The sequence below is a fragment of the Rhizorhabdus dicambivorans genome, from assembly GCF_002355275.1.
GTDB lineage: Bacteria > Pseudomonadota > Alphaproteobacteria > Sphingomonadales > Sphingomonadaceae > Rhizorhabdus > Rhizorhabdus dicambivorans.
Genome location: NZ_CP023449.1, coordinates 561,350 through 671,445 on the forward strand (window position 1 = coordinate 561,350; position 110,096 = coordinate 671,445).

Genomic DNA, 110,096 nt, shown 5'->3' on the forward strand with positions numbered 1-110,096 from the left:
GAGCGACGGATCGGTGCCCGACTGGACGTTCGGGGCATAGGTCGGCGGCTGCTTGTCGAAGGCGTTGTTGAGGCCGAGACGCAGCGTGACATTCTCGACCGTCGCTTCGGCGGCGAAGTCGAAATAGACGACCGACTTCGGACCCGAGAAGGTCTCGCCCGGGAACTGCACCGCAGCACGGTTCTTCATGCTGTCGATGTAGCGGATACGGGTGCTGAGCGTGATCGGGTTCAGGTTCCACGCGATGTTGCCGGTGGCCTTCCACTTCGGGAAGCTGGTGCCGAGACCAGCGCCGAAATAGGAGGCGGTGCCCGCATATTTGTTCTTGATATTGCCGATGCCGACAACCGTGTAATCGATGAGATAGTTCAGCATCAGATTCAGGTTGAGCGACGATTCGGCGGTCACGAACGGGGTCGGCAGGCGATAGCCCAGCTGGACGTCGACACCGGAGGTCTTGATGGTCCCCTGGTTGATCTGCTGGAAGTAGCCCGTCGCCGGGTCACCGCCCAGCTCCGGCGGCAGGAACACCGCGGCGATGTTGCCGCCCGAACGGAACACGGCGTTGCAGTACGGGCTGCCGACCGTCAGGTTCGGGTTGATGCTGTTATAACCGTAGCAGGCCGCGATGATGTCATTCACGTCCGGTGCGGCGATAACGTCCTTCACCTTGATGTTGTAATAGTCGATCGAGCCGGTGATCCCCAGCGCGTTGAACACCGCACCGATGGTGAAGGCGTCCGACGATTCGGGCTTCAGGTTCGGGTTGCCGGTCGTCGTGATGAACGCCTGGGCGCCCGGGGTCGCGACGAAGGTGCTGGTCAGGCCGGCCAGGCCGCCTGCCGCACCCGCATTCTGACAGATCGTGGTCGCTGCCGCACCACGGGTGGTGCGGAAGTTGCTGTTGATCGAGCAGGGATCGAAGATCTGCGGGAAGCCGCCGCCACCCGAGAACAGCTCGCCGAAGTTCGGCGCGCGCACCGAATGCTGGTAGCTGGCCCGGAAGCGGACTTCACGGACAGGCGCCCAGGTCAGGGTGCCGCCATAAGCCCAATCCTTCGCCGGCGCTCCGTTGACGTTGTTCTGGATGTCGTTGAAGTCGCTGGTCGAGTGACGCGCGGTGAGCGAGAGCTCAAGCGTGTCGGCCCAGCTCTGGTCCTTGGCGATCGGAACCAGCAGCTCGCCGAAGAAGTCGGTGAACTTGTTGGTGCCGAGGTCGGGCGTGCTGGTGTTGAAGCCGGCGATCGGACCGAACAGCGAGCCCGGATCGAACGCGTAGCGGAACTTGCGCTGCTCCGCGCCCAGCACCACCGACATGGTGCCGCCCGGAAGCTCGGCCAGTTCGCCGCTGACATAGGCCTGGGCGATCTTCTGGGTGAACTTGGTCTCGGTGTTGCCGACCTCGTCCACGAAGCTGACGCACTCGGCCGACAGCGGCTGGATGCCGAACGGGTTGAAGCCGCCGGCGCAGAGGCTGGCGCCGCCATCAGCCGCTTCGAGCAGCTGCTGGACCTTCTGGACGTTGACGTTGCCCGCCGCCGTCTGGTCGATGTTGGTCTCGCCCCACGAGTAATAGGCCTCGTAGCGCCAGCCGGGCGCGAACTCGCCGCGCAGACCGGCCAGGCCCTGGGCCACGCGGTTGCGGAAGGTCTGCTGGCGCAGGCCGGTGCCGAGGAAGCGATAGCTGATCGGGAAGGCTTCGGTGCCGCCCGCGCCCGCAAGGCGGGGATCGTCGCCGGTACGCGCGTTGAGCAGGGTCCGCAGGTTGGCCGAGATGAACGGGTTGGTCGTCGGAACGACGAGGCCCGTGAACTGGCCCGACAGGATCAGCGGCGAGCTCGCCTGCAGCGGCGAGTTCTGGCCGACGCCGCGGATCGTGGTGCCGAGCGGGGTCGGCGCCAGCGCGGTGGCCGAGCTGTAGTCGGTGTAGCCGCCCTGGATGAAGAAGTCGAACGCCGGGCTGACTTCATAATGGCCCTGCAGGAACGCCGACTTGCGCTTTAGCGGAAGCACCAGGATGTTCACGATGTCGAAATTGTAGCTGTAGAAGTCGGGGAAGAAGTTCAGGTTCGGGTTGGCCGGCGAATCCAGGCCGTAGCGGAAGTTCGCAACGTCGCGCGGATTGTTGAACGTGCCCTGGCCGAACAGCGAGCCGTCCGAGTTGAAGCCCAGCAGGCCTTCGGTCGGGATGTCCTTGGCCGGGGTGCCGTAGCTCGCGAACAGCGCGTTGATCGCCGCCTGCGGGATCGGGTTGCCGCTGACCGAGGTGTATTTGCCGGTCGGGAAGGTGCCGGTGGTCGAGGTCGCCTGCGAGGCGAAGCCGCGCTGCGCCTTGATCAGGCCCTGGCGCTTCGAATATTCGAACGAGACGGCCAGGTTGCCCTTGCCCTCGTCGAAATTGCCGCCGAGCGTGCCGGCGAACTGATATTCGCGCGCATCGGTCTTCGGGATCGAGTTGGAATATTGGGCGCGCAGGTCGATGCCCGAGAAATTGTCCTTGGTGATGATGTTCACCACGCCCGCGATGGCGTCCGCACCATAGGCCGCGCCGGCGCCGCCGGTGGTCACGTCGATGCGCTCGATCAGGCCCTGCGGGATGGTGTTCAAGTCGACCGTCTGGTCGGTGCCCGACACCATCGGACGGCGGCCGTTGATCAGGATCAGGTTGCGGTTCGAGCCGAGGCCGCGAAGGTTGATGTTCGACTGGCCGTTGTTGCCCGGGTTGTTCGAGGTCGTCGTACCGGCCGGATTCACCTGGGGCAGGGTGTTCAGGAAGGTATCGAGCGTGATGTCCGCGTTCTTGACGGTCTCTTCGCCCGTCACCACCTGGATGGGGCTGTTGGATTCGAGGTTCGGACGCGCGATGCGCGAACCGGTAACGACGATGACGTCATCGGCACCCTCTTCGGCCGGCGCGCTCTGCGCGTTGGCGGCCGAAGAGCCGAAGACCATGGCCAACGCGACCGCGGCGGCGCTGGTGCTCAGGCCGAACCGGCTGAACTTCTGTTGTGTAATGGTCACTTTCCAGTCCCTTTTCTGGAGTGAGCGGGGGTTACCCCCGGGCCCAACCGTCACGGAATGGAGCAGGCGCTGGCACACCTCCCCATTCCATTCGGGTATCCGGCAGATGTGCAAGAAATCCGATCAGACTGTAAAGCGCAGGTTCATGCGCCGGACATGTTGCGGGCCGGATGTCGTATTTATGCAACAGTCGCGAAATCCCGTTGCTTTGTCTACGGTTGAGATGGTTATAATATTTCACGAACGGGAGGTCGTCGATGGTCAGTGTGCGCGCAACGACATTGGTGCTGGCTCTGCTGCTGGCATCGCCTGCCGCAGCGGCAACGGACGAGGCCGCCGCCCGTTCCGAGCTGTTCGACAAATTGCTCGACTGCCGCTCGATAGCCGAGGATGCCGGGCGGCTCTCCTGTTACGACAGCCAGTCCCAGGCCGTCGCCGCCGCCCGGAAGAAGGGCGACCTGATGGTGCTGTCCCGGCAGGACCTGAAGGAGACGAGGCGCACCCTGTTCGGCTTCTCGCTGCCGAAGTTCAGCCTCAAGGGCATCCGCATGGACGATCCCGGTATCGACCGGCTCGAAGGCACCGTCCTCGCCGCCAGCCCCGCCGGCTTCTACTGGTCGGTCGCGCTCGATCGGGACAGCGGCACCTGGGAAACCACCGAGGCGATCAACCGCCAGCCGCTGAAGGGCGACAAGGTCGTCATCAAGAAGGGGGTGTTGGGCGGCTATCTAGGCACGATCGGCAACAGCAATCTGGTGCGGTTCAAGCGGGTGTTCTGAGATGAAACCTGCTCCGTCGCTGCGCGGCGGGGGGGAATTACTGGGGCCCCGCCAGCGGCTGGGGATCGATCCGCGCCTCATGCCATTTGACCGCCCAGTGCAGGTGCGGGCCGGTGGCGCGGCCGGTCATGCCGATCGCGCCCAATGGCTGGCCCTGCTTTACCGCCTGGCCCGGCTTCACGTCGATCCGCGACAGGTGGAGGAAGGCCGAGTTGAGCCCCATGCCATGGTCGATCATCAGCAGATTGCCCTCCAGGCTGAAGGGCGCGGCGGCGGCCAGGATCACCACCCCGTCGGCGGGGGCGACGATCGGGGTGCCGGCGGGTTGCGCCACGTCGACCCCGGCATGATAGGCGCCGGGCTCGCCCGCATAGATGCGCTGCGATCCGAATATGCCGCTGATCCGTCCCTTCGCCGGCCAGATGAAGCGCTGGCGCCAGCCCTGGCTGCCGCTGTCGATCGCGCGGGCGGCGGCGATCTGGTCGAGCTCCAGCTTGCGGCGGGCCAGGAATTCCGGCGTCGGCGTGGTGCCGCGCGGCAGGGTCGGCAGCGATTCGATCTTCCACTGGCGGGGGGCGACGCTCAGCGTGCGGCGCAGGATCGTGCCGTCGGCGGCGATCGCCTCGATCCGGGCGGTGGGCGCGGCGTCGCGGTCGAAGGCGACCAGGAAGCGGCCGTCGGGGGCGAAGCCGATCGACCGGCCATCGAAACTCAGGCTGCGGATAGCGGCGGGGACGATCCCCATCGCCAGCCCGCCCTGCTCGATCGCGCCCGACAGGCGGAAGTCGGTGCCTTCGACGATACGGGGCGCGGCGGCGGGCGGCGGAACCGGCGGCCGGGGCGGCGTGACGGTGGGTGCACAGGCGGCGAGGGGGAGTAATGAAAGGGCAACGGCAACAAGAAAATCCCCCCTCCCCTTGAGGGGAGGGGCCGGGGGTGGGGCCTCCCCGCCGGCACCGCGTCGAGAGGAGGATAGGCCCCACCCCAACCCCTCCCCTGAAGGGGAGGGGCTATTCGGGCCTGATCTCAACCCTGCTGCTCCGCCTTCGTCGCCTCGACCGCGCTCAGATAGGCCTGCTGCCGCGCGACGCTCCAGTAGCGCAATTCGTCGAGCGCGATCGGCGTGCCGGAAACCCCGCAGACGACATGATCGCCGGGCACCAGCACGCGGAAGCCGTTGGCGAGATAGTGGAGCTTGGCCGCGCGGCCCGAGTTCATGAGCATGATATCCGTCCTTCCGTCAGAAGAGGTCCTGCTGGCGCGGGGCCTGTTCGTCGGAGGCCTTGGGTGCGGCCTTGGGCTTCGCATAGGCCGGTGCGCCGTCCTTCTCAACCCGCGCGTCGACCGTGCCGTCAGCGAAGTGGAGGGTGAGCAGCCCGGCCGCCTTCGCCTCGGCCGCCGCCGTGAGCACCCCGCCGCCGCGCGCCTCGACGCGGACATAGCCGCGCTGCAGCGGCTTGTCGGGGTGGAGCTGCTCGGCGATCCGCCACACCGCGTCCAGCCGGTGCCGGCCCTGTTCGATCTTCATCCTGATCGGCCGGTCGCTGAGCCGGATCGCGGCGAGCCGTTCCCCCGCCCGTTCGAGCTTGCGGTCGAGCAGGGCGGGGCGCAGCGCGCCGGCCGCCTGGGCCAGGTCGCTGCGGGCATGGGCGATGCGCTGGCCCAGCGCGCGCGGCAGCCGCTCGGCGATGTCGTCCAGCCGCTGCTGCTGGCCGGCGAACAGGCTGTCGAGCGCGGGGAAGCGATCGGCGATGGCGTCGTAACGCTCGCCCGCGCGCTCCCTGTAGCGGCGCGCCAGCCGCTCGGCGCGGGCGCCCAGCTCGCGGACATGGTGGGCGAGGTCGGCGCGCACCGGCACCGCCATCTCGGCGGCGGCGGTAGGGGTCGGCGCCCGGCGGTCGGCGGCGAAGTCGGCCAGGGTGGTGTCGGTCTCGTGGCCGACCGCCGAGATCACCGGGATCGGCGATTCGGCGATGGCGCGGACCACCTCCTCCTCGTTGAAGGCCCACAGGTCCTCGATCGATCCGCCGCCGCGCCCGACGATCAGCAGGTCGGGGCGGGGCACTGCCCCGTCTTCCGCCAGCGCGCCGAAGCCGCGCACCGCGCGCGCCACCTGCGCCGCGGCACCCTCGCCCTGCACCGCGACCGGCCAGAGGATGACATGGGTCGGGCAGCGGTCCTCCAGCCGGTGGAGGATGTCGCGGATCACGGCGCCGGTGGGCGAGGTGACGACACCGATGACCCTCGGCATGAACGGCAGCGGGCGCTTGCGCCCCTCGTCGAACAACCCTTCGGCGGCGAGCATGCGGCGGCGCTGGTCGAGCAGCGCCATCAGCGCGCCCTGGCCGGCCAGTTCCATCCGGTCGATAACGATCTGATATTTGGAGCGGCCCGGGAAGGTGGTGAGCTTGCCGGTGGCGATCACCTCGATCCCGTCCTCGGGGCGGAAGCGCATCGCGGCGGCCTGCCCTTTCCAGATCACCCCGTCGATGCAGGCGCGCTCGTCCTTCAGGCTCAGATAGCAATGGCCCGAGCTGTGCCGCTTGAAGCCCGATATCTCGCCGCGCACGCGGACATGGCCGAAGGCGTCCTCCACCGTCCGCTTCAGCGCGCCCGACAATTCCGACACGCTGAGCGCAGGCGCGTTGTCGCCCGGCGACTCCTCCGCTAACAGGCGGGGCCTGTCAGCCGGCTGCCCATGGGGGGTGCCATCGGGGAGAAGCTCGTCCATGATCGTCCTGTTGCTTGGGTCTGGAGGGCGCGAACATGCGCTGGCCTGGAAGCTGGCGCAATCCGAACGGCTTACCAAGCTGTTCGCCGCGCCCGGCAATCCCGGCATAGCCCAGCATGCCGAATGCGTCGATCTCGATCCTGCCCATCTCGAATCGGTGCTCGCCTTCGCGCGCGAGGAGAATGTCGGGCTGGTGGTGATCGGGCCGGAAGCGCCGCTGGTCGCCGGCCTCGCCGATCTGCTGCGCGAGAACGGCATCCTCACCTTCGGGCCGAACCAGGCGGCGGCCCAGCTCGAGGGGTCGAAGGGCTTCACCAAGGATCTGTGCCGGCGGGAGGACATCCCCACCGCCGCCTATGGCCGCTTCACCAATGCCGGCGCCGCCAAGGCCGCGCTCGACAGCTTCGGCGTGCCGGTGGTGATCAAGGCCGATGGTCTCGCCGCCGGCAAGGGCGTGGTCATCGCCGAGAGCCGGCGCGAGGCGGAAAATGCGATCGACGACATGTTCGGCGGCACCTTCGGCGCTGCTGGCGCCGAGGTGGTGGTCGAGGAGTTCCTGACCGGCGAGGAGGCGAGCTTCTTCGCGCTGACCGACGGAACCACCGTCGTCCCGCTGGGATCGGCGCAGGACCACAAGCGCGTCGGCGACGGCGATACCGGCCCCAACACCGGCGGCATGGGCGCCTACAGCCCCGCGCCGGTGCTGACTCCCGAGCTGGAAGCCCGGGCGATGAAGGAGATCGTCGAGCCGACCGTGCGGGCGATGGCGGCGGCCGGCATCCCCTATTCGGGCGTGCTCTACGCCGGGCTGATGCTCACCGCCGATGGCCCCAAGCTGATCGAGTATAACGCGCGCTTCGGCGATCCCGAATGCCAGGTGCTGATGCTGCGGCTGGAGGAGGACCTGATCACCCTGATGCTGGCGGTCGCCGAAGGCCGGCTCGCCGAGCTCGCACCGCCCAGCCTCTCGCCCAACACCGCGCTGACCGTGGTGATGGCGGCGAAGGGCTATCCCGGCACCCCGGCCAAGGGCGGCGCGATCCGCCGGATCGAGGAGGCCGAGGCGAAGGGCGCGAAGATATTCCACGCCGGCACCGCCATGTCGCAGGGCGGCTGGCTGATCGCGAACGGGGGCCGCGTGCTCAACGTCACCACGCTCGGCAAGGATATCGCCGAGGCGCGCGAAACCGCCTATGCGGCGGTCGACGAGCTCGATTTCGCGAGCGGCTTCTGCCGGCGCGACATCGGCTGGCGCGAATTGGCACGGCAGCGGAACGCTTCCGCCCCTGCCGCATTGGACGGATAGAACAGAAGTTCGAAAGGACGGGGAATGTCGAACACCACCCTCATCATCGCCGCCGTGGTCGCGGTCCTGGCCGTCGTCGGGCTGTTCCTGCTGCTGCGCACGCCCACCCAGCGCGTCCAGCTGAGCGATAGCGCGCCGCCCCCGGCCGCGCCGAAGCCCGCTCCGCTCGCGAAGGAAGGCCATGGCGTCGTCGACAGCGCTGCCGCGGCGGTGCTCGACATGGCGGGCCCGGTGATCGGCGTCGACGCGCACCCCGATCTGCCCGCCGACGATCTCACCCGGATCAAGGGGCTCGGCCCCAAGGCGCAGGGCGTGCTCAACGGTATCGGCATCCGCCATTTCGCCCAGATCGCCGCGCTCGATCCCGGCCAGGCGGCCGAGCTCGACGCGCGCCTTGGCGCCTTCAAGGGCCGCCTGTTCCGCGATCGCTGGATCGATCAGGCCCGCTATCTGGAGCAGGACGACGTGGCGGGATTCGAAAAGGAATTCGGCAAGCTGGGATGAGCGATCGCACGATCAAGATCGGCGTCGGCCTGTTTGTCTCGATGATCGCGCTAGCCGCCATCGTTACGGGTTATGATGCGTGGTTTGCGCCGCTTATGGATTGCCTCCAGCCTCCGCATTGAGCGGGAGGCTTGCCTAACCCATCCCCTGCAGCGCGGCGAACCTGCTTACCGCCGCCGCCGGCCCCGCCGGATCGTTCCACACCGCGCCCGACACCGCCAGGAAATCGGCGCCCGCCGCGATCAGCGGGGCGGCATTGTCCGGCGTGATCCCGCCGATCGCGACCGAGGGCAGCTCGAACAGGGTAGACCACCAGCCGAGGATCGATGGCTCGGGCCGGTGCTCGGTCTCCTTGGTGTCGGTCGGATAGAAGGCGCCGAAGGCGACATAGTCGGCCCCGGCATCGCCCGCTTCCATCGCCAGGTGCCGGCTGTCGTGGCAGGTGACGCCGATCTGCGCCTTGGCGCCCAGCAGCTGCCGGGCCTCGCGCGGATCGCCGTCCTCCTGGCCGAGATGGACGCCGTCGGCATCCAGCCGCTTGGCCAGGCCGATCGAATCATTGACGATGAACGCCACCTCGCGTGAGGCGCAGACCGCCTGCAGCGGGCGCGCCAGTTCGGCGATGCGATGTTCGTCCATCCCCTTGAGGCGCAGCTGGAAGGCGGCGACCAGCCCCGGCGCCGCGTCGATCGCGGCGGCCAGCGTCTCGGCGAAGTCCGCGTCGATCGCAGGCGGGGAGATCAGGTAGAGCTTGCACGGCGGGCGCCTGTCGTCGCGCTCGAAGCGATCGGCGAAGCCGGGGTCGAGGGTGAGGTCGTCATCGTCGAAATCGTCGGTCATGGTGCCGCTCTACCCTAAACCGTCATGCCAGCGAAGGCTGGCATCCATGTCTGTTGCCTCTCGCGATGGCATCCCGGGTGAATGGAGACATGGACTCCAGCCTTCGGCTTTGCCGAAGTTTATCCTGAGCGCCTGCAAGGCAGTCGAAGGGCTGGGGTGACACCCCTAGGGTGGGACGGGGGCCCACCCCAAAGCCGGTTCACGCCGCCACGGTCGCCTTGTCGGTCGATGCCGCGTAGATCTCGTCGATCGCCGAACCCAGCGACGCGTTGAACTCGGCGTCGCTCATCTGGGCGCGCAGGTCCTCGAGCAGGGCGCGGCTGAAGCTCGCTATCACGCCGCGGTTCTTCGCCAGCTCGACGCAGGCCTGCGGCCGGGCAAAGCCGCCCGACAGCGCCACGACGCGCAGCACGCGGGGATGGTCGACCAGCGGGTCGAACAGGCCCGGCTTCACCGGCAGCGACAGCTTCAGCATCACCTTGTCGTCGCCGGTCAGCGCGTCGAGCGCCTTCAGCAGTTCCTCGAGCAGGATCTGGTCGGCCTCGGCGCGCTCCGGGCTCTTGATGTTCACCTCGGGCTCGATGATCGGCATCAGCCCGCCGGCCAGCACCTGCTTGCCGACCTCGAACTGCTGCTTGACCACGGCGGCGATGCCTTCGCGATTGGCGAGGTTGATCACCGAACGCTCCTTGGTGCCGAACACGCCCAGCGCCTTCGAACGGGCCAGCAGCGCATCCAGCTCGGGCATCGGCTTCATCAGCTGGACGCCGTTCTTCTCGTCCTCCAGCCCCTTGTCGATCTTGATGAAGGGGACGACGCCGCGCGCGTTCAGCGCCTGCGGGGTCGGCTTGCCGTCGACCTGGCCGTCCATCGTCCGCTCGAACAGGATCGCGCCGATCACCTTGTCGCCGGTGAAGGCGGGGGAGGTGATGATGCGGCTGCGCATCGCGTGGATCAGGCCGAACATCTCCTCCTCGGAGTTCCAGGCACCTTCCTCGATGCCATAGCCCTTGAGCGCCTTGGGGGTCGAACCGCCGCTCTGGTCCAGCGCCGCGATGAACCCTTCACCCTCGGCGATCTTCTTCGCCATCACCTGATCGACCATGTCAGCTTGTCTCCTGTCTGCGTGCAGTGCCCCTAGCCAAGCTTGGGCGGGGATGGCAACCGGCGACGGTCAGCCGGCCGGGCGAATTGCGATCAGATTGATCGCGATCGAGATACGTTCCCCGGGGCCCAGATAGGGCCGGACGCCATGGCGCAGCCAGGCGGGGAACATCAGCAGCTGGCCCGATCGCGGCCGGACCAGCTGGTCGGGCTCGGCCAGCGGATCCTCGGGCCTTGGCCGCAGGCGCAGCCCCGGCTGCTCCATCAGCATCGCCGGCATGCGCGGATCCTCCAGGGTCAGCTCCCCGCCCAGCGCCCGGTCGGCCGAGCCCGCATAGCCGTCGTCGACATAATAGACCGCCGACCAATAGGCCCCGGCATGGCAGTGGAACTGGTTCGATCCGCCATGGGCCGAGACATTGGCCCAGGCCTCGGCATACCAGCTGAACGGCGTCGCGCCCTTTGGGCGGATGTCGACGGTCTGGGCGTTGGCGATGGCGATCGCCCGCTCGATCAGCGGCCGGAAGGCCGGGCCGCCCCAGTCGAGCATCGCGGTGTCGCTGTGCCAGCCCAGCCGGTTCGACCGCTGCATTCCGGCCGGGTCCTGCGCGCGGCGGGCGCGGATCGTGGCGGCCAGCTGCGGATTGATCGTCTCGTGGCCGGGCAGCATGTCGGCCAGCAGCGGCGTCTCGAACAGCGATAGGACCTGAGGCTCCATCAGCCGATCCAGTCCGCGCGGAAGGTCAGCCCGATCGAGACGCGCGGCCGGTCCCCGTCGAACGGCCGCACGCCATGCATCAGCCAGCTCGGGAACATCACGATGGCGCCGCTGCGGGCGGCTATCCGCACCTCATGCTGGTCGGGGGTGCCGTCGCGGCGGCGGGGCCGCAGCTCGGGGATCGGCATCCGTACCGCCGGGTAGCGCGGGTCGAGGAAGACCAGGTCGCCGCCCTCCGTGCCGCCGCCGTCGTCGATATCGCAGATCGCCGTCCAGCTGGAGCCGGGATGGCTTCGCAGGTCGATCGCCCCATGCCGGTCGAGCACTTCGGCCCAGCCCGTCATCGTCCAGCGGAAGCCGCGCCCCTCCGCCCGCTGCTCCTTGTCGACGGTCATCCCGTCGATCCGGCGCAGGACATGGTCGCACAGCGCCCGCGCCGCCTCTCCGCCCCAGTGCGGCAGGTCCGGGGTGGATCGCCAGCGGGGGGAGGGGTCGCGATCGGCCGCGCGGCGCGCCAGGATGGTGTCGCGCAGCGCCGCGCCCCCGGCCTCGAAACCGGGCCAGGATTCGATGACGATCTGCGTCGGGAAGAAAGGGACGAGCCGCGGCTGGGGCGACGGCTCGGCCAATCTCAGGCCTCTAGCGCCTTGACGCCGGGCAGCTCGCGGCCTTCCATCCATTCCAGGAAGGCGCCGCCGGCGGTCGACACGAAGCTGAAGTCGTCGGCCACGCCGGCATGGTTCAGCGCCGCGACGGTGTCGCCGCCGCCCGCCACCGACACCAGCGATCCGCCCTTGGTCAGCGCCGCCGCCGTCTTGGCCAGCGCGACGGTGGCGGTGTCGAACGGGGCGATCTCGAACGCGCCCATCGGCCCGTTCCACACCAGCGTCCTGCACGTCTTGAGCGCGTCGCCCAGCGCCTCGACGGCGGCCGGGCCGACGTCGAGGATCATCTCGTCGGCGGCGACCTCGTGGACGTTGACGGTGCGGGTCGGCGGGTTCGCCTTGAACTCCTTCGCCACCACCACGTCATAGGGCAGGTGGACGATGCACTCGGCCTTTTCGGCGGCGTCGAGTATCTCGATCACGCTATCCTTCAGGTCGTGCTCGCACAGCGACTTGCCGACATCCACGCCGCGCGCGGCCAGGAAGGTGTTGGCCATGCCCCCGCCGATGATCAGATGATCGACCTTGGCGACGAGATGCTTGAGCACGTCCAGCTTGGTCGACACCTTGGCGCCGCCGACCACCGCCGCGACCGGATGTTCGGGCTTGCCCAGCGCCTTTTCCAGCGCTTCCAGTTCGGCCTGCATCGATCGGCCGGCATAGGCCGGCAGCAGATGGGCCAGCCCCTCGGTCGAGACATGGGCGCGGTGCGCGGCCGAGAAGGCGTCGTTGACGTAGAGATCGCCGAGCCTGGCCATCGCCTTCGCCAGCTCTGGGTCGTTCTTTTCCTCGCCCTTGTGGAAGCGGGTGTTCTCCAGCAGCGCGATGTCGCCCGGCTCCAGCTGGGCGACCGCCGCCTCGGCCTGCTCGCCGCAGCAGTCGCCGACGAAGCGGACGTCGCGGCCCAGCACGTCGCGGAAGGCGTGGGTGACCTGGGCCAGGCTCATATCGGGATTGCGCTCGCCCTTGGGGCGGCCGAAATGGGCCAGCACCAGCACGATCGCACCCTTGTCGGCCAGCTCGGCGACGGTCGGCGCGGCGGCGCGCAGGCGGGTGTCGTCGGTGACCCGGCCCTCCTCCATCGGCACGTTGAGGTCCTCGCGGACCAGCACGCGCTTGCCGCGCACATCACCCAGATCGTCGAGCGTCCTGAAAGCCATTATCCTGATACCTCTACACTATCGCCAAGCGCGATCGCGCCCGCCTCGATCACGCGGCAGGTGCGCCCGCCGCGCCATTCGGGGCGGAGCGCCAGCTGCAGCCCGTCGGCCACCGCATCCATCCGGCGGCAGGGATCGCATTCGCCGGTGATCTCCAGCAGCGCCTGCCCGATCCGGACGCGGGCACCCTCTTCGCGGGGCAGCGCGATCCCCTCGACCAGCAGGTTTGCCCGGCGCTGTTCCCAGCTCACCGGCGTCCCCAGTTCGGCGAGCGCCGCCGTCCAGTCCTCGGCCAGCAGGATCGTCACCTGGCGCCTGTTGGATTTGCCGGGGCGGATCGCGCCGCGATGGTCGCCATGCACCCCGGTGTCCAGCCCGATCGCGACATGGTCGATCACCTCCACCGGGCCGTGGGGACGGTCCTTGCGGGCGATGCCGATCAGCCGGCCGGGCATGCTCAGCCCCTCGTCGCCCCGGCGGAGGCCGGGGCCGTAACGGGCAGGCGCGGTCCCTTTCCTCTTGCGGCCCCGGCCTCCGCCGGGGCGACGAGAAGGAGGGGGACCGCGGTCACCTTACAGGAACTTCGCCATCGCGCCGGCGGTGTCGACCATCCGGTTGGAGAAGCCCCACTCATTGTCGTACCAGCTGAGCACGCGGACCAGCTTGCCCTCGAGCACCGCGGTCTCGAGGCTGTCGACCGTCGACGAGTGCGAGTCATGGTTGAGGTCGATCGAGACCAGGGGCTCGTCGGTATAGCCGAGCACGCCCTTGAGCGGGCCGTCCGAGGCGGCCTTGAGCAGGGCGTTGACCTCTTCCTTGGTGGTGTCGCGCTTCGGCGTGAAGGTCAGGTCGATCATCGAGACGTTCGGGGTCGGCACGCGGATCGCCGAACCGTCGAGCTTGCCCTTCAGCTCGGGCAGCACCTCGCCCACCGCGCGGGCGGCGCCCGTCGTGGTCGGGATCATCGACATCGCGGCGGCACGGGCGCGGCGCGGATCGTCGTGGATCTGGTCGAGGATCTTCTGATCGTTGGTATAGGCGTGGACGGTGGTCATCAGGCCGCGCTCGATGCCGATCGCGTCGTTGAGGACCTTGGCGACCGGCGCCAGGCAGTTGGTGGTGCACGAGGCGTTCGATACGATCTTGTGGTCGCCCGTCAGCTTGTCGTGGTTGACGCCGTAGACGACCGTCAGGTCGACATTCTTGGCGGGGGCCGAGATCAGCACGCGCTTGGCGCCGGCGTCGAGATGCTTCTGGCCGCCGTCGCGATCGGTGAAGAAGCCGGTGCACTCCAGCGCGATGTCGACGCCGTTGGCGGCGTGCGGAAGCTTGGCCGGATCGCGCTCGGCGGTCACCTGGATGCGCTTGCCGTCGACGATCAGGTCGTTGCCGTCGACGTCGACCGTGCCCTTATAGGGGCCATGGACGCTGTCGCGCTTGAACAGGCGCGCATTGGCCTTGGCGTCGGCGAGGTCGTTGATCGAGACCAGCTCCAGGCCGCAGCCCGGATTTTCGAGGATGGCGCGGGCGACGTTCCGCCCGATGCGCCCGAAACCATTGATCGCAACCTTCACCGCCATGTGCCGAAACTCCTGCTAGCTTTTCTTAGTTGAGCGCCCCGATGATCTTCGGGGCGAGCTTGTCGGCCGTCAGGCCGAAATGATCGTAGAGCGCCTTGACCGGGGCCGAAGCACCGAAGCTGTCGACGCCGAAGCGCAGGCCCTTGCGGCCGACATAGCGCTCCCAGCCCATCGTCGTGCCGGCCTCGATCGAGACGAGCAGCACGCCACCGGGCAGGATGTCGTCGCGATAGCTCTCCGGCTGGGCGTCGAAGCGCTCCCAGCTCGGCATCGAGACGACGTCGGCGCCATGGCCGGCCTCTTCCAGCTTCTTCGCGGTGGCCAGCGCGATCTCGACCTCCGAGCCGCTGGCGATCAGCACCGCCTTGCGCGGCCCCTCGGCGGCCTTCAGGCGATAGGCGCCCTTGGCCGAGCGGTTCTCGCTGACGTCGGTGCGCAGCTGGGGCAGGCCCTCGCGCGACAAGGCGAGCAGCGATGGGCCGTCGGCCTTCTCCAGGCTCAGCGCCCAGCATTCGGCGGTCTCGACGACGTCGCACGGGCGATAGACGTCGAGGTTCGGCATCGCGCGCAGGCTCATGACATGCTCGATCGGCTGGTGGGTGGGGCCGTCCTCGCCCAGGCCGATCGAATCATGCGTCATCACATAGACGACGCGCTGCTGCTGGAGCGCCGACAGCCGGATCGCCGCGCGGCAATAGTCGGAGAAGACCAGGAAGGTGCCGCCATAGGGGATGACGCCGCCATGCAGCGCCATGCCGTTCATCGCGCAGCCCATGCCGAACTCGCGGATGCCGTAATAGACATAGCGGCCGCCATAATTGTCGGCGGTCAGCGGGGCCTGGTCCTTGGTCTTGGTGTTGTTCGATCCGGTCAGGTCGGCCGATCCGCCCAGCGTCTCGGGCAGCTGCGCGTTGATCGCGCCCAGCACCATTTCGGATGCCTTGCGGGTCGCCACCTTCTGCGGATTGGCGGCCAGATCGTCGAGATAGGGCTGCAGCGAGAAATCCGCCGGCAGCTTGCCGGCCATGCGGCGCTCGAACTCGGCACGCTGCGGCGAGGCGACGAGGCGCGCTTCCCAGGCGCTGCGCACCGCCGAGCCGCGCGAGCCGGCTTCGGCCCAGGCGGCCTTGATGTCCTCGGGGATGACGAAGGGCTCGGCGGTCCAGCCGAGATAGTCGCGCGCGGCGGCAACCTCGTCGGTGCCCAGCGCCGCGCCATGCGTCGCCGACGTGCCCTGCTTGTTCGGCGCGCCATAGCCGATGACGGTCGTGCACTGGACGATCGACGGGCGCGGATCGGCCTTGGCGGCCTCCAGCGCGGCGTTGATGCTGTCCGGATCATGGCCGTCGCACGATATGGTATGCCAGCCGGTCGCGGCGTAGCGGGCGAGCACGTCCTCGGACGAGCTGAGCGAGACCGCGCCGTCGATGGTGATCTTGTTGTCGTCCCACAGCACGATCAGGCGGCCGAGCTTGAGGTGCCCGGCCAGGCCGATCGCCTCATGGTTGACGCCTTCCATCAGGCAGCCGTCGCCGGCCAGCACCCAGGTGAAATGATCGACCAGATCGTCGCCGAAGCTGGCGTTCAGGTGGCGCTCGGCGATCGCCATGCCGACCGCGGTGGCGAGCCCCGAACCGAGCGGCCCGGTGGTCGCCTCGACCCCGGCCAGCTCGAAATTCTCGGGGTGGCCGGCGCAGGGGCTGTGCAGCTGGCGGAAATTGCGGATGTCGTCGATCGTCGGGCGCGCATAGCCGGTCAGGTGGAGCAGCGCGTAGATCAGCATCGAGCCATGGCCGGCCGACAGCACGAAGCGGTCGCGGTCGGCCCATTTCGGCTGGGCGGGATCGAACTTCAGATGCTTGGTGAACAGCTCGGTCGCGACGTCGGCCATGCCCATCGGCATGCCGGGGTGGCCCGAATTGGCCGCCTGCACCGCGTCCATCGAAAGCGCGCGAATGGCATTGGCGAGCTGCCTCGATGCAATCGTCATATTCTACCTTTATGCAGACCGGCTGGGATCGCGCGCGTGCTGTATGTCTTATGCGCGCGGCCCCTTTGTCGTGCCGGAGCGCAACCGTCAACCTTGGGGGATGGCTTGCAGGGTCTGCCGGTGCTGCTATGCCTTCGAATCGATGACTGACCGCCGCCTGATTTTGGCCCTGGGCCGCCTCGAACGCGCCATCGCGCGCGTGGAAGCGGGCATCGAAGCCGCGCCGTCCTTCGGCCATGACGAGAATGAGGCGCTGTTCCGTCTCGCCGAACGCCACCGCACCCTGCGCGAGGCGACCGAATCGGCGATCGAACGGATCGACCGCCTGCTGGGGAGCCACTGATGGCCGATGTCGATGTCGAGGTCACCGGGCGCCGCTACAAGCTGAGCTGCCGCGACGGCGAGGAGGACCATCTCCGCGCGCTGGTGCGGATGGTCGATGCCAAGGCGACCGAGCTGACCGGCGCGCTGGGCGACATGACCGAGGCGCGCACCCTGCTGCTCTCCGCGCTGCTGCTCGCCGACGAACTCAACGACCTGCGCGGCGCGGCGGCGGTGGCGCGCAACGAACCCGATCCCGCCCCGGCGGACATCGATCCCGCCTATGCGGTGGCGATCGAGCGCATCGCCGAGCGCGTCGAGCGCCTCGCCGACCAGATCGAGCGGACGGCGGGGTAGCGCATCTTTCCGGGTCAACGGCTCGGCGGTCGGAATGGAACTCATCAGCATTACCCTGCATGAGCGCGAGCCTTGGGCGCTTTGACAGGCCCTGATCCCTTTGCGGCGATTCCGGGCAGGCCGATGTGGCATCCGCCTGGAAACCGCTTCAGAAATTCCTACGGCCGGAAGCGTCGGACGAACTGATGGCCGCTGAGATGCGCGGAATGTCGGTGATCACCTGTGCCGCCTCGTGAATAGCCGTCTGGTAGCGCTGACGGGTCGCCATCTTGATGCAGGTCCGCGCGAGCTGCTCGGCCGTGACCGGATGCCCCCGGGCCGCCATTATTTTGGCAATCAACGCGCGCAGTGAAATCTTGCGCAATTCCATGCCATAGCGGGTGGCGATCATCATCGCATCGGTGGCATAACGCAGAGCCCCCTCGAAGTCTGACATATGCAGCCGTGCGCGCGCCGTCACCATGGATGCCTCGCACCGCACCCGGTGAACATCGGTATGGATGGCGTAGGTAAGCGCTTCCTCCAGATAGCGATGGGCTCGTTTCTGCTGGAGCGGTGGCGTCGGCTCGGGGTCGAACAGAAAGGTATCGGCTAAGGTGATCTGCAGACGATGGACGATGTCCATCTGCACGCCTGATTGGGCAAGGCTCAGCGCGCGTTCCAGTGTCGCTCGGCGTTCGGCAGCGGGTTTCAGGGCGCTGCCCTGTGCGTTGGCACGCAGCCGTTCGAAATAGGCCTGGGCCCTGACCTCTCCGAGTTCGGACAGGCGGCCGCACGCCTCTTCATAGCACGCAAGCGCCGGGTCGGCCTGGCCGCGTAGATGGCGGCACCAGCCAAGATAGCCGGTGGCGATGGCGGTCGCCAGCTTGTCCTCGCGAAGCTGGCCGTTCTGGCTGAGGTCGATCAGTTCCTCACATTTGCGTTCCGCGACGCCGATTTCCCCGCGCTCGATATCCACGGTCAGCTGGTTCAGCCTGATTCGTCGCCAATTATGGGCGCGATCATCGCGTTCGACCCATTCTCGATTGACCAGCATGGCCTGATCAAAGGAGCTGCGGGCCTCGTATACGTCGCCCATGGCCAGGCGGACTACGCCCCTTTCATTGTGCAGCCAGACCAGCTCGTCGGGGTAGAAGGGCTCGGCGGGGCCGAATTGTTCGTGGATGAGCTCGCGAATCGTGTCGCTGTTTCGGGGTGCTTTCAGGACGCTGCAGAGCCCGGCGTGCAGCGCTTCCCGCGCCATGGACAATTTCCCATAGCCGTCGATCAGATCGTCCAGCCGTTCGGCATGTTCGAGCAAAACGCCGTCGCGCCCCTCGCGGATCAGCCGGTCGCCGCTGTCGAGCGTCAGCAGGCCGGTGGTCGAATAGTAGCTGCGTACAAGCGCCAGCGCGGTGCGGATCGCCCGCGCATGGCGGGCGGAGCAGAGCAGGTCGATGTCGAGCGGCTTGGGCGCGGCCTCGCTTGCGCCACAGGCCATGGCGACCTCGCCGAGCAGCTTGCGGTAAGCGTTTTCGGTCAGGCCGAGCGCTCGTGCGCGCTTCCGCAACCCGTTCTTCTGCTGATGCCGGTAGGAGCTGATCAGCCGATCAATCGCATCGCCGAGCTCATCGTGGATGTCGTTGTCGGGAATATCCCCGTCGGTGGGCTGGGCGACATAGAGCGACATGTTGAACGCGGTCGACAGCTTGGCCTCGCTCAACGGGATGCCGTAACGATACCGCAGTTCGGTCAGCAACAGCCGATGAAGCGCGAAGCGCGGCACGGGCTCGATGCCGGGTGCGGCAGCGTCGCGATAGCCGTCCAGCTTCAGGACAAGCCGCGCTTCGACCAGCGCGTCAAGCGCATCGGAGAATCCCGCGCCTGCCGCTTTGAGTGCAGGCATGAGCCGAAGGACATCCTCCTCGACCGGCAAGCCGATGAAAGCGAGCGCTTTCAATATGTTGCGGGCCGTATCGATCCCGGGGTTGTTCTGTCCTCGCTTGGTCAGCAACGTCGTCAGGATATTCTCGTCGAGGAGGATGCCGAAGAGCGTTCGCCGGATATCTATGAGATTGCCGCTGATCCGCCCGCTTCGGTTTGCATCATAGCTGTCAATGGCGTGGCGCAGCGCCGGAGACATGCCGATCCCCTGTTCTTTCGCGCCTTGCCAGATCGAGTTGAAATAGCAGCCGGGGATAGCGGGGTCCGCGCCTTGGAGAAGGCGGGCCGGCCGCACGCCGTCGCGGGCATCCCAAACCGTGATGCCGAGCTTTTCGACATATTTCCGGACCCGTTCGGTGCCGAACATCACCCAATATGTGCGCTTGGTCCCCGATGTCCTCGGGGCGCCTCTAGGTCCGCGCGCCAGCGTCAGCAACTGGTCCAGCTCTGCGCTCAGCGGATTGCCAGCGGTGTCGAAAAAGCGTTCCATACCATTGATGACGATAAGCGCATCGGGTTGGCCGGAGTTGGCAAGCGCTTGATCGAGCTGCAGATTGGTAAAGAAGTTTTGACGGCTTGTGAGGGGCACGCCCTCACCGTCCACCATCGGAACGCCGAATTTGTCGGACAGGAATCGCGACAGACCATCCAGGATGGTATCGGTGTCGAAGGTGAAACCTCCATTGATGAGGATGCCATCCTCTTTGCCTTCCAGGCCTAGCTCTACAGCGCTGGCGACGGTCGCGCGGGCCATGTTGCCCTTGCCGCAGCCCTGGGCGCCGATGATGCAGATCATATTGTCGGTGGGAAGGTGCCGCTTCAGCCGGTCCAGCATCCTGTCGTCAATGGCCCAACGCTCAGGATTGTCGACCGCGTACTCGGCCCATAAGACTACGGGCTTCCCCTTTGCGGAGCGAAGCCGCCCTTCCATCGAACGCCAGTTGCTGCCGATATGGCGCTCCCTGACGGTCGGGTTGATAAAGGCGTTTTTGCCTTGGGCTACCCCGGCGGCCAGGAGAGCGACGCAATGTCGCAAGGCGGCCAGATCGCTGCCGGTGGACTGGTCCGCCTTCTTGAACCGGGCTTTCCTGTCTAGCGAAGCCATCGAGATATTCTTGGCGAAACCGTTGCTGACCCGCTTGTAACGCCGGGATTGGCCGACATAGCCGTCCGGGTTGCCCGCGACCGTTTCGAAATCCGAATCGAATATCGTCAGGACGCCGAGCCGCCGCAGGAAATCCACTCGCATCGCCTCGACCGCTTCGGGCGCGAGTTGCTTGGGCTTGATCGACCAGAGCAGGAAGGTCGGTGCGACCCGTTGATAGGGGTTGTTGCTGATAAACTCCTGCAGCTCACTGTTGAGCTCTTGCTCGCCCATGCCCAAGCCGACGAACAGGATAGGATTTCCGCCCATCATCAGTCGTTTGGCGAATTCGAAGGGCGCGCGGTTGAGATCGTTCCGCCTGTAAAGATTGTCGTAGTCGCGCTGGCTGACGATCATGCTCCGCCAGTTGCAGGCCCGGCCATGGAGGTGCATGACATGGCCATCGACATCGTCGGTGCCGACGGCGAATTCGATCATGCGGTCGATGCGTTCGCGATTCAGCAGATCGCTCTCGATCGCCCATCCGTCGGAAAAGACCCGCCTTATGCGGCCGCTTCCCAGGTCCCAGTAGAAATTCTCGTTGGCCGCGTTGCGAAGGTTAACGAGCGTCTGGAAGGGCGATAATCCCCTGCCGCTGTCGGAGATTCGATCGGCCAGCATCGCCACCCGTTCGATCTCGAAATCATAGGAGGGCGTGGCGAAGCGGCGGATGCCCAGAGCGTGCCAGAGAGCGAATGGCACGTTGAGCATGTCGTCGAACCCCGCCCCGTTGGCGTCGGGCGCCTGCATCCGCCAGTGCGGCCGGGGCTCCCGGAAACGCCGGGCCAATTGGACGCGTACGGCCTCCCTGACGGTCTCGAACTGGTCGAGCGGCCAGTCGTCCGCCCTGACGGATCGCTTGAACTCCTCGGGCAAGGGCTCGCGCCACTCGTCCAATGCCTCCTCGATGATGCTCATGCCGACCTGGACCGGCCAGCTCGAACTTGCGCTGAGCCGTTCATATTTTTCGATTCTGCCGCGCATCACGTCGTCCGCGAGCACCCGGGAAGCATCGGCTCCCAAAGCGGAGACGGTCATTCTGAGTTGTTCCCAGCCGCCATAGCCGAATGCCTGGGTCGCCATCGATCCTACGAAGGCTATCATCCGGCCGGTTGCCAGTGAGCGGAAGAACTCCAACCTAGCGCGCTGCGCCAGCTTGTGGTCGTGCAGATAATATTTCTTAAGGTAATTCGCCCCCATTGCGTACACCCCCATCATGGAGACTAGATGGGGAAGGGCAGGCGTCAACCGGATGTTACGAAAACGGACCTTTCTCGACCGGCGCCGCCACCTTCCCGCCGGGGACATGTCGCCCGCCGATGTCGGTGACACCCCTTGAGCAACGCCCTCGTCGCGCCTACATATGTCCATGGCGGGTACTGCTTCGCACGAGCTGTAGCGAACATCCCTGAGGCGATTCACATTCCTAGGGGGCTGTCCCTGTTCGGATCCTGGTCCGATGCATATGGTCCCCACCTGATGCTCATGGCGTCAGAGGATATTCCAGCAAACGACCATGGCGGTCCCGCCACCTTCCATGAGCGCTGATCTCTCCAAGCCGGCCCAGCGGGCTGAACTGCGCGCGCTCCGCGATGCCTTCGTGCTCGCCCTCGCGCCCGGCGAACGCGCCCGGCTGGAGGCGGAGGCGGCGCGCCATCTGGGGCCGCTGATCGCGGGCGCGCGGAGCGTCGCCTTCTATCATGCGCTCGGCGGCGAGATGGACTGCGGGCCGGCGATCGACGCTGCGGCCGCCGCCGGAATCGCCGTGGCGCTGCCCCATGTCGAGGCGCGCGGCGCGCCGATGCGATTCCTGGCCTGGGCGCCTGGAGACCGCCTCGTTCCCGGCTGGCGCGGCCTGCTCCAGCCGGAGGCCGATTCGCCGCCGGTTTCCCCCGATATCGTGATCGCGCCGCTGCTCGGATTCGACTCGGCCCTGCGGCGAATCGGGCAGGGCGCGGGTTTCTACGATCGCGCGCTCGCCGCCCTGCCGGACGTTAAAAAAATCGGCTGGGGCTGGTCGATCCAGCAGCGGCCCGCCATAGCCTCCGATCCCTGGGACGTGCCGCTCGACGCGGTCGTCACCGAGGCGGGTGTGATCGGAGGGTGAAGCGATGAACGGCCAACCGAGCGGGGAGCCGAGCTGGCGCAAGCCGGCGGGCATCTTCCTGATCTTGCTGCTGATTTCGGTGTGGGCGGTGATTGTCGTTACGGCATCGCCGTGGATCGGGCGGCTTCATCCGCTGCTACAGGCGCCGGTCTACATCGTCGCCGGCATCGTCTGGATCCTGCCGCTGAAGCCGCTGCTCGCCTGGATGGAGACCGGCCGCTGGCACTGGGGGCCACGTAAAAATACGGGTGGGCATTAACCGGATGTATCGAATCTCGCGCTAATCCCCGTCTTCGAGATCAGGGGTTCAGACACGGTGCGCGAAGAACGTATAGCCGAAAAGTCAGCCGAACGCGCGGAGTGGCGCCGGCTCTATGACATGATCGGCAAGCTTCTGTTCGATCATGGGCTGGAGCCCTCGCCCGCCAATTTCGAGTTGTGCCACCGCTATCTCTCGGGCCGCGACGGCGAACTCAACGCGCTGATCGACAAGGCGATCGCCAAGGATGGCGGGCTGAGCGAGGCCATCGCCACCGCTATCTCCGCCAAGCTCGACCCCGGCCTCTCGACCGATGAGCTGTCGCGGATCGCCAGCGACGCGCAGGGCTATCTCGAACAGATGACCACGATCCTCGCCAGGTCGGGCGACGATGCCCGCGACTATGGCGAGGCGCTGGCGCATGAGGCGGAGGGGCTGGAGTCGAACGCCTCGCCCACGCTCAGCGTCAAGACGCTGGTCGATCTCACCAAATCGATGATCGAGAAGGCCCAGGCCGCCGAGGAGGATCTGCGCCGCACCGAGATGCAGATGACGGCGATGCGCAAGGACCTCGCCACCGCCCAGCACAAGGCGAACAGCGATCCGCTCACCGGCCTGCCGAATCGCCGCGCGCTCGACCAGCATCTGCGCGCCGCGTTCGAGAATGCCCGCCGCGCCGATACGCCGCTGGCGCTGGCGATCTGCGACATCGATCATTTCAAGCAGTTCAACGACACCCACGGCCATGTCATCGGCGATGAGGTGATCAAGTTCGTCGGCTCCTCGCTGGGCCGCGCCGCCTCGAACGGCGATGTGTTCGTCGCGCGCTATGGCGGCGAGGAATTCGTGATGGTGTTCGAGCGCGCCTCGGTCGCCAATGCGATGGCGACTCTCGACAAGATCCGCGCCGCCATCGCCGCGCGCGAGCTGAAGGTGACGAACACCGGCCAGTCGCTCGGCAAGCTCAGCTTCTCGGGCGGGCTGGCGCAGATCAACATCCAGGATTCGCCTGGCTCGATCCTCAAGCGCGCCGATGCCGCGCTCTACAAGGCCAAGCAGGCGGGGCGCAACCGGATCAGCGCGGCGGACTGAGCGCCGTCCGCGCCGCCGCATATTGCCGGCTGTATTTTCCGCGCGATCGGTCTACATCCCGGGCATGTCCGGAAACACCTTCTTCTTCATCCTGATCCTCGCGGCGATGGTCGCCACCGTGGTGGCGCTGGTGCGCGGGATCATCGCCTTCCTCAAGACGACCGAGGCCGATCTGAAGGCCGGCGGCATCAACCAGTCGGGCCTCCGCCAGAACAAGATGATGCGGATGCGCATCGCCTTCCAGGCGGTCGCGGTGATCCTGGTCATCCTCATGCTGATCCTCAGCCGCGGAAGCTGATGATGGTTTCAGCGCAGCTGAAACGGCGGTGCCGGCCCGCACCTCCACGTGAGTGGAGCAAACCCTAAATGGTCAAGCTCAACAGGATCTACACCCGCACCGGCGATGCGGGGCAGACCGGCCTCGTCGACGGGTCGCGCCTGTCGAAGGCGGCGCCGCGCATGGCCGCGATCGGCGATGTCGATGAGCTGAACTCGGCGATCGGCGTCGCGCTGACCCAGGATATGCCGGATGAGGCGCGCGCCCAGCTCGCCCGCATCCAGAACGAGCTGTTCGATCTCGGCGCCGATTTCGCGACGCCGGGCCCCGATTTCACGCCGTCGGAGATGAGCCTGCGCATCATCGCGTCGCAGGTCGAGCGGCTGGAGCGGGAGATCGACGCGATGAACGCCGGTCTGGAGCCGCTGCGCAGCTTCATCCTGCCGGGCGGCAGCCCCGCCGCCGCGGCGATCCACCTCGCCCGCGCCATCTGCCGCCGGGCGGAGCGGTCGGCGGTGGCGGCGCACAATGCCCCCGATGCCGGGCTGAACCCGGTCGGGCTCGCCTATATCAACCGGCTGTCGGACCATCTGTTCGTGCTCGCCCGCTGGCTCAACCGCGCGGGCGCGGGTGCCGTGCTGTGGCAGCCGGGCGCGACGCGCTGACCGGCTAAAGCCTGGGCGGCGCGTCCATCGCATTGGGATCGCCGATCAGCATGTCGATCAGCACCAGCCCCAGGATGATGAAGAAGGCCGCCAGCAGCGACGTCTTGATGATTTCCTTGCGGCGTTCCGGACTCATGTGACGCTACCCCCCGATACGATACGCGGTACGGCAGTGTAACAAAATCCGGCCCCGGGGCCAATTTCGGCGCTCTGCCGCCGCGCGCGGGCCGGCGGGGTTGAGAATCGCCGCGCCACCCCCCAGATTGGCGCGCACATCCTCGCCCGTCTTGCATCGCGCGAACAAATCTGGAACATCTGTCGGAATGCTGACCCATATTTCCGTGCGCGGCGCGCGCGAGCACAATCTCAAGGGCGTCGACGTCGATCTGCCGCGCGACAAGCTCATCGTCATCACCGGCCTGTCGGGCTCGGGCAAGTCCAGCCTCGCCTTCGACACCATCTATGCGGAGGGGCAGCGCCGCTATGTCGAATCGCTGTCGGCCTATGCGCGCCAGTTCCTGGAGCTGATGCAGAAGCCCGACGTCGATCATATCGAGGGGCTCAGCCCCGCCATCTCGATCGAACAGAAGACCACCAGCCGCAACCCGCGCTCGACGGTCGCGACGGTCACCGAGATCTACGATTATATGCGCCTGCTCTGGGCGCGGGTCGGCGTGCCCTATTCGCCCGCCACCGGCCTGCCCATCTCGGCGCAGACGGTCAGCCAGATGGTCGACCGGATCATGATGCTGAAGGAGGGGACCCGCTTCCTGCTGCTCGCCCCGGTCGTGCGCGGCCGCAAGGGCGAGTATCGCAAGGAGCTGGCCGAATGGCAGAAGGCGGGCTTCACCCGCGTCCGCATCGACGGCGAGGCCTATGAGATCGAGAACGCCCCCGCGCTCGACAAGAAGTACAAGCACGACATCGAGGTGGTGGTCGATCGCCTCGTGGTGCGCGAGGGGATAGAGACCCGCCTCGCCCAATCGCTCGAAACCGCGCTGCGCCTCGCCGATGGGCTGGCCTATGCCGATCTGGTCGACACCACCGTGGCGGAGGCGCTCCAATCCCCCTCCCCTTCAGGGGAGGGGCTAGGGGTGGGGCCTGGCCGCGAAGGCGGAGTCCGGGAAATGCCGGCGAAGTTCCAATATTCCGAAGCGCAGGATGTGCCGGGAGGCCCCACCCCCGACCCCTCCCCTGAAGGGGAGGGGAGGAAGATGAAAGGCGCCGGCGTCCCCCCCAACCGCATCACCTTCTCGGAAAAATTCGCCTGCCCCGTCTCGGGCTTCACCATTGCCGAGATCGAGCCGCGCCTCTTCTCGTTCAACGCGCCGCAGGGCGCCTGCCCGGCCTGTGACGGCCTGGGCGAGAAGCTCTATTTCGATCCCCAGCTCGTCGTCCCGAACGAGGCGCTGTCGATCAAGCAGGGCGCGGTCGTGCCCTGGGCGAAGTCGAACCCGCCCAGCCCCTATTATATGCAGGTGCTGTCCTCGGTCGCGCGCGCCTATGGCTTCAGCCTGGAAACCCCGTGGAGCGAGCTGCCGGACGAGATCGCCGACGTCATCCTCTACGGCACCAAGGGGCGGGTCATCACCCTCACCTTCATCGATGGCCGCAAGAGCTATGATGTGCAGAAGCCGTTCGAGGGCGTCATCCACAATCTCGAACGCCGCATGCTCGCCACCGAAAGCGCCTGGATGCGCGAGGAACTGGCCAAGTACCAGTCGGCCGCCCATTGCGAGGTGTGCGGCGGCGCCCGCCTGAAGCCGGAGGCGCTGGCCGTGAAGATCGCGGGGGAGGACATCTCCATGTCCACCCGCCGCGCGGTCGGCCCCGCGCTCGCCTTCTTCCGCGACATGCCCAACCACCTCAACGATCAGCAGAACGCGATCGCCGAACGCATCCTCAAGGAGATCGTCGAGCGGCTGGGCTTCCTCGATAATGTCGGGCTCGACTATCTCAATCTCGATCGCACCTCGGGCACCCTGTCGGGCGGCGAGAGCCAGCGCATCCGCCTTGCGTCACAGATCGGCTCGGGCCTGTCGGGCGTCCTCTATGTGCTCGATGAGCCGTCGATCGGCCTCCACCAGCGCGACAATGATCGGCTGCTCGTCACCCTCCGGCGGCTGCGCGATCTCGGCAACACCGTGATCGTCGTCGAACATGACGAGGATGCGATCCGCAGTGCCGACTATATCCTCGATATGGGCCCCGGCGCGGGCGTCCATGGCGGGGAGGTGGTCGCCGAAGGCACGCTCGACGACATCCTCGCCAACGAGGCGAGCCTGACCGGCGACTATCTCTCGGGCCGCCGCATGGTCGATGTCCCGGCCAAGCGGCGCAAGGGCAATGGCAGGAAGGTCACCGTCCACAATGCGCGGGCGAACAACCTGAAGAACGTCACCGCCTCGATCCCGCTCGGCACCTTCACCTGCATCACCGGGGTCTCGGGCTCGGGCAAGTCCAGCTTCACCATCGACACGCTCTACGCCGCCGCCGCGCGCAGCCTGAACGGCGCGCGCGTGATCGCGGGCGCGCATGACAAGGTGACCGGCCTCGAACAGTGCGACAAGGTGATCGACATCGATCAGTCGCCGATCGGCCGCACCCCGCGCTCGAACCCGGCCACCTACACCGGCGCCTTCACCAACATCCGCGACTGGTTCGCCGGCCTGCCGGAAAGCGAGGCGCGCGGCTACAAGCCCGGCCGCTTCAGCTTCAACGTCAAGGGCGGACGGTGTGAGGCGTGCACCGGAGACGGCCTGCTCAAGATCGAGATGCACTTCCTGCCCGATGTCTACGTCACCTGCGACGTCTGCCACGGCAAGCGCTACAACCGCGAGACGCTGGAGGTGAAGTTCAAGGACAAGTCGATCGCCGACGTCCTCGACATGACCGTCGAGGACGCGGTCGAGTTCTTCAAGGCCGTCCCCCCGATCCGCGACAAGATGGCGATGCTGGCGGAGGTCGGCCTCGGCTACATCAAGGTCGGCCAGCAGGCGACGACCCTGAGCGGCGGCGAGGCCCAGCGCGTCAAGCTCGCCAAGGAACTGTCACGCCGATCGACCGGCAACACCCTCTACATCCTCGACGAACCCACCACCGGCCTCCACTTCGAGGACGTCCGCAAGCTGCTCGAGGTGCTCCATGCGCTGGTGCAGCAGGGCAATACCGTGGTGGTGATCGAGCATAACCTCGAGGTCATCAAGACCGCCGATTGGGTGCTCGACCTGGGGCCGGAAGGCGGCACGGGCGGGGGCGAGATCGTCGCAGAGGGGACGCCGGAACAGGTCGTCAAAGAGCCCCGCTCTTATACGGGTCAATACCTCAAGCCGCTGTTGCAGCCTGAAGCGCGGAGTGCACAGGCTGCGGAATAAGCCTTTCTATGCCGGACGGTTGCCGAGGGCCGTGGGGACTCACTAGAGTCTAAGCATGCGCGCCGTTCCATTGCGACGAATGGCCCCAATTGACTTGTAGGAAATTATCGATTCTAAGGCCGGAAACGGGCGGGATCGTTTCCGCCCGTTATCGATTCCTTAGAGGCTTTGGCGGCATCTATGGATCATGTGACGTGATGGGACGGGCCACTATCAAACGGATCATGCGGTGAAGCCGATACGGCCCAATTTTGCCCGTCCGCCCCTCGTTGAACAAGCGATCACGTTCATGTTCGACCGGCTCGACGGCTTCGAGATCGGCGATTATGGCCTATTCTGGGCGATGATCCGCCACGATTTTCCTACGACCGAGGCCCAACCGCCCCTTGAGCCGGTGACGGAGCAATTCGAAGGGTTCAGGCCCGACCAATTCACGTTTCGACTTGTCGACGGCGGCATGATGCCCCGCACTTTCTATCACTCGGCGGATGGGTGCGAGCTCGTCCAGGTGCAATCTGACCGGTTTGCGTTCAACTGGCGCGGCGGCGGTACGGCACCCTATCCGCATTCCGAACAGACGATGAAGCGCTTTAATGAGCTATTTGCGATCTTCGAGAAGTTCGCCGCCGAGCGCGGTTTCCCGAAGGTGCAGGTTCGCCAGTGCGAACTGGTCAACGTAAACATCGTCCCCGTCGACGAATTCGGAAAATCATTTGCCGACGCGCCGGAGTTCTTCCGCGTGCCCGAAATGGGGCGAGACATCGAATTTCTGCGTCCTGAGACCTACATATCGAGCATGCGCCATTTGATTGAAATCGAGGGTAAGCCCGTAGGGCGTTTATATTCGGCGTTGTCGCCGGTGACCCGGATTGCCGACGACGACCCTGCATATCGCCTTGAGCTGACCGCGCGAGGTGCTCCGATCGGCGGTGACACCGCAGCTTTCTTCGATATCGCGCGCAGCGCGATCAACGCCGTTTTCCTCTCAGCGACCACAAAAAAGGCGCGAGAGCACTGGGGAGAGCAATAATGGCGACCAAATACCTGGTGGATGACGATTTCGCCGCCGTCCAATCGCGGTCGATTGTCGATGAGCACATGCCGGCCGTGCCGACGCGGTTTGTCGGCGAGAAGAAGAAGACCATGACCATTGACACCGGCTTCGGCTTCCAGATCGAGACCAGCGTACCGCCGGTGGCTGGGCTGGTCGAAGCGTTCGAACGCCTTTATGAACTCCGGGCGCTTCAGGCTGGTTGGGATAGCTATGGCGCGGCGCCCGTTCACCGCGATGTCTTCAAGCCAGCCGTCGAGCTTATCAGTCATGCGCTGATGCGTTGCCATCCGCCGTTCATAACGGCTCTAAATACTGGCGGCTTAAAGCTGGCTTGGGACTGCGGACCGCGCGAGCTCGAACTTGAGATCGAGCCGCATGGGCGATTAGCCATCTACTTCACCAATAAAGCCACCGGCGAGGAGCGCGAGGAGGAGGGACAATCTTTCGACGTCGCACTGATCGCGCTGCAACAGTTCTGCCGGGGCGAATAACCCCGGGGGCGGGCGGTGGTCGACGAAGTCGAGGATCTTCCGGACGACCCGTCGATCCTCGACGACGACCTGCTGTTGCGGCGTGTTCATCCTATCCAGATCAAGGCCGATGGGACCTTTGATCGGTCGATATTTCGCAACGACACAGGAGGATATGGCACGTCCCTGACCGTGTGGCGCAGCGATGCCGATATGGCGGCGATCGCCACCGGCCACGACGAAAAGGCCATTGTCGCGATCAAGGCTAGCGAGCTGCGAAAACACGGGCTCAAGCTCGCATTCACCTACGAAGAGGGTAACCCCAACCATTGCGAAGCGATAGGCCATCGGACCAAGGGGATGATGGGCCAGATGCGTGACGCGAGTCAGAAGGTCCGCGACCCGCTCTAATCGTTCAGGGAGCACGATTACAGTTTACGAGTTCCGGTGAGTTCCAGGGACACCACGGAGTCCCGAGTTCCGGGGACACTATACCCAACTGCCGAGCCATCTTGCCCGGTCGAACCGTCTCTCAACTCTCATCCCCGGCCGGGGGCGGCTCGTCCTTCGCTGTGTCGAGATAGGCGAGCATGTCCGTCGGCTTCGCATCGCCCGCCCGGCGCCAGAGAAATCGGACACGGTTTCCACCACGCCGATCTTCTCGGCGATCGCGACGGAAATCCACTGGTTGAGCGACACGCCATCCTCGCGCGCGAGCCGTTCGGCGGCCATCTTCACCGAGGTCGGCAGCTTGAGCGGATAGGATGCCTTGTTCATGATCGGTATTCCTTCAGATAATCGCCGGGCCTCAGGACCCGAATTACGGTGACAGGCGTGCCTGTCACCAAATCCTCTGTCGTCGAGCTTCATCATACATCAAAGCAGAAATCCACTGGGGCTAGAAACCGCTATGCGAATAGTAACGATAGAACCGCCTTTTTAATCATCTCTTCCTGCAAAGACCTCATCATCGTAAAACAACCTTAGGCGTTGTCGCCACCTCCCCTTTGGCACATATTTTAAAAGTCTAAAATGACTGACGTATTTCTTGAAGTCATTTGATATAGGGCAAAGTGCATTTATCCCGATGAGTATTATTTCAAAACTTGTGAGCTGGGACCTCAATAGATTAGCGTAGTATATTTTTTCGCCATCGTTAAGAATTTTGTCATCATTTATCTTTTTTAGAGTAGTGTATATAAGGCGAAAATACGGAGATAAGGTAGACTCAAACCTACTGTGAACGCTTCGCATGTAAATATTTTTCATCTGATCTTCGTCTGGCTTAAAAGCAATTTTATTTCGAACTAGCCAAAATTGAATCTCTTTAACGCACTGCCGAATTGCCTTGATATTGGAATATCGAGGTAACTTCTTAAGCGGGGGCAGCCCCGATTCTTTTCTGATATGGTCAGAATAATCACGAGAATTGGTAAAGCTTATATTATCTCTTACCTCTTTCATGATTCGGATGATCTCAAAGAATGAGCTCTCAAATCGTTGACGATGGGTATCTGCTGTCTGAATTTTGATAGCGTCTGATTGAGTAAATAGGGTTATGCAAACCCCGATAAATGCAAACGATGATATTAAAGCGTTGAGTGGGCCAAAGGAGTCGCCCCACGTCCCAGCGGTACTGACGGTGCTATCCGATAGCCAAAGGAAGTAAGCGGCTATATCAGGGCTGTAGTGGGCCCATAGCAACCACACGGTAATTACGATCGCACAGAGAAAAGATGTAAACAGTCGATTCATTTCATCCCCCGATCTCGAACATCTGCGATAGCAGAGCGAAAACAGAAAGCTCGCCCGAAGTCAGGGGAGAATCTGCTAAATGCGGCAACCCTCACCTCCCCATCTGATCCATTCCCGATCAAACCCGCACCGCCCGCCTTGACCCTCCCGATCTTGCCGGTCAGCTAACAGTATAATCCGGGGGACAGCGCATGCGAGTTGGATGGATCGGGTTGCTCATCGGCCTCGGCGCGATGGCGATCGGCGGGCAGTCGCTCCACGAAGCGAAGGTCGCGGGCGAGCGGAAGGACATCGCCTATGCCCAGCTGGTCGCCGGGATGCCCGCGCTCGGCTGGTACAGGGTGCAGGGCGCCAGCTACAGCCTGATCGACGCCGTCACCCTGCGCGGGGTGACGGGCTCGACCCTCCCCGATGTCTATGTCCGCGTTCATCCCGCCGGCGTGCCGGCCGGCGGCGAAGCGCCCGCGAAGCTGCTCGTCCATATCGAGGACCAGCAGCTCGCCGACCATATGGCCGCCACCCTCGCCCGCCTCGCCGAGGAACCCTATCCGGTCGCGGGGGACGAGAAGCTTGAGGAGGAGCATCCGGTCGAGGGCATGATCGAATCCTTCCTGACCATCGACCGCACCGACCAGAAGGGCGTTCGCGGCGCGCTCGGCGCGCGGCTGGCCGACGATTATCTCGTCATCGCGCAGGGCCGGAAGCCCGATGGCACCGGGCGCGGCCTCGCCATCCTCCTCGCCGGCCTCGCCCTCGTGGCCCTCTCCGGCCTGTCCCTCTTGCGCCGCCGCGCCCTGCCGCCGGACGAAGCAGCGACGGAATAGAAGGCGGAGACAGATAGGAAAGCACCGCATAGTGCGCCTCACGCACGATGACGATCACGACAAAGGAACTGTTCCTATCGCTGGCGTGTCCGTCATTGTCCGCGCTATCTTGCCGGCATGGCTGTTTATCGCCCCGCCTTCGAAGACGCACTGCGGACTTTCGCCGCCATCAGCCAGGCGATGGCCGATCGGGGTCTGAGCCGCCCGGTGCTGGTGGGTGGCGCCGCGGTCGAATTCTACACGCTCGGCGCGATCAACACGGGCGACTTCGACCTGTGTTCCGCCATCCAGCCCGCGCTCGAAGAGGAACTTCAACGCCATGGCTTCATTCGCCCGACAGGAGCAGGCAAGGCGACGCGCGGCTGGATTCATCCCGATCTGGGCGTGGGCTTTGAGGTCGTCGGCTCGTCGCCACTCGACGGCCAGGCCGATCGTGAACGCTTTCTCCTCGTCGATGGCTTCGCGCCGGGCACCACCTTTACCGTCATCTCCGTTGAAGACCTGATCGCCGATCGCATGGGCCAATACGCCTCCGGATCGGCACCCGAGATGCTGGGACAGGCCCGCGCGCTGCTGCGGCTTCATCCCGACGTCGATATGGCCTATCTTGAGAAGCGGGTCCGGTTCGAAAGTGCCGGCGACTATGGAGCCGATGATGTCGAAGGATAAGCCGACTGGCGGTGAGCCCGGCCGCCGCGTCGACTTTGCCGATTTCGCCGCCCGGTTGATCCGGCGCCGCGAGCAGTTGGGCGACGATCTGGTGATTCCGCGCAACGGCGGCAATCGCCGGACGGCCAGCAAACGCGCGTTGCTCGAAGCGATCGAGGCGACCGGCAAGCGCTGGTAGCGTGCGATGCGGGGACCACCTCTCCCGAAAACCTCCTCCATTCCCGATCCTTACCCAACGCCCCGCCTTGACGCAGCCACCCCGCCCGCGCCACCTGTTCCGCGCATTTCGGGGGACGCGCGACGATGGTCTTTCTCACCGCATCGGGCGCCAATGCGCTGCGGATGGAGCGGTTCAACTTCGATCGGCTGACCGACACGGACTCGGTCATCGTCCAGAAGAGCGGCAGTTCGCTGGTCATCGATGTCGACGGGCTGCGCTATGCCTTCGCCGGATCGGGGGTGCGCTACAACGGCTTGGACGAGCCGACCTCGGGGACCATCACCGGCCTCACCATATCGGGCAGCGGCGGCACCCTGTTCCAGGCCTCGGGCTTCAGCATTCCCGCCACCACCTTCTATCTCGCCACCTATGCTCCCGGCAGCCCCTTCCCGCTGGTCTTCGCGGGCGACGACCGGATCGAGGGCAGCGGGCTCGCCGATGCGGTCTATGCCTATGGCGGCCATGATGTCGTCAACGGCGGCGGCGGGGCGGACGTGATCCTCGCCGGGGACGGCAACGACCATGTCTATGGCCAGTCGCCCAATGGCGGCGCCGACGGGGCCGACCTGATCAATGGCGAAGGCGGCTCGGACTATCTGCAGGGCAATGCCGGCAACGACACCGTCAACGGCGGCGAAGGATCGGACCGGATCAACGGCGGCGCCAACAATGACCAGCTGTTTGGCCAGGGCGGCCATGACAGCATCAACGGCAATCTCGGCAACGACAGCATCGATGGCGGCGGCGACAATGATCAGCTGCGCGGCGGGCAGGGCAATGACACGCTGGGCGGCGGCGCCGGCAACGACGTGCTGATGGGCGATCGCGGCATCGATCAGCTGCGCGGCGGGGCGGGCGACGACATCTTCGTCTTCGGGCCCGACACCAGCCCGATCGGCGCCACCGCCGAAACCAGTGACACCATCCAGGATTTCGGCACCGGCAACGACCGCTTCTCGCTGGGCTTCAAGCCCGCGGCGCTGCTGGTCGAGGCATCCGACGCCGCCACCATCCGGGTGTTCGCCGACGCCCGCGCCATCGCCGAGGCGGCCTTCGCCCGCCATGCCGGCGACGGAGAGGTCGCGCTGGTCTATCGCAGCCCCTATGAGGTCTATCTGTTCTGGAACTCGACCGGCGGCGCCGCGATCAATTCCGCCGTCTATCTGTTCGGCTACCAGACCCATGATTTCGCGCTCGCCGACTTTATCTGAGCGGTCTGTGTTCGCATATTGTTCTTGACTAGTAGGAAGCCGCCCGCTGCGATGGCGCGCCCGTCCCCGGCCAGTAGGCGGGCAGGCTCCTTCTCATGACCATATCCCGATCGTCATCCCGGACCCGATCCGGGATCCCGCTTCTTCCCTGTCCGGCGCGAAGGAAGGCACCCGTGCGAAAAAATAAAAAAACCCACACACAACCCCATGCACCCGGGCCAGTTGCGAACCGCTCGCATCTGGGGCGCCCCTCGGGGTCCCGCGCTCGCCGGCCGCCGCCGCGAACCTGACGATATCTGAAACCTGCCCCTCCCCAGCTTGACGCAGCGTCCGTCGTCCGGCCATTTCCGCCCGGGCGGCTGATGCAGCAGGGGAGTAAGTAGCATGGCAACGGTAACCGTAACGGGGCTCGCCAGCCTCGATCTTTCGCGCCTCTCGCTGACGGCGCTGTCCAATCCGGCGAATTACCGGATCGGCGTGATCAGCAACACCGAGTTCAATTTCGCGGTGGGCACCGAATTCTCCTACCGGCTCACCGGCACCAACCTCTTCTCGCTCGGCGCGCCGGGCAGCACCATCACCTCGCTGCGGGTGACCTTCGGCTCCACCACCTTCGAGGTGTCCGGCCTGAACCTCGATTTCGCGGCGCTCTACACCGGCATCCTCAGCGGCAGCGCGGGCGGCTTCGCCTCCTTCCTCGCCGGTGACGACACCGTGCTGGGCGGCGATCTCGCCGACGACATCAGCGATCTTGTCGGCCACAACAACCTGTTCGGCGGGGCGGGGGCGGATACGCTCACCAGCGGCACCGGCAACGACCATCTCTACGGCCAGTCGGCCAGCGGCGGCACCGATGCCGGGGATACGATCTCGGCCGGCGCCGGATCGGATTATGTCAACGGCAATGCCGGCAACGACACGATCAGCGGCGGCGACGGATCGGATCGCATCCAGGGCGGCCAGGATAACGACCAGATCTCGGGCGATGCCGGCAACGATACGCTCAATGGCAATCGCGGCAACGACATGGTGCTGGGCGGCGCGGGCAATGATTCGCTGCGCGGCGGCCAGGACAACGACACCCTCAGCGGCGGCGCCGGCAACGACGCCCTCTCGGGCGATCTCGGCGTCGACCAGCTGACCGGCGGCGACGGCGTCGACCGCTTCATCTTCGGGGCGGGCGGCAGCACGATCGGCTCGTCGGTCGATACCGTCACCGATTTCCAGCAGGGCACCGATCTGATCCAGCTCGGCTTCGTCCCCGCCTCGGTGCTGGTCGGCAGCAGCACCGCCGCCTCGATCGACGCGGCGCGCAGCGCGGCGCAGGCGCTGTTCGACGGCAATGCCGGCAATCAGGAGGCGGCCGCGATCAACCTGTCGGGCGGATCGACCCTGATCTTCTGGTCCTCGACCGGCGGCGCGACGATCGACTCGGTCGCCGCCTTCCAGAACCAGCTCGCCGCCGACTTCGCCCGCGCCGACTTCGTCTGATCGCATCGGACTTAGTCACCCCCGGGCCTAGATGTGAGCTTTCAGGAGGTTGTTCATCCGGCGTGACCGGATCAGACTGATGTTGCGACACGTCAGGTCTGGAGGAACGACCGGATGAACATCCACAAGAATGCCCGAACCACGCCCTTCAGTCGAGCCGAGATCGTCCGGCGCGTGATGGTTCTGCGCGAGACGCCCAGGGCGGTCGCGACCGCCCTGGGCGTCTCGGAGCGAACCGTAGCCAAGTGGCTGGCACGTTATCGGATCGAAGGCGAAGCCGGTCTCGTCGACCGCAGCTCGCGCCCACACGCCATGCCCCGCGCCACGCCCGCCGACCGCATCGAGCAGGTCATCGCCCTGCGCCGTCAGCGCCTCTGCGGCAAGCAGATCGCCGCCACGCTGAAGCTCTCGCCAGCCACTGTCAGCCGGATACTGCGCAACGCACGCTTGAGCCGAATGCGCGATCTCGATCCTCCCGAGCCCATCCGTCGCTATGAGCGCGCGCACCCCGGCGAGCTGATCCACATCGACATCAAGAAGCTCGGCCGCTTCGAACGCGTCGGCCATCGCATCACCGGCAATCGGACAAAGCAGAGCAGCACTCGCGGCAGCCGTGCTGGCGAGCGCTACGGCGCGGGCTGGGAGTTCGTCCACGTCTGCATCGACGATGCCTCGCGCATCGCCTTCAGCCAGATCCTCCCCGACGAAAAGAAGGAAAGCGCAACCGCCTTCCTCTTCGCCGCCATCGCCTATTATCAAAGCCTCGGCATCACTGTCTCGCGCGTCATGACCGACAACGGCGCCTGCTACAAAAGCTTCGCCTTCCGCGACGCCTGCAAAGCACTCGGCCTCAAGCACATCCGCACCAAACCCTACACGCCCAAGACTAACGGCAAGGCCGAACGCTTCATCCAGACCAGCTTACGCGAATGGGCATATGCTCGCGCCTATCCAACCTCCGAGCACCGCAAACGCGCCCTCAGTCCATGGCTCCATAATTATAACTGGCACCGCCCCCACGGCAGCTTACAATCACAACCGCCCATCAGCCGACTACGTCAGCCAATGAATAACCTGTTGAGGCTCCACACCTAGAGCCTGATCGGTTGAGGTGGAAGCGCTTCGCGCTTACACCGAAGGCGTGAATCAGGCTCTATCAAGGTCTAGCCCCGGGGTCCCGCCCTTGCCCGCCGCGCGATGCTTCGCCACCCTCGCGCGATGTGCAACGAAGTCTCCCGCAAGCTCGACCTCGATCTGCTGATCCTCGGCCTGCAGCAGGCCGGCATCGAACTGGGATTCCCGGAGGGGCGGCCCAATATCGAGCCGGTCGCGAGCGTCCGGATCACCGATCCCAGCGTGATCGTCCGATCGGTGCGGGGGCAGGCGGAGATCGTCACCCGGCGCTGGAGCTGGCCCGGGCAGAACGGCAAGCCGGTCTATAATTACCGCAGCGAGGGCCGCGACTTCCGCAACAGCCGCTCGCAGGGCCGCTGCCTGGTCCCGGTCGACGGCTTCTACGAGTTCACCGCGCCTGCCGATCCATCCGCGAAGCGCAAGGACAAGTGGCTGTTCCGCTGGAAGGACGCCCCCTGGTTCGCGATCGCCGGCCTGTGGAAGCGCGACGAGGCGGCGATCCCCGCCGACAGCCGCCACGAGGCCTTCACCCTGCTGACCTGCGAGCCCGGGCCCGACATCGCCCCCTATCACCGCCGCCAGGTGGCGCTGCTGCCGCCCGATCGCTGGGCCGGCTGGCTCGACGGATCGATCCCGGCGCCCGAGGCGATCGGCCCCACCCCCGCGGGCACGCTGGCGGTGGAGCGGGCTGGGTAGGAGCGATGCCCGCCTTGCCGGGCTGCGCTCAGACGATCCGGCTGCGTTGCGAGAGCGGTTCGAACCGGCGCATCACGACGCGCAGGTCGGGGCCGCCGTCGCGGCGGATGCGGCCTTCGAACTGGCCGGGCGACAGCGCCTCGGCGGTGAATTCGAGCCGGAAGGTGGCATCCAGCGTGTCGAACATGCCGCGATAGCCGCCCTGCGCCGCGCCATGCCGCACCGCCTGCAGCGACGCCGACAGGGTGCCGTCGTCCAGCGTGTAGCCGCCATGGAACAGGAAGTGGCCGTCGCCCCCGGCCATCCGGTCCTCCTCAATGTGGAGGATGCCGCCATGCGTTTCCTCGTCGCGGCAGCCGAACCGGCCGAAGCGCAGGGTCCACAGCCCCTCCAGCCCCGCATTCATCGGGGGGAGCATCGCGAAAGGATCGGCAGCCATCTGCCAGGCGTTAACCATATTTCTCCCAACCATCTGATTATAGGGAGAAAAATGTCACTCTGATCGAGTCGTATCAGCCTGGGAAATTTACCTAGGCCGCACCATCACCCGCCCTGGCGGCGGCTCAGGAAGGCCAGCCGCTCGAACAGCATGATGTCCTGCTCATTCTTCAGCAGCGCGCCGTGGAGCGGGGGGATCGCCTTCTTCGGGTCGCGCGACTGGAGCACGTCGAGCGGCATGTCCTCGTGGAGCAGCAGCTTCAGCCAGTCGAGCAGTTCGCTGGTCGAGGGCTTCTTCTTGAGGCCGGGCACCTCGCGGATGTCGTAGAAGATCTCCATCGCCTTCGCGACCAGCTCCTTCTGGATGCCGGGGAAGTGGACATCGACGATCGCCTGCATCGTGTCGCGGTCGGGGAACTTGATATAGTGGAAGAAGCAGCGCCGCAGGAAGGCGTCGGGCAGTTCCTTCTCGTTGTTCGAGGTGATGACGACGATCGGCCGCTCACGCGCGGTGATCGTCTCGCCGGTCTCATAGACGTCGAACGACATGCGATCGAGTTCCTGGAGCAGGTCGTTCGGGAATTCGATGTCGGCCTTGTCGATCTCGTCGATCAGCAGCACCGGGAGCTGGGGCGAGGTGAAGGCGTCCCACAGCTTGCCGCGCTTGATGTAGTTGCTGATGTCGTGGACCCGCTCGTCGCCGAGCTGGCCGTCGCGCAACCGGGCGACCGCGTCATATTCGTAGAGGCCCTGATGCGCCTTGGTGGTCGACTTGATGTGCCACTGGATCAGCGGCGCATTGGCGGCGGCGGCGATCTCGTGCGCGAGGACGGTCTTGCCGGTCCCCGGTTCGCCCTTCACCAGCAGCGGGCGGCGCAGGGTGACCGCGGCATTGACCGCGACCTTCAGGTCGTCGGTCGCGACATAATTGTTCGTTCCCTCGAAACGCACGTCCACATTCTCCCGCCTCACATCACCACTGGCGATAGGGGGAGGAGAAGTTCTTTGTCCACCCCTCAGGCGAAGACTTCGGCCCGCGCCTCGCTCCTTGCCTCCAGCAGGCCCCACAGGCCGCGATGCTGGACGAGCAGCTGCTGGGCGCCGAACACCATCGCGCGCTCGACGGCCGGCGAGCCCGCCTCGGCGGCGATCGCCAGCGCCTGGCGGGCGGAGGGGAGCGCCGGCGGGGTGAGCGCGAGGCCGAAGCGCTGCGCGGCGGCATCGATCACCGCGCGAACCGCGCGCCAGTCGAGCACCAGCGCCAGCGCGGCGCCGAGCGCGCAGCCATTGCGGTCCGACCGGCCGAGCATGTCGAGCGCGTGGCGCTGGCCCGTCACCGCCGCCTCGCATTCGGCATGGCCGGGCGTGCTGGGCAGGGGCCCGGCGGCGACCACCGCGCGCATCAGATAGGCGCGCTCCTCCGCGAAGCCCGCTGCCGCGGCGTCGAGCCAGGCGCGCACCTCGGGGTCCGCCGCCTTGTCGCGCGCATGGTCGATCACGCCGGGATGGCGGCCGTGCAGGCTGGAAAGGAAATGCACCGCATCCGCCAGATCGCGCGCCGCCTCACGCCCACGGGCGAAGATGGTGCAAGCTATATAGGAATGGCCCTTGGCCCCGTCGGCGGCGAGCAGCGCGCCGATCGTCTCGGCCGCGCCAAGACGCGCAGCCTCCTGCTGAACTTGAAACGCCATACGCAACAATCCCGAATACAACCGGATCACAACGCAGACGGCCAAACCAGCCGCCTGCCCGAATCGCTATAGCCGAAGTGCGGTAAATGGCCGGTTACGGAGGCGAAATTTATTTCCATAATTCCCCGTTCACCTCGGCCGCGCTAAGGTGATCGGCTTATGGCCCGATCATCCTCCCGTTCGAACGACTGGGGTTTCCCCCGCTGGCGCGGCTATGGCAGCGAGCGCGGCGCGACCAAGGTGCGCATGTGCGACCGGCACGGCTGCGACCAGCCCGGCGACTGCCCCGCCCCCAAGGCGCCCAACAGCCGCGAACGCTGGTATTTCTGCCCGCGCCATGCCGAGGAATATAACCGCAACTGGGACTATTTCGCCGGCCTCTCGGCGGAAGAGGCCGCCCAGCGGGAGGCAGACGAGAAGCGCTCCTCCTCGGGCTATGCCGAGCAGGCCCATTATGGCTGGGCAGGCCCCGGCGACGGTCGCTGGAGCCGCGACGAGTTGCGTGCGTTCGAGACGCTGGAGCTGGAGGCCGACGCCGATTTCGAGGCGATCAAGACGGCGTGGCGGCGGCTGGCCAAGGCCAACCATCCCGACGTGAAGCCCAATGACGCCGAGGCCGCGGTCCGCTTCCAGGCGGTGCAGGCCGCCTTCGAGATATTGCGCCGCGCGGAGGAGCGCCGCCCGCGCTAGCGGCGCCCGCCGCCAGATTTCCCGCCAGAATGGATGTACTTGCAACCCGGCACGCATCCGTTACGTATCATCCCGGCGGGGGCTCGGAATGCGAGGCCCGGCCGTTGCGAACGCCTTGGGGGGCGCCGGCAGCGCGATGGTGAGGGGAAGGCTTTGCGTATCCTGTGCGTCGACGACGATGATCTCGTCCTGGCCGTGACGGCCGATCTGCTGCGTGCGCTGGACCATGAGGTGACCGAGGCGATCGGCGGTAGCCGCGCCGCTGAACTTATCGGCACCGATATCCCCTTCGACCTGCTCGTCACCGACATCCATATGCCGGGGGGTCCGGGCGGCGCGGACCTTGCCGCCCTGGCGCGCAGCACCCGTCCCGACCTGCCGGTGATCTATTTCAGCGGCATCGATTCGACGGCACCGGCCGGGATCGCGGATCCGGTGCTGCGCAAGCCCTGCCGGCTGGGGGAACTGCAGCGGGCGATCGCCGGGCTGGCCTGATCCGGCAGGGCGAGGCTATCGCCGCGCCGATGCCTCGACATCCCCCGTCAGCACCGCCAGGCTCGCCCGCTCGTTGAAGCGCAACGCCTTTGGGGCGGCCGGCACATGCTCGATCCAGCGACCCGCCTTGGCCATGTCGATGAAGGCGGGCGCGACATAGGATTTGCGACAGACCGCCGGCGTGTTGCCGAGCTGGCGCGCCACCTCCTCCAGCAGGGTCTTGACCGCGGTGCGCCGGCCGCGCGCCAGCATCCCCGCCGCCACCGCGCAGGCGCGCCAGGTGCGGAAGGTCTTGGCCGTGCCGGTGCCGTCGGTCAGATCGCAGACCCACTGGTTGATGTCGGCGGCCCGGACCCGGACACCCGATCGCATCGAAAACAATTCACCCGAACCGGCCCGTTTCAATTCGGCCAGCGCCGCGGCCAGCGCCGCGTCCCTGCCGGACAGTTCGGCACGGATGCCGTGCTTGCCATAGAAGCACAGCTGGATTTCGTCGCCCCGGATGCGGGCGTGGCGGTTGAGCAGAGTGGTCGCGCCGAAGCTGCCGCGCGCCGCCGAGTCCGCTGATCCCACGCGGATCGCGAAGCCGTCCAGCAGCCGCACCGCCGCCGCCCGTGCCCGTTCCCACGGATCGTCGCTAGCCAGCGCCCTGCGGACCGCCGCGCGCAGATGCGGCAGATGCGCGGCAAATGCCGGGAGCCCGGCGAACTTCTCCTCGTCGCGCGCCTCGCGCCAGGCGGCATGGTAGCGATATTGCTTGCGTCCCGCCGCATCGATCCCGGTCGCCTGGACCGGCGCCTCCGGATCGGGGTTGATCCACACCCTGCGCCAGGCCGGCGGGATGCCGAGCGCCAGGATGCGCATGCGATCCTCGACGTTGCGGACGGTCGATCCGTCGGGATTCAGGAAGCGCCACCCGTTTCCGCGCCGGATGCGCGAGATGCCGGGGGCGGAGTCGATCGTGTCGAGCTGTTCGACGGGGCGGTGTTGCATGGATGCGGAACGCGGGGATGGCCTTTGAGTGCCCTCCTCCGTCATGCTGAACTTGATTCAGCATCCATTGCCGCACCGCCTGAACCGAAATGCTGCGGTGTCTGGATCCCGACTTTCGTCAGGATGACGGGATGTTCCTACTCCGCGCCGAGATCGTCGGGCAGCGGGTCCCTGCCCGAGATGCGCCTCGCCAGCGCCTCGCCCTCGCTTAGGGTCCAGCGGCCCGGAATCTCGATCACGCCATTGGCGATCGGCTTGCGGATCAATTCGCCGGCCAGCGTCTTCCCGTCGAGCGCGACCAGCATCGGCCTGCCGACCAGCGATCCGCTGATCGCTTCCAGCCGTTTCGCGGCGCCCGGCGACAGGGTGAGCATGATGCCGACCTTGCCGTTGACGTCGGGCAGGGCGCGGGCGTCGAGCACTTCAGCGGGCGAGAATGCCTCGCCGCCGATCGTCAGCTTGCCGGTCTCGAACGGCGTCGCGGCGGGCGGTGAAGCGGCCGAGCAGGCCGGGGTGAGGGCGGGCGTCAGCCCGAGCAGCGCCAGGGCGAGGAGCGGCCTCACGCGTAACGCTCCGCGGTCGAACGGATCAGTGCGATCATGTTGGGAATCCCCTGGGTGCGGTTCGAGCTGAGCTGGTTGCGCAGATCGAAGGGCTCGAGCGCGGCGGCGATATCCATGTCGCGGATGTCGGCGGGTGGCCGGTCCTGCACCGTCAGCAGCACCAGTGCGATGATCCCCTTGGTGATCGCAGCGTTGCTGTCGGCCAGGAAATGCAGCGTCCCGTCGTCGCGCACGGTTGGATAGACCCACACCGCCGCCGAACAGCCGCGCACCAGCGTCGCATCGGTCTTGAGCGGCTCCGGCATCGGCTCCAGGGCACGGCCGAGGTCGATCAGCAGGCGATAGCGATCGTCGGCGTCGAGGAACTCATATTCATCGAGGATGTCGGAGAGGCTGGCGGGCGCGGTCATGGAGCGGCGGACTAAAGGATTTTGCCGCCGAATTGAACCGGCTTCTCTCCGGGGCCGGCACGCGGCCGCGAGCGCGCGGTCACCCCCTGTACAATGCGTCCATCCGCTCGCCATAGACCGCGCGGATCGCGTGGCGGCGGTTCTTCAGTGACGGGGTCATCTGCTCATTCTCGATCGAGAAGGGCTCGTCCGCTATCGCGATCCGGCGGACCTTCTCGATCACCGACAGTTCGGCATTGACCCGGTCGACCGCCGCCATCAACGCGCGGTGAAGTTCGGGATCGTCCTTCAACGCGGCCAGCACCGGCGCCTTGCCCTGTTCGGCGGCCCATCCCGCCAGCCATTCCTGGTCGGGCACGACGAGGCCGACGATATAGGGCCGCTTGTCCCCGGATATCATCGCCTGCGCGATCTCGGGCTGCAGGGTCAGCATTCCCTCCACCTTCTGCGGCGCGACATTGTCGCCCTTGTCGTTGACGATCAGGTCCTTCTTGCGGTCGGTGATCTTGAGGCGGCCGGCCTCGTCGAGATGGCCGACATCGCCGGTATGGAGCCAGCCGTCCCTGAGCACCCGCTCGGTCTCGGCCTCGTTGCGCCAATAGCCGTGCATGACGAGCTCGCCGCGCACCAATATCTCGCCATCCTCGGCGATCTTCACTTCCACGCCTTTCATCGGCGGGCCGACCGTGTCGGACCTGATCCCCGCCCTCGGCCGGTTGCACGATATCACCGGGCCCGCCTCGGTCTGGCCATAGCCCTGCAGCAGGGTGAGGCCGAGCGCCGAGAAGAACTGTCCTATCTCCGGGTTGAGCGGCGCCCCGCCCGAGACCAGCGCCTTGCTGCGCCCGCCGAAGCGCTTGGCGACCTTGGGCTTGAGCAGGAGGTCGATCGCGATCTTGTAGGGATAGTCGGTGAGCCGAAGCCTGTCGCGCGTGGCCAGTTCAAGCGCCTTGTCGAACAGCTTCTTTCCGATCCCGCCCTGCTTCTCCACCGCCTTGATCAGGCGGCCGCGGATCAGTTCGAACAGGCGGGGTACGACGACCATGATCGTCGGGCCGACCTCCTCGATATTGGCGGCGAGCTTCTCCAGCCCCTCGGCATAATAGATCTGCCCGCCCAGCGCGATCGGCAGGAACTGGCCGCCACTATGTTCATAGGCGTGGGACAGCGGCAGGAAGGAAAGGAATATCTCCTCATCCCAGCCGAAATCGGTGGTCAGGATGTCGACACAGCCCTCGACGTTGCACAGGATCGCACCATGATGCTGGCGCACGCCGCGCGGCGCCCCGCCGGTACCGCTGGTGTAGATCAGGCAGGCGAGATCATCGCGCTGGATGCCGGCGACGCCGGCGGCGGTGGCCATCACATTGGCATCCGCGTCCCCCGCCAGCTCGGCGAAGTCGAGCGTTCGCACGCTGGTCGACGGCAGCGGCTCCATGCCGATCAGGAATTCGCAGGTCGAGGAGCGGACGATCGCGGGCAGCAAGGTCTGCGCCAGTTTCGCGGTCGAGACGATCGCCGCGCGGGCGCCGCTATTCTCCAGGATATGGGTGTGATCGCGCTCGGTGTTGGTGGTGTAGGTCGGCACGGTGATGCAGCCGGCGGCCATGATCGCGAGGTCGGCGATGCAGAATTCGGGGCGGTTCTCCGACACCAGCACGACCCTGTCGCCGGGCTTCAGCCCCTGCGCCTTCAGCGCCGTGGCGAGGCTGGCGACCCGGCGGGCGACTTCCGCCCAGCTTGTCGGGGTCCAGGCGCCGTCCTGCTTCGCCCAGAGGAAGGGCGCATCGCCCTTCTCCGCCGCGCGGACGAAGAACATGGTGACGAGGTTGGGAAATCGCTCAAGGCTGCGCATCGTCTCTCCTGCCCCGGCGGGTTCATGGCCGCTCTGGAGGGCCAGCTATAGCGCAGAAATCCGGGAATGTACCGCTGTGGATGACCGCTTTACGGTAACGTCGCCCCCGGCGGAGGCCGGGGCCGCCATCGATTCTTGCCGTTTAAGCCTGATCGGTTGAGGTGGAAGCGCTTCGCGCTTCCACCGAAAGCGTGAATCGGGCTCTATCAAGGTCTAGTTGCCGCAAAATCTCCGACGGCCCCGGCTTCCGCCGGGGCGACGCATAGCGCTAAGACCGCTTTGTTACCAAAGCACGACGCCTATTCCGATGGGCGATCCTTCTGGAGCACGGCCCCCGCCGGCTTTACCGCCACGCCGTCGAGGCCCATCGACACGCCTTCGCTGCGCGGATCGGCGGCGCCCGCCCAGACGCCGTCGCGCCACTCGAGCGCATTGGCCTTGAGCCCGAGCGGCGCGACGTTGAGCGTCTCGCCCAGCGCCGCGAGCGCCGGCAGCATCGCTTCGACGGCGGTGCCCTTTTCGGCGATGCCGCCCGGGCCGGGCGCGTAGAGCAGGCCCAGCGAGAGCGCATCCTGGGCGGAGAGCTTCCAGTCGATCACCCCGATCAGCGCCTTGGCGACCTGGGCGATGATCGTCGAGCCGCCCGCCGCGCCGATCGACAGCCGCACCTTGCCGGCCGGATCATAGACGATCAGCGGCGACATCGAGCTGCGCGGCCGCTTGCCGCCTTCCACCCGGTTGGCGGTGAGCAGCCCGTTGCGCTCGGGCATCAGGTTGAAATCGGTCAGTTCGTTGTTGAGGAACAGGCCGTTCATGGCGAGGCCCGATCCGAACACGCTTTCGATCGTGACCGTGGCCTGGGCGACATTGCCCCAGCGATCGACCACGGTGAGCGACGATGTGCCATGTTCGGGCTGGTGGGCGCCGCGCCCGAACGCGGGGGCGCCGGCGGGCGTGCCCGGCGCGATGGCGGCCATCGTCCGGTCCGGCGAGATCAGGGCGGATCGGCCCGCGATATAATCGGCGGCGAGCAGGCCCTCCACGGGGACCTTCACATAGTCGGGATCGGCGAGCCAGGCGTCGCGGTCGGCATAGGCGAGGCGGGAGCTTTCGGCGAACAGGTGCCAGGCGACGGGCGAATCCTGGCCCAGTCCGGCCATGTCGAAGCGCTCGATCTGCCGCAGGATCATCAGCACCGCCACGGTGCCGGACGCGGGCGGGCCCATGCCGCAGATGCGATAGCCGCGATAGGCGCCGCAGACCGGCGGCCGCTCCTTCACCTGATAGCTGGCGAGATCGCCGGTGGTCATCTTCGATGGGTTGCGGGCGGCGCCGTTGACGGTGGCGACCAGCTTCTGCGCGGTCGGGCCGACATAGAAGGCGTCGGAGCCGCGCCGGCCGATCATCTCGTAGAAGGCTGCCAGCTCCGGGTTCCTGACCACCGTGCCGACCGGCTTCGCCTGTCCCTCGGGGGTGTAGAGATAGGTGCGGGCCCAGTCGTCGAAGAAGCCGGTGGCCGGCATCCGCGTCAGGAAATTGTTGAAGCGCGGGGTGATCGCCCAGCCGTCGCGGGCGAGCTTCGTGGCGGGCACGAACAGCGTCTTCCATCTGAGCCGGCCATGATCGGCATGGATCGCCTCCATCAGCCGCAGTTCGCCGGGCACGCCGACGCTGCGCCCGCCCGGTACCGCCTGGCGGATCGGCAGCGGCTTGCCGTCGGCGCCGTGGAACCAGCGCGGATCGGCCGCCGCCGGGGCCGCCTCGCGCGCGTCATAGGTGGTGAGCCTGCCGCTGCGCGCGTCGTGATAAACCAGGAAGCCGCCCCCGCCGAGGCCCGAATGGGCCGGCTCGACCACGCCCAGCGCCAGCATCATCGCGATCGCCGCGTCGGCGGCGGTGCCGCCCTTCCTGAGCATCTCGACCCCGGCGGCGGCGGCGCGGGGATCGGCGGCGGAGACCATCGGCTGGGCGCTGGCGACGGTCGTACAGAGGAGGAGCAGGAGGGCGGTTACGATGCGGTGCAGCATGGGGACATGCTTATGCTTTTGGGGCGGCCTCACAACCCCCAATCGTTACCCCAGCGCAGACTGCGGTCCATATCTCTCTTCATCCGAGATGGTATCGGAAGAGGAGACAGACATGGATTCCTGCCTTCGCAGCAATGCCGGTCAATATGGGTTGCCCACCGCATCGCCGATCGTCTGGAACCCATCCCGGTCGAGCAGCTTCACCAGCCCGGCATTGATCCGCTTCGCAAGGCCGGGGCCTTCATAGACCAGCGCCGAATAGAGCTGGACCAGGCTCGCGCCCGCCCGGATGCGGGCATAGGCGTCCTCGGCGCTGGCGATGCCGCCCGCCGCGATCAGCGGTATGGCGCCGCCGGTGGCCTTGCGGAAATCCGCGAGGCGCATTTGCGCCAGCCCGCGCAAAGGCGCGCCGGACAGGCCGCCGCCTTCCTGCCCGTGGCGGCTGCGCAGCGGCGGGCGCGAGATGGTGGTGTTCGACACGATCAGCCCGTCGAGGCGATATCCCCCCGCGATTTCCGCAATATCATCGATGTCGGCGGGTTCCAGATCGGGCGCGACCTTCAGGAAGGTCGGCGGACCGTTGGGCCCGCGCGCCTCCATCACCGCGGCCAGCAGCTCGGTCAGCGCCGCGCGGTCCTGCAGCGCGCGCAGGCCCGGCGTGTTGGGCGAGGAGATGTTGACGGTCAGGTAGCGGGCCACGCCGGCCATCACCCGCACGCCATTGGCATAGTCGGCGATCCGGTCGGCGGCGTCCTTGTTGGCGCCGATGTTGACCCCGACGATGCCGGGCCGGTCGTTGCGGCGCAGCAGCCGTTCGAGCGCCGCCGCCTGGCCGCCATTGTTGAAGCCCATCCGGTTGATCACCGCCCGGTCCTCGACCAGCCGGAACAGGCGGGGGCGCGGATTGCCGGCCTGGGGGAAGGGGGTGAGCGTGCCGACCTCGGTGAAGCCGAAGCCGAGGCCCAGCATCGCGTCGGGCACCTGCGCATCCTTGTCGAAGCCGGCGGCGAGGCCGACCGGATTGGGAAAGCGCAGGCCCGCCACCTCGATCGCAAGCCTTGGGTCGGCGGCGGGGATGCCGAGGCGCGGTTTCAGCCGCAGCGCCCGGATCGTCGCGCGGTGGGCACGCTCGGCCTCGATGGTGAACAGCAGCGGGCGGAGGGCGGCGTAGAGCGACATGGGGGAGGCGCTTAGTCGGTTCGCTGCGATCCGTCACCCCTCCGTCGCCCCCCCGTTTCCGGTGTGTCCGGAGGCGATGGAATAAACCCGGAGCTTGCCGCGTAGGCCGACGCGCACCACCGGAAGGGATGCGCCCGCGCTATGTGCCGGCGTGTCAGGACCCCCCGACACGCCGGATCGGGCCGCCTCCCCAGCCCCAATTGGGGGGCGGCCCCAGCCTGGCTTTGCCGCACCACGGCTTTCCACCCCTTGACCTTGGCCGGTGCCGCGCCCATTTGCCCAATCGGATCGAATCAGTCCGATTGGAAACGAAGCCCGTCATGCGCCTGTCCAGCCTGGCCGACTATGCGGTGGTGATGCTGTCCGCCGCCGCCCGCCATCATGGCGAGGCACGGCTGACCGCGAACCTGCTTTCCGACGAGACCGGCGTGCCGCTGCCCACCGCGCAGAAGCTGATGGGCCGGCTCACCCAGGCCGGGCTGCTCGTTTCGGCGCGCGGCACCGGCGGCGGGGTACGGCTGGCCCGCGATCCGGCGTCGATCAGCCTGGCCGACATCGTCGAGGCGGTCGAGGGGCCGATCGCGATGACCGCCTGCGTCGACGATCTCCGCCATGATTGCGGGCTGGAAAGCGCCTGCCGGGTGAAGCCGCACTGGAGCGTCGTCAACGACACGATCCGCGGCGCGCTTGGCGGCGTCAGCCTCGAAACCCTCGCACGAGCATGAAGCCATGACCGACGTTCGCAACAAGGCCGCCCATGACGCCGCTGCCAGGGCCTCCACCTATGAGTGGGGCTTCACCAGCGACATCGAGCAGGATTTCGCGCCCAAGGGGCTGAGCGAGGACACCGTCCGCTTCATCTCGGCCAAGAAGAACGAGCCCGAATGGATGCTCGAATGGCGGCTGAAGGCCTATCGCCACTGGCTGACCATGACCCCGCCCGACTGGGCGAAGCTCAACGTGCCGCCGATCGATTATCAGGACGCCTATTATTATGCCGCGCCCAAGGCGAAGAAGGAGCTGAGCTCGCTCGACGAGGTCGATCCCGAGATCCTCAGGGTCTATGAGAAGCTCGGCATCCCGATCGAGGAGCAGAAGGTGCTCGCCGGGGTCGAGGGCGCGCGCAAGGTGGCGGTCGACGCGGTGTTCGACAGCGTCTCGGTCGCGACCACCTTCCGCGCCGAGCTGGAGAAGGCGGGGGTGATCTTCCGTTCGATCTCCGAAGCGATCCGCGAATCTCCCGATCTGGTGCGGAAGTGGCTCGGCAAGGTCGTGCCGATGCACGATAATTATTTCGCGACCCTCAACTGCGCGGTCTTTTCCGACGGTACTTTCGTCTACATCCCGGAGGGGGTGCGCTGCCCGATGGAGCTGAGCACCTATTTCCGGATCAACGCCGAGAACACCGGCCAGTTCGAGCGCACCCTGATCGTCGCCGACAAGGGCAGCCACGTCTCCTATCTGGAGGGCTGCACCGCGCCGATGCGCGACGAGAACCAGCTCCACGCCGCCGTGGTCGAGCTGGTCGCGCTCGACGATGCCGAGATCAAATATTCGACCGTGCAGAACTGGTATCCGGGCGATGCCGAGGGCAAGGGCGGCATCTACAACTTCGTCACCAAGCGCGCGCTGTGCCAGGGCAAGAACAGCAAAGTGAGCTGGACCCAGGTTGAGACCGGCAGCGCGATCACCTGGAAATATCCGAGCTGCGTGCTGGCGGGCGAGAACAGCGTCGGCGAATTCTATTCGGTCGCGGTCACCAACAACCGCCAGCAGGCCGATACCGGCACCAAGATGATCCACCTCGGCAAGGGTTCGAAATCGACGATCGTGTCGAAGGGCATATCGGCCGGGCGCAGCGACAATACCTATCGCGGGCTGGTCCGCGTCGCGCCGACCGCCGAGGGCGCGCGCAACTTCACCCAGTGCGACAGCCTGCTGCTCGGCGACCAGTGCGGCGCCCACACCGTGCCCTATATCGAGGTGAAGAATCCCAGCGCGCAGATCGAGCATGAGGCGACCACCTCGAAGATCAGCGACGACCAGCTGTTCTACGCCATGTCGCGCGGCCTCGATCAGGAGGCGTCGGTGGCGCTGATCGTCAACGGTTTCGCCAAGGAGGTGCTGCAGCAGCTGCCGATGGAGTTCGCGGTCGAGGCGCAGAAGCTGCTCGGCATCAGCCTGGAAGGATCGGTGGGGTGACCCTCGCGCTGCTCCTGCTGGCGGCGACGACCCCCGACGCCGCCTTCGACGCCTATGCGAAGTGCGCCTCGTCGGCGGCGTCCTCCTACAAGGGGCCGATGGACTCGCTGGAGGCGGTCGCCGCCCGGATCGACGAGCTGTGCGCCGGGGAGCGGACGACCCTGCTGGAGATCGCGCCCGACAAGCGGCAGGCGGCGGAGTGGGTTCGGACGACCGGCATCATGGCGGTGTCGCAGCATGTTCCCGGCCTGCCCTCGGTCGGAAAGGCGCCGCAGGACGAACGGAAGGCCCCGGCGCCGGTCGCCGCATCACGCTATCCCAGGCTCGATGCCTATCGCTCCTGCGTGGACGATGGCGCCGCGAAGATCATGGCCGAGATACCCTATGCCGCGACCCAGGCGATCGTCGCCGAGGCCGTGGCGGATTGCGAGAAGCCGCTCAAGGCCGCCGCCGAGGAAGCGGTGGCCGAGATGAAGCAGCCGGGCCTGCTGAAACAGGTGGTGATGGATTTCCGCCGGCGGGCGACCGCCGATCTGACCCAGAAGATCACCGCGCAGCGTGCGGGCGGGAGGGGGGCGGGATGAGTGATCTTTCCCTCCGGGACGAAGCGCATCGCCTCAACACCCCTCCCCTTCAGGGGAGGGGCAGGGGGTGGGGCCTCACCTCCGAGCGACTTGGCGTCCTGAGCGATCGCGCTGACCACATGCGCCGGCAGCCGACTGAACCGGAGAAGCGGCTGTGGCGCGCGCTGTCGGGTTCGAAACTGGGCGGCTTCAAATTCCGCCGACAGTCCGTAATCGGCGCGCTTGTCGCTGATTTTCTCTGCCCGCAAAAAGCGCTGGTAGTCGAGGTCGATGGCGACACGCATGAAAACGAGGCGGATCGGCGGCGTGATGCCGCGCTACAGGCGAAAGGCTTCACGGTCCTGCATGTCACCAATGATGATGTGATGACCAATATGGATGGGGTTCTGCAGGTAATCCTCACTGCGCTTGAACAAGCGCCGGATCGCTGGGAAAGGCCCCACCCCAACCCCTCCCCTGAAGGGGAGGGGCTAGAAGGATGACGATGCTCAAGATTGAAAACCTCCACGCCGAAATCGACGGCAAGGCGATCCTCAAGGGGCTGTCGCTGACCATCAACCCCGGCGAGATCCATGCGATTATGGGACCGAATGGCGCGGGCAAGTCGACGCTGTCCTACGTCCTGTCGGGCCGCCCCGGCTATGAGGTGACCGAGGGCAGCGTGACCTTCGACGGCGAGGACCTGCTCGACAAGGCGCCGCATGAGCGCGCGGCCGCCGGGCTGTTCCTGGGATTCCAGTATCCGGTCGAGATTCCCGGCGTCTCCAACGTCCAGTTCCTGCGCGAGGCGCTCAACGCGCAGCGGCGGCTGCGGGGCGAGGAGCCGCTGTCGGGCGGGGACTTCCTGAAGCGCGCGCGGGTGCAGGCCGATGCGCTGGGGCTGAGCATGGACATGCTCAAGCGGCCGGTGAATGTCGGCTTTTCCGGCGGCGAGAAGAAGCGCAACGAGATGGTGCAGATGGGGATCATCGACCCCAGGCTCGCCATCCTCGACGAGACCGACTCCGGCCTCGACATCGATGCGCTGCGTACCGTCGGCCATGGCATCAACACGATCATGCGGAAAGCCGACAAGGCGGTGCTGCTGATCACCCACTATCAGCGGCTGCTCGACTATGTGAAACCGGACTTCGTCCATGTGCTGGCGGCCGGGCGCATCGTCCGCACCGGCGGGGCGGAGCTGGCGCTCGAGCTGGAGCGCGAAGGCTATGGGGCGATCGCGGCGTGAGGATGAGCCACCAGATCCTCCCTATGCGGAGCATGGGGAAGGGGACCGCCGGAACGGCGGTGGAGGGGTCTTCCGACCTGTTCGCCGTCGCGGTCCGTCAGCTCTCGCATAACCCCTCCACCATGCTGCGCATGGTCCCCCTCCCCACCTGCGGTAGGGAGGATATTGCATGACCCTGTCGCTGCCCTCCAGCCATGAGGAAGCATGGCGCTGGTCCGATCTTTCGGGGCTCGGAGCGCTGTCCGTAGCACCTGCTACAGGCACCGCCGCGAACCTCGATTCGCACTGGATAGGGGACGGCCCCCGCCTGCTGTTCGTCGACGGCAGGCTGGACGAGGGCCGCAGCCATCCGGGGCCACTGTCGATCGGTGAGGTCGCTGTGTCGTCCGAGCATCCGCTGGCGAAGCTGGCCACCGGCACCGGCTGGATGCTGTCGCTGGGCAGCAGCGCGGTCGCGGCGAAGCCGGCGATCGAGATCGTCCATGTCGCGACCGGCGGGGCGAGCCATGTCCCTGCGCGGATCGCGCTGGCCGAGGACGCGCATGCCAGCATCGTCGAGACCTATGTCGGCGAGGGCTGGGCCAACCGGCTGACCGCGATCGAGCTGGGCCGGTCGGCACGGCTGATGCGGGCGATCCGCATCGTCCAGAGCTCGGGTTTCACCTCGCTGCGCGACGAGGCACGGCTTGCGGCTGGGGCGAGCCTCGTCACCACCCTGCTCGGCGCAGGCGAGGGCAGCAGCCGGATCGACGCCCATGTCTCGATCGAGGGCGAGGGCGCTTTCGCCGAATATGGCGGCGCGCTGCTCGCCCGCGACAGCCAGCGGCACGACGCGGCGGTGGTCGTCCGCCATGCCGCGCCGGAGGGCGCCAGCCGCCAGCTGTGGCGCGCGGTGGCCGACGACCAGGCGACCGCCAGCATGGCGGCGCGGGTCGAGGTGGCGCGCGACGCGCAGAAGACCGACGGCGAGCAGAGCCTGCGCGGGCTGATGCTCAAGCGCACCGCGACGATCAACCTCAAGCCCGAGCTGGAGATTTTCGCCGACGACGTGAAGTGCGCGCATGGCGCGACGGTCGGCGAACTGGACGCGCAGGCTCTGTTCTACATGACCTCGCGCGGGATTACCCCCGATCGGGCCAAGGCGCTGCTGACCCAGGCCTTCATCGCCGACGCGATCAGCCGGATCGGCGAAGAGGCCGCGCGGGAGGCGTTCCAGGCCGATGCCGAGGCGTGGCTGGAGGGGCGCGGCTGATGGCAACCATCAATCTCACCCGGACCAGCCGCCGCGCCGATTTCCCGGCGATCCCCGACGGGTGGCATTATCTCGACACCGCCGCGACCGCGCAGAAGCCGCAGGCGGTGATCGACGCGATCGCGACCGCCTACGGCCGCGACTATGCGACCGTCCATCGCGGCGTCTATCGCCGCTCGGCCGACATGACGATCGCCTATGAGGCGGCGCGCCAACGGGTCGCGAGCTTTCTCAACGCCCGCAGTGCCGACGAAGTGGTGTTCGTGCGCGGCGCGACCGAGGCGATCAACCTCGTCGCCCAGACATGGGGCGTGGCCAATCTGAAGGCTGGCGACCGCATATTGCTGTCGCAGCTCGAGCATCATTCGAACATCGTCCCCTGGCAGATGCTGGCCGAGCGGGTCGGCGCCGAGATCGACGTCTGTCCGCTGACCGAAGACGGCCGGATCGACCTCGACGCCGCGCAGGCGATGCTGACCGACAGGCACAGGCTGGTCGCGCTCGCCCATGTCTCGAACGTGCTCGGCTCGGTGCTCGACGCGAAGCGCGCAACCCGGCTCGCCCATGCGGTCGGCGCGAAGATATTGATCGACGGCTGCCAGGCGGTGCCGCGCATCGGCGCCGACCTGCGCGAGATCGGCTGCGACTTCTATGTCTTCTCGGGCCACAAGCTCTACGGGCCGACCGGGATCGGCGTGCTGTGGGCGAAGGGTGAGCTGCTCGATGCGATGCCACCCTGGCAGGGCGGCGGATCGATGATCGACCGGGTCACCTTCGCGAAGACGACATGGGCGCCCGCACCGCAGCGGTTCGAGGCGGGCACGCCCAACATTGTCGGCGCGCTCGGCCTCCACGCCGCGATCGACTATGTCGAGGCGATCGGGCTGCCGCTGATTCATGCGCATGAGGTGGCGCTGGTGCGCGCGGCGCGGGCGGCGCTGTCGGGGATCAACAGCGTGCGGCTGTTCGGTCCCGAGGATTCGGCCGGGATCGTGAGCTTCGCGATCGAGGGGGTGCATCCCCATGATATCGGCACCATATTGGACGAAGCCGGGGTGGCCATCCGGGCGGGGCATCATTGCGCCCAGCCGCTGATGGACCATCTCGATATCCCCGCCACGGCGCGGGCAAGCTTCGGCATCTATAATGACGAGGATGATGTCGCCGCGCTGGCGCGGGGCATCGAACGGGTGACGCGGATTTTCGGATGATGGACGAACATAGCAGCGAAGCGGGCAAGATCCAGGTCGAGGAGGTGGACGCCGTGGCGCCGCCGCCGAAGGCCCGCGTGGACATGGCGGACGAGGCGGAGCGCAAGCCCGACTATCTGGAGGGCTTCCTGTCGCAGAAGCCGGCGACGGCCGCCACGGGCGAGCCGGGGGGCGACGTCTATGAAGGCGTGATCGACGCGCTCAAGGAGATCTACGATCCCGAAATCCCGGTGAACATCTATGAGCTGGGGCTGATCTACGGGGTCGACGTCACCGCCGACAACCATGTCGTGGTGACGATGACGCTGACCACCCCGCATTGCCCGGTCGCCGAATCGATGCCGGGCGAGGTGGAGCTGAGGGTCGGCGCGGTGCCCGGCGTGGGCTCGGCCGAGGTCAACCTGGTCTGGGACCCGCCGTGGGACCCGCAGAAGATGTCGGACGAGGCCAAGCTTGAACTGGGGATGTTGTAGGATGCAGTCCTGCTTCCCATTTCTTCGTCATTCCAGCGAAGGCTGGGGTGGCGGATTTGGCACGAGCGGGTTTGGAGTTTTGAACGGATGACCACCACCACCCGCCAGCGCCCTGCCGCGCTGATCCTCACTCCCTCCGCGGAGGCGCGGATCGCCGCGCTGATGGCGTCGGCGCCTGAAGGCGCGATCGGCGTCAAGCTGTCCACGCCGCGGCGCGGCTGCTCGGGCCTGGCCTATTCGGTCGACTATGTCAGCGAGGCCGATCCGTTCGACGAGAAGATCGAGACGCCGGGCGGCCTGTTCTTCGTCGATGGCGGCTCGCTGCTCTACCTGATCGGATCGACGATGGACTGGGTGGAGGACGATTTCACCGCCGGCTTCGTCTTCCAGAATCCGAATGCCAAGGGCAGCTGCGGCTGCGGCGAGAGCTTCACCGTCTGAGATCGGGTGAGGTGCGCCGGCAGGCCTGCGTGGCGCCGGCTGACGCATGCCGGACACAGCCCGCGACAAAGCGTTGCGGAACATGCGTGCCCATCTTCCAAAATGGCGCGTTAGGGCATATATCGCGCGCGTAAACCACGACAGGAGATACCGCTATACGTCCCCCGATGATGCGCCGCCCGCTGGGGCAGCCGCCTATGCCGCTCAACGGCCCTCGCTATAATGAGTTCATCCAGTCGCCGAAGGTGCGGGTGATCGACGAAGAAGGCGAGAATCTGGGCGTGATGTATACGCGCGAGGCGATGGAGCAGGCCCAGGAGGTCGGCCTCGATCTGGTCGAGGTGTCGCCCAACGCCGATCCGCCGGTGTGCAAGTTCCTCGATGTCGGCAAGTTCAAGTACGAGGCCCAGAAAAAGGCCAATCTTGCCCGGAAGTCGCAGAAGACGCAGGAGATCAAGGAGATCAAGATGCGTCCGAACATCGACGACCATGACTATGAAACCAAGATGAAGAAAATCCACGAGTTCATCGACGAGGGCGACAAGGTGAAGGTCACCCTGCGCTTTCGCGGTCGCGAGCTCGCGCATGGCCAGCTTGGCATGCAGGTGCTGCAGCGCGTCCAGGCCGACATGGCGGAAACCGCCAAGGTCGAGCAGTTCCCGCGCATGGAAGGCCGCCAGATGCTGATGGTGATCGCGCCCAAATAAGCGCGATCGGCGGGCCGCTCCGGCGGCCCGCGACCCGGCCGGTTAACATCCCTTAATTTTTGTGATGTTTGTCACCGCGCCGACTCCACGAATCGGCTAGCTTAAGTCATCATTGCCCTAACGGAACAGGGGAACCGCGATGACTGGCTGGTTGGGGCGCGCGCTGCTCGGCAGCGCGGCGATAGCTTTGGTCGCAGGTGTTTTTGTCGTTGCGGCCGATCGCGGCGCCCGCGCGGCCGATCATCTCGATCCCCCGGCGCGCACCGACCCGGCCGTCGACACCACGCCCGACAAGGCGGCGGACATCGCCGACGTCTATGCCTGGCATACCCCCACCGATCTGGTGATCGCGGTTACCTTCGCAGGGCCGCAGGCGAGCAACCTGCCGGCCACCTATGACCGCGACATGCTCTACACGATCAACATCTCCAATGATGACGTGACCTTCACCCCCGAGGTCCAGATACATTTCCGCTTCGGCCAGAACGGCTCCGCCACCGGGGTCCAGTTCACCGGAGTCCCCGGCACCACTGGCGCGATCGAAGGTCCGGTGGAGGCCGACCTGCGCCAGGGCCAGTCGGTGGTGCGCGCGGGGCTGTTCGACGACCCGTTCTTCTTCGACCTGGAGGGCTTCCGCGCGACCCGCGCGACCGGGGCGCTGAGCTTTCGCAGCAACCGCAATTTCTTCGCCGGGCAGAACCTGACCGCCGGGGTGGTGCAATTTCCCCGATCGGCGATCGACACCGGCAGCGGCAAGATCCGCATCTGGGCGACCAGTGCCCGCTTCGGGGGGAATATCTGATGCACGCCCTCCACACGATGACTGCGCTGGCCGCGCCGCTGCTGCTGCTCACGGCGTGCGGCGGCGGCGACAGCAACAGCAGCCCGGCGCCAACGCCGACGCCCGCCGCCGCGACGCCGACGCCTTCCTCGGCCCAGCCGCCCGCACCGCCGGGCGCCAATTTCGATGTGCTGTCCTGCCTGTCGCAGACCGTGGTGCCGGGCCGGACCCTGGCCGACATCGTGGTCCCCGATTCGATCCAGATCGATTTCAATCAGCCGTCGGGCTTCCCGAACGGACGGCGGCTCGAGGATCCGGTGATCGACGTCACCCTGGCGGCGCTGTTCCTCGATCTGCGCCGCGAGCCGGTGACGCGTTTCTTCGCGCTGCCGCTCAACCCGCCGGCGAACGATTTGCCGTTCCGGCCCGTCTTCCCCTACCTGGCGGCGGCGCAGGGCAATCCGCCGCTGGGATCGGTCGCGACATCGGGCTTCAACTTCCGCACCGATCCGCCATCGGCCTATGTGCGGGTCGACCGGATGGGGATGCCGGCCGTGGCGACGGCGGTGATCAGCGGCACGATGAAGGTCCGCTACAACGATGCTGATCCGCGCGACGACAGCAATCTGAGGTTCCTCGACGACATCAGCTATACGCTGAAAGGCCTGACCGACGCGCTTAGCGACGATTTGGCCGGGGGCGGCTTCCAGATGTGCGCCACGCGTAAAACGAGCTGACCAGCAGCAGCGGCAGCAGCCAGGGCGCGCGGCCCAGCGCGTCGTCGACGAAGCGGGCGGCGGCGATCTCTGTGTCCGACAGCCGTTCGGCCAGCCAGAGCAGCGCGGCGATGGCGATAACGATCGCGCCGCCGATCCTCAGCGCATCATAGCGCCCGGCCCTTGCCAGCAGGGCCAGCGGCGGCGCGACGAGCGCCACCAGCGCCAGCTGGACCAGCTCGATGCCGAGGTTGAAGCCGAGGATGGCCAGCGCCCTGGAGCCCGGATCGAGCGAGAAATGGCCGATGATCGTCGCGAAGGCGAGGCCGTGGACCAGCCCGAAGCCCGCCGCGACCAGCGGCTCGCGCCCGGCGAAGATCGGCCGCCAGCCATGGACGGCGGTGATCAGGATCGACAGGGCGATCAGCGCCTCGACCGGCTGGGCGGGAAGCTGCCAGCCGAACAGCGCGCCGCCGATCAGGGTGAGCGAATGGCCGATGGTGAAGGCGGTGACGATCAGCGCCAGCGACCGGAGCGTGTGCCGCGCGCCGGCATAGCCCGCCCATCTGCCATGCGCTGCGAGCAGCGGTGCGGGCAGCAGCAGGCCGAGCAGGAACAGCAGATGGTCATGTCCCTCGGCGATATGCTTGATGCCGAGGCCGACCGCCGCGCCGAAGCCGCGCCAGCCGCTGGGTGCGCCGCGATCGATCACCGTCTCCGCATTGCCCTGGCGGAGCCCGGCGAGCAGTTCGGGCCGGTGGCCGAGCCGCCCGCCGTCATAATCGTCCTTGAGCCAGACCAGCGCGAAATGGCTGGGCACCCGGCCGAGCACCGCGTCATAGCGCAGGGTGAGGTGTCGTACCGGCGCGCCGGGGGGCGGCGCGAGGAGTATCGTCGCCTCGAGATCGGGCACGGGCGAGCCTCCGGTCCGGGCCGAGACGAGCCGGGCGCTCCAGCCCCGCCCATCGGGGCCCCGCGCGCCGATATGGCCGAGCAGCCAGCGGCCCAGCGCCTCGGGCGGCGCGGCAGCGAGGGCGGGTTCGGCATAGCGCAGTTCGCCCAGCGGGATGACGATATCGGCGCGGATCGCGGTGCGGCCGATCGACAGGCCGATCTCGCTGTTCGGGGTGAGGTGGGCTGCTGCAATGGTGGGCCAGAGCAGCGCGGCGGCGACCAGCCACAGCAGGCGGGCGGCGGCCGCGCTCAATGGCCGAACCACAGCAGCGCCGCGCTGGCATCGGCGGCATGGGGATCGATCGCGAGCGCCGTCTCGCGCTCGCGGTCGGCCTCATCGGCGCGTCCGAGCAATAGCAGCGCCTGCGATGCGGCGAGGTGGCTCTCGGCCGAGACCCAGCCCGAGGCGAAGGCGGGCCTAAGCGCCGCCAGCGCGCCTTGCGGATCGTTGTTGGCGATTAGCGCCCAGGCGAGCGTGGTACGCGGCAGGCCATAGGGCCGGGCGGCGACATCGGCGCGCGCATAGGCGAGCGCCTTCCTCGGATCGCCGAAGGCGAGTTCATGTTCTGCGGCATGGCCGGCGGCGGCCTCTGGGAACAGGCGGTAGCGTTCGGCCCAGATCGCGCCGGCACGATCGGCCCAGAGCTTTGCGCGCGCGGCTTCGCCGCCCGCCCGGTAGAGCGAGGCGAGCGCATCCATCGCCTCCGGGCTGGCCGATGTCCGCGCGATTCGCCCGAAAGCGGCGATCGCCTTCGGCTCGCGGCCTTCGAGCGCGTCGATCTGCGCGCGGTGGGCCTCGATCAGCCACCAGCCGGGAAACAGGCGCGCGGCGCGGTCGAAATGGCGCGCCGCCGCAGCCCGGTCGCCGCGCCGCAATTCGATCGCCCCGCGCCGCAAGGCCAGATCGGCGAGCAGCTGGGCATTGGGCAGCCGCGCTGCGCGCTCGACCCCGTCGATCAGCCCCAGCGCCTCATCGGCTTTGCCGGTGCGCGCGGCCAGTTCGGCGCGCCGCAGCGCGATGCCGGGGGCAGCGGGATCGGCCCCCGATGCCGCATAGCGGGCGTGGGCCCCGGCGGTGTCGCCGCGATAGAAGGCGATGTCCCCGCGCACCAGCCGCAGCTCGGTCATGTCCTCGATCTCGGGCCGCACCGCATATTGGTCGATCGCGTCGGCCATCTGCTCGGCTAGGCCCAGCCGATGCATCGCCATCGCCAGCGCGAGCTGGGTTAGATGTGGGCCGGTGCCCTTGTCGGCGACCGCGAAGCCGCGATCGAGCGCCGCCTGGGCGGCGGCATAGTCGGCGAAGCCGCCGGTCAGTCGGGCGCGGGCGATATGGGCATTGGCCAGCCGCTCCTGGAAAAGCCATTCGCCCGGATGATCGCGGGCCAGCTGTTCCGCCCCGGTCAGGACGGCGTCGGCCCGGTCAATCGCCACCGCATGGCTGCGCGGCCCGCTGTTGCTGGGCTGGCGATCGACGGGCGGTGGCGGCGCGCCGTAACGGCCATACAGCCAGCCGGCGCCCGCCACCAGCAGCAGCGCCGCGACGGTCAGCAGCAGCCAGTGCCCGAGCGGCCTCTTCATGTACGCGCCAGCCGCAGGTCGATCGCGCGCAGCGCATGGCCGACCGCGAAGAACAGGAAGCCGAGCGCGGCGATATTGGCGAGGGTGCGGGCGTAGCCGAACTGGCCGGCATCGAGGAAGAAATAGGGATAGAAGCCGTCGATGGCCCCGCGCGCCAGGCTCCAGCCGGCAAAGATCAGCGGAAACACTATCCAGCGCAGCGGCGCCACGGGATCGATGCCGCCATGCGGCGGAAAGGCGATCCAGCAGGCGAGCCAGGCGGCTGGCGTCACCGTGTGGAGCAGCAGATTGCCCCACCAGCCCAGCGCGCCGGGCGGAACCATATGGCCGAGCAGCAGATGGAAGACGATCGCCACGACGAGGATGTGGAGGCTGATCGCGGTCCGCACCGCCGGCCGCGTCGCCCAGCGATGGAGGCGGCCTCGCCCCAGCGCGACGCCGATTGCGGCGGCGGCGACGAGCGCGTTGGTCTGGATGGTGAAATAGCTGAGGAAACGAATGCTGTAATAGAGCATGTCGACGTCGCGGGTGAGCAGGATCGCATAATGGAGCGCGATCCCGGCCAGGGCGGACAGCGCCACCAGCGCATGGGCGAGGCGGACGATGCTCATGCCGTTGCCGGCGGCTCCCACAGTTCTATGGCGTTGCCCTCGGGATCGTGGATGCGGGCGAAGCGGCCGGTTTCGGGGGCATCCCATTCGGCGCGGGTCTCGACCGCGATTCCGGCGGCTTTCAGCGTGGCGATCAGCGCATCGATCCCCTCGACCCTCAGGTTGATCATGAACTGTTTGTCGGCGGCGAAATAATCACTGTCCGCGCGGAACGGGGCGAACACCATCGGCCCGCCGCGAACGGTCCAATACCATTCGGACGGATCGCCCTCGCCGCTCGCATCGCAGCCAGCGCCGACGCCGAGATGGTCGCGATACCAGGCGTTGAGCGCATCGGGGTCCGTTGCCCGGAAGAACAGCCCGCCCATGCCGATCACGCCCATATGCGCTTCCCCTGCCTGTCCCGCGCATCCCAGCGATAAGCCAGGATTGTTGCAAGCGGATTCGCCAGTTCCTTCGTCATCCCGGCGGGAGCCGGGATCTCCCTTCCCTTCGTGCGGGACAAGAAGGCAGTGGGATTCCAGCTTTCGCTGGCATGAGGGGGGCAGGACGGGGTCTTACCCCAGGGCGCGGGCGATCAGCGCCCTTGTCGAGGGGTCGAAGCGGTCGGTGCCTTCGCTCTCGATCGACCGGGCGATCTCCTTGCCTAGCTCGACGCCGAACTGGTCGAACGGGTTGATCCCCATCAGCACCGCATTGGCGAAGGTGCGATGCTCGTAGAAGGCGAGCAGCGCGCCGAGCCGCGCGGCATCGACCCGGTCGAGCAGGATCGTGGTCGAGGGCCGGTCGCCGGGATAGGCGCGGGCCGGATCGCCATCATTGGCCTTGCCCGCCATCAGTGCCGCGCCCTGCGCGAAGCAGTTGACCAGCAGGGTGCGGTGGTGCGCCTCGTCGAGCGGATGATCGGGCTCGATCGCGGCGACGAACTCGACGGGAACGAGACGGGTGCCCTGGTGGAGCAGCTGGAAGACGGCATGCTGCGCGTCGGTGCCGACGCCGCCCCAGGTGATCGCGGCGGTGGGCGTGTCGACCGGCGATCCGTCGGCCTTCACCCGCTTGCCGTTCGATTCCATCTCCAGCTGCTGGAGATAGGAGGGCAGCAGCCGCAGCCGCTCGTCATAGGCGAAGACCGCGCGGGTCTCGGCGCCGCGCGCGACCGAATAATATTGGTCGACGAAGGCGGCGAGCAGCGGCAGGTTCGCCTCCGCCGGGGCGAGCCGGAAATGCCGGTCCATCGCCGCCGCGCCCTCCAGCAGGCTTTCGAACGCGTCCCAGCCCAGCGCCAGCGCCGCCGGGAAGCCGATCGACGACCATAAGGAATAGCGGCCGCCGACGCTTTCGGCGAAGGGCAGGATACGGGTCTCGTCGACGCCCCATTCCACCGCCTTGTCGGGCGCGGCGGTCAGCGCGATCACCCGTGCATAGGGATCGTCGACATTGTCCTCCTCCATCCAGGCGAGCACGCTGCGCGCGTTGAGCATCGTCTCGGTGGTGGTGAAGGTCTTGGAGGCAACCACCAGCAGCGTCGCCTGCGGATCGAAGCGCTCGAACACCTCGTCGAGCGCGGCGCCGTCGACATTCGACACCACCGCCACCTCATAGCGGTCGCTGTTGCGGCCGAGCGCGTCGACCAGCAGGTCCGGCCCCAGCGCCGATCCGCCGATGCCGACATGGAGGATGTGGCGGATCGGGCCGAACGCCTCGGCCTCGATCGCGTCGATCATGCCCCGCATCCGCGCGTGGAACTGACGGGCGCGGGCGACGCTGTCGGGGGCACCACTGCCCCGTTCGGCGGGGTGCTCGGCGGCCCGGCCTTCCGTTACGTTCACCGCCTCCCCCGCGAACAGCGCGTCGCGCCTGGCCGCGAAGCCGCTCGCGTCGGCCAGCGCGGTGAAGCGGGCGATCAGCTCCGTCGAAATATGGGTCTTGGAGAAATCGAACAGCAGCCCGGCCTCCTCGATCGCCAGCCGCGACAGGCGGTCGGGTTCGGCGGTGAAGAGGTCGGTCAGGCTCGTCGCCGGCGCCTGGCGGATCGCTTCCCAGGCGGCGTTCGGGGAGGCTGGGGCCTCGCTCATGATGTCATTCTCCATAGTGCAGTGCAGCGAATGGCGGATTTTGGTGGAATTCGACGTATCCGCTTACCTTTTGTTCACCATTTACGGTCACCTTCTTTCTCTGAAAGAGCAACCGAATCCATCACTATGATGCCGAGGGTGCCGCAAACGGGGTCGGATCGGGAGACCACGCATGCAGGATGATATCTTGCGCCTGGCCTATGAGGTCTCGCGCATCACGGAAGAAAAGGTCGATCGTATCGACCGGGTGATGAAGCAGACCGGCATGCTGGCGATCAACGCCCGGCTGGAGGCGGCGCGCGCCGGCGAGGCGGGGCGCGCCTTCTCGGTCGTCGCGCAGGAATTGGGGGCGCTGGCCACCGCCATCTCGGGAATCGGCGCGGAGTTGCGCTCGGCGATCGCGTCGAACATCGCCTCGCTGCGCACCGCCGGCAGCCAGATGCTGGTCGATTTCAAGGGCACCCGCCATACCGATCTCGCCCGATCGGCGGTCGAGATCATCGATCGCAACCTCTATGAACGCTCGTGCGACGTGCGCTGGTGGGCGACCGACAGCTCGGTGACCCAGGTGCTCGAGGATCCCAGCACCGCCAATATCGCGCACGCGACCGAGCGGCTGGCGACGATCCTGCGCAGCTACACCGTCTATCTCGACCTTTGGGTGGCCGACCGCCACGGCCGCGTGATCGCCACCGGGCGGCCCGACAGCTATCCCGACGCGATCGGGCAGAATGTCGCCGGCGAGGACTGGTTCCGCGCGGCGATGGGAACCCAGACCGGCGACGATTTCCGCGTCTGCGACATCTCGACCAACCCGACGCTGGGCCAGGCCCAGGTGGCGACCTACTCGACCGCGGTGCGCGAGGGCGGCCGCACCCGTGGCACGCCGATCGGCGCGCTCGGCATCTTCTTCGACTGGGCGCCCCAGGCCGCCGCGATCCTCGACGGAATCGGCCTGTCGCCGGCCGAGCGCACCACATCGCGCCTGATGCTGCTCGACGCGACCCACCGAATCATCGCCTCGTCGGACGGACAGGGTATCTGCACCGAGCATTATCCGCTCCAGACCGAACGGCGCGAGAGCGGCTATTACCAGCGCGACGGCAAGCTGATCGCCTTCGCCCTGACCCCCGGTTACGAGACCTATCGCGGCCTCGGCTGGCTGGGTTGCATCGAAAGCGAGATGGTCGACGATTAGACGATTGGCGTCGCCCCGACGGACGCTGAACTGGCGCTTCCCACGGCACATCGCTACAGAGCGGCGATGCGTCCTCCCAAGAAGCCGTCCGGAAATCCCATACCGCCGCCCAAGCTTGGCCGCCGACAGGCGCGCGGCCTGGCCCGGCCGGTCAAGCCGTCGGTTCCCCACCCCGCCCGCGCCGCCGCCGCCAAGGGCGGCAAGGAGCCGCAGCGCATCGCCAAGCTGCTGGCCCGAGCCGGCATCGCCTCGCGCCGCGAGATCGAGCGGATGATCGTCGAGGGGCGGGTCGCGATCGACGGCAATGCGATCGATACCCCCGCCACCCTGCTGACCTCGCTGAAAGGCGTGACCGTTGACGGCAAGCCGGTAGCGGCGCCCGAGGCGACCCGGCTGTTCCTGTTCCACAAGCCCAAGGGCCTGCTCACCACCGAGCGCGATCCCAAGGGGCGGCCGACCATCTACGACAGGCTGCCGGCGGGCCTGCCCCGCGTCATGCCGATCGGCCGGCTCGACCTGAACACCGAAGGGCTGCTGCTGCTCACCACCGATGGCGAGTTCAAGCGCCAGCTGGAGCTGCCGGCGACCGGGGTGGAGCGGGTCTATCGCGCCCGTGCCTATGGCAACGTCACCCAGGACCAGCTCGAATCGCTGATCGAGGGGGTCGAGATCGACGGGGTCCGCTACGGATCGATCGACGCGAACATGGAACGGCGCACCGGCGCCAATGTCTGGATCGAGATGAAGCTGCGCGAGGGCAAGAACCGCGAAGTTCGCCGCGTGCTCGAATATCTCGGCCTCGAGGTGTCACGCCTGATCCGCATCGCCTATGGCCCGTTCGAGCTGGGCGATCTCCAGCCGGGCGAGGTGGGCGAGATATTGCAGCACCAGCTCGTCGCCTTCCGCAAGACGCTGAAGGCCGCGAAGCCGGCATGAGGATCATCGCCGGCCAATGGCGCGGGCGGCCATTGCTGGCGCCCGAGGGGCAGGCGACGCGCCCGACCGCCGACCGCACCCGCGAGGCGCTGTTCTCTATGCTGACCAGCCGTCTGGGCAGCTTCGAGGGGCTGAAGGTGGCCGATATCTGCGCGGGGACCGGGGCGCTGGGCCTGGAGGCGCTGTCGCGCGGCGCGGCGCATTGCGTGTTCGTCGAGCGCGACCGTACCGCGATCGAGGCACTGCGCGCCAATATCGCCAGGCTGGGCGCGGATGCCGAGGTGCGCCCGGTCGCGGCCGAGGGGTTCGCCGGCGGGCCGTTCGATCTTGTGTTGGTCGATCCGCCCTACGGCACCGGCCTGGGGCAGAAGATACTCCCGAAGATCGGCCTCGCGCCTGGCGGCTGGGCCAGCATCGAGACCGCGAAGACCGAAGAGGTCGCCGTGCCGGGCTTCACCGTGGAAGCCGAGCGGGTGCATGGCAAGGCCCGCATCACGCTGCTCCGCGCGGAAAGCTGAGCGGCTCAGGCCGCGGCCGCCTGAACCCGGGAGCGCGCCGCCGCCGCGACCGATGGCGCAGTCGATTCGAGCAGAGCGAGGCCGTTGACGATCGCCAGCATCATCGCGGCGGCGCTGCGCGAGGCGGTGCCGGCCGGGAAATGGACGCTGCGCACGATCCAGTCGGTCCAGCCTTCGGCGATCTTCGACGCCGCGCGCGCATGAAGGGCGTCGCCGCGCGTCGCGCGGGCCGCGACCTCGAACCACAGTTCGACGAAAGGCCGCGCTTCGGGCTTCGCCATCAGCGCGAGGGTGTGGCCCACCATCAGATGCGGCGGGATGCGGACATTGCGGGTGCTGTCGGCCAGATAGGCGGCGAAGCGATGGGCGACGCAGCCCAGCACATCGTCGAGCAGCGCCGCCTTCGTCCCGAAATAATAGAGCAGCATGCGATCACTGGTGCCGAGCTTTGCCGCCGCCGGGCGCAGCGACAGTGCATCGAGCCCGCCCTGCAGGGCAAGGTCGGCCAGCGCTTCGGTAAGCCCGGCGCGCCTGGCGCCGCGAGCCGTAGATATTTCCATGTGCGAATCCCCCGATTGCCCGAGGCAATGTAGCAGACGCTACAGGCTCGTGCACGGCGGGAATCGTGAACTTTTGTGTCGAACCGGGGCGAATTCCTGCTTTTTCGACCTAGCCAATCTGCCGGGTGCGGGATTCGGGCGCCGCGCCGACAATCATCACGAGAGGAGAATGACATGGCGCGAATCGAACTTCCGGACGGCAACGAACCCGATCGGGCCCGGATGTGGCAGATGATCGCGCCCGACATCGGCACGGCGGCGGAGCGCTTCAGCGAGGCGATCCAGCGTGAGTCGATCGTCCCCGTGCCGGAGCATGAGGCGGCGCGCATTCGCATCGCCCACATCAACGGCTGCGAGCCCTGCTCCGACGCGCGCATCGCCGACATGGATGCCTTCGGGCTCGACGAGGCCTTCTACAATGACGTCGACGATCCCGCGCTGCGCCACCGTTATGCCCCCCGTGTCCGCCTCGCCATCGGCTTTGCCGAGCGCTTCGCGGAAGGGGCGCAGGCCTTCGACGACGCCTTCTGGGCCGAACTGCGCAAAGGCTTCAGCGATGCCGAGATCATCGACCTCGCCGCCTCCTGCGCCAAATGGCTCGGCCTCGGCCGGATCAACGCGGTGCTCGATCTCAGCGTCGCCTGCCCGATCCGTATCACCCCATCGCGCAACGCCCGCCCGATCGCCGCGGCATGAGCCCAGGGGAGCTGGCCGATTGTGCCGCGCTGACCGACCTGGTCCATCGCTACGCCGCGACGATCGACGATCGCGATCTCGACGGGCTGGCGGCCTGCTTCGCGGAAGGGGCCGTCGCCGACTATGACGGCGGCACCCGGCTGGAGGGCCGCGCCGCGATCCGCGCCTTCATGGATCGGGCGTTTCGCGAGGGGATCGGCATGGCGACCCCCTCGACCCATATGATGAGCAACATACTGATCAGCGTCGATGGCGACGAAGCCGTGATCCGCACCAGCGCGATCGCCTGCCTCACCAACCGGCCCGGCTTCGTCACGGTGCGCGGCCTGCGCTATATCGACCGCTGCGTGAAGGAGGCGGGCCGCTGGCGCTTCGCCCATCGCCGCCATGTCTGCGACTGGCAGTTCGATGCCCCGGCGGGCACCATCGCCTCGGGCGTCAGCGCTTCCGCAGCAGCAGGCTGAGGTTGTTCGCCGGCATCGGGTGGACCGCCTCAAGCGCGAGCCCGTGGCTTTCGGCCAGCGCGGCGACCTCCTCCACCCGGCGCAATCCCCAGCGCGGATCGCGGCTCTTCAGGCTTGCGTCGAAGGCAAGGTTGCTGGGCGCGGTCTCGACCCCTTGCTGAAGATGGGGACCGTAGAGAAACAGCGGCGCGCTACAGGCGAGCAGACGGCCCGCGCCCGCCATCAGCCCCATCGTCGCTTCCCACGGGCTGATATGCACCATGTTGATGCACAGCATCGCGTCGGCGCGCTCGATCGGCCAGTTGGAGGCGCTGGCGTCGAGCAGCAGCGGCGGGCGCAGGTTGGGCAGGCGTGCGGTCTCCGCCCAAGCGCGGATCGACGCGAGGGCGGAGGGATCGGGATCGCTGGGGATCCATTGCAGCGTCGGGAAGATCCCGGCGAAATGAATCGCATGCTCGCCGGTGCCGCTCGCCACTTCGAGGACGGTGCCGGTCGCGGGCAGGACGTTCCGCAGGATGGCGGCGATCGGCTCGCGGTTCCGCTCGGTGGCGGGGGCGTGGCGGCGGGCGTCGGGCATCAATTGCTCCTGTTCCTCCCCGCGCTTCGCGCGGAGAGGAAGCTGGTTACTCCGCGGCTTCGGGCAGCGGCTCGTCCTTCCATACCAGCACGGGCTTCCGCGCAGCAGCGGTCTCGTCGAGGCGGCGGCGGGGGGCCATGGCGGGCGCGGCCTTGAGCGCGGCATCGCCGGCCTTTGCCCGCTCGGCCACCGAGCGCAGCGCGCCGACGAACTGGTCCAGCGTAGCCTTGCCCTCGGTCTCGGTCGGCTCGATCAGCATCGCGCCATGGACGACCAGCGGGAAATACATGGTCATCGGGTGGAAGCCCTCGTCGATCAGGCCCTTGGCGATGTCCAATGTGGTGAAGCCCGGCGCCAGCCCATCGTCGCTGAACAGCGCCTCGTGCATGCAGGGCCCGCTCGCGCCGAACGGTGCGTCGAGCAGGCCGTCGAGGCTACGCAGCACATAGTTGGCGTTGAGCACCGCATCCTCGGCGACCTGGCGGAGGCCGTCGGCGCCATGGCTGAGGATATAGGTGAGCGCGCGGGTGAACATGCCCATCTGGCCGTTGAACGCGGCCATGCGGCCGAAGCTGCCGGGATGGTCCTCTCCGGCGGTCTCCTCCTCGATCAGCTTGAAGCTGCCATCGCCCTGCTTCGCGACGAAGGGCAGCGGGGCATAGGGAGACAGCGCTTCCGACAGCACCACCGGGCCCGAGCCGGGACCGCCGCCGCCATGTGGGGTGGAGAAGGTCTTGTGCAGGTTGATGTGCATCGCATCGATGCCGAGATCGCCGGGGCGGACGCGCCCTACGATCGCGTTGAAATTGGCGCCGTCGCAATAGACATAGCCGCCCGCCGCGTGGACCGCGTCCGAGATGCGCTTCATGTCGCGCTCGAACAGGCCGCAGGTGTTGGGGTTGGTGATCATCACCCCGGCGACGTCGGGCCCCAACCGTGCGGTGAGCGCGTCGAGATCGACCCGGCCGTCGGCGGTGGCGGGGATGTTCTCCACCTTGTAGCCGCAGAAGGCGGCGGTCGCCGGGTTGGTGCCATGCGCCGATTCGGGGACCAGTATCACCGAACGGTCGCTGCCCGCCGCATCATGCGCGGCGCGGATCGCCAGCAGCCCGCACAGCTCGCCATGCGCGCCCGCCTTGGGGCTCATCGCGACGGCGTGCATCCCGGTCAGCGTGACCAGCCAGTGCGCCAGCTCGTCGATCACGGCCAGCGCGCCCTGCACCGTGTCGACCGGGGCGAGCGGGTGGATGTCGGCGAAGCCGGGCAGACGCGCCATCTTCTCGTTGAGGCGCGGATTATGCTTCATCGTGCATGATCCGAGCGGGAAGAGGCCGAGGTCGATCGCATAATTCTGCCGGCTGAGGCGGGTATAGTGGCGCACCGCCTCCGGCTCGGGCAGGCCGGGCAGGCCGATCGCGCGGTGGCGCTCCAGCCCGCCGAGGCGGTTCGCCGCGGCGGGGGCCTCGGCGATGTCGACGCCGGTGCGCGCATAATCGTCGCGCTCGAAGATCAGCGCTTCCTCCAGCATCAGCGCGCGGTTGCCGGTGAAGGTGGCGGGCGCCTCGGCGGCGGCGGTGGTTTCCGCCGAAATCTCGGGGCGGGTGACCCGGCCCTCGCTGTTCATGCTCATGCCGCGATCTCCGCTTCGAGGGCCTGGGCCAGGGCTTCGACATCCTCTCCGGTCACCGTCTCGGTGACGGCGACGACGAGGCCATTGGCGAGGGTGGGCTCACCCGGATAGAGCCGGCCGAGCGAGACGCCGCCGAGAATGCCCTTGTCGGCCAGCGAGCGGACGACGGGCCGCGCCTCGACCGGCAGCTTCAGGGTGAACTCGTTGAAGAAGGCGGTGTTGAGCAGTTCGACCCCGGGCAGCTTCGCCAGCCGGTCGGCCGCCGCCACCGCATTGGCATGGTTGAGCGTGGCGAGACGGCGCAGGCCGGTCTCGCCCAGCAGGGTCAGGTGGATCGAGAAGGCGAGCGCGCAGAGCCCGGCATTGGTGCAGATGTTCGAAGTCGCCTTTTCGCGGCGGATATGCTGCTCGCGGGTCGAGAGGGTCAGCACGAAGCCGCGCTGGCCGTCGGCGTCGGTGGTGACGCCGGCGAGGCGGCCCGGCATCTGGCGGACATATTTCTCGGCACAGGCGAACAGGCCGACATAGGGGCCGCCAAAATTGAGGCCGACGCCGATCGACTGGCCTTCGCCGACGACGATGTCGGCGCCCATCTCGCCGGGGCTCCGGACAGCGCCCAGTGCCACCGGCTCGGTGACCACCGCGATCAGCAGCGCGCCCTTCTCGTGGCAGCGGGCTGCCAGTTCGGAGAGGTCGGCGACATGGCCGAGGATATTGGGGTTCTGGACGACGACACAGCTCGTCTCGCCGTCGATCGCGTCGAGCAGCCGGGCCATGTCGTCGCCGGGCGCGCCAGGGGTCAGGCTCGGCGCGGCGCTGTCGAGCTGGTCGCCGGTGAAGCGCGCCATCGTCTTCGCCAGCGACACATAATGCGGATGGAGGCCGGCCGAGAGGATCGCCTTGGCCCGCTTGGTGACGCGGCGGGCCATGGTGATCGCCTCCCAGCAGGCGGTCGAACCATCATACATCGAGGCGTTGGCGACGTCGCAGCCGAACAGACGGGCTACCTGGGTCTGGAATTCGAACAGCGCCTGCAAGGTCCCCTGCGCGATCTCGGGCTGATAGGGGGTGTAGCTGGTCAGGAACTCGCCGCGCTGGATCAGATGATCGACGCTGGCGGGCACATGATGCTTATACGCCCCGCAACCCAGGAAGAAGGGCGCCTCCCCGGCCGAAAGGTTCCGGCGGGCGAGCTTCGACATGTGCCGTTCGACGGCCAGTTCAGACGCATGGGGGGCGAGCCCGGCGATCGGGCCGGACAGCCGGGCTTCGGCGGGCACGTCGACGAACAGGTCGTCGATCGATCCGGCGCCGATGGTGGCGAGCATCGCCTGACGGTCGCTGTCGGTAAGGGGGAGGTAGCGCATTCCGTTTACTCCCCCCTCCCCTTGAGGGGAGGGGCCGGGGGTGGGGCCTCGATGCTGGGGGTGCGCTCGCGAAGAAGCCCCACCCCCAGCCCCTCCCCTGAAGGGGAGGGGGGAAGAGGGTTACAGTCCGTCGCAGAACGCCTTGTAGGCCGCGGCGTCCATCAGGCCCTCCAGTTCGGAGGGATCGGCAAGCGCCAGCTTGAAGAACCAGCCCTCGCCTTCGGGCGCGCTGTTGACCAGAGCGGGGTCCGCCTCCAGCGCGGCATTGGCTTCGCTCACCGTGCCGGTGACGGGGGCGAATACGTCGGAAGCGGCCTTGACCGATTCGACCACCGCCGCCTCGCCGCCCTTGGCGACGTTGGCGCCCGTAGCGGGCAGCTCGACGAAGACGATGTCGCCCAGCTGCGCCTGCGCATAATCGGTGATGCCGACGGTGGCGGTGCCGCCTTCGACGGAAATCCATTCATGGTCTTCGGTATAGTAGGTCGTCATGGGGTCAGCTCCCTTGGCGGACGTAACGATGGGGGACGAAAGGCATCGGAGCGACGGTCGCGTCGAGGCGCTTGCCCCGGACCTCGATCTGGAGCGGGCGGTTGAGCGTGGCGCTCGCGGCGGCGACATAGCCCATTGCGATCGGCACCTGCAGCGACGGCGAGAAGCCGCCCGAGGTGACGGTGCCGACCTGATCGTCGCCATCGAAGATGGCCGCGCCCTCGCGTGCGGGCAGGCGCCCCGCCAGGATCAGGCCGATCCGCTTGCGGGATGCTCCTTCGTTAAAATGGCGGACGGTGCGGGTGGCGCCGGGAAAGCCGCCTTCGGCGCGGCGGCGCTTGGGCACCGCGAAGCCGAGGCCCGCCTCGGCGGCGTCGGTGGTGGTGTCGAGATCGTGCCCGTAGAGCGGCAGCCCCGCTTCCAGCCGCAGCGAATCGCGCGCGCCCAAGCCGATCGGCCTGACCTCGGGCTGCGCGGCGATCAGCGCGGCGACCTGCTCCGCGTCGGCGGCGGGCAGCGAAATCTCGAAGCCGTCCTCGCCGGTATAGCCCGAACGGCTGACCCAGACCGGCACCCCGGCGATCTCGAACGCGCCGGCGGTCATGAACACCAGCATGTCCACGCCGGGACAGATCCGCGCCAGCGCATCGACCGCCTTCGGGCCCTGCAGCGCCAGCAGCGCCTGGTCGTCGAGATGGTTGAGGATCAGCTCCTCGGGCAGATATTCGTGGAGATGGGCAATGTCGTCGGCCTTGGTGGCGCCGTTGACGACCAGGTAGAAATCGCCGGTGCGGCGCGTGACCATCAGGTCGTCGAGAATGCCGCCTTCATCGTCGAGCAGCAGCGAATAGCGCATCCGGTCGACGCCGAGGCCGGTGAAATCGCCCGGCATCAGCGCCTCCAGCGCCGTGTCGACGCCATCGGTGCCGTGCTCGCCGCGGATCAGCAGCTGGCCCATGTGCGAAACATCGAACAGCCCGGCGGATTCGCGGGCCCACAGATGTTCGGCGATGATGCCTTCATATTGGATTGGCATCGAATAGCCGGCGAAGGGCACCATGCGCGCGCCCTGGGCGTGGTGCCAGCGGTCCAGCGGCAGGGTCTGGATGATCTCTTCGGGTTCGGCGTCGTCGCTCATGTCGGTTCTCCGTGACGGTCCCACGAACGCCGGGCGTGATGCGCCCGTCGGTCATGGCCCCCTCTGTCACGGAACCTGAGAGCTTTCGCCGGACCTGAGACGGCCCGGCTTACCCCTTCGGTGGGATGACGGCCGAAGCCCCCATCCGCTTTCCAGAGTGCCGATTCCGGCCATGCGGTCCTTGGACCTGAGAGATTCCGGGGCGGTTGCTCCTTCGGCGGTCCGGTCGGGCCGGACACTCTCCCGCATGGCCGCACCGGTTGCCCGGCGACGACGGGATCAGCCTTGGCGCGCGTCGCCGCCCAAGTCAACGGCCGATGTGGCGGTGCAGCGAACCATCCACAGCTTTCCCCATTGCCCTGGGGGCAGGGGAATTATCGCGCCGCGTTGTAGGCCAGCTGGCTCTCGGTGAGCTGAAAGCCGACCAGCAGCTCGAAATTGGCCTTGTTGACCGCGTCGCGCACCGCGGGCTCGTTCATCGGGTCGAGCGCGGCATCGGCATCGCCGGCCTTGCGCTTGCGGTTGATGCGCTTGAGGATGTCCTCGGGCAGGGTGGCCGCGGCGCGGTTGACCATCGCGGTGGCGGAGGTGTGGGCGCTGCCGCGCAGCTGGCCGTCGGCGAACTGGATCGTCACCTGGCCGATCTGCTTCGATTCGAGCTGGGTGCCGGCGCGCAGCACCGTGGCGAACCACGGCAGGGTGACGGTGCGGGCCGGTCCGGCCGCAGCGCGGCGCGCCTGGACGTCGAAGCCGGCGGTCACCTGGATACGGTCGCCGCTGTCGTTGCAGTTCGCCTGGAGATTGGTGATCGTCGCGGTGACGTCGATCGCCTCGACCCGGCGCTCGGCGGGCGGATCGAACAGGGTGATGTCGCCGGTATAGGTGGGGATCGCGGCGGCCGGGCAGGCCGAGCGCGCGATCTTGAAGCCGCCACGCTCGTCGAACTCGGTGTCCTGCGCGCAGGAGGCGAGGGTCAGGGCAGCGAGCAGGATCGCGGGAGTCTTGGGGAACGGCACGGAGCGGCATCCTTCACATCGTCGTCCGGAGCGCACGCCCGGCAGTTGGCCAATCATAGGAAGCGGCTTTCGCGCAGGCAAGCAATCGCTTAAGGCGCCGCTATGACCCTTGTCCCGCTCCCCCCGCTCGACCTGCTGATCGCGGCGCCGCGCGGCTTCTGCGCGGGGGTCGACCGGGCGATCCAGATCGTCGAGCTGACGATCGAGAAATATGGCGCGCCGGTCTATGTGCGACACGAGATCGTCCATAACAAATATGTCGTCGACGATCTGAAGGCGAAGGGCGCGATCTTCGTCGAGGAACTGGACGAGGTGCCCGACGACGTGCCCGTCGTCTTCTCCGCCCATGGCGTGCCCAAGGCGGTGCCGGCCAAGGCGACCGAGCGCGGGCTCAACTTCCTCGACGCGACCTGCCCGCTGGTCTCCAAGGTCCATCGCCAGGCCGAGCGGCTGGTGAAGAACGGCCATCACATATTGTTCATCGGCCACAAGGGGCATCCCGAGGTGATCGGCACCTTCGGCCAGGTGCCCGACGGGGTGATGACCCTGGTCGAGACCGCCGCCGATGCCGAGACGGTGGCCGTGCCCGATGGCGCGCCGCTCGCCTTCCTCAGCCAGACGACCCTGTCGGTCGACGACACCGCCGAGATCATCGGCGTGCTGCGGCGCCGTTTCCCCGCCATCGCCGCGCCGCGCAGCGAGGACATCTGCTACGCCACCTCGAACCGCCAGGCGGCGGTCAAGGCGATCGCTGCGCAGTGCGACGCGATGCTGGTGATCGGCGCGCCGAACAGCTCCAACTCGCTGCGCCTCGTCGAGGTGGCCGAGCGGAACGGCGTGAAGGCGCGGCTGATCCAGCGCGCGGGCGAGGTGGATTTCGACTGGCTGGAGGGTGTCCGCACCCTCGGCATCACCGCCGGCGCCTCGGCACCGGAGATATTGGTGCGCGAGCTGGTCGAGGCGCTCGCCCAGCGCTTCGCGATCCGTGAACGCGAGGTCGAGGAGGTGACCGAGGACATGTTGTTCAAGCTGCCCCGGTCGCTGGTGGCCTGAGGAAATGGCGGTCTACACGCAGGTCTCCACCGAGGAGATGAACGCCTTCCTCCACCGCTACGACGTCGGCACGCTGCTGTCGGCCAAGGGCATCGCCGAGGGTGTCGAGAACAGCAACTACCTGATCGAGACGACCGGCGGCCGCTTCATCCTGACGCTCTACGAGAAGCGGGTGAATGTGGAGGACCTGCCCTTCTTCGCCGCGCTCACCGATCATCTCGCCGCCAAGGGCCTGAACATCCCGCGCATGTTGCGCGATCGGCGGGGCGAGCAGCTGCAGACCCTGGCCGGGCGCCCGGCCTGCCTGATCGAGTTCCTTCAGGGCGTGTCCGTGACGCATCCCACCCCGGCGCAGGCGCGCGCGGCGGGCGGGGCGCTGGGCGACATGCACAAGGCGCTGGGCGACTTCCGGCTGGGGCGCGGCAATAGCATGGGCCTTATCGCGTGGCGTAACCTCGCTGAGCGCTGCGCGCCCGACCTCGATACGATCTGCAGCGGATTGCGTAGTCGGGTGATGGGCGAACTCGACTGGCTGGAGGCTAACTGGCCGCGCCACCTGCCGACCGCCGTGATCCATGCCGATCTCTTCCCCGACAATGTGCTGATGCTCGGCGACGAGGTCAGCGGGGTGATCGACTTCTACTTCGCCTGCACCGACATACGCGCCTGGGACGTGGCGGTGACCCATGCCGCCTGGTGTTTCGAGAATGACGGCACCGGCTATCATGCCGATCTCGGCCGCGCGCTGATCGCGGGCTATGACCGACAGCATGGCCTGTCGACCGAGGAGCGGCTGGCCTTTCCGATCCTGGCGCGGGGCGCCTGCCTGCGCTTCCTGCTGACCCGCGCCTATGACTGGATCAACACCCCCGCCGATGCGCTGGTGACCCGCAAGGACCCGATCGCCTTTCTGCGCCGGCTGGATTTCTACGCCGAGGCCGATCCCGAAACGCTGGTGCCTGCCCAATGACCTTGGAAGGGGCGGGCGAGCTGCCATTCGTCGAGATCGCGACCGACGGTGCGTGCAAGGGCAATCCCGGGCCGGGCGGCTGGGGCGCGCTGCTGCGCTTCGGCGATCGCGAAAGGGAGCTGTCGGGCGCGGAGAATCCCTCGACCAACAACCGGATGGAGCTGATGGCCGCGATCAGCGGGCTGGAGGCGCTCAAGAAGCCGTGCCGGGTCAAGCTGTCGACCGACAGCCGCTATGTGATGGACGGCTTGACCAAGTGGATTCACGGCTGGCGCAAGAATGGCTGGAAGACCGCCGACAGGAAGCCGGTCAAGAATGCCGACCTGTGGCAGCGCCTGCTGGCGGCATCGGCGCCGCACCGGATCGAATGGATCTGGGTGAAGGGCCATGCCGGCCATCCCGACAATGAGCGGGCGGACAAGCTGGCGAGCGACGCCGCGCTCGGCATCTGAACGGCGCCCCCCAGCCTTCAAGGGGCCGGGCGACGGCCGTTTACCGATAGGCTACCAGCTTGCCCTTGTCGGTCATCACCAGCAGCGTGTTGTCGGCCACGATCGGCGCCTGGTAGATGGTGTCGCCCAGCTTGGTGATCGTGCCGATCTTGCCGTCCTCCAGCCCGATATTGACGATCTGCCCGAGCGTGTTGACGATGATCAGGCGCCCGCCGGCCAGCACCGGGCCGGACCAGCCGATCGGCTTGTTGCGCTTCTTGGCATCCTTGTAGCGGGTCAGCTGGGTCTGCCAGCGGATGCGGCCGCTGTTGCGGGCGATGCAGACGATCTTGGCGTCGTCGGTGACCGCGAACACCCATTCGCCCGCGACCCAGGGGGTCTCGATCCCGGCGAGGTTGATTTCCCACAGCCGCTGGCCAGTCAGGATGTCCATCGCCACCATGCGCCCGCCCTGGCCGATCGCATAGGCGCGACCCTGGTCGATCACTGGCGAGGCGTCGATGTCGACGAGGCTGGCGACCGAGGTGCTGATGCTGGTGCGCGACAGCGAGTCGTTCCAGACGGGACGGCCATTCTCATAGCGATAGGCGCTGAGCTCGCCGGAGGAGAAGCCCGCAACGACCGTGCCCTGGCCGATCGCCGGCGCGGCGACGCCGAACACCGCCGCATTCTCCAGGCTGCCGCTGGCGGTCCATATCTGTTCGCCGTTCGAGTCCTTGAGCGCGAACAGCTGGTTGTCCTGGCTCATCACATAGATAGCGTCGTTGCCGATCGAGGGGGCGCCGCGCAGCGGCCCCCCGGGCCGGACCTTCCACAGCTGGCTGCCGGTGCCCGCATCGAAGGCGGCGGCGTCGCCGACGCCATTGGTGGCATAGACCTTGCCGTTCGCGAAACTGACGCCGCCGCCGAACAGCGATGACTTGTTGCCGTCCTTGTCGCCGAGCGTCGCCGTCCATGCCGGGGCGCCGCTCCGGAGGTCGAAGGCATGGATCGTGGCATTGACGTCCATCACATAGACGCGGCCGCCGCCGACCACCGGGCCTGCGCCCAGGCGCTTCTTCGAATCCGATCCGGCGATCTTGCGGTCCCAAGCGACGCCGAGCTGCTGGCCGAGCGCGAGATGACCCATCGATTTGGCGGCGTTGCCGCCGGGCTGCGACCATTCGGGATTGACCTGCTCGGCCGGCACCGTGACCGGCACCACCTCCAGCGACGGATCGACCTCCACGCCGGTCTCGGCGGTGAGCACCGCGATCCGCTGGCCCAGCACCGGGGTCTTGGGCTTCTTGCCCTCACCGCCGCCGAAGATGCCGCAGCCGCTGAGCATGGTCGAAAGGGCCAGCGCCCCGGCCAGGGCGAAAAGCTTGCGATTCATACGGTCAATCCTTGGCAGCGGGGGCAGAGGCCGCAAGGGCGTCGACATCGACGCCCAGGCTGGTGGCGAGCCGCGCGGCACGCTGCCGCAGCGTATCGGGGGTTTCCTTGTCGCGGGCGATTTCGCCGAGCAGGCGGCCCGCCTCGGCGGCGCGCCCGGTCTGGAGCATGGCGATCGCGGTCAACTCGCCCGCGGTGCCGAAGAAGGCGTTGTCGGGCTGGGTGAGCGGCCGCATCCGGTCGATCACCTGCTGCGGCTGGAGCCCGTCATATTCGATCAGAGTCTGCCGGATCAGCGCGACATCGCGATAGGGCTGGGGCGCATCCTCGTCGCGGGCGATGCCGGCATAGATGGCGGCGGCCGCCTTGATGTCGCCCTTGTCGACGGCCAGCGCGGCGCGGGTGAACAGCGCCGAGACGCGGTAGCCGGTGCCGCCTTCCGCCACCAGCTGGTCGATCTTCCTGGCGGCGTCGGTGGTGCGGTTCGCCTGGACGTCCGCAATCAGCGCGCCCATCGTCTCGCCATTGGCCTCGCGCTTCTTCTCGGCCTCGGCGCGCCAGAACAGATAGCCGGCCAGCGCCAGCAGCAGCACCAGCACGACGACCAGCGCGATGCGGCCGTAGCGCTTCCACATGGTGATCATCTGCTCCTGCCGGAGCTGTTCGTCGACCTCGCGCAGAAAGGCTTCTTCAGTGGGCGGCGTGGAGGCCAAGCATCATCTCCGTCAGCAACAGTGCGGGCTGTATTAGCGAGCGCGGGCGTGCGGTGCCATAGCCAATACATACGCCCGATGAACGGGCGGGGTGGGCCTTCTCAACCTTTCGGCTGATAGGTCTGCTCGACGGTCGGGAAACGCCGCGCGCGCACGTCGGCGGCATAGTCGGCCACCGCATCGTCGATCTGCTGGCTGAGCTGCGCATATTTCTTCACGAAGCGCGGCACCCGGTCGAACATGCCGAGCATGTCGTCGATCACCAGCACCTGGCCGTCGCACTCCACCGAGCCGCCGATGCCGATCGTCGGCACCGCGATCGCCCTGGTGATTTCCACCGCGATTGGCTCGACCACGCCTTCGACGACCACCGCGAAGGCGCCCGCCTCGGCGATCGCCTGCGCATCGCGGATCAGCTTGGCGCGCTCCGCCTCGCTGCGCCCGCGCGCGCCATAGCCGCCCAGGATGTTGACCGCCTGCGGGGTGAGGCCGACATGGCCGACCACCGGAATGCCGCGCGCGGTGAGGAAGGCGACCGTCGGGGCCATCGCCTCGCCGCCCTCCAGCTTCACGGCGGCGGCCCCGGTCTCCTTCAGGATGCGCGCGGCGGATCGGAAGGCCTGCTCGGGGCTCTCCTCATAGCTGCCGAACGGCATGTCGATCACGACGAGGCTGTGATAGCTGCCGCGCACCACCGCCGCGCCATGCGCGATCATCATGTCGAGGCTGACCGGCACGCTCGAATCGAGCCCGTAGAGGACCTGGCCCAGGCTGTCGCCGACCAGCAGCATATCGCAATGCGGGTCTAGGATCTGCGCCATGCGGATCGTGTAGGCGGTGAGCACCACCACCGGCGTCTTGCCCTTGGCATCGCGGATCGCGGGCACGGTGAGGCGCCGCATCGGCGCCGGGGTGGGATGCGCGCGGCTGGTGGCGGTGTCGATCTGGAAGGTGGACATTGTTGGTTGGCCCTCAATTGCCGGGCGCGAGGCATCCGCCTCGCTCGGCTTTCCTCGCAATAAGCTCGGGCGGCCATTCGGCCTTGCGGGACACTGGCGTGTCCCGACGCCGATCTCAAGGTCGGACTTCAAGAGGCTCGAAGAGGCAAGCGCGAAAAGCGCGTCCGAGCTTATTGCGAGGAAAGCCAAGCCGGGCGGATGCCCGGCGCCCGGCGCCTGAGGGCTAAATCATACCAAGAGCGGCCATGTAGGTTTCGAGGATCATTGCCTCTTCCTCATGCTCGCCCTTCTTCTTCTTGCGGATGGCGAGCAGCTTGCGGACGATCTTGGTGTCGTAGCCGCGGCCCTTCATCTCCGACATCACGTCCTTGATATCGTCGGCGATGCCCTTCTTCTCTTCCTCGAGACGCTCGACCCGTTCGACGAACAGGCGCAGCTCCTGCGCGGCGATGCTGCCCTTGTCTTCGGTCGTGTCGGCTTCGGCCATGATTCGCTGGTTCCTCGATAAAGCGTGAAGGCGCAAGGCTGTAGAGGCAGGCGCGGATAGGCTCAACGGGGAATCGATCGGGCCGGTGGGGGCGGGAATCTGATGCGGCGGCGGGGGCGGGGCCGAACCGGCGAAATGCTACATTCCGGCGACGGAAAGACTTGCCATGAAAGGGGTTCCTTCTACCTAGGGCCCTCCCCAGGAACAGGAACCCTATCGTGGACAGCCAGCTCTCCCCCCGCCAGCGCAAGGTGCGCGTGCTCGCGACGCTGGGCCCGGCAAGCGCGACGCCTGAGATGATCGGCCGGCTGTTCCGGGCCGGCGCCGACGCCTTCCGGATCAACATGAGTCATGGCGGGCATGACGACAAGATTCCCGTCATCCAGGCGATCCGCGCGATGGAGAAGGATTTTGGGCGCGCGACCACGATCCTGTTCGACCTGCAGGGCCCGAAGCTGCGGGTCGGCAAGTTCAAGGACGGATCGATCCAGCTGCCGACCGGCCACGCCTTCACCCTCGATCGCGATCCGACGCCGGGCGACCTGCACCGGGTCGAGCTGCCCCACCGCGAGATTTTCGAGGCGCTGACATCGGGCACCCGGCTGCTGCTCGACGACGGCAAGCTGGTGCTGCGCGTCCGCCATGTCCATGCCGACCGGATCGAGACGCTGGTCGAGGTCGGCGGAGCGCTGTCGAACAGCAAGGGCCTCAACGTCCCCGACGTGATCGTGCCGATGGCGGCGCTGACCGAGAAGGACCGCCGCGACCTGACCTTCGCCTGCGATCATGGCGCCGACTGGATCGCGCTGAGCTTCGTCCAGCGGCCCGAGGATGTGGCGGAAGCGCGGCGGCTGATCGGCGGCAAGGCGGCGCTGCTCGCCAAGATCGAGAAGCCGGCGGCGGTCGAGCGGCTCGAGGAGATATTGGAGCTGGCCGACGCGGTGATGGTCGCGCGCGGCGATCTGGGTGTCGAGCTGCCGCCCGAGCGGGTGCCGCCGATGCAGAAGCGCATCGTCGAGACGGCGCGGCGGATGGGCCGGCCGGTCGTGGTCGCGACCCAGATGCTCGAATCGATGATCCAGTCGCCCAGCCCGACCCGCGCCGAGGTGTCCGACGTCGCCACCGCGATCTACGACGGTGCCGACGCGGTGATGCTGTCGGCCGAATCGGCGAGCGGGCAATGGCCCGAGGAAGCGGTGACAATGATGAACGCCATCGCCATGTCGGTGGAAAGCGACCCCGGCTATGCCGCGCGGCTCCACTTCACCGAAACCCAGCCCGACGCAACCACCGCCGACGCGCTGGCCGAGGCGGCGGCGCGGATCGCCGACACCGTCTCGGCGAGCCTGATCATCTGCTTCACCCTGTCGGGATCGACCGCGCGGCGCATCGCTCGGGAGCGGCCCTCGGTGCCGCTGATGGTGCTGACCCCCAAGCTTGCCACCGCGCGGCGGATGGGCATATTGTGGGGCAGTCATGCGGTGCGCACCCGCGATGTCGCCAGCTTCGAGGAAATGGTCGCCAAGGCCAAGCGCATGGCGCTGCGCCAGCAGCTCGCCAGGGCCGGCGACCGCGTCGTCATCGTCGCCGGTGTCCCCTTCGGCACGCCAGGCTCGACCAACATGATCCATGTCGTCCGCCTGACCGGCGACGAACTGAAGGGCTATGGGGACTGATCCCCGCCTGATTCCAAAGGCGGCGCCCCGGAGGGAGGGGAAGGGGCGCCGCCCTTTCCGGCCCGATGGTTTCGGGCCGGAACCTGTTGCCGGAACGTCAGTGCCGGCCGAACGCATCCTCGATGCTGACATAGCCGACCACCGCCATGAACAGCGCGGCCGCGGCGAGCGGGAGGATGAAATAATGGTCTCCGATGAAGCCGAGCATGGGGCTGTCTCCTTGTCTGATGCCCCGGTTGTGTGCGGCGGCGCGGCTTTGCGCTTTGACCGCGGTCAAAATGGGTTCGATTCCGCCGCCGCCATGCTTATGGTGCCGGCATGGAGGCGATTGATATCTGTGCCGATTGCGGGGTGCGTGACCGGGCGCTGTGCGGCAGCCTGAGCGATGCCGAGCTGGCGACGCTCAACCGGCTGGGCCGGCGCCGGCATGTCGCACGCGACGAGACGATCGCCTGGGCGGGCGACGACAATATCGTCTGCGCCAACCTGCTCTCGGGCGTGCTCAAGCTGTCGGCGGCCGCCACCGATGGGCGCGAGCAGACGGTGGGGCTGCTCTACCCGGCCGATTTCGTCGGCACGCCCTTCGCCGAGCAGGTCGACTTCACCATCACCGCGCTGACCGATGCCGAGCTGTGCGTCTTCCCGCGCGAGCCGTTCGAACGGGTGCTGGGCGACCATGCCGCGATGGAACGCCTTCTCCTCCAGCGGGTGCTCGCCGCGCTCGGCGAGGCGCGCGGCCGGATGTTCAGCCTCGCGCGCGGATCGGCGGGGGAGAAGGTCGCCGGCTTCCTGCTCGACATGGCCCGCCGTGCCGCGACCAGCGGCTGCCGCGCGACCCCGCAGGGCCCGCTGACCTTCGACCTGCCGCTGTCGCGCGGCGAGACGGCGGCCGTGCTGGGCCTGACGATCGAGACCGCCAGCCGCCAGATACGCAAGCTGGAGCGCGACCAGATCATCGCCCTGCCCGGCGGCCGGGCGGTGACGATCCTCGACATGGCGGCGCTGGAGGCACGGGCGCAGGCGTGACTCCCTTCCCCGTCAGTCCCGCCTGCGTGTGAATGACGGGGTTTGGGAGTGACGGGATTACTTCAAAGGCCCCGCTTTCGCGGAACGACGGTTCTACAGAAGTCTCAGGCTTTCCAGCCGCGCGCGCAGATCGGCGGCGTCGCGGAAGACATGGCCGTGGATGCCGCAGGCCTCGGCTGCGATGACATTTTCGGCGCGGTCGTCGATGAAGATCGCCTCGTCCGCGGTGAGGCCGAAGCGGGCGAGCGCGAGATGGTAGATCGCCCGGTCGGGCTTGATCAGCTTCTCGTCGCCTGACACGACGATATCGTCGAACAGATCGAAGACCGCCGCTTCGCGCGCCCGGAAGGGCGGCCAGAATTCATGGCTGAAATTGGTGATCGCGTAGAGCGGCACGCCGCGTCCATGCAGATCGCGGACGATATCGCCCATGCCGGGCAGCAGGCCGGTGACGGTCTCGGAGAAGCGGGGGCCGAAGGCACGGATCGCATCGGCGAAGCGCGGCCAGCCGGCGATCAGCTCGGCGCTCGTCTCGGCGAAGGGGCGGCCGGCGTCGTGCTGGCTGTGCCAGTCAAGATTGACGACGTCGCGCAGAAACAGCTCAAGCTCGCGCGCGGGCACGAGCTTTTCGAAGAACTGCCGGAGATTCCAGTCGTAGAGCACATTGCCGACATCGAAGATGACGGCGCGTGTGCGGCGCCCAGCCGAAGCCGGAGTGATCAGCCCTGGCGCGCCTTGAAGCGGCGGTTGGTCTTGTTGATCACATAGGTGCGGCCACGACGACGGATCACGCGGTTGTCGCGATGACGGTCCTTCAGGGACTTGAGCGAGTTGCGGATCTTCATGGCTTAACGCGCCTGCTTTCTAAGCTGATTGGTTTGAAATCGAGGCGCTCCCCTATGGGCAGATGGCCAAGGAGTCAAGCGATTCACCCCTCTTTTCGTCACTCCAGCGCAGGCTGGAGTCCATCTCCCGCTCCACCCCGCGACACCATTCCGCCGCGCAAGCAGATATCGGCTCCGCGCACCGGGATGACGCGGGGCGTTCGGGGCGTTCATATCGGGTGCATCCGATTCCATGCAGCCATTTCGTTGCCGCCGCGTTTCGATGCGGTAGCATCGCCCCGGGAGGACGACATGAAGACCGCCAGACATCTGCTCTCCAGGACCCTCCTGATCGGAACGGCCCTTGCCCTCGCGGGCTGCCAATCGGCCATGCCGGAGACCCGCGTCACCCGCTTCCACCTCGGCCAGCCGATCGCGCCGGGGGAGGTGGCGGTCGAACCGCGCGATCCGACCCTGGCGAAGGATCTCGAATTCCAGAGCTATGCGCGAATCGTCCAGGGCGAGCTGGCCCGGGTCGGCTTCGGCCTCGCGCCGGACCTGCCCCGGTCAGAACTGGTCGCGGTGACCGAGGTCCGCCGCAGCTGGCGCCCGGCGGGCAGCGCGGGGGGCTCGTCGGTCTCGATCGGGCTCGGCACCGGCTCTGGCGGCGGCTGGCATGGCGGAACCAGCGTCGGCGTCGGTGGCGCGGTCAGCTTCCCGATCGGCAAGCCGAAACAGCGGATGGACGTGCTCACCCAGCTTTCGGTCCAGCTCAAGCGCCGTTCCGAAGGCACGGTGATCTGGGAGGGCCGCGCCGAAAGCGCGGTGCGTGATGGCACCCCGGCCGCCAGCCCCGAGGCTGCGGTCGCCCGGCTCGCCGCCGCCCTGTTCCAGGGCTTCCCCGGCCGGTCGGGCGAGACTATCACGGTGAAATGATCAGCATCACCAGCGGCTTCGACAGCGGCAACATCGCCGTCCTCTCCGAGAATCCGGTGCCGGGCGGCACCAGTTTCGACCTCGCCATCGTCAAGGACCACCAGTCGGATTTCTACCAGTGGTTCCATTTCCGCCTGACGGGCGCGAAGGGCACCGCCGTCACCCTGCGCATCACCAACGCCGGGGGCGCCGCCTATCCGGACGGCTGGAAGGACTATCGTGCCTGCGTCTCCGCCGACCGGCAGGACTGGCGCCGCGTCCCCACACGCTATGCCGACGGGGTGCTGACGATCAGCATCACGCCGGAGGCCGACAGCGTCTGGCTCGCCTATTTCGCGCCCTATTCGATGGAGCGCCACCATGATCTGGTCGCGCGCATCGCGGCCACGCCCGGCGTCACCCATGAGCGGCTCGGCGGCACCCTCGACGGACAGGACCTCGATCTGCTTGTCCTGGGCGAGGGGCCGAAGCGGGTCTGGCTCTACGCCCGCCAGCATCCCGGCGAGAGCATGGCCGAATGGTGGATGGAAGGCGCGCTGGAGATGCTGGCCGACTGCCATGATCCGGTTGCGCGCAGCCTGCGCCGGCGCGCCACATTCCATATCGTCCCCAACATGAATCCGGATGGATCGCGGCGCGGCCATCTGCGTACCAATGCAGCGGGCGTCAACCTCAACCGCGAATGGCATGATCCGAACCCGGAGAAGAGCCCGGAGGTGTTCCACGTCCTCAACCGCATGGATGCGACCGGAATCGATTTCGCGATGGACGTCCATGGCGACGAGGCGATTCCGCATGCCTTCATCGCGGGGTTCGAGGGCATCCCCAACTGGACCGAGGGGCAGGGACGGCTCTACCATCTGTTCCGCGACACGCTGGCGCGGCGGACCCCTGATTTCCAGACCCGCAACGGCTATCCGGTCGCGGGCAAGGGCAAGGCCAATCTGTCGATGTCGACCAACCAGCTCGCCAATCGCTTCGGCTGCGTCGCCATGACGCTGGAGATGCCGTTCAAGGACAATGCCGACCTGCCCGATCCCGATCATGGCTGGTCGCCCGAGCGGTCGAAGCAGCTCGGCCGGGAATGCCTCGGCGCGTTGCACGAGATATTGGACCAGCTTCCCGAACGGTGAGACGCCGGGCGCGGGGCTCCGCTTCTCCCGGTGATCGGGGAAGAAGACAGCCAGACCCCGGATCGAGTTCGGTGTGGCGGGCAGGGCGCGTCATCCCCGCTCCGCCTGGAATCCCGCTTCTCCCGTGACCGACATTGATAACGGGCGTCCGCTTCAGCCGCCCCCTTCCCCCTGTCCGACGCGGAACGGCGGATGTCCGGTCCGTCGCCCCGCTGGCGCCCGGATCAGAACTCGGCCGAAAGGCTCAGCCGCACCATCCGGCCATAAGGGTTGCCGATGAAGGGCTCATAGTTGAGATCCTCCCGGGCAAAGGGCGGATCGGCGTCGAAGATGTTGAAGACGGTCGCCGTCATCACGACATTCCACGGCAGCCGGGCCTGCAAGTTGAAGTCGACGGAGACGAAGTCCTTGATGTCGGCCCCCTGCAACAGCGACGTGCCGGCCGCCGAGACCGTGCGGTCCGGCGCGAACGGGCCCGTTCGCGTGTCGAACCGCTGGTCGTGCAGCCCGCCGGTATAGTTGACCGTCACGCGCGTATCGATCGCGCCCTTGCCCAGGTCCAGATAGGCTTGGCCCTTCCATTTCGGCACCGGATAGAGGGTCGACTGATAATTGAGCAGCCCGACGCCATCGAACGCGCGCTGCACGGTGACGCCCTCGACCAGGATGTCGCTGAACCTGTTGTGCAGCGTGCGGGTGACGTCAACGCCGGCGCCGAAGCGCACACCGTCGCCCAGCAGCCCGTTGTCACGATAATTGACGCTGATATCGATGCCGTCCGACATCAGGGTCGCGCCATTCTGATATTGGGTGCGGACGCGGGCGATGTCGTTCGCCGTCGTGGCGGTCGTGCAGCTCGGCGTCGTGAAGGTGAAGCGCGCGGCCAGCGCCGCATTGGTCGCGCAACTGTTCGGGGCGCCGGTGGGGAACAGCGCCGACACCATCGCCCCCAGTGGATCGCTGACGATCACGTCGCTCAGCTCGTAGCGGAAATAATCGATGCTGGCATTGAATCCGGGCAGCTTGACCAACACCCCGGCAGAATAATTTTTCGAGCTTTCGGGCTTCAGCGCGGGATTGCCGAACACGTCGACCGGCTTGAAGGTCGTTCCGATAAGCTGCAGCGAGGTGATGAAATCGCCGGTGATCGTGTCGAGGACCGGTCCGCGGAAGGTGGTCGCATAGCCGCCGCGGAAGGCCAACCACGGCGTCGCCTGCCAGCGCGCGCGGACCTGCGGATTGGTGGTCGATCCCACCCGGCCCCCATAGTCCTCATAGCGCAGCGCCGCCTGGACATCGACGCTATCGAGCACCGGCAGCTGCAGTTCGGCGAACACCGCCTTCACCCCGCCGTCGAGCGACGTATCGACATTCGATCCGATAAAGGCGAGCGCGCCATTGGCGGGGCTCGGCGTGGTCCCGGTCAGCGGCGCGCAGGCCGCCGGATTGGTATTGCCGGTGATCGGGGTATCGCGGCACGGGGTGGTCCGCAGATTGTTGTTGGCGCCATATTTCTTATCGAGCCAGGAGTGGCGATATTGCGCCCCGACGCCGAAACGAATGTCGCCACCCGGCAGCATCACGCCCGACGATCCGCTGATGCTCGCATCGAGCACCGCCAGCCGGCTGTCCACCACTGTCGTCGCCTTGACATAGAACCAGTCGGTCAGCGCGCGGCTGTTCGCCAGCGCGGGATTGCCCTGCGGATTGGTCGTGCCGTTGACCGCGCCCATCGTCACGGCATTGCCGAAAGGGTTCAGCCACAGGCAGCCATTCTGGCCGGGCGTGTTCGCCGCGACGTTGCAATTGGGGCCGCCGAAGCCGTGCAGGGCGAGCTGGACCCGGTCGCCGAACGAGTCATAGTCATCGAGATAGCGATGATAGTCGTGATAGGTCGCGGAGACGCTGTAGCTGATGTCGCCGCTCAGCTTGCCGGTCAGTTCGGCGGTCGCGCGGATCGATTCCGACAGCCGCTGGCCACGTCCCGAGCCGGGTGCGCCGGGCTCGTCCAGCCGTGACGGATTGCCCCCCGCCATGTACGGCCGGAACAGTAGCAGCGGGAAGACCGCGCCGGTCGCCGTATCGGGCAACGCGCCCGGATTGGCGGCGCGATAGGCGGCGAAGCCCGGATTGGCGGCGGGAACGTAGACGCCCGCTATGGCGGCCGCTGGATTGGTGCCCCCGAAGGCGGCGAGCGACGGCTGCTGGGTGAGCAGCCGCGATGGCGCGTTACGCGAATGGGGGACGTTGCTGCGGCCGTACAGCGCGCTCATCGTCAGCTTGCTGTCCGATGCGATATCGATCTCCACATCGGCGAAGGCGGTCAGCCGCCGCTCCAGGTCGGTCAGCGACACGAAAGGCGTATATTGGTTGTAGCAGCGGCTGTTCGCACCGACGAAACCGCCCAGCGCCGCACAGCTGCTGTCGGGCATCACCGCCGTGACGGGGGCGCCCGCCGCATTCACCGCCAGGAAGGTCGACGGATTGCCGCCCCCGGTCCAGCCGCCCTGCGGATTTTCGAGATAGGGACGGATGGCGAAATCGCGGTCGCTGGCGAGCAGTTCGCTGCGCTTGTTGTAGCCTATCGACGCCAGCACGCGGAAGCCGCTGCCGATATGCCCGTAGCTCAGCGAAGCGTCGATATCGCCATCGCTGCCCGGCACATGCCTGTACCCGGCCGAGGTGCGGAAGCCCTGCTGGTCGGTGCGGGTGATGAAGTTCAGCACGCCGGCGATCGCGTCCGATCCATAGGTCGCGGCGGCGCCGTCCTTCAGCACCTCGATCCGCCCGATCGCCGCGGTCGGGATCAGGTTCAGGTCGACCGCGGGCACGTTGTTGCCCGACGTCACCAGCCGCTTGTTGTTGAGCAGGACCAGCGTGCGCTGCGGGCTCAGCCCGCGCAGGTTCGCGGTGGCGATGCCCTCCGCCCCCTGCGAGCGGCTGTCATAGGGGTTGGAGTCGCCCAGCACGCCGCTCGACGTCGGCAGTGCCTTCAGCAGCTCGACCGCCGAAGGAGAGCCCTGTTTCTGCAGTTCGTCCGCGCCGATGACGTTGACCGGCAGCACCGCGTCCTCGCGCGCGCCACGAATGATCGATCCGGTGACGACGATGTCCTGCGCGGGAGCTTCCTCGACCAGGGCCTCAACCGCGGGAGCCGGCGGCGGCGCCTCGGCCGTACCGTCCCGGGTCTGGAGAGCGGCGAGACGGACCGGCGGCGCCGCGCTGATCCGGGCAAGGGCGATGCCGCCTTTCGGTCCGGCGATCGGCCGCAGCCCGCTGCCCTCGAGCAATATCTCTAGGGCTTCGGCGGGCGGCATCTCGCCGCGCACCGCGCGCGCCGTCTTGCCGGTCAGCAGGCCGATCGGCGCGAGGATCGCGATCCCCGACTGGCGCGAATAGGCGAGCACCGCCGATGACAGCGGCTGTGCCGGAATCGAGAAGGATGGATGGGTGCCCTTCGCCAGCGCCGGCGCGCCGAGAGCCGCGATCGACACATGCGCGACGAGTGAAAGCGTGAGAATCCTGAGCCTTGAACCGTGCATAACCCCTCCTGTCGCATCCGCTCTTGTCCGGATTGCGAGTCTAAGACGGACGAGCGAGCGGCTACCGAAGGGCGCCCCGGAAGAAAGTTTCACGCACCGGAGCGGCGACCGATCGTGACATGGCCGGTGGGGCTCCGCCTGATCTCGACGGGCAGGATGATCGGCAGGTTGGCGAAGAAGGTCTCGAAATCCTTGCGCATGAAGGTCGTCGCGATCCGCGCTTCGCCGAGCCGCGCATCGTCGATGCTGATCCCCGGCGCATAATAGCGGTTGAGGTCGGTCACCACGTCGGCCAGCGCCGCGTCGACATAGGTCAGCCGCCCCTCGCGCCATTCGCCGGGCGGGGCATCGACCCGGACCACGGCCGACTGCGAAGCCGCATCGAACAGCGCGACATCGGCCCTTGTGTCGACCCGCTGATAGGCCTGCAGGACATGGCGCGGCTTCGCGTGGAACAGCGGGGCTGCCTCGCTGACCTGAACGACGCCATCGAGCACGCTGGTGCTGACCCGTCCGCCGCTGCGGCGCACGTCGAACCGCGTGCCCAGGACTCGGACGCGGGTATCGCCGGCGTCGACGGTGAACGGGCGGCTGCTGTCATGCGCGACCTCGAAAAAGGCTTCGCCATGGATGATCTCGGCATGGCGCCCGCCGCTGCCGACATCGGCACGGATCCGGCTTTCCGGGCCCAGCGTCACCCGCGTCCCGTCGGCCAGCATCAGCGTCCGCATCTCCGCGACGGTGGTGCTGCTGTCGATCCCGCCGCCCCATGGCAGCGCGGGAAGCAGCAGCGCGGCGCCCGCCAGCGACGCGGCGATCGCCGTGGCAGCGATCCGGCGGCGCCGCGAACCCCCCATATGAGCCCAGGCACGGCTGTGGCGGGACGGGGCGGCATGGGTCAGGGCCGGCCGGGGCTCCAGTTCGGCCAGAGAGCGTAGTGAAGCGGCGCCTGCCGCGATTCCCGCGATTTCGCCGAACGCCTTCCGATGGTCGGGATGCTCGTCCAGCCAGGCGCGCAGCGCGGCCTGCTGGCCGGCGGTCATCGTTCCGCTTCGCTGCTCGACGACCCAGCGGCTTGCCTCGGCGATGATATGGTCGCGTGTCTTCGCCATGGTCACTATCGTCCGGCGTCCCCGATCGCGGCCGATCGGTCGATCGCATGCTGGCATTCGGCGAGCGCGGACGCCATCAGCTGGCGGATGCGGGCTTCGGAAAGCCGCATCTCCCTGGCGATCTCGACATATCGTAGTCCGTGGACGACATGCATGATGAACACCTTCCGCCGTTTCGCCTCCATGGCGCGCACCACGGCCTCGACGATCGCGAGCTGCTCCCGCCCCAGTAAGACGCGCTCGATGTCCATGTTCGCAGGGCCGTCGCCCGGATCGGCGATCGTCTCGTCGTCTAGCGCGGCGTCGCGGACCCGGTCCCGCCGCCGCGCGTCAAGCACAACATTGCGCGAACAGGCATAGAGGAAGGCGCGCGGATTACTGATTTCCTGGGGCTTTTCCAGAGCGGCGAACCTGGCGAAGGCGGACTGGACGACCTCCTCGGGTTCGGGCGGTCCCGGCCCGAACTGGCGCTCGATATAGCGGCAAAGCTCCGCGCGGTAGCTGCGATAGGCGCGTTCGAGCAGATTGGCCGCCGGCTCGGCCGCGGCACCGCCATCCATCGGTAGCGCGTCGCGCATCGCCCGAACCCTCCCCCGGCGCGCATCTTACGCTGCGTGCCGGGGATCGCAAATATGACGGCGCCCGGCCGGGAAGCCATCTCCTATATGATCAGGCGCGCCCGCCGCGTTCGGTCGAATCCGCCTGGAGCTTCGTCACCGTCGCATCGTCGAGCGGGCTGTCGAAGCGGCAGCCCGCCTCGCGGCCGTCGGCCCAGACGATATGGGCATCGACCAGCCCCTTGCCCGGGAGCGACAGGCGGATCGATGTTTCGGGGGCGAGCTGCTGATAGAGCATCAGCCGTGCCCCGCCGCAGGATATGTCGATGATCCGGCAGGGCGAGCGCGAGGCGCCGACCTGCGCGCGGAACTGGGTGTCGAAGGCGGCGGCGCGGCGCGGAGCGCTGCGGCGGCCCTTGTCGTCACGCAGTTGCACCTCGGACGAAAACATACGCACACTCTCCCCGCGATCGCGCTCGGTCCTGGCGGGACTCATCGGTCAAGACCGCGTTTACCGTATTTCTACTTAGTCCCCTCGCGGTGCCGGGGCAACGGGCATTTGGGAGAGGTCGTTACGGCTACGCTTCGAGTTCGACGTCCCAATAGAGCCAGTCGCGCCAGCTCTGGTGGAGATAATGGGGCGGGAAGCTGCGGCCATTCTCCTGCAGCTCCCAGCTGGTCGGGCGGCGTGGCGCCTCGAACAGGCGCATGCCGGCCTGCTTCGGTGTACGGCCGCCCTTCCTGAGATTGCATGGCGCGCAGGCGGTCGAGACATTCTCCCAGGTGGTCCGCCCGCCCTGCGCGCGCGGGATGACATGATCGAAGGTCAGATCGTTGAGCGTGCCGCAATATTGGCAGGAGAAGCGATCGCGCAGGAACAGGTTGAAGCGCGTGAAAGCGGGGCTGTCCGACTGCTTCACATATTGCCGCAGCGCGATGACCGAAGGCAGCCGCATCGCGAAATTCGGGCTTCGCACCTCGCGGTCATATTCGGAGACGATGTCGACCCGTTGCAAAAAAACCGCCTTGATAGCGGTTTGCCAGTTCCACAACGATAAGGGGTAATAGCTCAACGGCGTGTAATCGGCGTTGAGCACGAGCGCCGGGCAACTGTCCGGATGTCGCATGAGGTCGGAATGATACATGGTCGCGCCAGGGCCTCCGCTGTGATGGAGAGCCCCACCGGCTTTGCCCGACCTTCCGTTCGCACACCGGAACGCCTATGGCCGAACCGGCCGCGCCCTCGTGGCCACCCTTTCGCGGGAAAGCGTGACATGGGCATGACACCATACCCATTGACTCTTCGTCAAGAGTCCCAGTGAGCGAAATGCCAATTTCCCGATTCGCGCCGAGTCCCACGGGACGATTGCACCTAGGCCACGGCTTTTCGGCGCTTTGCGCGCACGATCTGGCGCGTTCGGCGGGTGGGCGCTTCCTGCTGCGGATCGAGGATATCGATCCGATCCGCTGCCGGCCCGAACATGTCGCCGGCATCATCGAGGATCTGGCGTGGCTGGGCATCGGCTGGGATGAGCCGCCGCTGTTCCAGTCGCAGCGCCTGCCGCTCTATGCCGACGCGCTCGGCCGGCTGAAGGCGGCAGGGCTGGTCTATCCCTGCTTCTGCACCCGCGCCCGTATCGCCGCCGAGATCGCGGCCAGCGCCGCGGCGCCGCATGGGCCGGACGGGCCGCTCTATCCCGGCATCTGCCGCGACCTGCCCGACGAGGAACGCGCCGTCCGCATCGCGGCGGGCGAGGCGCATGCCTGGCGGCTTGATGTCGCCAAGGCGGCGGCGCTGGCGGGTCCGCTCAGCTGGCATGACGCACGGGCCGGGGAAGTCGCCGCCACCCCGCATGCCCACGGCGATGTCGTCCTCGCCCGCAAGGACGCGCCGACCAGCTATCACCTTGCCGTCACCGTCGATGATGCGGCGCAGGGCGTGACCGATGTGGTGCGCGGGGAGGACCTGTTCGCCGCCACCCATGTCCATCGCCTGCTCCAGGCGCTGCTCGCCCTGCCGGTGCCGCGCTATCATCATCACGCCCTGCTGGCCGACGAGAAGGGCGAACGGCTGGCCAAGCGCGCCGGATCGCCGACCCTGGCATCGATGCGCGCCGAGGGGGCCGATCCGGTGGAACTGGTGGCGAGACTGCGGGCAGCCGGGCGGCCGTGATGCCGCCGGGAAACCGCCGCACCATTGGCGCTTCGTCCCCGCTTCCTCTATGGGAGCGGCTCAAACAGTTGATCGCGAGCGACTAAATGCCCGGTGCCACCCCCTTCCGTTCGATCCACGCCCATGGTTTCGTGCGTGTCGGCGCCGGCACGCCGCTGGCGACGGTGGGCGATGTCGCGGCCAATGTGGCGGGCATTCTCGATCTTGCGAGACAGGCCGATGCCGAGGGCGTCGACCTGCTGGTGCTGCCCGAACTGGCGCTGTCCTCCTATGCGATCGACGATCTCCACCTTCAGGACGCGCTGCTCGACCGTGTCGAGGCGGAGCTGGCGGGGATCGTCGCGGCGAGCGCCGATCTCGCGCCGGTGCTGCTGGTCGGTGCGCCGATCCGCCGCAACGGGCGGCTCTACAATAGCGCGGCGGTGATCTCGCGCGGGCGCATCCTCGGCGTGGTGCCGAAGAGCTTCCTGCCCAATTATCGCGAATATTATGAGAAGCGCTGGTTCGCGCCCGGCCATGGCCTGAGCGGGCTCGACATTCTGCTGTGCGGGCAGCGCGTCCCCTTCGGGCCCGACCTGATCTTCGCGGCCGACGACCTCGCCGACTTTCGTTTCCATGTCGAAATCTGTGAGGATTATTGGGCACCGCTGCCGCCTTCGACGCTGGGCGCGATGGCGGGGGCGCTGATCCTGTGCAACCTCTCCGCCTCGAACATCATCATCGGCAAGGCGCGGGACCGGGCGCTGCTCGCCCAGTCGCAGTCGATGCGCGCCATCGCCGCCTATTGCTATTCGGCGAGCGGCCCCGGGGAGAGCACCACCGACCTGGCCTGGGATGGCCAGGCGATGATCCACGAGATGGGCACGATGCTCGCGGAGTCGAGCCGGTTCGGCATGGACCCCGAACTGATTGCCGCCGATGTCGACGTGTCGCGCCTCCGCCTCGAACGGATGCGGATGGGGACGTTCAACGATGGCGCCGTCGCCGCCGGCCATCCCGAGAAGCGCTTCCGCACCATCGGCTTCGCGCACCGGCCGCACGGGCGCGATGTTGGGCTGCGCCGCTCGATCGCTCGTTTTCCCTTCGTCCCCGCCGACCCCCGCGAGCTCGACGCGGACTGCTATGAAGGCTTCAACATCCAGGTCGAAGGGTTGGTGAAGCGCTTCCAGTCGACCGCCGGCAAGGCGATGGTGATCGGCATTTCCGGCGGTCTCGATTCGACCCATGCGCTGATCGTCGCTGCCAAGGCGTGCGACCGGCTGGGCCTGCCCCGCACCACCATCCGCGGCTACACCATGCCGGGCTTCGCGACCGGCGAGGAGACCAGGGCCAATGCCTGGGCGCTGATGCGCGCGTTGGGCATCACGGCCGAGGAAATCGATATCCGCCCGGCGGCGACCCAGATGCTGGCCGATATGGGGCACCCCTTCGCGAAGGGCGAGCCGGTCTACGATGTCACTTTCGAAAATGTGCAGGCCGGGTTGCGCACCGATTATCTGTTCCGCCTCGCCAACCATCATGGCGGCTTCGTGATCGGCACCGGCGATCTCAGCGAACTGGCGCTCGGCTGGTGCACCTATGGCGTCGGCGACCAGATGAGCCATTATGGCGTCAACGCCGGCGTACCCAAGACGCTGATCCAGTATCTGATCCGCTGGTGCGTCGCGACCGACCAGTTCGATCCCGAGACCGACCGCATCCTGACCGCGATTCTCGGCACCGAGATTTCGCCCGAGCTGGTTCCGGCCGATGCATCGGGCGCGATCCAGAGCACTGAATCGAAGGTCGGGCCCTATGAGCTCAACGACTTTTTCCTCCACCATATCGCCCGGCTGGGGCTGAAGCCGTCGAAGGCCGCCTTCCTGGCCTGGCATGCGTGGAAGGAAGCCGAGGGCGGATTATGGCCGGCGGGTTTCCCGGAGGCGCTGCGCAACAGCTATGATCTGGCGACGATCCGCCGCTGGCTTGAAAGTTTCCTGTTCCGCTTCTTCACGATCAGCCAGTTCAAGCGGTCGGCGATTCCCAACGGGCCCAAGGTGTCGGGCGGCGGCGCGCTGTCCCCGCGCGGCGACTGGCGCGCGCCGTCGGACGGCAATGCGAAGCTCTGGCTCGACGAGCTCGCCGCCGCGCTCGACGGCGAAGGCTGACCGGGGGCGGGGGCGCAAGCCATGTCGGGGGCGCCGATGACGCGATATCGCTGCGTGATGCTCCGCCGCAGCGGTGCTTCGGAGATTCGCGTCGTCCGGGCCGAGGATGAGGCCGCCGCCCGCGCGCAGCTGGCCGCGAAGGGGCTGGAGCCGGTGAGCGTCGAGGCGATCGGGCCGAGCCTGCTCGATGCGCTGCGCGAGAAGAAGCCGGCCCTGCCCGGCTGGCGCCTGCCGCGATGGAACATCCCGCGCTTACGAGTGCCGCAACAGGGCCTGATCGCGGCGGGACTGATCCTGGCGACCATCCCGGTGAGCACCGCGCTGGGCGCCTGGGGGCTGACCGCACTGACCCGCTGGCAGGCACATCGGCTGGCACAGCGCGAGGCGCCGGCGTTGGCCCGCTATGAGCGGGTGGCGCTGGTCGAGGGTAGCCGCCGCCATGTCATGGCGGTGATGACGTCTCCGCCGGTATCGGCGGTCGTGGTGCGGCTGGCGCGCCTGCTGCCACCGGATACGGGGTTGGCCGCGGTCTCGCTCGATGAGGGCGGTGCCCTCGTCATCGAGGTCGAGACTCCCGATCCCGATGCGCTACGCGGCGCGCTGGCCGCCGATCCCCTGTTCGCCGGGCTCGATGAGGTCGGCCAGACGCGAACCGATGAAGCGACGCTGCAGGTCACGCTGAAGGGGGCGATCCGGTGATCGCGCTGCTCGATCGGCGCTGGGCGAAGCCCGCCCTGGCGGTCGGATTGGCGGTGGCCGTGCTGCTGGCATGGACCGGCCTCGAAGCGCTGGGTTCCGCGCGCGGCGATCTTGCTGTGACCGCCGCGCGTGCGCGGGCCGGTGGCGCCGCGCCGCGCGCCCTGTTGCCGGATGGCCTTGCCCAGACAGGCGATGCTTCGGCGCTGGCGGCGAAGCTGCGCGGGGCGGCGCTGGCCCGGCGCCTGCTGGTGGAACGGATCGCCGCTGTTGGGCCCTCGGTCGACGCGCCCGCCGAGCTTGCTGTCGACCTCAGCGTGTCGGGGCCGGAAAGTGATGTGCTGGCTTTCGCGCGGGCGATCGAAACCGGCCGGCCGGCGGTCCGCTTCAGCCGCTGGCGGCTGGCGCGCACCGGGCGTGGCGAGACCGCGATCCGCCTCGATGCGCGCGCCGTCGGCTATGGGGAGCCGCGTTGATGCGGGCGCTTTCGCCATGGACGGCCGTGGCAGCCCTGTTCGCGGTGGCGGTTCCCGCCATGCTGGTCTGGTCGACGCGGCCCACCTATCCTGATGTGGTCCGCCCCGGCGCGACGGTGGTCCCCTCGGCGGTGCCGCCGGCCAACATCGCCGCGCGTTCGCTGTTCCTGCCGCCGATCGATCCGGCGCGGCTTCCGGAGGTGGAGGGCGCGCCGCAGCTGATCGGCATCGCCGGCCGCCTGCCCGACAAGGCTGTCGCGATGGTGCGCGCCGCCGACGGGACCACCCGGGTGCTGTCGCCGGGTCAGGCCCATGAAGGCTGGACGCTTGAGAGCCTGTCGCCCGATGCCGCGCTGTTCACGCGCGGCGGGCGGCGGGTGCGCTCCTTCCTGCCGGCGCCCGAAGCCGAGGCGCCCGACGAGGAGCAGGCAGAAGAGGGGCTATAGTGCGTCGCCCCGGCGGAGGCCGGGGCCGTAGCGATGTTCATCTCCGGCGTGGCGGCAGGAACCGGTGACGGCCCCGGCCTCCGCCGGGGCGACGCTGCGGGGTGGCTCAATAAACCCCGGAAATCTCCACCGGCAGGCGGGCGCGGGGCGGTTCGAGGAGCAGCGGGGCATGTTTGCCCAGCATCGCCTCGTCATAGCGGGTGCGCGCATATTTGGCTTCGGTGACGGCGCGGGTCGCGGCCTGATCGCGCAATATGGTCGGCTTCAGGAAGACGAACAGGGTGCGCTTCACCTGCGCTTCCCTGCGGCTCTTGAACAGTTCGCCCAGCACCGGGACATCGCCCAGGATCGGAACCTGGCTCTTGGTCAGCGTCCGGTCGTCGGCGATCAGGCCGCCGAGCACGATCGTCTGGCCGTCATCGGCGAGCACGGTCGTCTGGATGCTGCGCCGGTTGGTGATGAGGTCGGCCGCGCCGATCACGGCGGGGACGAGCGCCGACACCTCCTGCGCCACCTCCAGCCGCACGACATTGCCCTGGTGGATGCGCGGCACGACCTTCAGGGTCAGGCCGACGTCCTGGCGCTCGATCGTGGTGAAGGGGTTGAGCGAGTTGCCGTCGGTGGCGAAGCTGCCTGTGCGGAAGGGGACGTTCTGGCCGACCACGATCTCGGCCGGCTCATTGTCGAGCGTGGTGAGGCTCGGCGTCGACAGCAGGTTGGCGCGGGTCGACTGGCCCAATGCCTGGACCAGCACGCTGAAATTGTCGCCCAAGCCGATATTGGCCGATCCGCCATTGGGCGCCACCGCCACAGCCGCCGGCGCGCCGATCGCGCCCAGGATGGTGGAGAGCGACACGCCCGGGCCGGTGGTGAAGGAGGTGGCGGCGCCGTCGCCCCGGTTGAGCGCCGCCGCGCCCAGCCCGAGCTGGACCGAGAGCTGCTCGGCCTCGTCGCCGCTGATCTCGACGATCGCCGCCTCGATCAGCACCTGCGGGCGACGGACATCGAGCTGGGCGATCAGTGGCTCGACCTCGGCGATCGCGGCGGGGGTGCCGCGCAGCACGATGGCGTTGAGTTCGGGGGCCGGCTGGACGGTCAGCTCGGGAGTCGAGAAACCCTTCGCGGCGCCGTCTCCATCGCCGGCCGCGGCTGCGGGCGCCTCGGCCCCCCCGCCCAGGGTCGAGGGAGTTGAGCCCAGCGACATCGACGATGCCGCCATCCGCGCGTTCGATTCCTGCCGGGTGATCCGGGCGCGGCCGCCGGCCACGGCGCGGGCGACCGGGTTGGTCACCGCGCCCTGCTCGCCCAGCACGCCGCGCAGCACATCCGTCACCGCTTCGGAATCGCCATTGTTGAGCCGGATCATCCGCGTGACCGGCACCCCAGCGCCCGGCTTGTCGATGGTGCTGGCAAGGCGGCGGGCCTCGGAAACCATGTTGGGCTCGCCCCGGACGAGGACGATGTTGCTGCGCTCATCGGCGACGACGCGGGGGCCGCCCGTCTGGGTGCCATCGCCGAACACGCCCTGGATCGCGGCCGCCACATCCTTGGCGTTGGCGTAGCGCAGGGTGATGCTGTCGAATCGGCCGCCCCCCCCATAATCGAGCGCGCGGGCGAGCGATTCGATGCGGCGGACATTCTCGGCATAGTCGGTGACGATGATCGCGTTCGGGCTCGACATCGCCTCGATGCTGCCGAACTGCGCGACCAGCGGGCGGAAGACGCGCACCGCCTGCTCGCCCGATACATTCTGGAGCCGGATCATCCGGGTGGTGACGTCTTGCCCCGACAGGCGCCCGCCGACCCCGGCATCGCGGATCGCGGTGGCCTGCGGGATGATACGCCAGGCGCGGCCCGAGCGGACGGCGGCGAAGCCATGGACCCTGAGCACTGACTGGAACAGGTCCCACACCCCATCGACCGACAGGGGCTCGGCGGAGGTGACGTTGACGGTTCCCTTCACCGCCGGGTCGAGGATCAGGGTGCGGCCGGTGATCCGGGAGATTTGCTCGGCGACGTCGGATATCTCCACCGCGCGCATGTTGACGACCACGTCGGCGGGCTGGGCCGCGCCCTGGGCCAGAACCGGCGTCGCCACCAGCGAGGCGGCCACCAGGGCGGAGAGGGCGGTTCGGGCGGGGAGATACACGGTGCTGATCCTCAACGGAGAGCGAAAGAGAAGGAGATGCGCTTGCCGCCGCGCAGCACATCGACCTGCGCCGGGCCGGCCATCGCCTGGGCGATGAGCTGGCGGTCGCTGGCGACGGCGGTGGCGGGCAGGCCGTTGATGCGCTCGATGACGTCGCCGGGCTGGAGCCCCGCCCGGCGCGCTTCCGGCGAAGGCTCGGCGCCGATCCGGTAGGCACCGGCGGCGGGTGCCGCGCCGAGCTTCTGGAGCAGATCGAGCGGGCCGGCTCCGGCGGTGGCGGCCGGCGGCGGGGCAATGGCCTGCATCGGCTGCGTGCCCGATCCGTCGGATGGGCCGGTCGCGGGAACGCCGGTGATAACGGGCGAGGCGGGGGGGGGCGCGGCTGCGGGCGGCGCCCCCCCTGCCGATACGCGCGGCAGATCGAGCCGTTCGAGCCGACCGTTGACCCGCAGCAGCACGCGATCGAGCGCGATCTCCTCGATCGTGGCGCCGCCGGGCACCGCCTGCCCGATCGCATAGGCAACCGGCTGGCCGCCGGCCGGGGCGATCAGTGCGGAGGAGGCCGATCGCGGATCGGCGAGGATCACGCCGCGCAGGACAAGGGCGAGGGCGGTCGGCTGGGCCGAGCCGGCATCGGGCCGGCCGAAAGGGGCCAGCGCCAGTGCGGGCGCGATGTCGGCGGCGGGGGCCGGCGGCGTCGCCGGGCCGGCTGCCGGGGGCGGGGCGGCGGCGGGGCGCGCTCCGACCAGCCGCCAGGTCAGCCCGGCAAGGGCGACGGCGACCGAGGCGATCACCAGCCCGGTGAAGATGTCGGCGGCGCGGGAGGCCTGGCGCGGGGTCATCGCGTCGTCGTGCCCTTGTCGCGGAAGCCGTCGAGCGTGACGAGCGGTGCCCTGCCGCCGACGTCCGACACGGCGACCTGCACCTTGGCGAGGTCGGGATCGTCGGTGGCACTTTCGCTAACCACGACGTTCCAGCGCTGGCCCAGCATCTCCACGACCGAGGGACCGGCGCGCGCGCCGGGCAGCGCCAGCTCGGCCAGCCGGTTCTGCGCGACGAGCTGCGCGGCGGCGCGGCGTTCGAGGCCACGGATCGAATCGACATGCGCTTCCGCCGCGCGCACCAGCCCCGCGGCGGCGATGGCAAGCACCAGCAGCGCCACCAGCGCCTCGATCAGGGAGAACCCCTCCTGCCCCGCCCGCGCGATCATGCGGCGGGCGCCGCGACGGGGGTGGCGGACAGCCCGTCATAGACCACAAGCCAGCGATCATCCCCGGCCTTCAGCCCGATCGCGGCGGGGACCCCGCTGCCGTCGACGCCGAGCAGCAGCGGCGGGGTGCGGCGGCCCATGTCGAGGCGGATGCCGGCGGGCAGGCGGTGGCGGGCATGGCCGTCATCGCTGCCCTCGCGCCACGCCGCGCCGTCGCCGTCGAGGAAGGCATAGCTCTTCGCATCCCAGGTGAAGGCGACCGGGCGATCCGACACCATCGCCTCGTCGGCCACCGACTGGAGCCGGGACGAGAGGCGCCGCGCCTCCGATTCGACGCTGGGCGCGCGGGTGGCGGCACCGATGCCGAGCGCGGTCGCGCCGGCGGCGACGCCGATGATGGCGAGCACCGCCAGCATCTCGACCAGGGTCATGCCCGATTCGCCCCCACGCGATTCCATCAGGGCGCTTTAGCATCCAGATCGGCGTCGAGTCCCTCGCCACCGGGCTTGCCGTCCTTGCCGAGACTCATCAGGTCGAAGCCGCCGCCCGCGCCGGGGTAACGATAGACATAGGGCCGCTGCCACGGATCGACCGGCGCCCGTTCCAGATAGCCCTCGGGCGACCAGTTGCGCGGCTCGGGCGCGGTTGTCGGCTTGGCGGACAGCGCGGCCAGGCCCTGCTCTGTCGTCGGATAATCGCCATTGTCGAGCCGGTACATCTTCAGCGCGGCGGAGATGGTGCGCATGTCGGTCTTGGCGGTCGTCACCCGTGCCTCATCGGGCCGGTTGGCGACGTTCATCACGATCATCCCGGCGATCACGCCGATGATGACCAGCACCACCAGCATCTCGATCAGGGTGAGGCCGGCCTCGCGATCCGAAATCGCGCGCTGCCCGCGATGTTCGGGCTCGTCATGAAAGTGTTGCGAAACTATGATCATGGGCGCGCTATGAGATACATCGATGAAACTCATGTTACAGTCGCCTAGCATAGCGCCCGCTTTCGCGCGGATAAAAAATGCGCTCGCCGACCGCGCGGCCGGGGGCGTGTGGATGCTGGACGGTGGCGTGCCGCACGCCATTGCGGCCAGTGCCGCCCGCGATCTGCTGCTGGTTCCCGCCGAACAGGTGTTGGTGCTGGGGGCGGCACTTCCCCTGCCGTCGCGGGCCAAGCGGATCGCCGCGCTGCCCTTCGCGATCGAAGACCGGATCGCGGCCCGTGCCGATCAGGTCCATCTCGCGCTGGGCGCGCAGGGGCCGGGCGGAGAATGGCTGGCCGGGGTGGTCGATCCCGCGCTGATGGCGGGCTGGGTCGCGGAGGCCGAGGCCGCCGGGCTCGGCGACGCCACGATCATGCCGGATGCGCTGGCGCTGCCGCTGCCCGAGCCGGGGTGCTGGAGCGTCCACCGGATCGGCGCGCGCATATTGGCGCGGCTGCCAGACGGCACCGGCTTCGCGGCGATGGAGCCGCTGTTCCTGTCGATCTGGGCCGCAGCGGGCAGGCCCGAATGCGACGAGGCAGGCTTCGGCGATGCGGCCATTCCGATCGCGCTGGACCTGCGACAGGGCATCTTCGCCCGCCCGCGCCAGGGGCTATCGCGCACCGCGCGGCGGGTGGCGCTGGTCGCGGCTGGTGGATTGCTGGCCCATGGCGCGATCGCCACCGCCGACACCTTCGCCCTGCGCTCGATCGCGGCCAAGCGCGGCGCCGAGCTGACCGCCCAGCTCAACGCTTCGGCGCCCGGCCGCTTCACCGGCAGCGATCCGCATGAGGCCGCCGCCGTCGCCGCCGAGATATTGCCGGCAGGCGGCACCGCGCCGCCCGGCGCGCTGCTGCCGCTGCTGACCCGTGCGTCCGCCGCGCTGGCGCCGTTCGGCGGCGCGGTGACGGTGCGGGCGATGCGGTTCGACGAGGCGGGGCGGAGCCTGCGCTTCGATTGCGATTCGGCCGATCCGGGTGCGGCACGCGGCATCGTCGACGCGCTCCGCCAGGCGGGGCTGAACGGGCGATTCGAAGGCGACAGCCTGATCGTGACGGGAGGGGCCGCATGACCCTCGACTTCGCCACCCTCTTCCCCACCGCCGAGCCGGCGCGGCAGAAGCTGGTCGGCTGGTGGCAGGCGCGCAGCCGGCGCGAGCAGATTCTCCTCGCGGTGATGGGTGCGCTGATCGCGCTGTGGCTGCTGATCAGCCTGATCGTCCTGCCGATCCAGCGCGCCCGTGCCGAGGCGCTCGCCGATATCCGCACCTATGAAGCGCTGACCGCGCGGCTGCGCAGCGCCGGGACGATCGGATCGCAGCCCGTGACGGTGCAGGGCGGCCCGCCGGCGCAGATATTGTCGACCACCGCCGCCACCTTCGGGATCGTTCCGGTGGTCAATGGCGATGGCTCCGACCTGAGCGTGACTGTCGCCGACGCGCCCTATGATTCGCTGCTGCGCTGGATCGCGGCGGTCGAGCAGGGCAGCCGGCTGCGCGTCACCGCCCTGCGGATCGAGCGCCGGCCGACCAGCGGCTTCGTCTCGGCATCGCTGGTGGTGCGGCCATGACCGCGCTTCCCTACAGCTTCGCGCGCCGCCATGGCGTGCTGGTCCAGGACGGCGAGCGCTGCCTCCACCGCGCGGGGGCGGACCCGCATGCGCTGCTGGAGATGCAGCGCCGTTTCGGCCCGCTGCTCGCCTTCGAGAGCGTGGCGGACGAGGCGTTCGACGGCGCCATCGCCGCGCAATATCGCGACAGTGCGGCGGGCGGCATGGACCTGAGCGAGACCGACGATCTCGCCACCTTGGCCGACAGCGCGGCGGCGGTCGACGATCTGCTCGACAGCCGGGACGACAGCCCGGTGATCAAGCTGATCAACGCGCTGCTGCTGCAGGCGGTGAAGGACGGCGCCTCCGACATCCACGTCGAGACGCAGGAGAAAAGGCTGATCGTCCGCTTCCGGGTCGATGGCGTGCTGCGCGACATCGTCGAGCCGAAGCGCGCGCTGGCGCCGCTGCTGGTCAGCCGCATCAAGGTGATGGCGCGGCTCGACATCGCCGAAAAGCGGATACCGCAGGACGGGCGCGTGACGCTCCGGGTCGGCGGCTACGACATCGACGTCCGCGTCTCGACCATACCGACCCAGCATGGCGAGCGGGTGGTGATGCGCCTGCTCGATCGCGGTTCGTCGGGGCTCGATCTGGCCGCGCTCGGCATGTCCGAGCAGGACCGGGAGACCTTCGGCAAGCTGCTCGACAGGCCGCACGGGATTCTGCTCGTCACCGGTCCGACCGGATCGGGCAAGACGACCACCCTCTACACCGCGCTGACCCACCTGAACGACCGCAAGCGCAACATCATGACGGTCGAGGACCCGATCGAATATGAGCTGGCGGGGATCGGCCAGACCCAGGTCAACGCCAAGACCGGCATGACCTTTGCGCGCGGCCTGCGCGCGATCCTGCGCCAGGATCCCGACGTGATCATGGTCGGCGAGATCCGCGACCAGGAGACCGCCGAGGTTGCGGTGCGATCGTCGATGACGGGGCATTTCGTGCTGTCGACCTTGCACACCAACAGCGCGATCGGATCGGTCACCCGGCTGATCGACATGGGGGTGGAGCGCTATCTGCTGGCGCCGATGGTGGTCGGCCTGATCGCCCAGCGGCTGGTGCGCCGGCTGTGCGAACATTGCCGCTGGCAGGACCGTTCGACCGAGGCCGATTCGATCCTGCTCGGCAAGGCGCTGAAGCCCGGCAAGAAGGTCTGGCGGGCGCAGGGCTGCGAGCATTGCCATGGCGAGGGCTATTCGGGACGGCTCGGGCTTTATGAGGTGGTGGCGGCCGATGACGAGCTGCGCCGCCTGATCCACGACGGCGCTTCCGAGGCGCAGCTCACCGCCGCCGCGCGCAAGCTGGGGCCGAGCCTGCTGGAGGACGGCGTCGCCAAGCTCAAGGCCGGGCTGACGACGGTTGAAGAGGTGGCGCGGGTCGTGCAGGACGAAGGCTGATGCCGGCTTTTGCGTATCGCGCCGTCGATGCGCGCGGTTCCTCCAAGGCGGGGGTGATCGAGGCATCGAGCCCCGCCGCAGCGCGCCAGCTGCTGCGCGACCGCGAGCTGTTGCCGACCTCGGTGGAGGCGGCAACCGCCGGGGGCGCCGCGCCGGGACTGGTGGCGCGGTTCCGCAAGCGGATCGGGGCGCGGGCGCTGTCGACGGTGACGCGGCAGATCGCGACGCTCGTGACCAGCGAGGTCAATGTCGAACATGCGCTGAAGCTGGTCGCCGACCAGGCCGAGAGCGCTACGCTGCGCTCGCTCCTGCTCGATGTGCGCGGGGCGATCCTCGACGGCTACAGCTTTGCCGCCGCGCTGAAGCTCCATCCGGGGACCTTCCCGGAGTTCTACACCGCCTCGGTCGCGGCGGGCGAACAGGCGGGGCGGCTGCCCCAGGTGCTCGAGCATCTCGCCGACTTCGTCGAGAACCGGCAGCGCAACCAGCAGAAAATCCAGCTCGCCCTGCTCTATCCGGCGCTGCTGGCGCTGGTTTCCTTCGGGATGATGGCGCTGCTGATGGTCTATGTCGTGCCCGACATCGTCCGGGTGTTCATCTCGCGCGGGGCCGAGCTGCCCTTCCTCACCCGCGCGCTGATCGCGATCTCCACCGGGCTGCAGAGCTACGGATTGGCGATGATGATTGCGCTTCTGGCGGCCATCCTGCTGTTCGGGCGCTGGCTGCGGGTGCCGGCCAACCGGCTGCGCTTCGATCGCGGTTTCGCGCGGACATGGCCGTTCGCTCGGTTCAGCCGCCAATATAATGCGGCGCGCTTCGCGGCGAGCCTGGCGACGCTGGTGCAAAGCTCGGTGCCGCTGGTCGAGGCGCTCAATGCGGCGGCGGCCGTCACCCCCAACGTCCATTTCCGCGAGGCGGCGCTGGGCGTCGCCGCGCGGGTGCGTGAGGGTGCCAGCCTGCAGGCGGCGATGGGCGAATCGGGCATCTTCCCGTCGATGCTGGTGGCGATCGTCGCGAGCGGCGAGAATGGCGGCCAGCTCGGTCCGGCCCTTGCCCGCGCCGCCGCCGAGCTGGAACGCGAGCTGGAGGCGATGGCGGCCATGCTGGTCGCACTGGTGGAGCCGCTCGTGCTGCTGCTGATGGGCGGGCTGGTGCTGCTGATGGTGCTGGCGATCCTGCTGCCGATCATCAACCTCAACAATATCGTGGGGATGTGATGGGGGTGGCCGTCCAAGATCCTCCCTGCGCGAAGCGTGGGGAGGGGGACCATCCGGAGGATGGTGGAGGGGTCTGGCGCGCAGCGCCAGCTTCGCTGTCGCCCCCTCCACCGCCTGCGGCGGTCCCCCTCCCCATCCTGCGGATAGGGAGGATCTTCAGGTCAGAGCTCGGTCTCGATCTTCATCCCGCCCGGGGTGGAGGCGAAGGGCAGGGCCGCTGCGCCCTCGGCGGTGACGATCAGCTGGAGTTTGCCGTCCTTGTCCAGCCCGCCGACCACGAAGGGGGTGCGCGGCTGGCCGAGCGCGGCAAGGTTGATGACCGCGAGGCCCGGCGTCTGACGGATGTCGAGCGCCATAGCGGGCACGCCGACCGGCGGCTGCCCGCCGAACGCCTGGCAGCTGCCCGGATCGCTGCGCAGCCTGCCCTCCGCGCCCTGGTCGTCGCCGCCGATCGACAGCCGCTCGAGATCGATCTGCATCCGCAGGGTGCAGGCGAAGCTGGGCCTGATCAGCGCGCCGAGCAGCGCCCCGTTGGCGGTGCCGCTGACATTGTCGAGCAGCACCCGGCCCGGCCGCAGCAATGCCCGGCCGGCGAGCGAGGTTTCGGGCCCTTCGGCGGTCACGTCCGCCGCGAAGCCGAAGCGCGCGATGCTGCGCAGAGGGGCCCAGCGCCATTCGATCCGGTTCGCGGCATCGAGCGGCGCCGATCCGTGCCAGATCGTGCCGGTCGCGTCTGGAAGGGGCGAAACCAGCTGCGCGGGAATCGTCGCCAGCAGGCTCAGCAGATATATGGCTACGCCCATGCCGGTGAAGATCAGCGTGCGGCGGTTGAAGCGGCGGCGTTCGGGAGCATCCGATGAATCGAGATAGGCGTCGCGTTCTGGGTCTGCTGCCATCGGCGCTGCTGCTGGGGTCGGCATCGTCACTCTGGTCTCCGATCGGGGCGGCCCCGGCGAGGAAGGCGAAGCGGCCGCGCGCGGCGCTGCTCCTGCCCATGTCTGGCGCTTCGGCCACGGTCGGCCTTAGCATGCAGCGCGCGGCGATGCTCGCGCTAACGCCGGGTGCCAAGGCCGAGGATACCATCCTGCTCGATACCGGCGGCACGGCGGCGGGGGCCGGCGCGGCGGTCACCCAGGCGCTGAAGGGCGCCGCCCGGATCATCGTCGGCCCGCTGTTCGCCGAGGAGAGCCGCGCGGCGGCGCGGGCCGCAGGCGCGGTGCCGGTGCTGAGCTTCAGCAATGACGAGGCGCTGGCCGGGAACGGCGCCTTTCTGCTCGGCATCACCGCCGGGCAGAGCGTCACCGCGATCCTCCGCTATGCGCGCGGGCGTGGGGTGAAGCGGGTGGCGGTGCTCGGTGGCTCGTCGCGCTGGGCGGCGCAGGGCGTGGCGGCGGCGGAGCGGCTGCGCGGCGCGGCCGGGCTCGACGTGATCGTCCTGCCGGCGGGCACGGTGGCGGCGAGCCTGCCGGCTTTGCTGCGCGGCGTGCAGCCCGATGCGCTGCTCGTCGCCGAGGGCGGCGATGCGCTGCGCGCCGTGGCGCGGGCGACGGCGGGCAGCGGCCTCCAGCTGCTCGGCACGCAACAGGCGCTCGACCTTCCGCCGCAGGACATGGCGGGTGCATGGCTGTCGGGGCCGAACCCCGACGCGCTGTCCGACTTCGCAGGCCGCTATCAGGGCGGCACGATCAGCGCGCCCGGCCTGATCGCCGCGTTGGCCTATGATGCGATGACGATCGTCGAAATGCTGCGGGCGGGGGGTGTGGTCGATCGCAACGCGCTGCTCGCCCGGCCCTTCCCGATCGTCACCGGCCCGATCCGCTTCGCCGCCGACGGCAGCGCCCAGCGCGAGCTGGCGGTGCTGGTCGCCGGGCAGGACGGCTATATGCTGGCGGGCAAGAGCGGGTCGTTGTGACGCTGGAGGCGGAGGAAGCCGGCTTCACCCTGATCGAGCTGATCATCTCGCTTGCCCTGTTCGGGCTGATCGCGATGGCGGGGCTCGCGCTGGTCGACGGGCTGCTGGGCATCCAGCGCCGCACCGACGGCCGGCTGGAGCGCCTCGCCGATGTGCAGCGCGCGATGTATGTCGTCGACAATGATCTGTCGCAGGTCGGCGGCGGCGAGCTTCAGGGCGACGGTGCCGGGCTGAGCTTCAGCCGCCCGCTCGCCGCCGAGGGCGGCGTGCCGGTGCGGGTCGGCTACCAGCTCGGCGCCGGGACATTGCTGCGCAGCATCAGCGGGCCCGGACTGCCGCAAGGGGCGCAGCGCGTGCTGCAGGGCGTGGGATCGGTCCGCTGGAGCTATTACCGGCCCGGCCTGGGCTGGATCGACCGCTGGCCCCCCGCCCCGGAACTGGCGCAGCAATGGCCCGCCGCCGTCGCCGCCGACATCGTGCTGGCTCCGGGCGGGACGGTAACGGGATCGCTGCGGCGGGTCGTGCCGCTGCCGGCGCATCCATGAGCGAGGGAGGGCGAGACGACGAGGGGATGATCCTCGTCAATGTCCTGCTGTTCGTGGCGATCGCGAGCGGCGTCCTGCTGCTGATGATCACATCGGAGGATTCGGCGCTCGAACGCGCGTCGCGGATGCGCGAGGCGGCGCGCGCCATGGCGATCGCGCGGGGCGGCGAGGTGTCGGCGGTGGTCGCGCTGCGCCGCGACGCGGTTGTGGCGCCCGACAGCGACAGCCGCGCAGAGCCGTGGGGGGCGCTGTCGGAAAGCGGCGCCCCGATCGAGGGCGGCAGCTTCGACCTCGCCATCGCCGATGCGCAGGACCGCTTCAACATCAACGCGCTGATGCAGCCCGATCCGGTCGCCGCCGGCATCCTCGGCCGCATCGCCGGCGCGGTCGGGATGAGCGAGGAGCAGGCGGCCAAGGCGACCGCCGCGATCCGCGCGGCGGGGCCGGTCAGCGACCTGAGACCGCTCGGCGCGCTCGGCCTGCCGCCGGGTCAGCTCGCGCGGTTGTCCGGCCTCGTCACGGCGCTGCCCTATGACAGCAGGATCAATCTCAACGCCGCGAGCGAGGACATGCTGGCTGTGCTGACCGGCGATGCGATGGCCGCGCGCCGCATCGTCGCCACCCGCGAGCGGCAGGGCTTTGTCACGGCCGCCGATCTGGCGACGCTGAACGTCTCGATGCCGCAGGGGGCGGGGCTGACCTCGAATCTGTTCTGGGTACGCAGCCGGGTGCGGATCGGCGACACCAGCCAGCAGCTCACCAGCCTGATCGCCCGCAAGGACACACCCGATGGCGGCGGCAAGCAGGCTGTGGTGGTCGGCCGCTGGGTGGGCGCCTCGGCGCCGGTGCAGGCGCCGAGGCTGCCGTGAACTGGATGGGCCGCGGATCGGCCTCGCGGCGGTCGGCATATTCCGCGTCACCCTGAACTCGTTTCAGGGTCCACTCCTTACCCGCTCCGGCGCTCCCGTTGATGAGTGGATGCTGAACCGCGTTCAGCATGACGTAAACGAGAAAGGGCGCGGAGCTTCCGCCCCGCGCCCCTTCCCTGATCCGGTCGAGAGGATCAGAAGTTGGCGGTGAGCCCCAGCGAGAAGCTGCGGCCGACATCGTAGCGGTTGAGATAGACGATGTTCGCGCCGGCCTTCTGGAACTCCTTGTAGCCGGTGCCCGTCAGGTTGCGGGCCTCGATCTTCAGTTCCATGTCGGTGTTCAGGATCTTGAAGCCCTGGCGGCCGACGAGGTCGAGGCGGATGCCCGGCTTCTCCTGGATGTCGGGCTGGCTGAGCGTGCCCTGGATCGGGCCGCGGTTGGTGACGCGCTCGCTCGCATAGTTGAACAGGACGGTGAGCTGCGAGAGCCGCTCGGTATCCTCGAAGCTGAGCTGGATATTGCCGATATGATCGGACTGGCCGGTCAGCGGCGCGCCGTCGCGGAACAGCGCGTTGGCGGCGACCGGGGACAGGTCCGGGCCGATCACGATCGAATTGTCGACCTTCAACTTCGACTTGGTGAAGGTGTAGTTGCCGATCAGCACCAGCCGCTTGGTCTCGAAGAAGGACCCGCCCAGCGTATCGAGCGGGACATGCTTCTCGACCTCGATCTCGGCGCCGTAGAGCTGCGCTTCGGGCGCGTTGGCGAAGCCGGTGCGCAGCACGCCGCCACCCGCAAAGAAGGCCGCGGCCTCGATCGGGTTGTTGAGCTTCTTGTAGAAGCCGGCGACCGACAGGCGCTGGTTGCGGTCGAAATACCATTCGAAGCGCGCCTCGCCGTTATACAGCGTCGAATCGCGCAGGAAGGGGTTGCCGGTGAACTGGCGGTCGCTGTCGAAATCCTGGTAGATCTGGCGCGCAAGCTCGCGGAACTGCGGGCGGGCGACGGTCTTCGATCCGGCCAGGCGGACCTGCATGTCGTCTTGGATATTATAGGTCAGCGTGGCGGCCGGTAGCAGGTAGCTCTTCGACAGCTGGGTGCCCGCGCCCGCGTCCGGGGTGACGAACTGCTCGGCATCCTCGTAGCGGAGGCCGCCCTGCAGCCGCAGGCCCTGGGCCAGTTCGATCTCGGCCTGGCCATAGGCTGCCTTGATCTCCAGGCCGGCGCTGTAGGCGCGCGAGCCCTCGGCGCCCGAAACGTCGCGCAGCTGGATGTTGTAGGTGTAGATATTATAGTCGGAGACCAGGAAGTCCGGACGCTCCTGCGCGACCGCAAGGTCCAGCGCGCCGGCCGGACGGAAATACTGGAACTGGTAGCGTTCCGACTGGCGCTTGGTCTTGCTGTAGGCGACGCCGCCGCTGATCGTGCCGGTCAGGGCGCCATCCAGCTTGTAGGCAATGTCGCCGCTGGCGGCATAGATATCCTCGTTCAGATCGCTGAACGCGATATCGGCCGACTGGCCGCCCGAGGCGAGGTTGTTGATATAGTCGCCCGCCTGCGCGCTGTAGAAATAGCTGAACCCACGCTCATAGGGGCTCTCGCGCTGCGAATTGGCATAGGTGGCGCGCAGGTCGATGCTGAGCGGCCCGAAGCGCAGCTCGGCGACGCCCTGGGTGTCGATCAGCTGGCGCTCGAACCAGTAGGTGTTCTGCTTGATCAGCGAATCCGGCTGGCCGGCGACGGGATCGGACACGCTGCGATTGTAGCCCGACGACAAGCGGCCCTGCTTGACGGTGTCGCGGATGAACAGGTTGGTCCAGCGGAACTTGTGGTCGTTCACCTCGGCGCCGAGGCCGAGCAGGCCGTTCACCGTGACGTGGTTGTCGGTGATGACGGTCTGGAACTGGCTGTTCGGGATGCCGGCGAGGCCCGGATCGATCGACGACTGCTGCAGCACGTCGCGGGTTTTCCAGCTGTTGCTGAAGCCGAGCGCGGCAAGCACGCCGACCCGGCCGCTGTCGGTGTCCATCGAGGTGCCGGCGGTGATGTCGGCCGAGAAATTGGCGGGAATGTTGCGGTTGCGCTGGAGCAGCGACGTATCCGCATTGTTCAGGCTTGCCGCGAAATCCTGCAGGTCGGCGGCGCTGTAGGTCGCTCCCTGGACGATAGGCGTGGTGCTCGAATTCTTGACCGCGGCCTTCAGTCCGCGCGGAATGTCGCGGGTGCCGTTATCGAAACCGAACCAGTCATAGTCCGAGCCA

General features: G+C 67.7%; 114 protein-coding genes, 1 pseudogene and 1 riboswitch (2 of these 116 running past the window's edge). Of the genes and pseudogenes, 60 read left to right on the top strand and 55 right to left on the bottom strand.

Annotation, left to right across the window (positions count from 1 at the left end):
• On the bottom strand, positions 1-3,021 hold the 5' portion of the coding sequence (locus CMV14_RS02675) for a TonB-dependent receptor domain-containing protein (protein WP_096616425.1). 51 nt of this gene lie to the left of the window's left edge; only the first 3,021 of its 3,072 coding nucleotides appear in the window; it begins with the start codon at positions 3,019-3,021; its stop codon lies beyond the left edge, outside the window.
• Between the two features lie 257 nt (positions 3,022-3,278).
• Between CMV14_RS02675 and CMV14_RS02680 the strand changes: the two genes are divergently transcribed.
• Positions 3,279-3,800: a hypothetical protein gene (locus CMV14_RS02680; protein WP_066970092.1), complete on the top strand. Its 522-nt coding sequence runs from the start codon at positions 3,279-3,281 to the stop codon at positions 3,798-3,800.
• Positions 3,801-3,837: 37 nt separating this feature from the next.
• Here the strand turns inward: CMV14_RS02680 and CMV14_RS02685 are convergent, their stop codons facing one another.
• From CMV14_RS02685 to xseA, 3 genes are read right to left on the bottom strand one after another with little or no spacing between them, the layout of a single operon-like run.
• Positions 3,838-4,788, bottom strand: coding sequence for a M23 family metallopeptidase (locus tag CMV14_RS02685; RefSeq protein ID WP_096367660.1), 951 nt, complete (start codon positions 4,786-4,788; stop codon positions 3,838-3,840).
• 38 nt (positions 4,789-4,826) lie between these two features.
• Positions 4,827-5,024, bottom strand: a complete 198-nt coding sequence (locus CMV14_RS02690) for a DUF2093 domain-containing protein (RefSeq protein ID WP_083216143.1) — start codon at positions 5,022-5,024, stop codon at positions 4,827-4,829.
• A 16-nt stretch (positions 5,025-5,040) separates the two neighbouring features.
• Positions 5,041-6,531 carry an exodeoxyribonuclease VII large subunit gene (xseA, locus tag CMV14_RS02695; RefSeq protein WP_066969529.1) on the bottom strand — a complete coding sequence of 497 codons (1,491 nt, stop codon included), beginning with the start codon at positions 6,529-6,531 and terminating at the stop codon, positions 5,041-5,043.
• On the opposite strand from xseA, the gene purD reads away from it, so the two are divergent.
• Genes purD through CMV14_RS27355 form a run of 3 tightly spaced genes read left to right on the top strand, consistent with a single transcriptional unit; the run spans position 6,530 to position 8,463 of the window.
• Complete coding sequence (gene purD / locus CMV14_RS02700; RefSeq protein ID WP_066969531.1) at positions 6,530-7,837, top strand: phosphoribosylamine--glycine ligase; 1,308 nt, start codon at positions 6,530-6,532, stop codon at positions 7,835-7,837. The two genes, xseA and purD, sit on opposite strands and share 2 nt — an antisense overlap.
• Before the next feature lie 24 nt (positions 7,838-7,861).
• Positions 7,862-8,341, top strand: a complete 480-nt coding sequence (locus CMV14_RS02705) for a helix-hairpin-helix domain-containing protein (RefSeq protein ID WP_066969533.1) — start codon at positions 7,862-7,864, stop codon at positions 8,339-8,341.
• Entirely contained in the window at positions 8,338-8,463 is a 126-nt protein-coding gene (locus tag CMV14_RS27355; RefSeq protein ID WP_255250155.1) for a hypothetical protein, read from the top strand. The genes CMV14_RS02705 and CMV14_RS27355 overlap by 4 nt, the downstream gene beginning before the upstream one ends.
• Positions 8,464-8,476: 13 nt before the next feature.
• Here the strand turns inward: CMV14_RS27355 and thiE are convergent, their stop codons facing one another.
• The 8 genes from thiE to tkt all read right to left on the bottom strand — a co-directional run bounded on the left by thiE (position 8,477) and on the right by tkt (position 16,398).
• On the bottom strand, positions 8,477-9,181 hold the full coding sequence (thiE, locus tag CMV14_RS02710) for a thiamine phosphate synthase (protein WP_066969535.1): 705 nt from the start codon (positions 9,179-9,181) through the stop codon (positions 8,477-8,479).
• Positions 9,182-9,380: 199 nt separating this feature from the next.
• Positions 9,381-10,286, bottom strand: coding sequence for a fructose bisphosphate aldolase (locus tag CMV14_RS02715; protein ID WP_066969537.1), 906 nt, complete (start codon positions 10,284-10,286; stop codon positions 9,381-9,383).
• 69 nt (positions 10,287-10,355) lie between these two features.
• A complete protein-coding gene (locus CMV14_RS02720) occupies positions 10,356-11,003 on the bottom strand; it encodes a TIGR02466 family protein (protein ID WP_066969538.1) in 648 nt (215 codons plus the stop codon).
• Positions 11,003-11,632 (bottom strand): putative 2OG-Fe(II) oxygenase, encoded by a 630-nt coding sequence (locus CMV14_RS02725; protein WP_066969540.1) that lies wholly within the window; start codon positions 11,630-11,632, stop codon positions 11,003-11,005. The genes CMV14_RS02720 and CMV14_RS02725 overlap by 1 nt, the downstream gene beginning before the upstream one ends.
• Positions 11,633-11,634: 2 nt before the next feature.
• Positions 11,635-12,828: a phosphoglycerate kinase gene (locus tag CMV14_RS02730; RefSeq protein ID WP_066969542.1), complete on the bottom strand. Its 1,194-nt coding sequence runs from the start codon at positions 12,826-12,828 to the stop codon at positions 11,635-11,637.
• Positions 12,828-13,283 (bottom strand): MOSC domain-containing protein, encoded by a 456-nt coding sequence (locus CMV14_RS02735; RefSeq protein WP_066969544.1) that lies wholly within the window; start codon positions 13,281-13,283, stop codon positions 12,828-12,830. The genes CMV14_RS02730 and CMV14_RS02735 overlap by 1 nt, the downstream gene beginning before the upstream one ends.
• 117 nt (positions 13,284-13,400) lie before the next feature.
• Complete coding sequence (gene gap / locus CMV14_RS02740) at positions 13,401-14,408, bottom strand: type I glyceraldehyde-3-phosphate dehydrogenase (protein ID WP_066969546.1); 1,008 nt, start codon at positions 14,406-14,408, stop codon at positions 13,401-13,403.
• 25 nt (positions 14,409-14,433) lie between these two features.
• Positions 14,434-16,398, bottom strand: coding sequence for a transketolase (tkt, locus tag CMV14_RS02745; protein WP_066969548.1), 1,965 nt, complete (start codon positions 16,396-16,398; stop codon positions 14,434-14,436).
• A gap of 142 nt (positions 16,399-16,540) precedes the next feature.
• Between tkt and CMV14_RS02750 the strand changes: the two genes are divergently transcribed.
• Both CMV14_RS02750 and CMV14_RS02755 read left to right on the top strand, forming a co-directional pair.
• Positions 16,541-16,741 (top strand): hypothetical protein, encoded by a 201-nt coding sequence (locus CMV14_RS02750; protein ID WP_139114799.1) that lies wholly within the window; start codon positions 16,541-16,543, stop codon positions 16,739-16,741.
• Entirely contained in the window at positions 16,741-17,076 is a 336-nt protein-coding gene (locus CMV14_RS02755; RefSeq protein ID WP_066969552.1) for a cell division protein ZapA, read from the top strand. Before CMV14_RS02750 ends, CMV14_RS02755 begins: the two co-directional genes overlap by 1 nt.
• 148 nt (positions 17,077-17,224) lie before the next feature.
• Here CMV14_RS02755 and CMV14_RS02760 read toward each other — a convergent pair whose 3' ends face one another.
• Positions 17,225-21,343 (bottom strand): SIR2 family protein, encoded by a 4,119-nt coding sequence (locus CMV14_RS02760; RefSeq protein ID WP_066969554.1) that lies wholly within the window; start codon positions 21,341-21,343, stop codon positions 17,225-17,227.
• Between the two features lie 337 nt (positions 21,344-21,680).
• Here CMV14_RS02760 and CMV14_RS02765 point away from each other — a divergent pair, with 337 nt between their 5' ends.
• From CMV14_RS02765 to CMV14_RS02785, 5 genes are all read left to right on the top strand, one after another.
• Positions 21,681-22,250: a 5-formyltetrahydrofolate cyclo-ligase gene (locus CMV14_RS02765; RefSeq protein WP_238147172.1), complete on the top strand. Its 570-nt coding sequence runs from the start codon at positions 21,681-21,683 to the stop codon at positions 22,248-22,250.
• A 4-nt stretch (positions 22,251-22,254) separates the two neighbouring features.
• Positions 22,255-22,509 carry a DUF2842 domain-containing protein gene (locus CMV14_RS02770; protein ID WP_066969558.1) on the top strand — a complete coding sequence of 85 codons (255 nt, stop codon included), beginning with the start codon at positions 22,255-22,257 and terminating at the stop codon, positions 22,507-22,509.
• 120 nt (positions 22,510-22,629) lie between these two features.
• Positions 22,630-23,601 (top strand): GGDEF domain-containing protein, encoded by a 972-nt coding sequence (locus CMV14_RS02775; RefSeq protein ID WP_066969581.1) that lies wholly within the window; start codon positions 22,630-22,632, stop codon positions 23,599-23,601.
• 64 nt (positions 23,602-23,665) lie between these two features.
• Positions 23,666-23,899, top strand: coding sequence for a twin transmembrane helix small protein (locus CMV14_RS02780; protein WP_066969560.1), 234 nt, complete (start codon positions 23,666-23,668; stop codon positions 23,897-23,899).
• Positions 23,900-23,967: 68 nt separating this feature from the next.
• Positions 23,968-24,543 (top strand): cob(I)yrinic acid a,c-diamide adenosyltransferase, encoded by a 576-nt coding sequence (locus tag CMV14_RS02785; RefSeq protein WP_066969562.1) that lies wholly within the window; start codon positions 23,968-23,970, stop codon positions 24,541-24,543.
• A 4-nt stretch (positions 24,544-24,547) separates the two neighbouring features.
• On the opposite strand, the gene CMV14_RS27360 is transcribed toward CMV14_RS02785, so the two are convergent.
• Positions 24,548-24,679 carry a hypothetical protein gene (locus CMV14_RS27360; protein ID WP_255250156.1) on the bottom strand — a complete coding sequence of 44 codons (132 nt, stop codon included), beginning with the start codon at positions 24,677-24,679 and terminating at the stop codon, positions 24,548-24,550.
• 187 nt (positions 24,680-24,866) lie between these two features.
• On the opposite strand from CMV14_RS27360, the gene uvrA reads away from it, so the two are divergent.
• The 4 genes from uvrA to CMV14_RS02805 all read left to right on the top strand — a co-directional run bounded on the left by uvrA (position 24,867) and on the right by CMV14_RS02805 (position 29,852).
• On the top strand, positions 24,867-27,917 hold the full coding sequence (gene uvrA, locus CMV14_RS02790) for an excinuclease ABC subunit UvrA (RefSeq protein WP_066969563.1): 3,051 nt from the start codon (positions 24,867-24,869) through the stop codon (positions 27,915-27,917).
• Positions 27,918-28,206: 289 nt separating this feature from the next.
• Positions 28,207-28,947, top strand: coding sequence for a hypothetical protein (locus tag CMV14_RS02795; RefSeq protein ID WP_066969565.1), 741 nt, complete (start codon positions 28,207-28,209; stop codon positions 28,945-28,947).
• Positions 28,947-29,462 carry a hypothetical protein gene (locus CMV14_RS02800; RefSeq protein WP_066969567.1) on the top strand — a complete coding sequence of 172 codons (516 nt, stop codon included), beginning with the start codon at positions 28,947-28,949 and terminating at the stop codon, positions 29,460-29,462. The genes CMV14_RS02795 and CMV14_RS02800 overlap by 1 nt, the downstream gene beginning before the upstream one ends.
• Before the next feature lie 15 nt (positions 29,463-29,477).
• On the top strand, positions 29,478-29,852 hold the full coding sequence (locus CMV14_RS02805) for a hypothetical protein (protein WP_066969569.1): 375 nt from the start codon (positions 29,478-29,480) through the stop codon (positions 29,850-29,852).
• A 78-nt stretch (positions 29,853-29,930) separates the two neighbouring features.
• On the opposite strand, the gene CMV14_RS02810 is transcribed toward CMV14_RS02805, so the two are convergent.
• Together CMV14_RS02810 and CMV14_RS27540 are read right to left on the bottom strand one after the other, a co-directional pair.
• Positions 29,931-30,218: a hypothetical protein gene (locus CMV14_RS02810; protein ID WP_238147173.1), complete on the bottom strand. Its 288-nt coding sequence runs from the start codon at positions 30,216-30,218 to the stop codon at positions 29,931-29,933.
• Positions 30,219-30,380: 162 nt separating this feature from the next.
• Complete coding sequence (locus tag CMV14_RS27540; protein ID WP_083216146.1) at positions 30,381-31,196, bottom strand: putative phage abortive infection protein; 816 nt, start codon at positions 31,194-31,196, stop codon at positions 30,381-30,383.
• Positions 31,197-31,408: 212 nt separating this feature from the next.
• Here CMV14_RS27540 and CMV14_RS02820 point away from each other — a divergent pair, with 212 nt between their 5' ends.
• From CMV14_RS02820 to CMV14_RS02850, 7 genes are all read left to right on the top strand, one after another.
• Positions 31,409-32,020 carry a hypothetical protein gene (locus CMV14_RS02820; RefSeq protein ID WP_066969571.1) on the top strand — a complete coding sequence of 204 codons (612 nt, stop codon included), beginning with the start codon at positions 31,409-31,411 and terminating at the stop codon, positions 32,018-32,020.
• Between the two features lie 117 nt (positions 32,021-32,137).
• Positions 32,138-32,689, top strand: coding sequence for a hypothetical protein (locus CMV14_RS02825; protein ID WP_066969573.1), 552 nt, complete (start codon positions 32,138-32,140; stop codon positions 32,687-32,689).
• Positions 32,676-32,867 (top strand): hypothetical protein, encoded by a 192-nt coding sequence (locus CMV14_RS02830; RefSeq protein WP_238147174.1) that lies wholly within the window; start codon positions 32,676-32,678, stop codon positions 32,865-32,867. Before CMV14_RS02825 ends, CMV14_RS02830 begins: the two co-directional genes overlap by 14 nt.
• A gap of 125 nt (positions 32,868-32,992) precedes the next feature.
• The gene (locus CMV14_RS02835) at positions 32,993-34,120 is read left to right on the top strand and encodes a calcium-binding protein (RefSeq protein WP_066969575.1); all 1,128 of its coding nucleotides are present in this window, start codon (positions 32,993-32,995) and stop codon (positions 34,118-34,120) included.
• 384 nt (positions 34,121-34,504) lie between these two features.
• Positions 34,505-35,611 carry a calcium-binding protein gene (locus CMV14_RS02840; RefSeq protein WP_066969577.1) on the top strand — a complete coding sequence of 369 codons (1,107 nt, stop codon included), beginning with the start codon at positions 34,505-34,507 and terminating at the stop codon, positions 35,609-35,611.
• 114 nt (positions 35,612-35,725) lie between these two features.
• Positions 35,726-36,706, top strand: a complete 981-nt coding sequence (locus CMV14_RS02845) for an IS481 family transposase (protein ID WP_096367656.1) — start codon at positions 35,726-35,728, stop codon at positions 36,704-36,706.
• Between the two features lie 123 nt (positions 36,707-36,829).
• Positions 36,830-37,441 carry an SOS response-associated peptidase family protein gene (locus CMV14_RS02850; protein WP_066967874.1) on the top strand — a complete coding sequence of 204 codons (612 nt, stop codon included), beginning with the start codon at positions 36,830-36,832 and terminating at the stop codon, positions 37,439-37,441.
• 28 nt (positions 37,442-37,469) lie between these two features.
• On the opposite strand, the gene CMV14_RS02855 is transcribed toward CMV14_RS02850, so the two are convergent.
• The 3 genes from CMV14_RS02855 to CMV14_RS02865 all read right to left on the bottom strand — a co-directional run bounded on the left by CMV14_RS02855 (position 37,470) and on the right by CMV14_RS02865 (position 39,570).
• Positions 37,470-37,898 carry a hypothetical protein gene (locus CMV14_RS02855; RefSeq protein WP_066967877.1) on the bottom strand — a complete coding sequence of 143 codons (429 nt, stop codon included), beginning with the start codon at positions 37,896-37,898 and terminating at the stop codon, positions 37,470-37,472.
• Positions 37,899-37,984: 86 nt separating this feature from the next.
• Positions 37,985-38,830, bottom strand: a complete 846-nt coding sequence (locus tag CMV14_RS02860) for an AAA family ATPase (protein WP_066968044.1) — start codon at positions 38,828-38,830, stop codon at positions 37,985-37,987.
• A 65-nt stretch (positions 38,831-38,895) separates the two neighbouring features.
• Positions 38,896-39,570 (bottom strand): DUF6975 family protein, encoded by a 675-nt coding sequence (locus CMV14_RS02865; protein WP_066967880.1) that lies wholly within the window; start codon positions 39,568-39,570, stop codon positions 38,896-38,898.
• Between the two features lie 159 nt (positions 39,571-39,729).
• Here CMV14_RS02865 and CMV14_RS02870 point away from each other — a divergent pair, with 159 nt between their 5' ends.
• Together CMV14_RS02870 and CMV14_RS02875 are read left to right on the top strand one after the other, a co-directional pair.
• A complete protein-coding gene (locus CMV14_RS02870) occupies positions 39,730-40,260 on the top strand; it encodes a J domain-containing protein (RefSeq protein ID WP_066967883.1) in 531 nt (176 codons plus the stop codon).
• A gap of 153 nt (positions 40,261-40,413) precedes the next feature.
• On the top strand, positions 40,414-40,755 hold the full coding sequence (locus CMV14_RS02875) for a response regulator (protein ID WP_066967886.1): 342 nt from the start codon (positions 40,414-40,416) through the stop codon (positions 40,753-40,755).
• 15 nt (positions 40,756-40,770) lie between these two features.
• Here the strand turns inward: CMV14_RS02875 and CMV14_RS02880 are convergent, their stop codons facing one another.
• From CMV14_RS02880 to CMV14_RS02905, 6 genes are all read right to left on the bottom strand, one after another.
• Positions 40,771-41,748, bottom strand: coding sequence for a DNA topoisomerase IB (locus tag CMV14_RS02880; protein ID WP_066967889.1), 978 nt, complete (start codon positions 41,746-41,748; stop codon positions 40,771-40,773).
• 137 nt (positions 41,749-41,885) lie between these two features.
• Positions 41,886-42,311: a SecDF P1 head subdomain-containing protein gene (locus CMV14_RS02885; RefSeq protein WP_066967892.1), complete on the bottom strand. Its 426-nt coding sequence runs from the start codon at positions 42,309-42,311 to the stop codon at positions 41,886-41,888.
• Positions 42,308-42,721, bottom strand: a complete 414-nt coding sequence (locus CMV14_RS02890; protein WP_066967895.1) for a SufE family protein — start codon at positions 42,719-42,721, stop codon at positions 42,308-42,310. Before CMV14_RS02890 ends, CMV14_RS02885 begins: the two co-directional genes overlap by 4 nt.
• Before the next feature lie 79 nt (positions 42,722-42,800).
• Positions 42,801-44,576, bottom strand: coding sequence for an AMP-dependent synthetase/ligase (locus tag CMV14_RS02895; RefSeq protein ID WP_066967898.1), 1,776 nt, complete (start codon positions 44,574-44,576; stop codon positions 42,801-42,803).
• Between the two features lie 299 nt (positions 44,577-44,875).
• On the bottom strand, positions 44,876-46,603 hold the full coding sequence (locus CMV14_RS02900) for a gamma-glutamyltransferase family protein (RefSeq protein ID WP_066967901.1): 1,728 nt from the start codon (positions 46,601-46,603) through the stop codon (positions 44,876-44,878).
• A 141-nt stretch (positions 46,604-46,744) separates the two neighbouring features.
• Positions 46,745-47,782: a quinone-dependent dihydroorotate dehydrogenase gene (locus tag CMV14_RS02905; RefSeq protein ID WP_066967904.1), complete on the bottom strand. Its 1,038-nt coding sequence runs from the start codon at positions 47,780-47,782 to the stop codon at positions 46,745-46,747.
• 320 nt (positions 47,783-48,102) lie between these two features.
• Here CMV14_RS02905 and CMV14_RS02910 point away from each other — a divergent pair, with 320 nt between their 5' ends.
• The 12 genes and pseudogenes from CMV14_RS02910 (at position 48,103) to CMV14_RS02965 (ending at position 57,398) form a co-directional block, all read left to right on the top strand.
• Positions 48,103-48,507 (top strand): SUF system Fe-S cluster assembly regulator, encoded by a 405-nt coding sequence (locus tag CMV14_RS02910; protein ID WP_066967907.1) that lies wholly within the window; start codon positions 48,103-48,105, stop codon positions 48,505-48,507.
• A 4-nt stretch (positions 48,508-48,511) separates the two neighbouring features.
• A complete protein-coding gene (sufB, locus tag CMV14_RS02915; protein ID WP_066967910.1) occupies positions 48,512-49,984 on the top strand; it encodes a Fe-S cluster assembly protein SufB in 1,473 nt (490 codons plus the stop codon).
• Positions 49,981-50,568, top strand: a complete 588-nt coding sequence (locus CMV14_RS02920) for a hypothetical protein (RefSeq protein WP_066967913.1) — start codon at positions 49,981-49,983, stop codon at positions 50,566-50,568. The genes sufB and CMV14_RS02920 overlap by 4 nt, the downstream gene beginning before the upstream one ends.
• Positions 50,565-51,050: an endonuclease domain-containing protein gene (locus CMV14_RS02925; RefSeq protein WP_176489068.1), complete on the top strand. Its 486-nt coding sequence runs from the start codon at positions 50,565-50,567 to the stop codon at positions 51,048-51,050. Before CMV14_RS02920 ends, CMV14_RS02925 begins: the two co-directional genes overlap by 4 nt.
• Before the next feature lie 62 nt (positions 51,051-51,112).
• A pseudogene (gene sufC, locus CMV14_RS02930) lies at positions 51,113-51,796 on the top strand (Fe-S cluster assembly ATPase SufC); the annotation flags it as partial.
• A gap of 169 nt (positions 51,797-51,965) precedes the next feature.
• Entirely contained in the window at positions 51,966-53,048 is a 1,083-nt protein-coding gene (locus tag CMV14_RS02935; RefSeq protein WP_066967919.1) for a SufB/SufD family protein, read from the top strand.
• A complete protein-coding gene (locus CMV14_RS02940; protein WP_066967923.1) occupies positions 53,048-54,259 on the top strand; it encodes a cysteine desulfurase in 1,212 nt (403 codons plus the stop codon). The genes CMV14_RS02935 and CMV14_RS02940 overlap by 1 nt, the downstream gene beginning before the upstream one ends.
• The gene (locus CMV14_RS02945) at positions 54,256-54,732 is read left to right on the top strand and encodes an SUF system Fe-S cluster assembly protein (RefSeq protein ID WP_066967926.1); all 477 of its coding nucleotides are present in this window, start codon (positions 54,256-54,258) and stop codon (positions 54,730-54,732) included. The genes CMV14_RS02940 and CMV14_RS02945 overlap by 4 nt, the downstream gene beginning before the upstream one ends.
• A gap of 87 nt (positions 54,733-54,819) precedes the next feature.
• Positions 54,820-55,173, top strand: coding sequence for a HesB/IscA family protein (locus CMV14_RS02950; protein WP_066967930.1), 354 nt, complete (start codon positions 54,820-54,822; stop codon positions 55,171-55,173).
• Positions 55,174-55,340: 167 nt separating this feature from the next.
• Complete coding sequence (gene infC / locus CMV14_RS02955; protein ID WP_066967932.1) at positions 55,341-55,880, top strand: translation initiation factor IF-3; 540 nt, start codon at positions 55,341-55,343, stop codon at positions 55,878-55,880.
• A gap of 139 nt (positions 55,881-56,019) precedes the next feature.
• Positions 56,020-56,682, top strand: coding sequence for a hypothetical protein (locus tag CMV14_RS02960; protein WP_066967935.1), 663 nt, complete (start codon positions 56,020-56,022; stop codon positions 56,680-56,682).
• Positions 56,682-57,398 (top strand): DUF4331 family protein, encoded by a 717-nt coding sequence (locus tag CMV14_RS02965; protein WP_066967938.1) that lies wholly within the window; start codon positions 56,682-56,684, stop codon positions 57,396-57,398. Before CMV14_RS02960 ends, CMV14_RS02965 begins: the two co-directional genes overlap by 1 nt.
• On the opposite strand, the gene CMV14_RS02970 is transcribed toward CMV14_RS02965, so the two are convergent.
• From CMV14_RS02970 to pgi, 5 genes are all read right to left on the bottom strand, one after another.
• Positions 57,340-58,584 carry a HupE/UreJ family protein gene (locus CMV14_RS02970; protein WP_066967941.1) on the bottom strand — a complete coding sequence of 415 codons (1,245 nt, stop codon included), beginning with the start codon at positions 58,582-58,584 and terminating at the stop codon, positions 57,340-57,342. The two genes, CMV14_RS02965 and CMV14_RS02970, sit on opposite strands and share 59 nt — an antisense overlap.
• A complete protein-coding gene (locus CMV14_RS02975) occupies positions 58,581-59,912 on the bottom strand; it encodes a tetratricopeptide repeat protein (RefSeq protein WP_066967944.1) in 1,332 nt (443 codons plus the stop codon). Before CMV14_RS02975 ends, CMV14_RS02970 begins: the two co-directional genes overlap by 4 nt.
• On the bottom strand, positions 59,909-60,523 hold the full coding sequence (locus CMV14_RS02980; RefSeq protein WP_066968050.1) for a Pr6Pr family membrane protein: 615 nt from the start codon (positions 60,521-60,523) through the stop codon (positions 59,909-59,911). The genes CMV14_RS02975 and CMV14_RS02980 overlap by 4 nt, the downstream gene beginning before the upstream one ends.
• On the bottom strand, positions 60,520-60,906 hold the full coding sequence (locus tag CMV14_RS02985) for a VOC family protein (protein WP_066967947.1): 387 nt from the start codon (positions 60,904-60,906) through the stop codon (positions 60,520-60,522). Before CMV14_RS02985 ends, CMV14_RS02980 begins: the two co-directional genes overlap by 4 nt.
• A gap of 174 nt (positions 60,907-61,080) precedes the next feature.
• Complete coding sequence (gene pgi, locus CMV14_RS02990) at positions 61,081-62,598, bottom strand: glucose-6-phosphate isomerase (RefSeq protein WP_176489067.1); 1,518 nt, start codon at positions 62,596-62,598, stop codon at positions 61,081-61,083.
• 172 nt (positions 62,599-62,770) lie between these two features.
• Between pgi and CMV14_RS27365 the strand changes: the two genes are divergently transcribed.
• From CMV14_RS27365 to rsmD, 3 genes are all read left to right on the top strand, one after another.
• Positions 62,771-63,796 carry a cache domain-containing protein gene (locus CMV14_RS27365; protein WP_066967951.1) on the top strand — a complete coding sequence of 342 codons (1,026 nt, stop codon included), beginning with the start codon at positions 62,771-62,773 and terminating at the stop codon, positions 63,794-63,796.
• A gap of 66 nt (positions 63,797-63,862) precedes the next feature.
• Positions 63,863-64,732, top strand: coding sequence for a pseudouridine synthase (locus tag CMV14_RS03000; protein WP_066967954.1), 870 nt, complete (start codon positions 63,863-63,865; stop codon positions 64,730-64,732).
• The gene (gene rsmD, locus CMV14_RS03005) at positions 64,729-65,250 is read left to right on the top strand and encodes a 16S rRNA (guanine(966)-N(2))-methyltransferase RsmD (RefSeq protein ID WP_066967957.1); all 522 of its coding nucleotides are present in this window, start codon (positions 64,729-64,731) and stop codon (positions 65,248-65,250) included. Before CMV14_RS03000 ends, rsmD begins: the two co-directional genes overlap by 4 nt.
• A 5-nt stretch (positions 65,251-65,255) precedes the next feature.
• On the opposite strand, the gene CMV14_RS03010 is transcribed toward rsmD, so the two are convergent.
• Positions 65,256-65,810 (bottom strand): TetR family transcriptional regulator, encoded by a 555-nt coding sequence (locus CMV14_RS03010; RefSeq protein ID WP_066967961.1) that lies wholly within the window; start codon positions 65,808-65,810, stop codon positions 65,256-65,258.
• Between the two features lie 174 nt (positions 65,811-65,984).
• Between CMV14_RS03010 and CMV14_RS03015 the strand changes: the two genes are divergently transcribed.
• Both CMV14_RS03015 and CMV14_RS03020 read left to right on the top strand, forming a co-directional pair.
• Positions 65,985-66,506, top strand: coding sequence for a carboxymuconolactone decarboxylase family protein (locus tag CMV14_RS03015; protein WP_066967964.1), 522 nt, complete (start codon positions 65,985-65,987; stop codon positions 66,504-66,506).
• The gene (locus CMV14_RS03020; RefSeq protein ID WP_066967967.1) at positions 66,503-66,970 is read left to right on the top strand and encodes a nuclear transport factor 2 family protein; all 468 of its coding nucleotides are present in this window, start codon (positions 66,503-66,505) and stop codon (positions 66,968-66,970) included. The genes CMV14_RS03015 and CMV14_RS03020 overlap by 4 nt, the downstream gene beginning before the upstream one ends.
• On the opposite strand, the gene CMV14_RS03025 is transcribed toward CMV14_RS03020, so the two are convergent.
• The 6 genes from CMV14_RS03025 to CMV14_RS03050 form a co-directional block, all read right to left on the bottom strand.
• Positions 66,945-67,547 (bottom strand): DUF938 domain-containing protein, encoded by a 603-nt coding sequence (locus CMV14_RS03025; protein ID WP_066967970.1) that lies wholly within the window; start codon positions 67,545-67,547, stop codon positions 66,945-66,947. The genes CMV14_RS03020 and CMV14_RS03025 overlap by 26 nt on opposite strands.
• Before the next feature lie 46 nt (positions 67,548-67,593).
• The gene (gcvPB, locus tag CMV14_RS03030; protein WP_066967972.1) at positions 67,594-69,177 is read right to left on the bottom strand and encodes an aminomethyl-transferring glycine dehydrogenase subunit GcvPB; all 1,584 of its coding nucleotides are present in this window, start codon (positions 69,175-69,177) and stop codon (positions 67,594-67,596) included.
• A complete protein-coding gene (gene gcvPA, locus CMV14_RS03035; RefSeq protein ID WP_066967975.1) occupies positions 69,174-70,544 on the bottom strand; it encodes an aminomethyl-transferring glycine dehydrogenase subunit GcvPA in 1,371 nt (456 codons plus the stop codon). Before gcvPA ends, gcvPB begins: the two co-directional genes overlap by 4 nt.
• Before the next feature lie 120 nt (positions 70,545-70,664).
• The gene (gene gcvH / locus CMV14_RS03040; protein ID WP_066967976.1) at positions 70,665-71,036 is read right to left on the bottom strand and encodes a glycine cleavage system protein GcvH; all 372 of its coding nucleotides are present in this window, start codon (positions 71,034-71,036) and stop codon (positions 70,665-70,667) included.
• Positions 71,037-71,040: 4 nt separating this feature from the next.
• Positions 71,041-72,174 (bottom strand): glycine cleavage system aminomethyltransferase GcvT, encoded by a 1,134-nt coding sequence (gcvT, locus tag CMV14_RS03045; protein WP_066967979.1) that lies wholly within the window; start codon positions 72,172-72,174, stop codon positions 71,041-71,043.
• 165 nt (positions 72,175-72,339) lie between these two features.
• Positions 72,340-72,430, bottom strand: a riboswitch (glycine riboswitch).
• A gap of 118 nt (positions 72,431-72,548) precedes the next feature.
• Positions 72,549-73,190: a hypothetical protein gene (locus tag CMV14_RS03050; RefSeq protein WP_066967982.1), complete on the bottom strand. Its 642-nt coding sequence runs from the start codon at positions 73,188-73,190 to the stop codon at positions 72,549-72,551.
• Between the two features lie 102 nt (positions 73,191-73,292).
• On the opposite strand from CMV14_RS03050, the gene ispH reads away from it, so the two are divergent.
• Genes ispH through rnhA form a run of 3 tightly spaced genes read left to right on the top strand, consistent with a single transcriptional unit; the run spans position 73,293 to position 75,665 of the window.
• Positions 73,293-74,243, top strand: coding sequence for a 4-hydroxy-3-methylbut-2-enyl diphosphate reductase (gene ispH / locus CMV14_RS03055; RefSeq protein ID WP_066967987.1), 951 nt, complete (start codon positions 73,293-73,295; stop codon positions 74,241-74,243).
• 4 nt (positions 74,244-74,247) lie between these two features.
• The gene (thrB, locus tag CMV14_RS03060; protein WP_066967990.1) at positions 74,248-75,213 is read left to right on the top strand and encodes a homoserine kinase; all 966 of its coding nucleotides are present in this window, start codon (positions 74,248-74,250) and stop codon (positions 75,211-75,213) included.
• On the top strand, positions 75,210-75,665 hold the full coding sequence (gene rnhA / locus CMV14_RS03065) for a ribonuclease HI (RefSeq protein ID WP_066967993.1): 456 nt from the start codon (positions 75,210-75,212) through the stop codon (positions 75,663-75,665). The genes thrB and rnhA overlap by 4 nt, the downstream gene beginning before the upstream one ends.
• A 40-nt stretch (positions 75,666-75,705) precedes the next feature.
• On the opposite strand, the gene CMV14_RS03070 is transcribed toward rnhA, so the two are convergent.
• The 4 genes from CMV14_RS03070 to CMV14_RS03085 all read right to left on the bottom strand — a co-directional run bounded on the left by CMV14_RS03070 (position 75,706) and on the right by CMV14_RS03085 (position 79,198).
• Complete coding sequence (locus CMV14_RS03070) at positions 75,706-77,040, bottom strand: PQQ-like beta-propeller repeat protein (protein WP_066967996.1); 1,335 nt, start codon at positions 77,038-77,040, stop codon at positions 75,706-75,708.
• 4 nt (positions 77,041-77,044) lie between these two features.
• The gene (locus tag CMV14_RS03075) at positions 77,045-77,752 is read right to left on the bottom strand and encodes a tetratricopeptide repeat protein (protein WP_066968000.1); all 708 of its coding nucleotides are present in this window, start codon (positions 77,750-77,752) and stop codon (positions 77,045-77,047) included.
• A gap of 101 nt (positions 77,753-77,853) precedes the next feature.
• On the bottom strand, positions 77,854-78,711 hold the full coding sequence (gene panB / locus CMV14_RS03080) for a 3-methyl-2-oxobutanoate hydroxymethyltransferase (protein WP_066968003.1): 858 nt from the start codon (positions 78,709-78,711) through the stop codon (positions 77,854-77,856).
• A 223-nt stretch (positions 78,712-78,934) separates the two neighbouring features.
• Positions 78,935-79,198, bottom strand: coding sequence for a DUF2312 domain-containing protein (locus CMV14_RS03085; RefSeq protein WP_066968006.1), 264 nt, complete (start codon positions 79,196-79,198; stop codon positions 78,935-78,937).
• A gap of 218 nt (positions 79,199-79,416) precedes the next feature.
• Here CMV14_RS03085 and pyk point away from each other — a divergent pair, with 218 nt between their 5' ends.
• A complete protein-coding gene (pyk, locus tag CMV14_RS03090; RefSeq protein WP_066968009.1) occupies positions 79,417-80,874 on the top strand; it encodes a pyruvate kinase in 1,458 nt (485 codons plus the stop codon).
• 318 nt (positions 80,875-81,192) lie between these two features.
• On the top strand, positions 81,193-81,900 hold the full coding sequence (locus CMV14_RS03095) for a Crp/Fnr family transcriptional regulator (RefSeq protein ID WP_066968011.1): 708 nt from the start codon (positions 81,193-81,195) through the stop codon (positions 81,898-81,900).
• A gap of 93 nt (positions 81,901-81,993) precedes the next feature.
• Here the strand turns inward: CMV14_RS03095 and CMV14_RS03100 are convergent, their stop codons facing one another.
• Both CMV14_RS03100 and ykgO read right to left on the bottom strand, forming a co-directional pair.
• On the bottom strand, positions 81,994-82,563 hold the full coding sequence (locus CMV14_RS03100) for an HAD family hydrolase (RefSeq protein ID WP_066968013.1): 570 nt from the start codon (positions 82,561-82,563) through the stop codon (positions 81,994-81,996).
• Positions 82,564-82,619: 56 nt separating this feature from the next.
• Positions 82,620-82,745 (bottom strand): type B 50S ribosomal protein L36, encoded by a 126-nt coding sequence (gene ykgO / locus CMV14_RS03105; protein WP_003046794.1) that lies wholly within the window; start codon positions 82,743-82,745, stop codon positions 82,620-82,622.
• Positions 82,746-83,036: 291 nt separating this feature from the next.
• Here ykgO and CMV14_RS03110 point away from each other — a divergent pair, with 291 nt between their 5' ends.
• Together CMV14_RS03110 and CMV14_RS03115 are read left to right on the top strand one after the other, a co-directional pair.
• Positions 83,037-83,660 (top strand): DUF4136 domain-containing protein, encoded by a 624-nt coding sequence (locus tag CMV14_RS03110; RefSeq protein ID WP_066968016.1) that lies wholly within the window; start codon positions 83,037-83,039, stop codon positions 83,658-83,660.
• The gene (locus CMV14_RS03115) at positions 83,657-84,793 is read left to right on the top strand and encodes a M14 family metallopeptidase (RefSeq protein WP_066968020.1); all 1,137 of its coding nucleotides are present in this window, start codon (positions 83,657-83,659) and stop codon (positions 84,791-84,793) included. The genes CMV14_RS03110 and CMV14_RS03115 overlap by 4 nt, the downstream gene beginning before the upstream one ends.
• A gap of 224 nt (positions 84,794-85,017) precedes the next feature.
• Here CMV14_RS03115 and CMV14_RS03120 read toward each other — a convergent pair whose 3' ends face one another.
• The 5 genes from CMV14_RS03120 to CMV14_RS03140 form a co-directional block, all read right to left on the bottom strand.
• Positions 85,018-88,335 carry a TonB-dependent receptor gene (locus tag CMV14_RS03120; protein ID WP_176489066.1) on the bottom strand — a complete coding sequence of 1,106 codons (3,318 nt, stop codon included), beginning with the start codon at positions 88,333-88,335 and terminating at the stop codon, positions 85,018-85,020.
• Between the two features lie 89 nt (positions 88,336-88,424).
• On the bottom strand, positions 88,425-89,447 hold the full coding sequence (locus CMV14_RS03125; protein WP_176489065.1) for a FecR family protein: 1,023 nt from the start codon (positions 89,445-89,447) through the stop codon (positions 88,425-88,427).
• Positions 89,448-89,452: 5 nt separating this feature from the next.
• Positions 89,453-90,025 (bottom strand): RNA polymerase sigma factor, encoded by a 573-nt coding sequence (locus CMV14_RS03130; protein ID WP_083216064.1) that lies wholly within the window; start codon positions 90,023-90,025, stop codon positions 89,453-89,455.
• A 91-nt stretch (positions 90,026-90,116) separates the two neighbouring features.
• A complete protein-coding gene (locus tag CMV14_RS03135) occupies positions 90,117-90,455 on the bottom strand; it encodes a PilZ domain-containing protein (RefSeq protein ID WP_083216065.1) in 339 nt (112 codons plus the stop codon).
• 127 nt (positions 90,456-90,582) lie between these two features.
• A complete protein-coding gene (locus tag CMV14_RS03140) occupies positions 90,583-91,149 on the bottom strand; it encodes an HNH endonuclease (RefSeq protein ID WP_066968026.1) in 567 nt (188 codons plus the stop codon).
• A 182-nt stretch (positions 91,150-91,331) separates the two neighbouring features.
• Here CMV14_RS03140 and gluQRS point away from each other — a divergent pair, with 182 nt between their 5' ends.
• From gluQRS to CMV14_RS03165, 5 genes are all read left to right on the top strand, one after another.
• A complete protein-coding gene (gene gluQRS / locus CMV14_RS03145) occupies positions 91,332-92,177 on the top strand; it encodes a tRNA glutamyl-Q(34) synthetase GluQRS (RefSeq protein WP_066968028.1) in 846 nt (281 codons plus the stop codon).
• Positions 92,178-92,263: 86 nt separating this feature from the next.
• Positions 92,264-94,324 carry an NAD(+) synthase gene (locus tag CMV14_RS03150; protein ID WP_066968030.1) on the top strand — a complete coding sequence of 687 codons (2,061 nt, stop codon included), beginning with the start codon at positions 92,264-92,266 and terminating at the stop codon, positions 94,322-94,324.
• 36 nt (positions 94,325-94,360) lie between these two features.
• Complete coding sequence (locus CMV14_RS03155; protein WP_066968033.1) at positions 94,361-95,023, top strand: hypothetical protein; 663 nt, start codon at positions 94,361-94,363, stop codon at positions 95,021-95,023.
• Complete coding sequence (locus tag CMV14_RS03160; RefSeq protein WP_066968036.1) at positions 95,020-95,496, top strand: hypothetical protein; 477 nt, start codon at positions 95,020-95,022, stop codon at positions 95,494-95,496. The genes CMV14_RS03155 and CMV14_RS03160 overlap by 4 nt, the downstream gene beginning before the upstream one ends.
• On the top strand, positions 95,496-95,942 hold the full coding sequence (locus tag CMV14_RS03165) for a hypothetical protein (protein WP_066968041.1): 447 nt from the start codon (positions 95,496-95,498) through the stop codon (positions 95,940-95,942). Before CMV14_RS03160 ends, CMV14_RS03165 begins: the two co-directional genes overlap by 1 nt.
• Positions 95,943-96,048: 106 nt before the next feature.
• Here the strand turns inward: CMV14_RS03165 and gspD are convergent, their stop codons facing one another.
• Genes gspD through gspG form a run of 5 tightly spaced genes read right to left on the bottom strand, consistent with a single transcriptional unit; the run spans position 96,049 to position 100,241 of the window.
• Positions 96,049-98,091 (bottom strand): type II secretion system secretin GspD, encoded by a 2,043-nt coding sequence (gspD, locus tag CMV14_RS03170; protein ID WP_066968059.1) that lies wholly within the window; start codon positions 98,089-98,091, stop codon positions 96,049-96,051.
• Positions 98,092-98,102: 11 nt separating this feature from the next.
• Complete coding sequence (locus tag CMV14_RS03175; RefSeq protein ID WP_096367662.1) at positions 98,103-98,933, bottom strand: type II secretion system protein N; 831 nt, start codon at positions 98,931-98,933, stop codon at positions 98,103-98,105.
• Positions 98,930-99,301: a type II secretion system minor pseudopilin GspI gene (gspI, locus tag CMV14_RS03180; RefSeq protein ID WP_066968964.1), complete on the bottom strand. Its 372-nt coding sequence runs from the start codon at positions 99,299-99,301 to the stop codon at positions 98,930-98,932. The genes CMV14_RS03175 and gspI overlap by 4 nt, the downstream gene beginning before the upstream one ends.
• Positions 99,298-99,759 (bottom strand): GspH/FimT family pseudopilin, encoded by a 462-nt coding sequence (locus CMV14_RS03185; protein WP_066968962.1) that lies wholly within the window; start codon positions 99,757-99,759, stop codon positions 99,298-99,300. The genes gspI and CMV14_RS03185 overlap by 4 nt, the downstream gene beginning before the upstream one ends.
• Positions 99,759-100,241: a type II secretion system major pseudopilin GspG gene (gene gspG, locus CMV14_RS03190; protein ID WP_066968960.1), complete on the bottom strand. Its 483-nt coding sequence runs from the start codon at positions 100,239-100,241 to the stop codon at positions 99,759-99,761. Before gspG ends, CMV14_RS03185 begins: the two co-directional genes overlap by 1 nt.
• Positions 100,242-100,263: 22 nt before the next feature.
• On the opposite strand from gspG, the gene gspL reads away from it, so the two are divergent.
• The 4 genes from gspL to CMV14_RS03210 are packed head-to-tail and all read left to right on the top strand — an operon-like array spanning position 100,264 to position 104,508.
• The gene (gene gspL / locus CMV14_RS03195; RefSeq protein WP_083216096.1) at positions 100,264-101,352 is read left to right on the top strand and encodes a type II secretion system protein GspL; all 1,089 of its coding nucleotides are present in this window, start codon (positions 100,264-100,266) and stop codon (positions 101,350-101,352) included.
• Positions 101,349-101,849 carry a type II secretion system protein M gene (locus tag CMV14_RS03200; RefSeq protein WP_066968958.1) on the top strand — a complete coding sequence of 167 codons (501 nt, stop codon included), beginning with the start codon at positions 101,349-101,351 and terminating at the stop codon, positions 101,847-101,849. The genes gspL and CMV14_RS03200 overlap by 4 nt, the downstream gene beginning before the upstream one ends.
• Entirely contained in the window at positions 101,846-103,291 is a 1,446-nt protein-coding gene (gene gspE / locus CMV14_RS03205; protein WP_066968956.1) for a type II secretion system ATPase GspE, read from the top strand. The genes CMV14_RS03200 and gspE overlap by 4 nt, the downstream gene beginning before the upstream one ends.
• The gene (locus CMV14_RS03210) at positions 103,291-104,508 is read left to right on the top strand and encodes a type II secretion system F family protein (RefSeq protein WP_066968954.1); all 1,218 of its coding nucleotides are present in this window, start codon (positions 103,291-103,293) and stop codon (positions 104,506-104,508) included. Before gspE ends, CMV14_RS03210 begins: the two co-directional genes overlap by 1 nt.
• A gap of 161 nt (positions 104,509-104,669) precedes the next feature.
• On the opposite strand, the gene CMV14_RS03215 is transcribed toward CMV14_RS03210, so the two are convergent.
• Entirely contained in the window at positions 104,670-105,404 is a 735-nt protein-coding gene (locus tag CMV14_RS03215; RefSeq protein ID WP_083216095.1) for a type II secretion system protein N, read from the bottom strand.
• 98 nt (positions 105,405-105,502) lie between these two features.
• Here CMV14_RS03215 and CMV14_RS03220 point away from each other — a divergent pair, with 98 nt between their 5' ends.
• From CMV14_RS03220 to CMV14_RS03230, 3 genes are read left to right on the top strand one after another with little or no spacing between them, the layout of a single operon-like run.
• A complete protein-coding gene (locus tag CMV14_RS03220; protein ID WP_238147175.1) occupies positions 105,503-106,420 on the top strand; it encodes an ABC transporter substrate-binding protein in 918 nt (305 codons plus the stop codon).
• Entirely contained in the window at positions 106,417-106,965 is a 549-nt protein-coding gene (locus CMV14_RS03225) for a type II secretion system protein GspJ (protein WP_066968950.1), read from the top strand. The genes CMV14_RS03220 and CMV14_RS03225 overlap by 4 nt, the downstream gene beginning before the upstream one ends.
• A complete protein-coding gene (locus CMV14_RS03230) occupies positions 106,962-107,834 on the top strand; it encodes a type II secretion system minor pseudopilin (protein WP_066968948.1) in 873 nt (290 codons plus the stop codon). Before CMV14_RS03225 ends, CMV14_RS03230 begins: the two co-directional genes overlap by 4 nt.
• Before the next feature lie 194 nt (positions 107,835-108,028).
• Here the strand turns inward: CMV14_RS03230 and CMV14_RS03235 are convergent, their stop codons facing one another.
• Positions 108,029-110,096, bottom strand: the 3' portion of a protein-coding gene (locus tag CMV14_RS03235; RefSeq protein WP_066968947.1) for a TonB-dependent receptor domain-containing protein. Its footprint extends 620 nt past the window's final position; only the last 2,068 of its 2,688 coding nucleotides appear in the window; the start codon falls outside the window, past its right edge; its stop codon occupies positions 108,029-108,031.

Excerpts from the sequence above, each read along its gene's own strand:
- CMV14_RS02780 (WP_066969560.1), top strand. The coding sequence starts at position 23,666 with ATGTCCGGAAACACCTTCTTCTTCATCCTGATCCTCGCGGCGATGGTC.
- CMV14_RS02765 (WP_238147172.1), top strand. The coding sequence starts at position 21,681 with ATGAGCGCTGATCTCTCCAAGCCGGCCCAGCGGGCTGAACTGCGCGCG.
- CMV14_RS02960 (WP_066967935.1), top strand. The coding sequence starts at position 56,020 with ATGACTGGCTGGTTGGGGCGCGCGCTGCTCGGCAGCGCGGCGATAGCT.
- sufB (WP_066967910.1), top strand. The coding sequence starts at position 48,512 with ATGACCGACGTTCGCAACAAGGCCGCCCATGACGCCGCTGCCAGGGCC.
- CMV14_RS02895 (WP_066967898.1), bottom strand. The coding sequence starts at position 44,576 with ATGCGCAGCCTTGAGCGATTTCCCAACCTCGTCACCATGTTCTTCGTC.
- CMV14_RS02905 (WP_066967904.1), bottom strand. The coding sequence starts at position 47,782 with ATGTCGCTCTACGCCGCCCTCCGCCCGCTGCTGTTCACCATCGAGGCC.
- CMV14_RS27355 (WP_255250155.1), top strand. The coding sequence starts at position 8,338 with ATGAGCGATCGCACGATCAAGATCGGCGTCGGCCTGTTTGTCTCGATG.
- gap (WP_066969546.1), bottom strand. The coding sequence starts at position 14,408 with ATGGCGGTGAAGGTTGCGATCAATGGTTTCGGGCGCATCGGGCGGAAC.
- CMV14_RS03220 (WP_238147175.1), top strand. The coding sequence starts at position 105,503 with ATGTCTGGCGCTTCGGCCACGGTCGGCCTTAGCATGCAGCGCGCGGCG.
- CMV14_RS03025 (WP_066967970.1), bottom strand. The coding sequence starts at position 67,547 with ATGCCCGACGCCCGCCGCCACGCCCCCGCCACCGAGCGGAACCGCGAG.
- CMV14_RS02945 (WP_066967926.1), top strand. The coding sequence starts at position 54,256 with ATGATGGACGAACATAGCAGCGAAGCGGGCAAGATCCAGGTCGAGGAG.
- CMV14_RS03135 (WP_083216065.1), bottom strand. The coding sequence starts at position 90,455 with ATGTTTTCGTCCGAGGTGCAACTGCGTGACGACAAGGGCCGCCGCAGC.
- CMV14_RS02865 (WP_066967880.1), bottom strand. The coding sequence starts at position 39,570 with ATGGCGTTTCAAGTTCAGCAGGAGGCTGCGCGTCTTGGCGCGGCCGAG.
- gluQRS (WP_066968028.1), top strand. The coding sequence starts at position 91,332 with ATGCCAATTTCCCGATTCGCGCCGAGTCCCACGGGACGATTGCACCTA.
- CMV14_RS02965 (WP_066967938.1), top strand. The coding sequence starts at position 56,682 with ATGCACGCCCTCCACACGATGACTGCGCTGGCCGCGCCGCTGCTGCTG.
- uvrA (WP_066969563.1), top strand. The coding sequence starts at position 24,867 with ATGCTGACCCATATTTCCGTGCGCGGCGCGCGCGAGCACAATCTCAAG.
- CMV14_RS02810 (WP_238147173.1), bottom strand. The coding sequence starts at position 30,218 with ATGAACAAGGCATCCTATCCGCTCAAGCTGCCGACCTCGGTGAAGATG.
- CMV14_RS02785 (WP_066969562.1), top strand. The coding sequence starts at position 23,968 with ATGGTCAAGCTCAACAGGATCTACACCCGCACCGGCGATGCGGGGCAG.
- gspG (WP_066968960.1), bottom strand. The coding sequence starts at position 100,241 with ATGATCATAGTTTCGCAACACTTTCATGACGAGCCCGAACATCGCGGG.
- CMV14_RS02690 (WP_083216143.1), bottom strand. The coding sequence starts at position 5,024 with ATGCTCATGAACTCGGGCCGCGCGGCCAAGCTCCACTATCTCGCCAAC.
- CMV14_RS02870 (WP_066967883.1), top strand. The coding sequence starts at position 39,730 with ATGGCCCGATCATCCTCCCGTTCGAACGACTGGGGTTTCCCCCGCTGG.
- CMV14_RS02845 (WP_096367656.1), top strand. The coding sequence starts at position 35,726 with ATGAACATCCACAAGAATGCCCGAACCACGCCCTTCAGTCGAGCCGAG.
- CMV14_RS03000 (WP_066967954.1), top strand. The coding sequence starts at position 63,863 with ATGCGTCCTCCCAAGAAGCCGTCCGGAAATCCCATACCGCCGCCCAAG.
- CMV14_RS27360 (WP_255250156.1), bottom strand. The coding sequence starts at position 24,679 with ATGAGTCCGGAACGCCGCAAGGAAATCATCAAGACGTCGCTGCTGGCG.
- CMV14_RS03230 (WP_066968948.1), top strand. The coding sequence starts at position 106,962 with ATGAGCGAGGGAGGGCGAGACGACGAGGGGATGATCCTCGTCAATGTC.
- CMV14_RS03155 (WP_066968033.1), top strand. The coding sequence starts at position 94,361 with ATGACGCGATATCGCTGCGTGATGCTCCGCCGCAGCGGTGCTTCGGAG.
- CMV14_RS02950 (WP_066967930.1), top strand. The coding sequence starts at position 54,820 with ATGACCACCACCACCCGCCAGCGCCCTGCCGCGCTGATCCTCACTCCC.
- CMV14_RS03015 (WP_066967964.1), top strand. The coding sequence starts at position 65,985 with ATGGCGCGAATCGAACTTCCGGACGGCAACGAACCCGATCGGGCCCGG.
- CMV14_RS02985 (WP_066967947.1), bottom strand. The coding sequence starts at position 60,906 with ATGGGCGTGATCGGCATGGGCGGGCTGTTCTTCCGGGCAACGGACCCC.
- CMV14_RS03115 (WP_066968020.1), top strand. The coding sequence starts at position 83,657 with ATGATCAGCATCACCAGCGGCTTCGACAGCGGCAACATCGCCGTCCTC.
- CMV14_RS02855 (WP_066967877.1), bottom strand. The coding sequence starts at position 37,898 with ATGGTTAACGCCTGGCAGATGGCTGCCGATCCTTTCGCGATGCTCCCC.
- CMV14_RS02705 (WP_066969533.1), top strand. The coding sequence starts at position 7,862 with ATGTCGAACACCACCCTCATCATCGCCGCCGTGGTCGCGGTCCTGGCC.
- ispH (WP_066967987.1), top strand. The coding sequence starts at position 73,293 with ATGACCCTTGTCCCGCTCCCCCCGCTCGACCTGCTGATCGCGGCGCCG.
- tkt (WP_066969548.1), bottom strand. The coding sequence starts at position 16,398 with ATGACGATTGCATCGAGGCAGCTCGCCAATGCCATTCGCGCGCTTTCG.
- CMV14_RS02900 (WP_066967901.1), bottom strand. The coding sequence starts at position 46,603 with ATGCTGCACCGCATCGTAACCGCCCTCCTGCTCCTCCTCTGTACGACC.
- CMV14_RS02890 (WP_066967895.1), bottom strand. The coding sequence starts at position 42,721 with ATGACCGCGCCCGCCAGCCTCTCCGACATCCTCGATGAATATGAGTTC.
- gspL (WP_083216096.1), top strand. The coding sequence starts at position 100,264 with ATGAAACTCATGTTACAGTCGCCTAGCATAGCGCCCGCTTTCGCGCGG.
- gcvPB (WP_066967972.1), bottom strand. The coding sequence starts at position 69,177 with ATGAGCATGAACAGCGAGGGCCGGGTCACCCGCCCCGAGATTTCGGCG.
- CMV14_RS02775 (WP_066969581.1), top strand. The coding sequence starts at position 22,630 with ATGATCGGCAAGCTTCTGTTCGATCATGGGCTGGAGCCCTCGCCCGCC.
- CMV14_RS03140 (WP_066968026.1), bottom strand. The coding sequence starts at position 91,149 with ATGTATCATTCCGACCTCATGCGACATCCGGACAGTTGCCCGGCGCTC.
- CMV14_RS03070 (WP_066967996.1), bottom strand. The coding sequence starts at position 77,040 with ATGAATCGCAAGCTTTTCGCCCTGGCCGGGGCGCTGGCCCTTTCGACC.
- pgi (WP_176489067.1), bottom strand. The coding sequence starts at position 62,598 with ATGAGCGAGGCCCCAGCCTCCCCGAACGCCGCCTGGGAAGCGATCCGC.
- CMV14_RS03010 (WP_066967961.1), bottom strand. The coding sequence starts at position 65,810 with ATGGAAATATCTACGGCTCGCGGCGCCAGGCGCGCCGGGCTTACCGAA.
- purD (WP_066969531.1), top strand. The coding sequence starts at position 6,530 with ATGATCGTCCTGTTGCTTGGGTCTGGAGGGCGCGAACATGCGCTGGCC.
- gcvT (WP_066967979.1), bottom strand. The coding sequence starts at position 72,174 with ATGAGCGACGACGCCGAACCCGAAGAGATCATCCAGACCCTGCCGCTG.
- CMV14_RS03095 (WP_066968011.1), top strand. The coding sequence starts at position 81,193 with ATGGAGGCGATTGATATCTGTGCCGATTGCGGGGTGCGTGACCGGGCG.
- gspE (WP_066968956.1), top strand. The coding sequence starts at position 101,846 with ATGACCGCGCTTCCCTACAGCTTCGCGCGCCGCCATGGCGTGCTGGTC.
- CMV14_RS27540 (WP_083216146.1), bottom strand. The coding sequence starts at position 31,196 with ATGAATCGACTGTTTACATCTTTTCTCTGTGCGATCGTAATTACCGTG.
- CMV14_RS02850 (WP_066967874.1), top strand. The coding sequence starts at position 36,830 with ATGTGCAACGAAGTCTCCCGCAAGCTCGACCTCGATCTGCTGATCCTC.
- CMV14_RS03020 (WP_066967967.1), top strand. The coding sequence starts at position 66,503 with ATGAGCCCAGGGGAGCTGGCCGATTGTGCCGCGCTGACCGACCTGGTC.
- CMV14_RS02735 (WP_066969544.1), bottom strand. The coding sequence starts at position 13,283 with ATGCCCGGCCGGCTGATCGGCATCGCCCGCAAGGACCGTCCCCACGGC.
- CMV14_RS02755 (WP_066969552.1), top strand. The coding sequence starts at position 16,741 with ATGGCCGATGTCGATGTCGAGGTCACCGGGCGCCGCTACAAGCTGAGC.
- gspI (WP_066968964.1), bottom strand. The coding sequence starts at position 99,301 with ATGATCGCGCGGGCGGGGCAGGAGGGGTTCTCCCTGATCGAGGCGCTG.
- CMV14_RS02760 (WP_066969554.1), bottom strand. The coding sequence starts at position 21,343 with ATGGGGGCGAATTACCTTAAGAAATATTATCTGCACGACCACAAGCTG.
- CMV14_RS27365 (WP_066967951.1), top strand. The coding sequence starts at position 62,771 with ATGCAGGATGATATCTTGCGCCTGGCCTATGAGGTCTCGCGCATCACG.
- CMV14_RS02925 (WP_176489068.1), top strand. The coding sequence starts at position 50,565 with ATGAGTGATCTTTCCCTCCGGGACGAAGCGCATCGCCTCAACACCCCT.
- CMV14_RS02730 (WP_066969542.1), bottom strand. The coding sequence starts at position 12,828 with ATGGCTTTCAGGACGCTCGACGATCTGGGTGATGTGCGCGGCAAGCGC.
- CMV14_RS03215 (WP_083216095.1), bottom strand. The coding sequence starts at position 105,404 with ATGGCAGCAGACCCAGAACGCGACGCCTATCTCGATTCATCGGATGCT.
- CMV14_RS02910 (WP_066967907.1), top strand. The coding sequence starts at position 48,103 with ATGCGCCTGTCCAGCCTGGCCGACTATGCGGTGGTGATGCTGTCCGCC.
- xseA (WP_066969529.1), bottom strand. The coding sequence starts at position 6,531 with ATGGACGAGCTTCTCCCCGATGGCACCCCCCATGGGCAGCCGGCTGAC.
- CMV14_RS03085 (WP_066968006.1), bottom strand. The coding sequence starts at position 79,198 with ATGGCCGAAGCCGACACGACCGAAGACAAGGGCAGCATCGCCGCGCAG.
- gcvPA (WP_066967975.1), bottom strand. The coding sequence starts at position 70,544 with ATGCGCTACCTCCCCCTTACCGACAGCGACCGTCAGGCGATGCTCGCC.
- CMV14_RS02835 (WP_066969575.1), top strand. The coding sequence starts at position 32,993 with ATGGTCTTTCTCACCGCATCGGGCGCCAATGCGCTGCGGATGGAGCGG.
- infC (WP_066967932.1), top strand. The coding sequence starts at position 55,341 with ATGATGCGCCGCCCGCTGGGGCAGCCGCCTATGCCGCTCAACGGCCCT.
- CMV14_RS02750 (WP_139114799.1), top strand. The coding sequence starts at position 16,541 with ATGACTGACCGCCGCCTGATTTTGGCCCTGGGCCGCCTCGAACGCGCC.
- CMV14_RS02830 (WP_238147174.1), top strand. The coding sequence starts at position 32,676 with ATGTCGAAGGATAAGCCGACTGGCGGTGAGCCCGGCCGCCGCGTCGAC.
- CMV14_RS02940 (WP_066967923.1), top strand. The coding sequence starts at position 53,048 with ATGGCAACCATCAATCTCACCCGGACCAGCCGCCGCGCCGATTTCCCG.
- thrB (WP_066967990.1), top strand. The coding sequence starts at position 74,248 with ATGGCGGTCTACACGCAGGTCTCCACCGAGGAGATGAACGCCTTCCTC.
- CMV14_RS02800 (WP_066969567.1), top strand. The coding sequence starts at position 28,947 with ATGGCGACCAAATACCTGGTGGATGACGATTTCGCCGCCGTCCAATCG.
- CMV14_RS03185 (WP_066968962.1), bottom strand. The coding sequence starts at position 99,759 with ATGGAATCGCGTGGGGGCGAATCGGGCATGACCCTGGTCGAGATGCTG.
- CMV14_RS02880 (WP_066967889.1), bottom strand. The coding sequence starts at position 41,748 with ATGCAACACCGCCCCGTCGAACAGCTCGACACGATCGACTCCGCCCCC.
- thiE (WP_066969535.1), bottom strand. The coding sequence starts at position 9,181 with ATGACCGACGATTTCGACGATGACGACCTCACCCTCGACCCCGGCTTC.
- CMV14_RS02770 (WP_066969558.1), top strand. The coding sequence starts at position 22,255 with ATGAACGGCCAACCGAGCGGGGAGCCGAGCTGGCGCAAGCCGGCGGGC.
- CMV14_RS03165 (WP_066968041.1), top strand. The coding sequence starts at position 95,496 with ATGCGGGCGCTTTCGCCATGGACGGCCGTGGCAGCCCTGTTCGCGGTG.
- CMV14_RS03130 (WP_083216064.1), bottom strand. The coding sequence starts at position 90,025 with ATGCGCGACGCGCTACCGATGGATGGCGGTGCCGCGGCCGAGCCGGCG.
- CMV14_RS03175 (WP_096367662.1), bottom strand. The coding sequence starts at position 98,933 with ATGACCCCGCGCCAGGCCTCCCGCGCCGCCGACATCTTCACCGGGCTG.
- CMV14_RS02840 (WP_066969577.1), top strand. The coding sequence starts at position 34,505 with ATGGCAACGGTAACCGTAACGGGGCTCGCCAGCCTCGATCTTTCGCGC.
- CMV14_RS02935 (WP_066967919.1), top strand. The coding sequence starts at position 51,966 with ATGACCCTGTCGCTGCCCTCCAGCCATGAGGAAGCATGGCGCTGGTCC.
- CMV14_RS02975 (WP_066967944.1), bottom strand. The coding sequence starts at position 59,912 with ATGAAGAGGCCGCTCGGGCACTGGCTGCTGCTGACCGTCGCGGCGCTG.
- CMV14_RS02680 (WP_066970092.1), top strand. The coding sequence starts at position 3,279 with ATGGTCAGTGTGCGCGCAACGACATTGGTGCTGGCTCTGCTGCTGGCA.
- CMV14_RS03200 (WP_066968958.1), top strand. The coding sequence starts at position 101,349 with ATGACCCTCGACTTCGCCACCCTCTTCCCCACCGCCGAGCCGGCGCGG.
- CMV14_RS03110 (WP_066968016.1), top strand. The coding sequence starts at position 83,037 with ATGAAGACCGCCAGACATCTGCTCTCCAGGACCCTCCTGATCGGAACG.
- CMV14_RS03120 (WP_176489066.1), bottom strand. The coding sequence starts at position 88,335 with ATGCACGGTTCAAGGCTCAGGATTCTCACGCTTTCACTCGTCGCGCAT.
- panB (WP_066968003.1), bottom strand. The coding sequence starts at position 78,711 with ATGTCCACCTTCCAGATCGACACCGCCACCAGCCGCGCGCATCCCACC.
- rsmD (WP_066967957.1), top strand. The coding sequence starts at position 64,729 with ATGAGGATCATCGCCGGCCAATGGCGCGGGCGGCCATTGCTGGCGCCC.
- CMV14_RS02825 (WP_066969573.1), top strand. The coding sequence starts at position 32,138 with ATGGCTGTTTATCGCCCCGCCTTCGAAGACGCACTGCGGACTTTCGCC.
- CMV14_RS02795 (WP_066969565.1), top strand. The coding sequence starts at position 28,207 with ATGTTCGACCGGCTCGACGGCTTCGAGATCGGCGATTATGGCCTATTC.
- CMV14_RS03125 (WP_176489065.1), bottom strand. The coding sequence starts at position 89,447 with ATGGCGAAGACACGCGACCATATCATCGCCGAGGCAAGCCGCTGGGTC.
- CMV14_RS02980 (WP_066968050.1), bottom strand. The coding sequence starts at position 60,523 with ATGAGCATCGTCCGCCTCGCCCATGCGCTGGTGGCGCTGTCCGCCCTG.
- CMV14_RS03210 (WP_066968954.1), top strand. The coding sequence starts at position 103,291 with ATGCCGGCTTTTGCGTATCGCGCCGTCGATGCGCGCGGTTCCTCCAAG.
- CMV14_RS03150 (WP_066968030.1), top strand. The coding sequence starts at position 92,264 with ATGCCCGGTGCCACCCCCTTCCGTTCGATCCACGCCCATGGTTTCGTG.
- rnhA (WP_066967993.1), top strand. The coding sequence starts at position 75,210 with ATGACCTTGGAAGGGGCGGGCGAGCTGCCATTCGTCGAGATCGCGACC.
- ykgO (WP_003046794.1), bottom strand. The coding sequence starts at position 82,745 with ATGAAGATCCGCAACTCGCTCAAGTCCCTGAAGGACCGTCATCGCGAC.
- CMV14_RS02720 (WP_066969538.1), bottom strand. The coding sequence starts at position 11,003 with ATGGAGCCTCAGGTCCTATCGCTGTTCGAGACGCCGCTGCTGGCCGAC.
- gcvH (WP_066967976.1), bottom strand. The coding sequence starts at position 71,036 with ATGACGACCTACTATACCGAAGACCATGAATGGATTTCCGTCGAAGGC.
- CMV14_RS02715 (WP_066969537.1), bottom strand. The coding sequence starts at position 10,286 with ATGGTCGATCAGGTGATGGCGAAGAAGATCGCCGAGGGTGAAGGGTTC.